119 protein-coding genes, 1 tRNA gene, 1 other RNA gene, 3 pseudogenes, 1 riboswitch and 1 other annotated feature (1 of these 126 running past the window's edge) are annotated in these 115,343 nt (G+C 32.9%); of the genes and pseudogenes, 47 read left to right on the plus strand and 77 right to left on the minus strand.

Features of this window, described 5'->3' with window-relative positions:
• Positions 1–842 precede the first annotated feature (842 nt).
• From recR to gltB, 8 genes are all read right to left on the minus strand, one after another.
• Positions 843–1,439 (minus strand): recombination mediator RecR, encoded by a 597-nt coding sequence (gene recR, locus AC3WQX_RS09570; protein WP_002434514.1) that lies wholly within the window; start codon positions 1,437–1,439, stop codon positions 843–845.
• 6 nt (positions 1,440–1,445) lie between these two features.
• Entirely contained in the window at positions 1,446–1,763 is a 318-nt protein-coding gene (locus AC3WQX_RS09575; RefSeq protein WP_002434018.1) for a YbaB/EbfC family nucleoid-associated protein, read from the minus strand.
• Positions 1,764–1,851: 88 nt separating this feature from the next.
• Positions 1,852–3,558: a DNA polymerase III subunit gamma/tau gene (dnaX, locus tag AC3WQX_RS09580; protein WP_023349872.1), complete on the minus strand. Its 1,707-nt coding sequence runs from the start codon at positions 3,556–3,558 to the stop codon at positions 1,852–1,854.
• Positions 3,559–3,626: 68 nt separating this feature from the next.
• A complete protein-coding gene (locus AC3WQX_RS09585; protein ID WP_023349873.1) occupies positions 3,627–4,157 on the minus strand; it encodes a GNAT family N-acetyltransferase in 531 nt (176 codons plus the stop codon).
• 367 nt (positions 4,158–4,524) lie between these two features.
• Positions 4,525–4,794: signal recognition particle sRNA large type (ffs, locus tag AC3WQX_RS09590), an RNA gene on the minus strand.
• Between the two features lie 274 nt (positions 4,795–5,068).
• A tRNA-Ser gene (locus tag AC3WQX_RS09595) sits at positions 5,069–5,161 on the minus strand.
• Between the two features lie 61 nt (positions 5,162–5,222).
• A complete protein-coding gene (locus AC3WQX_RS09600; RefSeq protein WP_023349874.1) occupies positions 5,223–6,686 on the minus strand; it encodes a glutamate synthase subunit beta in 1,464 nt (487 codons plus the stop codon).
• Positions 6,687–6,703: 17 nt separating this feature from the next.
• Positions 6,704–11,200, minus strand: coding sequence for a glutamate synthase large subunit (gltB, locus tag AC3WQX_RS09605; protein WP_492740094.1), 4,497 nt, complete (start codon positions 11,198–11,200; stop codon positions 6,704–6,706).
• 200 nt (positions 11,201–11,400) lie between these two features.
• Here gltB and gltC point away from each other — a divergent pair, with 200 nt between their 5' ends.
• The 3 genes from gltC (at position 11,401) to AC3WQX_RS09620 (ending at position 14,333) form a co-directional block, all read left to right on the plus strand.
• Positions 11,401–12,282: a glutamate biosynthesis transcriptional regulator GltC gene (gene gltC, locus AC3WQX_RS09610; RefSeq protein ID WP_023349876.1), complete on the plus strand. Its 882-nt coding sequence runs from the start codon at positions 11,401–11,403 to the stop codon at positions 12,280–12,282.
• Positions 12,283–12,432: 150 nt separating this feature from the next.
• Positions 12,433–13,545: a YibE/F family protein gene (locus AC3WQX_RS09615; protein WP_023349877.1), complete on the plus strand. Its 1,113-nt coding sequence runs from the start codon at positions 12,433–12,435 to the stop codon at positions 13,543–13,545.
• Positions 13,542–14,333 carry a YibE/F family protein gene (locus AC3WQX_RS09620; protein WP_023349878.1) on the plus strand — a complete coding sequence of 264 codons (792 nt, stop codon included), beginning with the start codon at positions 13,542–13,544 and terminating at the stop codon, positions 14,331–14,333. The genes AC3WQX_RS09615 and AC3WQX_RS09620 overlap by 4 nt, the downstream gene beginning before the upstream one ends.
• Before the next feature lie 56 nt (positions 14,334–14,389).
• Here AC3WQX_RS09620 and AC3WQX_RS09625 read toward each other — a convergent pair whose 3' ends face one another.
• The gene (locus tag AC3WQX_RS09625; protein ID WP_037560384.1) at positions 14,390–14,854 is read right to left on the minus strand and encodes a GNAT family N-acetyltransferase; all 465 of its coding nucleotides are present in this window, start codon (positions 14,852–14,854) and stop codon (positions 14,390–14,392) included.
• Positions 14,855–14,863: 9 nt separating this feature from the next.
• A complete protein-coding gene (locus AC3WQX_RS09630; protein WP_023349880.1) occupies positions 14,864–15,259 on the minus strand; it encodes an NUDIX hydrolase in 396 nt (131 codons plus the stop codon).
• A 183-nt stretch (positions 15,260–15,442) separates the two neighbouring features.
• Here AC3WQX_RS09630 and AC3WQX_RS09635 point away from each other — a divergent pair, with 183 nt between their 5' ends.
• Positions 15,443–15,712: a hypothetical protein gene (locus AC3WQX_RS09635; protein WP_002434052.1), complete on the plus strand. Its 270-nt coding sequence runs from the start codon at positions 15,443–15,445 to the stop codon at positions 15,710–15,712.
• Between the two features lie 182 nt (positions 15,713–15,894).
• A complete protein-coding gene (locus tag AC3WQX_RS09640; protein ID WP_023349882.1) occupies positions 15,895–17,397 on the plus strand; it encodes a glycosyltransferase in 1,503 nt (500 codons plus the stop codon).
• Between the two features lie 74 nt (positions 17,398–17,471).
• Here the strand turns inward: AC3WQX_RS09640 and AC3WQX_RS09645 are convergent, their stop codons facing one another.
• Complete coding sequence (locus AC3WQX_RS09645) at positions 17,472–18,482, minus strand: CHAP domain-containing protein (protein ID WP_492740099.1); 1,011 nt, start codon at positions 18,480–18,482, stop codon at positions 17,472–17,474.
• A gap of 517 nt (positions 18,483–18,999) precedes the next feature.
• Between AC3WQX_RS09645 and AC3WQX_RS09650 the strand changes: the two are divergent.
• Positions 19,000–19,932 (plus strand): annotated as a pseudogene (locus tag AC3WQX_RS09650) (alpha/beta hydrolase family protein).
• 98 nt (positions 19,933–20,030) lie between these two features.
• Here AC3WQX_RS09650 and AC3WQX_RS09655 read toward each other — a convergent pair.
• Together AC3WQX_RS09655 and AC3WQX_RS09660 are read right to left on the minus strand one after the other, a co-directional pair.
• On the minus strand, positions 20,031–21,176 hold the full coding sequence (locus AC3WQX_RS09655; protein WP_002434084.1) for a bifunctional cystathionine gamma-lyase/homocysteine desulfhydrase: 1,146 nt from the start codon (positions 21,174–21,176) through the stop codon (positions 20,031–20,033).
• On the minus strand, positions 21,169–22,077 hold the full coding sequence (locus AC3WQX_RS09660) for a PLP-dependent cysteine synthase family protein (protein ID WP_023349885.1): 909 nt from the start codon (positions 22,075–22,077) through the stop codon (positions 21,169–21,171). The genes AC3WQX_RS09655 and AC3WQX_RS09660 overlap by 8 nt, the downstream gene beginning before the upstream one ends.
• A 335-nt stretch (positions 22,078–22,412) precedes the next feature.
• Between AC3WQX_RS09660 and AC3WQX_RS09665 the strand changes: the two genes are divergently transcribed.
• Together AC3WQX_RS09665 and AC3WQX_RS09670 are read left to right on the plus strand one after the other, a co-directional pair.
• On the plus strand, positions 22,413–22,952 hold the full coding sequence (locus AC3WQX_RS09665; protein ID WP_023349886.1) for a pentapeptide repeat-containing protein: 540 nt from the start codon (positions 22,413–22,415) through the stop codon (positions 22,950–22,952).
• 78 nt (positions 22,953–23,030) lie between these two features.
• Positions 23,031–23,579 carry a hypothetical protein gene (locus AC3WQX_RS09670; protein WP_002434499.1) on the plus strand — a complete coding sequence of 183 codons (549 nt, stop codon included), beginning with the start codon at positions 23,031–23,033 and terminating at the stop codon, positions 23,577–23,579.
• Between the two features lie 49 nt (positions 23,580–23,628).
• Here the strand turns inward: AC3WQX_RS09670 and AC3WQX_RS09675 are convergent, their stop codons facing one another.
• From AC3WQX_RS09675 to AC3WQX_RS09700, 6 genes are all read right to left on the minus strand, one after another.
• On the minus strand, positions 23,629–24,957 hold the full coding sequence (locus AC3WQX_RS09675) for a sodium-dependent transporter (protein ID WP_002469645.1): 1,329 nt from the start codon (positions 24,955–24,957) through the stop codon (positions 23,629–23,631).
• Positions 24,958–25,087: 130 nt separating this feature from the next.
• The gene (locus tag AC3WQX_RS09680) at positions 25,088–25,336 is read right to left on the minus strand and encodes a hypothetical protein (RefSeq protein WP_023349887.1); all 249 of its coding nucleotides are present in this window, start codon (positions 25,334–25,336) and stop codon (positions 25,088–25,090) included.
• Positions 25,337–25,369: 33 nt separating this feature from the next.
• A complete protein-coding gene (locus tag AC3WQX_RS09685) occupies positions 25,370–26,104 on the minus strand; it encodes an alpha/beta hydrolase (RefSeq protein WP_023349888.1) in 735 nt (244 codons plus the stop codon).
• Between the two features lie 133 nt (positions 26,105–26,237).
• Positions 26,238–27,089 carry a patatin-like phospholipase family protein gene (locus AC3WQX_RS09690; protein ID WP_023349889.1) on the minus strand — a complete coding sequence of 284 codons (852 nt, stop codon included), beginning with the start codon at positions 27,087–27,089 and terminating at the stop codon, positions 26,238–26,240.
• A 24-nt stretch (positions 27,090–27,113) separates the two neighbouring features.
• Complete coding sequence (locus AC3WQX_RS09695) at positions 27,114–27,791, minus strand: phosphatase PAP2 family protein (protein WP_023349890.1); 678 nt, start codon at positions 27,789–27,791, stop codon at positions 27,114–27,116.
• A gap of 69 nt (positions 27,792–27,860) precedes the next feature.
• Positions 27,861–28,544 carry a GNAT family N-acetyltransferase gene (locus tag AC3WQX_RS09700; RefSeq protein ID WP_023349891.1) on the minus strand — a complete coding sequence of 228 codons (684 nt, stop codon included), beginning with the start codon at positions 28,542–28,544 and terminating at the stop codon, positions 27,861–27,863.
• A 211-nt stretch (positions 28,545–28,755) separates the two neighbouring features.
• On the opposite strand from AC3WQX_RS09700, the gene AC3WQX_RS09705 reads away from it, so the two are divergent.
• Positions 28,756–29,004: a hypothetical protein gene (locus AC3WQX_RS09705; protein ID WP_023349893.1), complete on the plus strand. Its 249-nt coding sequence runs from the start codon at positions 28,756–28,758 to the stop codon at positions 29,002–29,004.
• Between the two features lie 41 nt (positions 29,005–29,045).
• Here the strand turns inward: AC3WQX_RS09705 and AC3WQX_RS09710 are convergent, their stop codons facing one another.
• From AC3WQX_RS09710 to AC3WQX_RS09720, 3 genes are all read right to left on the minus strand, one after another.
• Positions 29,046–29,414: a Na-translocating system protein MpsC family protein gene (locus AC3WQX_RS09710; protein ID WP_002434441.1), complete on the minus strand. Its 369-nt coding sequence runs from the start codon at positions 29,412–29,414 to the stop codon at positions 29,046–29,048.
• Positions 29,415–29,520: 106 nt separating this feature from the next.
• Entirely contained in the window at positions 29,521–32,091 is a 2,571-nt protein-coding gene (locus tag AC3WQX_RS09715; protein WP_023349894.1) for a DUF2309 domain-containing protein, read from the minus strand.
• Positions 32,092–32,108: 17 nt separating this feature from the next.
• The gene (locus tag AC3WQX_RS09720) at positions 32,109–33,608 is read right to left on the minus strand and encodes an NADH dehydrogenase subunit 5 (protein WP_023349895.1); all 1,500 of its coding nucleotides are present in this window, start codon (positions 33,606–33,608) and stop codon (positions 32,109–32,111) included.
• A gap of 614 nt (positions 33,609–34,222) precedes the next feature.
• Between AC3WQX_RS09720 and AC3WQX_RS09725 the strand changes: the two genes are divergently transcribed.
• The 4 genes from AC3WQX_RS09725 (at position 34,223) to AC3WQX_RS09740 (ending at position 35,895) form a co-directional block, all read left to right on the plus strand.
• On the plus strand, positions 34,223–34,291 hold the full coding sequence (locus tag AC3WQX_RS09725) for an alpha-1/alpha-2 family phenol-soluble modulin (protein WP_098905584.1): 69 nt from the start codon (positions 34,223–34,225) through the stop codon (positions 34,289–34,291).
• Between the two features lie 90 nt (positions 34,292–34,381).
• Positions 34,382–34,453, plus strand: a complete 72-nt coding sequence (locus AC3WQX_RS09730) for a PSM-delta family phenol-soluble modulin (RefSeq protein ID WP_095323428.1) — start codon at positions 34,382–34,384, stop codon at positions 34,451–34,453.
• Between the two features lie 260 nt (positions 34,454–34,713).
• Positions 34,714–34,977 (plus strand): hypothetical protein, encoded by a 264-nt coding sequence (locus tag AC3WQX_RS09735; RefSeq protein ID WP_023349896.1) that lies wholly within the window; start codon positions 34,714–34,716, stop codon positions 34,975–34,977.
• Positions 34,978–35,016: 39 nt separating this feature from the next.
• A complete protein-coding gene (locus AC3WQX_RS09740) occupies positions 35,017–35,895 on the plus strand; it encodes a trypsin-like serine peptidase (protein ID WP_492740105.1) in 879 nt (292 codons plus the stop codon).
• A 155-nt stretch (positions 35,896–36,050) separates the two neighbouring features.
• On the opposite strand, the gene AC3WQX_RS09745 is transcribed toward AC3WQX_RS09740, so the two are convergent.
• The 7 genes from AC3WQX_RS09745 to AC3WQX_RS09775 form a co-directional block, all read right to left on the minus strand.
• Complete coding sequence (locus tag AC3WQX_RS09745; RefSeq protein WP_023349897.1) at positions 36,051–37,253, minus strand: GTP-binding protein; 1,203 nt, start codon at positions 37,251–37,253, stop codon at positions 36,051–36,053.
• Positions 37,254–37,424: 171 nt separating this feature from the next.
• The gene (locus tag AC3WQX_RS09750; RefSeq protein WP_002454466.1) at positions 37,425–37,808 is read right to left on the minus strand and encodes a VOC family protein; all 384 of its coding nucleotides are present in this window, start codon (positions 37,806–37,808) and stop codon (positions 37,425–37,427) included.
• A gap of 410 nt (positions 37,809–38,218) precedes the next feature.
• Positions 38,219–39,394, minus strand: coding sequence for an MFS transporter (locus tag AC3WQX_RS09755; RefSeq protein ID WP_023349898.1), 1,176 nt, complete (start codon positions 39,392–39,394; stop codon positions 38,219–38,221).
• A 16-nt stretch (positions 39,395–39,410) separates the two neighbouring features.
• Positions 39,411–40,622, minus strand: a complete 1,212-nt coding sequence (locus AC3WQX_RS09760) for an ATP-grasp domain-containing protein (protein ID WP_023349899.1) — start codon at positions 40,620–40,622, stop codon at positions 39,411–39,413.
• The gene (locus AC3WQX_RS09765; protein WP_023349900.1) at positions 40,619–41,866 is read right to left on the minus strand and encodes an ATP-grasp domain-containing protein; all 1,248 of its coding nucleotides are present in this window, start codon (positions 41,864–41,866) and stop codon (positions 40,619–40,621) included. The genes AC3WQX_RS09760 and AC3WQX_RS09765 overlap by 4 nt, the downstream gene beginning before the upstream one ends.
• Before the next feature lie 3 nt (positions 41,867–41,869).
• Positions 41,870–43,582 carry a hypothetical protein gene (locus AC3WQX_RS09770; RefSeq protein ID WP_037560622.1) on the minus strand — a complete coding sequence of 571 codons (1,713 nt, stop codon included), beginning with the start codon at positions 43,580–43,582 and terminating at the stop codon, positions 41,870–41,872.
• Positions 43,583–43,587: 5 nt separating this feature from the next.
• Complete coding sequence (locus AC3WQX_RS09775) at positions 43,588–43,827, minus strand: ferredoxin (RefSeq protein WP_002434152.1); 240 nt, start codon at positions 43,825–43,827, stop codon at positions 43,588–43,590.
• Positions 43,828–45,025: 1,198 nt separating this feature from the next.
• Between AC3WQX_RS09775 and AC3WQX_RS09780 the strand changes: the two genes are divergently transcribed.
• Positions 45,026–45,643, plus strand: coding sequence for a hypothetical protein (locus AC3WQX_RS09780; RefSeq protein ID WP_023349903.1), 618 nt, complete (start codon positions 45,026–45,028; stop codon positions 45,641–45,643).
• A 438-nt stretch (positions 45,644–46,081) separates the two neighbouring features.
• On the opposite strand, the gene guaA is transcribed toward AC3WQX_RS09780, so the two are convergent.
• From guaA to xpt, 4 genes are all read right to left on the minus strand, one after another.
• Positions 46,082–47,623 carry a glutamine-hydrolyzing GMP synthase gene (guaA, locus tag AC3WQX_RS09785; protein ID WP_023349905.1) on the minus strand — a complete coding sequence of 514 codons (1,542 nt, stop codon included), beginning with the start codon at positions 47,621–47,623 and terminating at the stop codon, positions 46,082–46,084.
• 178 nt (positions 47,624–47,801) lie between these two features.
• Complete coding sequence (gene guaB / locus AC3WQX_RS09790; protein ID WP_492740109.1) at positions 47,802–49,268, minus strand: IMP dehydrogenase; 1,467 nt, start codon at positions 49,266–49,268, stop codon at positions 47,802–47,804.
• Between the two features lie 38 nt (positions 49,269–49,306).
• A complete protein-coding gene (gene pbuX, locus AC3WQX_RS09795; RefSeq protein WP_030061278.1) occupies positions 49,307–50,575 on the minus strand; it encodes a xanthine permease PbuX in 1,269 nt (422 codons plus the stop codon).
• Positions 50,575–51,153 carry a xanthine phosphoribosyltransferase gene (gene xpt, locus AC3WQX_RS09800; RefSeq protein WP_002434618.1) on the minus strand — a complete coding sequence of 193 codons (579 nt, stop codon included), beginning with the start codon at positions 51,151–51,153 and terminating at the stop codon, positions 50,575–50,577. Before xpt ends, pbuX begins: the two co-directional genes overlap by 1 nt.
• Before the next feature lie 288 nt (positions 51,154–51,441).
• Positions 51,442–51,544: riboswitch (purine riboswitch) on the minus strand.
• Between the two features lie 216 nt (positions 51,545–51,760).
• Between xpt and AC3WQX_RS09805 the strand changes: the two genes are divergently transcribed.
• From AC3WQX_RS09805 to AC3WQX_RS09820, 4 genes are all read left to right on the plus strand, one after another.
• Complete coding sequence (locus AC3WQX_RS09805; RefSeq protein WP_002434071.1) at positions 51,761–52,168, plus strand: YflT domain-containing protein; 408 nt, start codon at positions 51,761–51,763, stop codon at positions 52,166–52,168.
• Positions 52,169–52,328: 160 nt separating this feature from the next.
• Complete coding sequence (locus AC3WQX_RS09810; RefSeq protein WP_049427020.1) at positions 52,329–53,006, plus strand: hypothetical protein; 678 nt, start codon at positions 52,329–52,331, stop codon at positions 53,004–53,006.
• A gap of 106 nt (positions 53,007–53,112) precedes the next feature.
• Positions 53,113–53,967: a hypothetical protein gene (locus tag AC3WQX_RS09815; RefSeq protein ID WP_030061279.1), complete on the plus strand. Its 855-nt coding sequence runs from the start codon at positions 53,113–53,115 to the stop codon at positions 53,965–53,967.
• 261 nt (positions 53,968–54,228) lie between these two features.
• Positions 54,229–55,617 (plus strand): L-cystine transporter, encoded by a 1,389-nt coding sequence (locus AC3WQX_RS09820; RefSeq protein ID WP_030061280.1) that lies wholly within the window; start codon positions 54,229–54,231, stop codon positions 55,615–55,617.
• Between the two features lie 58 nt (positions 55,618–55,675).
• Here AC3WQX_RS09820 and AC3WQX_RS09825 read toward each other — a convergent pair whose 3' ends face one another.
• Positions 55,676–56,431, minus strand: a complete 756-nt coding sequence (locus AC3WQX_RS09825; protein ID WP_030061281.1) for an NADPH-dependent oxidoreductase — start codon at positions 56,429–56,431, stop codon at positions 55,676–55,678.
• Positions 56,432–56,590: 159 nt separating this feature from the next.
• On the opposite strand from AC3WQX_RS09825, the gene AC3WQX_RS09830 reads away from it, so the two are divergent.
• The 5 genes from AC3WQX_RS09830 to AC3WQX_RS09850 all read left to right on the plus strand — a co-directional run bounded on the left by AC3WQX_RS09830 (position 56,591) and on the right by AC3WQX_RS09850 (position 61,408).
• Positions 56,591–57,370 (plus strand): 2-keto-4-pentenoate hydratase, encoded by a 780-nt coding sequence (locus AC3WQX_RS09830; RefSeq protein WP_049427022.1) that lies wholly within the window; start codon positions 56,591–56,593, stop codon positions 57,368–57,370.
• A 446-nt stretch (positions 57,371–57,816) separates the two neighbouring features.
• Positions 57,817–58,386, plus strand: coding sequence for an alkyl hydroperoxide reductase subunit C (ahpC, locus tag AC3WQX_RS09835; RefSeq protein WP_030061284.1), 570 nt, complete (start codon positions 57,817–57,819; stop codon positions 58,384–58,386).
• A gap of 14 nt (positions 58,387–58,400) precedes the next feature.
• Entirely contained in the window at positions 58,401–59,924 is a 1,524-nt protein-coding gene (ahpF, locus tag AC3WQX_RS09840; RefSeq protein ID WP_030061286.1) for an alkyl hydroperoxide reductase subunit F, read from the plus strand.
• Between the two features lie 321 nt (positions 59,925–60,245).
• Complete coding sequence (locus AC3WQX_RS09845; protein ID WP_213667947.1) at positions 60,246–60,872, plus strand: NDxxF motif lipoprotein; 627 nt, start codon at positions 60,246–60,248, stop codon at positions 60,870–60,872.
• 158 nt (positions 60,873–61,030) lie between these two features.
• Positions 61,031–61,408 carry a YdeH family membrane protein gene (locus tag AC3WQX_RS09850; RefSeq protein WP_023349914.1) on the plus strand — a complete coding sequence of 126 codons (378 nt, stop codon included), beginning with the start codon at positions 61,031–61,033 and terminating at the stop codon, positions 61,406–61,408.
• A 106-nt stretch (positions 61,409–61,514) separates the two neighbouring features.
• On the opposite strand, the pseudogene AC3WQX_RS09855 reads toward AC3WQX_RS09850, so the two are convergent.
• The 4 genes and pseudogenes from AC3WQX_RS09855 to AC3WQX_RS09870 all read right to left on the minus strand — a co-directional run bounded on the left by AC3WQX_RS09855 (position 61,515) and on the right by AC3WQX_RS09870 (position 64,365).
• Positions 61,515–62,093, minus strand: a pseudogene (locus AC3WQX_RS09855) (histidine phosphatase family protein).
• A gap of 27 nt (positions 62,094–62,120) precedes the next feature.
• Positions 62,121–62,753 (minus strand): LysE family translocator, encoded by a 633-nt coding sequence (locus AC3WQX_RS09860; protein WP_002434620.1) that lies wholly within the window; start codon positions 62,751–62,753, stop codon positions 62,121–62,123.
• Between the two features lie 340 nt (positions 62,754–63,093).
• Complete coding sequence (locus AC3WQX_RS09865) at positions 63,094–63,948, minus strand: patatin-like phospholipase family protein (RefSeq protein ID WP_002434588.1); 855 nt, start codon at positions 63,946–63,948, stop codon at positions 63,094–63,096.
• Between the two features lie 162 nt (positions 63,949–64,110).
• Positions 64,111–64,365: a GlsB/YeaQ/YmgE family stress response membrane protein gene (locus tag AC3WQX_RS09870; RefSeq protein ID WP_002434433.1), complete on the minus strand. Its 255-nt coding sequence runs from the start codon at positions 64,363–64,365 to the stop codon at positions 64,111–64,113.
• Between the two features lie 301 nt (positions 64,366–64,666).
• Between AC3WQX_RS09870 and AC3WQX_RS09875 the strand changes: the two genes are divergently transcribed.
• Positions 64,667–64,927: a hypothetical protein gene (locus tag AC3WQX_RS09875; RefSeq protein ID WP_002434577.1), complete on the plus strand. Its 261-nt coding sequence runs from the start codon at positions 64,667–64,669 to the stop codon at positions 64,925–64,927.
• Positions 64,928–64,930: 3 nt separating this feature from the next.
• Here the strand turns inward: AC3WQX_RS09875 and AC3WQX_RS09880 are convergent, their stop codons facing one another.
• Positions 64,931–65,680: an amidohydrolase family protein gene (locus AC3WQX_RS09880; protein ID WP_030061295.1), complete on the minus strand. Its 750-nt coding sequence runs from the start codon at positions 65,678–65,680 to the stop codon at positions 64,931–64,933.
• A gap of 156 nt (positions 65,681–65,836) precedes the next feature.
• On the opposite strand from AC3WQX_RS09880, the gene AC3WQX_RS09885 reads away from it, so the two are divergent.
• Positions 65,837–66,094: a helix-turn-helix domain-containing protein gene (locus AC3WQX_RS09885; protein ID WP_049427030.1), complete on the plus strand. Its 258-nt coding sequence runs from the start codon at positions 65,837–65,839 to the stop codon at positions 66,092–66,094.
• Positions 66,095–66,164: 70 nt separating this feature from the next.
• Here AC3WQX_RS09885 and AC3WQX_RS09890 read toward each other — a convergent pair whose 3' ends face one another.
• From AC3WQX_RS09890 to AC3WQX_RS09950, 13 genes and pseudogenes are all read right to left on the minus strand, one after another.
• Positions 66,165–66,518, minus strand: coding sequence for a magnetosome magnetite crystal formation protein family (locus tag AC3WQX_RS09890; protein ID WP_023349918.1), 354 nt, complete (start codon positions 66,516–66,518; stop codon positions 66,165–66,167).
• 83 nt (positions 66,519–66,601) lie between these two features.
• Positions 66,602–67,165 (minus strand): DUF5067 domain-containing protein, encoded by a 564-nt coding sequence (locus tag AC3WQX_RS09895; protein WP_030061299.1) that lies wholly within the window; start codon positions 67,163–67,165, stop codon positions 66,602–66,604.
• Positions 67,166–67,301: 136 nt separating this feature from the next.
• Positions 67,302–67,556: a hypothetical protein gene (locus AC3WQX_RS09900; RefSeq protein WP_023349920.1), complete on the minus strand. Its 255-nt coding sequence runs from the start codon at positions 67,554–67,556 to the stop codon at positions 67,302–67,304.
• A gap of 328 nt (positions 67,557–67,884) precedes the next feature.
• On the minus strand, positions 67,885–68,127 hold the full coding sequence (gene rpsR, locus AC3WQX_RS09905; protein ID WP_001831354.1) for a 30S ribosomal protein S18: 243 nt from the start codon (positions 68,125–68,127) through the stop codon (positions 67,885–67,887).
• A 46-nt stretch (positions 68,128–68,173) separates the two neighbouring features.
• Positions 68,174–68,683, minus strand: coding sequence for a single-stranded DNA-binding protein (ssb, locus tag AC3WQX_RS09910; protein WP_023349922.1), 510 nt, complete (start codon positions 68,681–68,683; stop codon positions 68,174–68,176).
• Positions 68,684–68,704: 21 nt separating this feature from the next.
• Positions 68,705–69,001, minus strand: coding sequence for a 30S ribosomal protein S6 (gene rpsF / locus AC3WQX_RS09915; protein WP_002434058.1), 297 nt, complete (start codon positions 68,999–69,001; stop codon positions 68,705–68,707).
• A gap of 132 nt (positions 69,002–69,133) precedes the next feature.
• A pseudogene (locus AC3WQX_RS09920) lies at positions 69,134–69,298 on the minus strand (recombinase family protein); the annotation flags it as partial.
• Positions 69,299–69,413: 115 nt separating this feature from the next.
• Positions 69,414–70,160 (minus strand): HAD family hydrolase, encoded by a 747-nt coding sequence (locus tag AC3WQX_RS09925; protein ID WP_492740120.1) that lies wholly within the window; start codon positions 70,158–70,160, stop codon positions 69,414–69,416.
• A 3-nt stretch (positions 70,161–70,163) separates the two neighbouring features.
• Positions 70,164–70,580: an NUDIX hydrolase gene (locus tag AC3WQX_RS09930; RefSeq protein ID WP_227489929.1), complete on the minus strand. Its 417-nt coding sequence runs from the start codon at positions 70,578–70,580 to the stop codon at positions 70,164–70,166.
• A complete protein-coding gene (locus tag AC3WQX_RS09935; RefSeq protein ID WP_213667948.1) occupies positions 70,577–71,467 on the minus strand; it encodes a DMT family transporter in 891 nt (296 codons plus the stop codon). The genes AC3WQX_RS09930 and AC3WQX_RS09935 overlap by 4 nt, the downstream gene beginning before the upstream one ends.
• Positions 71,467–71,850: an NUDIX hydrolase gene (locus AC3WQX_RS09940; RefSeq protein WP_030061333.1), complete on the minus strand. Its 384-nt coding sequence runs from the start codon at positions 71,848–71,850 to the stop codon at positions 71,467–71,469. The genes AC3WQX_RS09935 and AC3WQX_RS09940 overlap by 1 nt, the downstream gene beginning before the upstream one ends.
• A gap of 12 nt (positions 71,851–71,862) precedes the next feature.
• Positions 71,863–72,540: a hypothetical protein gene (locus tag AC3WQX_RS09945; RefSeq protein WP_030061334.1), complete on the minus strand. Its 678-nt coding sequence runs from the start codon at positions 72,538–72,540 to the stop codon at positions 71,863–71,865.
• A gap of 3 nt (positions 72,541–72,543) precedes the next feature.
• A complete protein-coding gene (locus tag AC3WQX_RS09950) occupies positions 72,544–73,683 on the minus strand; it encodes an aminotransferase class V-fold PLP-dependent enzyme (protein ID WP_492740123.1) in 1,140 nt (379 codons plus the stop codon).
• 642 nt (positions 73,684–74,325) lie between these two features.
• Between AC3WQX_RS09950 and AC3WQX_RS09955 the strand changes: the two genes are divergently transcribed.
• Both AC3WQX_RS09955 and AC3WQX_RS09960 read left to right on the plus strand, forming a co-directional pair.
• Positions 74,326–75,141, plus strand: coding sequence for a GH25 family lysozyme (locus AC3WQX_RS09955; protein ID WP_002434109.1), 816 nt, complete (start codon positions 74,326–74,328; stop codon positions 75,139–75,141).
• 78 nt (positions 75,142–75,219) lie between these two features.
• Positions 75,220–75,411 carry a hypothetical protein gene (locus AC3WQX_RS09960; protein WP_002434516.1) on the plus strand — a complete coding sequence of 64 codons (192 nt, stop codon included), beginning with the start codon at positions 75,220–75,222 and terminating at the stop codon, positions 75,409–75,411.
• Between the two features lie 132 nt (positions 75,412–75,543).
• On the opposite strand, the gene ychF is transcribed toward AC3WQX_RS09960, so the two are convergent.
• From ychF to AC3WQX_RS09980, 4 genes are all read right to left on the minus strand, one after another.
• A complete protein-coding gene (gene ychF, locus AC3WQX_RS09965) occupies positions 75,544–76,641 on the minus strand; it encodes a redox-regulated ATPase YchF (protein ID WP_002434081.1) in 1,098 nt (365 codons plus the stop codon).
• A gap of 11 nt (positions 76,642–76,652) precedes the next feature.
• Complete coding sequence (locus AC3WQX_RS09970) at positions 76,653–76,856, minus strand: DUF951 domain-containing protein (protein ID WP_002445134.1); 204 nt, start codon at positions 76,854–76,856, stop codon at positions 76,653–76,655.
• A gap of 20 nt (positions 76,857–76,876) precedes the next feature.
• The gene (locus tag AC3WQX_RS09975; RefSeq protein WP_002454411.1) at positions 76,877–77,758 is read right to left on the minus strand and encodes a mechanosensitive ion channel family protein; all 882 of its coding nucleotides are present in this window, start codon (positions 77,756–77,758) and stop codon (positions 76,877–76,879) included.
• A 104-nt stretch (positions 77,759–77,862) separates the two neighbouring features.
• The gene (locus AC3WQX_RS09980) at positions 77,863–78,693 is read right to left on the minus strand and encodes a ParB/RepB/Spo0J family partition protein (RefSeq protein ID WP_030061344.1); all 831 of its coding nucleotides are present in this window, start codon (positions 78,691–78,693) and stop codon (positions 77,863–77,865) included.
• 270 nt (positions 78,694–78,963) lie between these two features.
• Positions 78,964–79,376: a binding site (T-box leader), on the plus strand.
• A gap of 65 nt (positions 79,377–79,441) precedes the next feature.
• Between AC3WQX_RS09980 and AC3WQX_RS09985 the strand changes: the two genes are divergently transcribed.
• The 5 genes from AC3WQX_RS09985 to AC3WQX_RS10005 are packed head-to-tail and all read left to right on the plus strand — an operon-like array spanning position 79,442 to position 86,517.
• Entirely contained in the window at positions 79,442–80,545 is a 1,104-nt protein-coding gene (locus tag AC3WQX_RS09985) for a PLP-dependent transferase (protein WP_030061346.1), read from the plus strand.
• Positions 80,542–81,717, plus strand: coding sequence for a cystathionine beta-lyase MetC (gene metC, locus AC3WQX_RS09990; protein WP_492740126.1), 1,176 nt, complete (start codon positions 80,542–80,544; stop codon positions 81,715–81,717). The genes AC3WQX_RS09985 and metC overlap by 4 nt, the downstream gene beginning before the upstream one ends.
• Entirely contained in the window at positions 81,671–83,509 is a 1,839-nt protein-coding gene (locus AC3WQX_RS09995) for a bifunctional homocysteine S-methyltransferase/methylenetetrahydrofolate reductase (protein ID WP_037550897.1), read from the plus strand. The genes metC and AC3WQX_RS09995 overlap by 47 nt, the downstream gene beginning before the upstream one ends.
• The gene (gene metE, locus AC3WQX_RS10000) at positions 83,506–85,752 is read left to right on the plus strand and encodes a 5-methyltetrahydropteroyltriglutamate--homocysteine S-methyltransferase (protein WP_492740128.1); all 2,247 of its coding nucleotides are present in this window, start codon (positions 83,506–83,508) and stop codon (positions 85,750–85,752) included. Before AC3WQX_RS09995 ends, metE begins: the two co-directional genes overlap by 4 nt.
• 21 nt (positions 85,753–85,773) lie before the next feature.
• A complete protein-coding gene (locus tag AC3WQX_RS10005; RefSeq protein WP_002454405.1) occupies positions 85,774–86,517 on the plus strand; it encodes a cyclase family protein in 744 nt (247 codons plus the stop codon).
• Between the two features lie 393 nt (positions 86,518–86,910).
• Here AC3WQX_RS10005 and AC3WQX_RS10010 read toward each other — a convergent pair whose 3' ends face one another.
• The 3 genes from AC3WQX_RS10010 to AC3WQX_RS10020 are packed head-to-tail and all read right to left on the minus strand — an operon-like array spanning position 86,911 to position 89,449.
• On the minus strand, positions 86,911–87,558 hold the full coding sequence (locus AC3WQX_RS10010; protein ID WP_030061357.1) for a 3-oxoacid CoA-transferase subunit B: 648 nt from the start codon (positions 87,556–87,558) through the stop codon (positions 86,911–86,913).
• A 4-nt stretch (positions 87,559–87,562) separates the two neighbouring features.
• Positions 87,563–88,258: a CoA transferase subunit A gene (locus AC3WQX_RS10015; protein ID WP_492740131.1), complete on the minus strand. Its 696-nt coding sequence runs from the start codon at positions 88,256–88,258 to the stop codon at positions 87,563–87,565.
• 3 nt (positions 88,259–88,261) lie between these two features.
• Positions 88,262–89,449 carry an acetyl-CoA C-acetyltransferase gene (locus AC3WQX_RS10020; RefSeq protein ID WP_492740133.1) on the minus strand — a complete coding sequence of 396 codons (1,188 nt, stop codon included), beginning with the start codon at positions 89,447–89,449 and terminating at the stop codon, positions 88,262–88,264.
• 403 nt (positions 89,450–89,852) lie between these two features.
• Between AC3WQX_RS10020 and AC3WQX_RS10025 the strand changes: the two genes are divergently transcribed.
• Positions 89,853–90,239, plus strand: coding sequence for a VOC family protein (locus tag AC3WQX_RS10025; RefSeq protein WP_002434067.1), 387 nt, complete (start codon positions 89,853–89,855; stop codon positions 90,237–90,239).
• Between the two features lie 181 nt (positions 90,240–90,420).
• Here the strand turns inward: AC3WQX_RS10025 and AC3WQX_RS10030 are convergent, their stop codons facing one another.
• On the minus strand, positions 90,421–90,672 hold the full coding sequence (locus tag AC3WQX_RS10030; RefSeq protein WP_002469649.1) for a helix-turn-helix domain-containing protein: 252 nt from the start codon (positions 90,670–90,672) through the stop codon (positions 90,421–90,423).
• Between the two features lie 112 nt (positions 90,673–90,784).
• Positions 90,785–90,985 carry a YozE family protein gene (locus AC3WQX_RS10035; protein ID WP_016898412.1) on the minus strand — a complete coding sequence of 67 codons (201 nt, stop codon included), beginning with the start codon at positions 90,983–90,985 and terminating at the stop codon, positions 90,785–90,787.
• Positions 90,986–91,313: 328 nt separating this feature from the next.
• Here AC3WQX_RS10035 and AC3WQX_RS10040 point away from each other — a divergent pair, with 328 nt between their 5' ends.
• From AC3WQX_RS10040 to AC3WQX_RS10060, 5 genes are all read left to right on the plus strand, one after another.
• On the plus strand, positions 91,314–91,517 hold the full coding sequence (locus AC3WQX_RS10040; protein ID WP_002434049.1) for a helix-turn-helix transcriptional regulator: 204 nt from the start codon (positions 91,314–91,316) through the stop codon (positions 91,515–91,517).
• Entirely contained in the window at positions 91,514–92,233 is a 720-nt protein-coding gene (locus AC3WQX_RS10045) for a DUF3169 family protein (RefSeq protein WP_213667951.1), read from the plus strand. Before AC3WQX_RS10040 ends, AC3WQX_RS10045 begins: the two co-directional genes overlap by 4 nt.
• A 36-nt stretch (positions 92,234–92,269) precedes the next feature.
• On the plus strand, positions 92,270–93,112 hold the full coding sequence (locus AC3WQX_RS10050; RefSeq protein ID WP_492740137.1) for an ABC transporter ATP-binding protein: 843 nt from the start codon (positions 92,270–92,272) through the stop codon (positions 93,110–93,112).
• Positions 93,112–93,747, plus strand: a complete 636-nt coding sequence (locus AC3WQX_RS10055) for an ABC-2 transporter permease (protein WP_049427053.1) — start codon at positions 93,112–93,114, stop codon at positions 93,745–93,747. The genes AC3WQX_RS10050 and AC3WQX_RS10055 overlap by 1 nt, the downstream gene beginning before the upstream one ends.
• A 410-nt stretch (positions 93,748–94,157) precedes the next feature.
• Positions 94,158–95,516: an MFS transporter gene (locus tag AC3WQX_RS10060; protein ID WP_049427055.1), complete on the plus strand. Its 1,359-nt coding sequence runs from the start codon at positions 94,158–94,160 to the stop codon at positions 95,514–95,516.
• 77 nt (positions 95,517–95,593) lie between these two features.
• On the opposite strand, the gene lepB is transcribed toward AC3WQX_RS10060, so the two are convergent.
• The 5 genes from lepB to AC3WQX_RS10085 form a co-directional block, all read right to left on the minus strand.
• A complete protein-coding gene (gene lepB / locus AC3WQX_RS10065) occupies positions 95,594–96,169 on the minus strand; it encodes a signal peptidase I (RefSeq protein ID WP_002454395.1) in 576 nt (191 codons plus the stop codon).
• 25 nt (positions 96,170–96,194) lie between these two features.
• Positions 96,195–96,356, minus strand: coding sequence for a VraH family peptide resistance protein (locus AC3WQX_RS10070; protein WP_002434595.1), 162 nt, complete (start codon positions 96,354–96,356; stop codon positions 96,195–96,197).
• A 25-nt stretch (positions 96,357–96,381) separates the two neighbouring features.
• Positions 96,382–97,038 carry a hypothetical protein gene (locus tag AC3WQX_RS10075; RefSeq protein ID WP_023349949.1) on the minus strand — a complete coding sequence of 219 codons (657 nt, stop codon included), beginning with the start codon at positions 97,036–97,038 and terminating at the stop codon, positions 96,382–96,384.
• A gap of 14 nt (positions 97,039–97,052) precedes the next feature.
• On the minus strand, positions 97,053–97,433 hold the full coding sequence (locus tag AC3WQX_RS10080) for a hypothetical protein (RefSeq protein WP_030061370.1): 381 nt from the start codon (positions 97,431–97,433) through the stop codon (positions 97,053–97,055).
• Between the two features lie 217 nt (positions 97,434–97,650).
• Positions 97,651–97,845 carry a hypothetical protein gene (locus tag AC3WQX_RS10085; RefSeq protein WP_133063776.1) on the minus strand — a complete coding sequence of 65 codons (195 nt, stop codon included), beginning with the start codon at positions 97,843–97,845 and terminating at the stop codon, positions 97,651–97,653.
• A gap of 274 nt (positions 97,846–98,119) precedes the next feature.
• On the opposite strand from AC3WQX_RS10085, the gene AC3WQX_RS10090 reads away from it, so the two are divergent.
• The 5 genes from AC3WQX_RS10090 (at position 98,120) to AC3WQX_RS10110 (ending at position 101,963) form a co-directional block, all read left to right on the plus strand.
• Positions 98,120–98,521, plus strand: coding sequence for a YxeA family protein (locus AC3WQX_RS10090; RefSeq protein ID WP_023349952.1), 402 nt, complete (start codon positions 98,120–98,122; stop codon positions 98,519–98,521).
• A gap of 13 nt (positions 98,522–98,534) precedes the next feature.
• On the plus strand, positions 98,535–98,933 hold the full coding sequence (locus AC3WQX_RS10095; RefSeq protein WP_049427063.1) for a YxeA family protein: 399 nt from the start codon (positions 98,535–98,537) through the stop codon (positions 98,931–98,933).
• A 162-nt stretch (positions 98,934–99,095) separates the two neighbouring features.
• Complete coding sequence (locus tag AC3WQX_RS10100) at positions 99,096–99,854, plus strand: ABC transporter ATP-binding protein (protein WP_002454391.1); 759 nt, start codon at positions 99,096–99,098, stop codon at positions 99,852–99,854.
• Positions 99,844–101,724 carry an ABC transporter permease gene (locus AC3WQX_RS10105; RefSeq protein ID WP_049427066.1) on the plus strand — a complete coding sequence of 627 codons (1,881 nt, stop codon included), beginning with the start codon at positions 99,844–99,846 and terminating at the stop codon, positions 101,722–101,724. Before AC3WQX_RS10100 ends, AC3WQX_RS10105 begins: the two co-directional genes overlap by 11 nt.
• A gap of 44 nt (positions 101,725–101,768) precedes the next feature.
• Positions 101,769–101,963: a VraH family peptide resistance protein gene (locus tag AC3WQX_RS10110; protein WP_002434632.1), complete on the plus strand. Its 195-nt coding sequence runs from the start codon at positions 101,769–101,771 to the stop codon at positions 101,961–101,963.
• A gap of 87 nt (positions 101,964–102,050) precedes the next feature.
• Here AC3WQX_RS10110 and lip read toward each other — a convergent pair whose 3' ends face one another.
• From lip to AC3WQX_RS10125, 3 genes are all read right to left on the minus strand, one after another.
• Positions 102,051–104,354, minus strand: a complete 2,304-nt coding sequence (gene lip, locus AC3WQX_RS10115; protein WP_030061378.1) for a YSIRK-targeted triacylglycerol lipase — start codon at positions 104,352–104,354, stop codon at positions 102,051–102,053.
• Positions 104,355–104,855: 501 nt separating this feature from the next.
• The gene (locus AC3WQX_RS10120) at positions 104,856–105,005 is read right to left on the minus strand and encodes a hypothetical protein (RefSeq protein ID WP_002454386.1); all 150 of its coding nucleotides are present in this window, start codon (positions 105,003–105,005) and stop codon (positions 104,856–104,858) included.
• Between the two features lie 477 nt (positions 105,006–105,482).
• A complete protein-coding gene (locus AC3WQX_RS10125; RefSeq protein WP_049427071.1) occupies positions 105,483–106,232 on the minus strand; it encodes a C40 family peptidase in 750 nt (249 codons plus the stop codon).
• 118 nt (positions 106,233–106,350) lie between these two features.
• Between AC3WQX_RS10125 and AC3WQX_RS10130 the strand changes: the two genes are divergently transcribed.
• On the plus strand, positions 106,351–106,761 hold the full coding sequence (locus AC3WQX_RS10130; protein WP_030061380.1) for a DUF3139 domain-containing protein: 411 nt from the start codon (positions 106,351–106,353) through the stop codon (positions 106,759–106,761).
• A 139-nt stretch (positions 106,762–106,900) separates the two neighbouring features.
• On the opposite strand, the gene AC3WQX_RS10135 is transcribed toward AC3WQX_RS10130, so the two are convergent.
• Genes AC3WQX_RS10135 through AC3WQX_RS10145 form a run of 3 tightly spaced genes read right to left on the minus strand, consistent with a single transcriptional unit; the run spans position 106,901 to position 109,894 of the window.
• Complete coding sequence (locus AC3WQX_RS10135; RefSeq protein WP_037550858.1) at positions 106,901–108,103, minus strand: ABC transporter permease; 1,203 nt, start codon at positions 108,101–108,103, stop codon at positions 106,901–106,903.
• Positions 108,096–108,782 carry an ABC transporter ATP-binding protein gene (locus AC3WQX_RS10140; RefSeq protein WP_023349962.1) on the minus strand — a complete coding sequence of 229 codons (687 nt, stop codon included), beginning with the start codon at positions 108,780–108,782 and terminating at the stop codon, positions 108,096–108,098. The genes AC3WQX_RS10135 and AC3WQX_RS10140 overlap by 8 nt, the downstream gene beginning before the upstream one ends.
• Positions 108,779–109,894, minus strand: a complete 1,116-nt coding sequence (locus AC3WQX_RS10145; protein ID WP_030061384.1) for an efflux RND transporter periplasmic adaptor subunit — start codon at positions 109,892–109,894, stop codon at positions 108,779–108,781. The genes AC3WQX_RS10140 and AC3WQX_RS10145 overlap by 4 nt, the downstream gene beginning before the upstream one ends.
• Positions 109,895–110,137: 243 nt before the next feature.
• Here AC3WQX_RS10145 and AC3WQX_RS10150 point away from each other — a divergent pair, with 243 nt between their 5' ends.
• Positions 110,138–110,788 (plus strand): YIP1 family protein, encoded by a 651-nt coding sequence (locus tag AC3WQX_RS10150; protein ID WP_049427073.1) that lies wholly within the window; start codon positions 110,138–110,140, stop codon positions 110,786–110,788.
• A 598-nt stretch (positions 110,789–111,386) separates the two neighbouring features.
• Here the strand turns inward: AC3WQX_RS10150 and AC3WQX_RS10155 are convergent.
• From AC3WQX_RS10155 to AC3WQX_RS10165, 3 genes are read right to left on the minus strand one after another with little or no spacing between them, the layout of a single operon-like run.
• On the minus strand, positions 111,387–111,941 hold the full coding sequence (locus tag AC3WQX_RS10155; RefSeq protein ID WP_030061518.1) for a TetR/AcrR family transcriptional regulator: 555 nt from the start codon (positions 111,939–111,941) through the stop codon (positions 111,387–111,389).
• Positions 111,907–112,302 carry a DUF3147 family protein gene (locus tag AC3WQX_RS10160; RefSeq protein WP_030061520.1) on the minus strand — a complete coding sequence of 132 codons (396 nt, stop codon included), beginning with the start codon at positions 112,300–112,302 and terminating at the stop codon, positions 111,907–111,909. The genes AC3WQX_RS10155 and AC3WQX_RS10160 overlap by 35 nt, the downstream gene beginning before the upstream one ends.
• Positions 112,303–112,321: 19 nt before the next feature.
• Positions 112,322–112,681 (minus strand): DUF3147 family protein, encoded by a 360-nt coding sequence (locus AC3WQX_RS10165; RefSeq protein WP_002454376.1) that lies wholly within the window; start codon positions 112,679–112,681, stop codon positions 112,322–112,324.
• 260 nt (positions 112,682–112,941) lie between these two features.
• Here AC3WQX_RS10165 and AC3WQX_RS10170 point away from each other — a divergent pair, with 260 nt between their 5' ends.
• Positions 112,942–113,577, plus strand: coding sequence for an HAD family hydrolase (locus AC3WQX_RS10170; protein WP_002434582.1), 636 nt, complete (start codon positions 112,942–112,944; stop codon positions 113,575–113,577).
• Positions 113,578–113,643: 66 nt separating this feature from the next.
• Entirely contained in the window at positions 113,644–114,354 is a 711-nt protein-coding gene (locus AC3WQX_RS10175) for an SDR family NAD(P)-dependent oxidoreductase (RefSeq protein ID WP_049427077.1), read from the plus strand.
• A gap of 64 nt (positions 114,355–114,418) precedes the next feature.
• Here the strand turns inward: AC3WQX_RS10175 and noc are convergent, their stop codons facing one another.
• Both noc and rsmG read right to left on the minus strand, forming a co-directional pair.
• On the minus strand, positions 114,419–115,258 hold the full coding sequence (noc, locus tag AC3WQX_RS10180; RefSeq protein ID WP_002434625.1) for a nucleoid occlusion protein: 840 nt from the start codon (positions 115,256–115,258) through the stop codon (positions 114,419–114,421).
• A gap of 47 nt (positions 115,259–115,305) precedes the next feature.
• Positions 115,306–115,343 carry the 3' end of a 16S rRNA (guanine(527)-N(7))-methyltransferase RsmG gene (gene rsmG, locus AC3WQX_RS10185; protein WP_002454373.1) on the minus strand. Its footprint extends 682 nt past the window's final position, so 38 of the gene's 720 nt are visible here — the last part of the coding sequence; the start codon falls outside the window, past its right edge; its stop codon occupies positions 115,306–115,308.

The raw sequence follows: 115,343 nt of genomic DNA on the forward strand, positions 1-115,343 counted from the left end.
CTGAGCCAGGATCAAACTCTCCATAAAAAATTATGATGTTTGATTAGCTCATAAATACTAAATAGTTTGTAACGTTTTGTTACGTTTATTGGAATTAACGTTGACATATTGTCATTCAGTTTTCAATGTTCATTTTTCTTACCGACAAGAATTAATTATACGCTTTATTGATGATGAAGTCAATAACTTTTTATAATTAATTTTATTGTCTTTTTTTAGAAGTAAGTTGATTTGTTTCGCTCAACAAATAAATACTATACAGGCTTTAGAGAGTTTTAACAACAGTAAAATTTACACTAGCTTAACAAAATCACTACACTATATCTCCAATAACCGAACTTTATGATTTTATATCGAAATAACTATCGTTTTTAGAGACAAAAATGAACTTTGCGATAAATTATACAATCTTACTATAGCCATTTCACAAACTTTAAAGAAATTTTAATTTTTTTGAAGTTAGTTACTTCATTATTGTTTCATAGTCTCAACTACTTTAATAATGTCAGCCGTTTTAGTTATAAAACATAAATTCATTATCCTCTCTACGCTACGTTTAATGAATTATTCCCTCTTACTCAGGAAAACCTCAGGGACATAAAATTTAAACTTATAATATATCTAAAATTTTTATCCCCTTAATTACTAACCAATTACGTATACTATTTAAAAATCACATATAAGCAACTCTTGGAAAACTTAGCTAAGAATTTACAGCAAAAACATGAATCTATAGAATCCCTATTATTAAAATAAAAAGCACAATGATGATTTCTAATTCACAACATCTTTGCGCTATTACTCCTTTGGGTATTTATAGCCCGTTCTTATTAATTTTAAATCTACATTTCGGTTCTACCAGCAATCGCTTTAGATAACGTAACTTCATCTGCGTATTCTAAATCTCCACCAACCGATAGTCCTTGTGCTAAACGTGTTACTTTAATACCAATTGGCTTCACTAATCTCGAAATATACATTGCTGTAGATTCTCCCTCTAAGTTGGGATTCATTGCTAAAATAAGTTCTTTAACTTCATCACTTTTTAGTCGCTCAACTAATGCTGGGATGTTAATATCTTCTGGCCCTATACCATCCATTGGTGATATCGAACCATGTAGAACATGATATAAACCTTTATACTCGCGCATTTTCTCCATCGCTATAACGTCTTTATCATCTTCAACAACACAAATGACCGAACGATCACGTTGCTTATCTTGGCAAATGTAGCAAGGGTCATTTTCAGTGATATGACCACAAACACTACAATAAGTAAGTTCTCTTTTAACATCTACCAATGCTTTAGCAAATTGAACAACATCGTCTTCCTTCATATCTAAAGTATGAAAAGCCAGACGTTGAGCCGTCTTAGGTCCAATGCCTGGCAGTTTCATAAAACTGTCTATAAGTTTAGAAATTGGTTCTGGATATTGCATGTGTTATCACATTCCAGGGATGTTTAAGCCTTGAGTATGTTTACCTAAACGTTCTTGAGTTAACTCGTCAGCTTTATTCATCGCTTCATTAGTAGCAGCTAATACTAAATCTTGAAGCATTTCAACGTCATCTGGATCTACTGCTTCTTCTTTAATTTCTACATCTACAACTTCTTTATGGCCAGTAACTGTTACAGTAACCATACCGCCGCCAGCTGTTCCAGCAACGCGTTCTTCTTTTAATTTTTCTTGTTCTTGAGCCATTTTCTTTTGCATTTTTTGCATTTGTTTCATCATTTGTTGCATATTTCCGCCACCGCGCATAATATCATTTCCTCCTTGAAATTAAACAGTCTCTATTAAAAATTAGCTTTTATTATATTATACATACGAATATATTGCTTGTCATGTATCAGTCTTCGTCTATCATATGAACTGTTTCTTCACCAAACAAATCTTTAGCCTTTTGTGCCACATCAACTTGTGCTGGCTGTTGTGCCTCTCCTGACTCGCTGTTATTTTCACCATTAGCGTTACGATTTTGAATATATTCAGATCTAACTCTTAACCATTGATCCGAAGGTACACCAACGACTTTCACCGTTTTATTTACTATATTACAAACTACACTCTCTATATTGTTACGCTTTTCATCATCTTTATTTACAATTTCGCAATGAATCTCTTCCTCAAACTTAACTAACACATGATCTTCACTCGCTGCCACTGGTTCTGAATTTTGGAGTAAACTTACTAATGATTTTTTGTCATTACTTTTAGCATGATCAATCACTTCTTGCCAGTGGTCTTTTAATAATTTTATGTCTTCTTTATTAGCTTTATCTAATACTTTAGCTATTTGTTGCATTGAAAATGCATTTTTAGAGCGTTGAACTGTACGTGTAGGTTTCTTCGGTTGTTGTGTTTGACCACTATTTGAAACTCCTTGCGCTTTCAGTGTTTTTAATTCATTTTCAAGTTGCTCCATACGTTGAAGCAGTACATCATTATCAGGTTCAGTAGCTACAGCTGTTGTAGCCATATTCTGAACAGTCTGTGGTTGCGCTTTAATCATTTCCGCAAGTTTAACTAGTAACACTTCAAAATGAACGTTTTGGTTAACGCTAAAACGAATTGAAACAAGTGTATCATTAATGATATCAATCATACGATATAGTGTGTCTAATTCAAAACTAACTAAAGCATCATATTCAATTGATTCATTTGATGTTTTTATCATTATCGTATCTCTAACGAAGTAAATCATGTCGTTAATAAGTCGATTCACTTCTTTTCCTTCTGAAATAAAGTGATGATATCTACCAAAAGCTTCTTTAACATTCCCCTCAACAACATCTTTGAACAAATCATTTAATGCCGCTTCATCAACGCTACCAGTCACGTTTAACGCATCTTGTAGTGTCAAACGCTCGTCCCCAAAAGCAATCGCTTGATCCATGATACTTAAAGCATCACGCATACCACCTTCTGAAGTTTTAGCAATAAATTCTAATGCTGCAGTATCATACTCTAGTGACTGTGATTCAGCTACGAACTTTAGGCGGTCTACAATTTGATCCATACTAATCGCTTTAAAATCAAAACGTTGTGCTCGAGAGATAATTGTAGGAGGAATTTTATGTGGTTCTGTAGTCGCTAAAATAAATATCGCGTGACTAGGAGGCTCTTCCAAAGTTTTAAGCAAGGCGTTAAACGCCCCCGTCGTTAACATATGTACCTCATCTATAATATATACTTTATATTTGGATTCACTTGGTGCGTATTTCACCTTATCTCTTATATTTCTAATCTCATCCACACCGTTATTACTCGCCGCGTCAATTTCAATCACATCAGAATTTGTACCTTGAGTAATACCTTTACAAATCGCACACTCATTACAAGGTTCTCCATCATCGCTATTAAGGCAATTAATCGCCTTGGCAAACACTTTTGCGATACTTGTCTTCCCAGTTCCTCTGGGTCCACTGAAAATGTAAGCATGTGATTGTTTACCTTTAGAGATGGCATTACGTAACGTTTTCGTGACGTGTGTTTGTCCAACAACATCATCGAAACTTTGCGGTCTATACATTCGATACAAAGCTTGGTAATCCACTGTAACACCTCCATTAACAATTACTCATCATTATATCATGTTCGTAACAATTCTTTTCAATAAAAAAATTAATCAAATACTTCAGGTAACATAACAGTCATACCATGAAATGATGCTATGTCTGAAGTTAAAAATTTCACACTCAAGGTGTCATCGTTACCTAATTCTTCCATAACAATATCGTATTGTTTCGCATCAACGTATCCTATGTGATTGAAAAATTCAGTATAGCAATGAACAAAAATTGCTGGATACCCTTCAGCTTTGGCACGCTCTTCTACTGCTTGCATTAAAGCTTTTCCTAGTCCTTGTTCACGCACATCTGGTTGTACTGATAAAGCTCCAACTGCTAGTGCAGTAGTTTGATGATTATTAGAAACTAATAAAATTTCTCCTAATAAGACATGGCCAATGACATCGTTCGTATCATTTTTAGCAATAACTTCTAATTCAGAATTATAATTCTCGGATTTTCTGAGATTCTTAACTCTGGCACGTTCTTTCCAACTCATCTCTGGGTCTTGATCATAATTTTGTTCAATGCTATCAAGTGATCGTTCATAATCAACTTCAGTTAAAGTACTTAAAAATATTTGCATGTATCCTCCAATTTTTCCATCAGCTTTTTAATGATATATCAATACACGTTATATATTATTTGCTTAGTTCGTTATAACCTTAACAAATTATTGAAAATTAATCTATTTAATGAAAGAAGAGTGGGATAGAAATTTAAATTTGTAAAAAATTAATTTCACTATCCCACTCCAACTTGGTTTGTATATAAAATTTTTATAATTCATCACTAGTAGGGGCTTGCTGACATAGTCGTTTAGAAGTATGAGAAGCTTGATTCAAACTTATTTCCAAATCAGGCACCTACTGCCAAAATAAAAAAAGGCTACGACAATCTGATATGTCCTAGCCTCTTATCTATGTGATATTTGCTTAAATCTCATAATAATACCGTGCACCTTTGTATCGAACGCATATCATAAACGTTACCGAAGTCGACAGCTAAATCTCGGCTACCCTACGGCACATATGAGGATCCACTTAATGCTGCTTCCGTCAGGACCTGACATGGTTCATGGGTTCATATTGCATAGGACCGAAATCTTCAAACACTACGTGCTTCGGGCAGACTTCACAAAAATGCGCCCTCAACAAAGGAATTAAGTCTCGCATAAAGCGGATTTCGAGTACAGGGAACCGCTACCTCCCCACCTAGCACGGTAAGATTTATAATACTATAATTTCATATCCCTTTGCAAGCGTAAAAATTTCATCAACAACTTATATATGAGTTTAGATTACTCTTTTAATGAACTCAAAATTTCGAAATGATAGGCACATTGCTAATATATAAAAATCGATAAATTTAAAAAAATTCTATTTGTATGTATGAGCAATTCAGTTAGAGGAGGGTAAAAGCAAAATAAAAAAGGCAAATACTCATTAAAATAAGTACTTGCCTTTTATATCTATTAGTCTTGGATTTTAATTCTAATGGCGGAGGAAGAGGGATTCGAACCCCCGCGGCCCGTTAAGGCCCTGTCGGTTTTCAAGACCGATCCCTTCAGCCGGACTTGGGTATTCCTCCAATGAACACAATAACAATCATATAATAGCGTTCATTAAAAGTCAATATAATTATTTTGTGTCTACACCAGAATTTTTTTATTTAAATATTGGTCAACAGATCGTGCTACAGCGCGACCTTCTTTGATTGCCCATACGACTAAACTTTGACCTCTACGAGCATCTCCAGCTGCAAAAAATTTAGGATGATTAGTTCGAAAGTCAATGTCATTAGCAACTATTTTATTACGTTCAGTTTTAATACCAAACGCATGAGGAATAGTTGTTTCTGTTCCTATAAAACCAATTGATAATAAGACTAAATCAGCTGGCCAAAAACGTTCTGGACCATCTGACATTACCATGCCTTCAGATGTCTCTTGCAGCACTTGAGTGTACAATCCTCTCACACGACCAAGACCATCTACATCATAGCGCATTGTTTGTACCCCATAAGCTCTTGGTTCTTTACCAAATTTTGCTTCATATTCTTTATGCGCATAATCCATTTTAAATACAGGCATGGCTAAAGGCCAAGATGTATTACTTTCAAAGGTAATTTCTTCAGGCTGCTTAGTATACTTGTTAAATTGTACGATTGATTTACAGTTTTCACGCAATGCAGTCGCTACACAGTCGGCGCCTGTATCACCTGCACCTATGATAATAACGTTTTTATCTTTAGCAGTAATAGAAACTTCATCAATTTCTCCATTGAGATATTGTGTTTGTTCAGTTAGGTAATCCATTGCAAAATGAATACCAAAGCCCATACGTCCTTCTAAAGGTAAATCTCTCGCATTCTGCGAACCCGTACATAAAACAATTGCATCAAATGCATCTTCAAGCTCTTCTTTACTGATATCAACGCCAATCTCAACACTTGTTTTAAACTCTATACCTGCCTCTTTCATTAACGCTATACGACGACGTACTACATCTTTATCTAATTTCATATTTGGGATACCGTACATTAATAAGCCACCTGGTTCATGTGCTTTTTCAAACACGGTCACTTGGTACCCTTTAATGTTGAGTTCTTCAGCAGCTGTAAGTCCTGCAGGTCCACTTCCTACTATTGCAACTTTTTGCTCTTTACGTTCTTCAGGATACTTTGGTTTAACCCAACCATTATCATAAGCTTCATCTATAATAGTACGCTCAATACCTTTAATTGCAACGGATTCTCTATTGATTTTCATGACACAAGAATTCTCACATGGCGCGGGGCATACACGTCCAGTAAATTCCGGAAAATTATTTGTCTCACTCAATCTTTCATAAGCCGTTTTAAAGTCTTGATGATATACTAAATCGTTCCACTCTGGTATATAATTTCCAATAGGACAGCCGATAGTTTCTCTTCCATATAACTGTCCTGTTTGGCAAAATGGTGTGCCACAATCCATACAGCGTGCACCTTGAACGGAGGCATCTTCCTTAGTAAAGCGTTGTTGAAACGCATCATGACCAGAAAGACGATCTACCAAAGACAATTCTGATAAAGACTGTTTATTATATTTCATAAATCCTTTAAATTCGCCCATGATTATCCCCCACTTTTTTAATAAACTACTGCTGGTTGTAATTCTTCTTCAATACTTTTCCTATCATCATAAAATGCTGCGAGTGTCGCTTCATCTACTTGTTCTATTCGTCGTTTTTGTAAATCAATTTTTTGCATCATCAATTTGTAATCTTTCGGTATGACTTTCACTACATATTGGCTTACATTTTCAAATTGATTCAAAATTTGTCGTGCTTTCGTACTACGTGTATGTTTATAATGCGCTTCAAGCATCTCTTTAATTAATGCTTTTTCCTCATCATAGCGAACCTCACTAAATTCAAGAGTTTCTAGTGCATTGACCTTTTTAAATTCTTCAATACTTGATGGGAAGATATAACTTACGCCGCCACTCATACCTTGGCCAAAGTTTTTACCAACATCTCCTAAAATAATGACATGTCCACCAGTCATGTACTCTAGTCCGTGGTCTCCAATACCTTCTACCACAACATCAGCGCCACTATTTCTAATACAAAAACGTTCTCCCGCCTTACCATTTATATAAGCTTTTCCTCTTGATGCTCCATAAAAACTTACATTACCTGCGATAATTTCTTGTTCTCGCTTTTCATTTGGCGCATTAACAATAACTGTTCCACCTGATAAACCTTTACCTACATAGTCATTCGCATCACCAGTATGATGAATCGTCAAACCGTGTGGCGCATAAGCAGCAAGACTTTGACCGGCATGCCCTTCTGTATAAGCGAATATTGTATCCTCAGGGAGACCTTCTTCTCCGTATTGACGTGCAATGGCACTACCTGTGATAACGCCTACATCTCTTTGTTCATTGTTGACCACATAACTTCCTGTGAATGAATGTCCATTTTGAATACTGTGCTTAGCATCTGGATATAGATAATTCAAATCAAAGCCGATATCTAAGTGATGATCTTGCATTATTTGTTTCGTATTAGGTCCTTCAGACTGTTCGATAAGATTCTCTATTTGAATTGCTGCAGCTTTGCTTCCATGAGTTAACTTAGAAGAACGCTGTAGTAAATCTGTTCTACCTACTAACTCCTCTACTGTCTCTAGACCTAGAGAAGCTAAAATTTCTCGTAGTTCTTCAGCAATGAAATACATAAAGTTGACTACATGTTGCGCCTTACCTGTAAATAGCGCACGTAAATCTTTGTTTTGCGTAGCAACTCCTACTGGACATGTATCGTTGTGACATACACGCATCATGATACATCCCAATACAACAAGTGGGGCTGTCGCAAATCCAAACTCTTCCGCTCCAAGTGCACAAGCGTACGCTACATCTACTCCAGTGAGTAACTTACCATCTGTTTCTAACTTCACTCGACTACGTAAATGATTTAATTTCAATGTTTGATGTGTTTCCGCTAGTCCTATTTCCCAAGGAACTCCAGCATGTTGAATACTGGTCTTTGGTGAAGCCCCAGTACCTCCGTCATAACCACTAATGACTATCTTATCGGCGAATGCTTTAGCTACCCCTGAAGCGATGGTTCCTACGCCTGTTTTAGAAACTAATTTAACTGCAATATCCGCTTCTTTATTCGCATTTTTTAAATCGTGAATAAGTTGAGCTAAATCTTCTATAGAATAAATATCGTGATGTGGTGGAGGAGAAATCAATCCTATACCCGGCGTTGAACCCCTTGTTTCAGCTATCCACGGATAGACCTTCGATCCTGGTAATTGCCCACCTTCCCCTGGTTTAGCGCCTTGTGCTACTTTGATTTGAATCTCTCTAGCGTGTTGGAGATAATCACTCGTTACACCAAATCGTCCGGACGCAACTTGTTTAATTGCACTCGTTTTATTACTTCCATCCTTTTGCAATTCATATCGAGACGGATCTTCACCGCCTTCACCACTATTGCTTTTACCACCAATTTGATTCATCGCCTGTGCCAAAGTTTCATGCGCTTCAGCTGAAATTGAACCATAACTCATAGCACCAGTATTAAACCTTTTCACAATTTCACTTGCCGGCTCCACACGACTAATATCAATGGCTTTTTGTTTTTTAAACTCTAACAGATGACGTATGTGATCTGTACGTTTATCATTGACTGCCTCTGAAAATTCTTTAAACAGTTCATAATCATTTTCTCTACAAGCATGTTGTAGTAAAAAGATTGTACGAGGGTTAAATGCATGATGTTGACCTTGTTGTCTCCATTGAAATGTACTACCTGATTCTAAGTAATCTGTTGCATTACTTTGTCGCGCTTTATTCTCATTGTCGATTTGTTCAATACTTATTCCAGATATTTTTGACTGTGTTCCAGTAAAATAACGATCTATAACATCTTGAGATAATCCAACTGCTTCAAAAATCTGCGCCCCTTGATAACTTTGCACAGTTGAAATTCCCATTTTCGCCATAACTTTTATGACACCTTCTGATAATACGCGTGTATACGTTTCTACGTTCTCAATTACTGAACCAGATAACTGTCCTTTAAGTGTCAATTGTTCAATCGTACGTTGCGCAAGATAAGGTACGATTGCATTAGCACCATATCCAAGTAGACATGCCACATGATGTACCTCTCTAGTTTCACCTGTTAGAGTTACAAGACTTGTCTCCATTCGCAATCCTTCACGTATCAGTAACTGATGAACATGACTAAGAGCAAGTAACATTGGCATCGCATAACCTTCCTGTGAGACAAGTGTTTGATCATCTAGCACAATGATCTTAGCACCTGATTTTACTGCTTCAACTGCTTGTTCTCCAAGTGAGTTTAATGCACTTTCAAGCTCCCCTGTATACACCGTTGATAGATGGGTTACATTGAAGCAACTTGAGTCTATGGAAGCAAGTTGTGCCTCAGTAATAACAGGTTTCTTCAATTGAATACGTTGTAGCGCTGTCTCATCAGGATGAAGTAAATTACCTTCTCCACCTAAATATGACATTTCACTCGTTACAATCTTCTCTCGATAAGCGTCGATAGGAGGGTTAGTGACTTGCGCAAATAATTGTTTAAAATAATTAAATAATGATTCTGGCTTATCATTAAGAACAGCAATTGGTGCGTCATACCCCATCGCTCCAATAGGATCCTTTTTACTACTAACTAAATCAACCATGTATTTATTTATATCTTCTTTAGTATAGGCAAATTGCTTTTGCAAACGAAATAACGTATGTTCATCCCAATCAGACGGCTCATAATCTATTCGATCAAAGCGATCATCAATTTTAAATGTTTCTAACCATTGTTGATAAGGTAATTCGCTAGCTATATCTGCCTTTAAGTCATTGTTTTCGACTACTTTATTTTGTAAAAAGTCGACGAGTAACAATTTGCCTGGATTAAGTTGTCCTTTAAAAGCGACATTCTCTTCCGGCACATCAACTACACCAACTTCAGAAGAAAATACAATAAAGTTATCTTTAGTAATCGTATAGCGGCCTGGACGTAAACCATTTCTATCTGTAAGCGCACCAATTTTATCGCCGTTACAAAATGAAATCATCGTTGGACCGTCCCATGGTTCCATTAAATAGCTATAATATTCATAAAAAGCACGCACATTTTTGTCATTAGCTTTGTTATATAACCAAGGTTCTGGAATCAATAACATTGCTGCTTTTTCAGGTTCCATAGCCAATGAAAGAAACTCAAACGCATTATCCACAATAGCTGAATCACTTCCATCTTCATCTACTATGAAATGAACTTTATCTTTTTCATCTCCAAATAACGTCTCAACCAATTTATTTTGGCGTGCTCTCATCCAATTCACATTACCTTTAATTGTATTAATCTCACCATTATGCATGAGCATCCGGTTAGGATGGGCACGTTTCCAGCTGGGAAAAGTATTTGTGCTAAATCTTGAATGCACTAATCCTAATTTAGATTGAAACGTTTCATTCTGAAGATCTAAATATAATTCTTTGATTTGATCAGAGCGTAACCAACCTTTATAAACAATTGTCCTCTTGGATAAACTTGTGAAATATAACTCCAGTGATTGCTCTTCTCCATATCTCTCAATCTGTTTTCTCGCTAAAAATAATTGTTTTTCAACATGTTCAACGCCTCTAATATCTACAAAGACTTGTTGAATGTAAGGCATTGTATCAGCAACATGTTTAGCAATTGCATTAGTATTTACAGGGACATCTCGATAACCAATAACTTTGAAACCTTCATTTTCGAAATATGAGTTAAAAATGGGTTCATGATTCGAATCTTTAACTTTTTCTTTAGAAAAAAATAATCCCACAGCATAGTTACCTTCGCCGGGAATATTAATTTCATCTAATTGATCAAAAAACTTAAATGGAATTTCAGTCATTATGCCCGCACCATCACCAGTGATACCGTCAGCACCAACGCCACCTCGATGATCTAACCGACGTAACATTTCTAAAGATTTTTCAATAATATCATGAGACCTCTTATTATCCATATTGGCATAAAATCCAATACCACACGCATCATGCTCTTCACGATAATCATATAAACCTTTTTTTAATTTCTCATTGTACATGATGCACACTCCTCTTATTAGAATTTTCTGACAATTTTAGTTTGATAATAATTACTATAATGTAATATATTTATCTGTTCAATATATAAATTAGATATAACTCATCTAAAAAATAGAACAATTACCCAAATTACTGCTATAATACACTTATACCATTTTAAATTTTAGAATTTTTCGTCAATTAATAAGGAGTGGATATTGTGGAGATTAAACAACTTAAATACTTTGTAGAAGTGGCACGTCGTGAGCATATATCAGATGCAGCTTTAGAATTAAACATTGCGCAGTCAGCGGTAAGTCGTCAAATCACACAACTTGAGAAAGAGTTGAACGTAACCCTTTTTAAAAGAAGTGGTAGGAATATCATCCTCACCTCCGAGGGAAAGAAACTCATGTCTCAAGCTACTCAAATTCTCAAACAAATGGACCACACGATTCAATTATTTAAACAGCAAGCTTCTACAGATCAACGGACGATTTATATTGGTTATGAAGAAGGCGACATTTCACAAATGATGTTGCCACTAGTGCAATCCTTTGAACAACAAAGTGAGAGTATTATAACGCCGCAACTCTTGAAACATAATCACATTGTAGATCGAGTAAATTCGGGCCAACTCGATATAGGGCTTATTGAAATGACTAAGGATATAACAACACAGACAGGACTTCATGTCACACCTTTATTCGAAGAGAAATATCATATGTATGCGCCTAAAGACCATCCTATTACTTTGACAACTCAACCCCTTTTAACTCAACTTGAAAATGAATCACTATACTGTCTCATGCCTTTCGCCAACTCAATAAAAAAGAAACTCGAACAATTAATTAAAGCAAATGTGTATACATTATCGAATAAACAACTTGCTCAGTATCTCGTGCGTCAAGATAAAGGATTTATTATTAGCAATGAAAACATTCATCTTAATGATAGCGAAGATTGGGTCCGAATTCCTCTTTCACATACTGAATTAAAAAGAACAATATGCGCCATCACTAAATATGATAATAAGAAAAAAGATATAGATTTAGTATGGCATTATATTCATACTATGATTAATCAAACGGCTCAATCTTAGTTGAACACATCGTTAATCACACTCGCTTTATTTATAAAATACGACGAATCATTCAATTAACTCATTTTATAAATTTTTGTAATCATTGATTAATGGGCGTATAATCACTATGTCAATTTAATACACTAAATTGAGAATTGAGGTTTAAATATGCAGTTCAAATCTTTTTTTAAACAGCCTTTCAGTTGGATGATTATGATTTTTTGTTGCATCTTTCTTGGCTTATTTATATTTACGTTTTTTAACGATAAATTTTACAATATGCCGATAGGAAAAATTACAAATGTACATCCTATTCACACTGAAAAAATTACGGATGAACAACACAATAAAGATATTAAATATAAAGAAAAACTTACTTTAGAAATTTTGAATGGTAAATTTAAAGGTCAGACAGCAACGATTGACCACCAATATGTAAAATCTCAAGCGGACTCGGAGTCATTTTCCAAAAATGACAAAGTGTTATTACATATTTCTAAGAAACCTAGTGATGCCAATATTATAGAGAAAAAACGTGATGGTTTGGTTGTGGCAATAACAGGAATCTTCCTACTCACAGTACTCATCGTTGGTAAAAAAGTTGGCTTACAATCAATATTATCACTAATCATCAATACAATTGCCGTCATAGGGGCAATCTATATACACAATCAAAATGGGCAAATCAACTTATTCCTATTAATGACAATCGCGATTATTGTCTCGACAACGTTAACCCTATTACTTGTAACTGGGTGGCACATGCGTACACTCGTCACAATAGTAAGTACACTCATTGGTACATTTCTTTGCGTGGGAATTACAGAATTAGTGATTAAAATGACAGGTGGTAACGGGATTAAGTATGAAACAATGACCTTCCTTACACTACCTCCTAAAGACGTCTTTCTCGCTTCCGTCTTAATTGGAACGCTCGGAGCTATTATGGACGTAGCCATTACGATTTCAAGTGGAATGTATGAAATTCTTCAACGTACTCCAAATATAACAATGGGTCGTTGGGCGCTTGCGGGACGTCACATTGGCCAAGATATTATGGGTACAATGACCAACATTTTACTTTTTTCTTATCTGTCTGGAAGTTTACCAATGTTTCTAATTTATTTGAAAAATGCTAATACAATCACTTACACCATTTCAATGAATTGGTCATTAGAAGTTGCTAGAGCCATGACAGGTGGCATAGGCATTGTGTTAACAATTCCCATTACCATTGCATTAATGGAAGTATTGCTAAAATTGAGAGGTGCTAAACAATGAGTGCGATAACAATTTTAGGCTTATTACTCTTGGTGCTAATGATAATTTTCGGAGGAAAAAAAGGTCTCATTTCTTTCTTCACACTATTTTTAAACTTCATCATACTTATTATTAGTATCATTTTAATAATTTTTGGTGTACCGATTTACTTAGTAACTTTTATCTTCTGCATAGTTATTGCTGCTGTGAACTTATTCGTGTTAAATAGTTATAATGTTAAAACACAAGCAGCATTTATCGGTACAATAATTACGACACTCATATTGATACTAGTTATTTTCCTATCGGTTAAGGTAGGTCATCTTCAAGGGTTTGCGACAGAACAACAAGATGAAACATATGTGTATTCAATGAATATTGGTATCGATATGATACAGTTTATGGTTTTTACAATCGTTTTGGCTGTTATAGCCGCTGTAATCGATTTAGCCATTACAATTAGCTCACCAATGTATGAATTAAGCGAGACCAATCCGGAACTAAATCAAAGACAACTATTCACTTCTGGCATGCGAGTAGGTAGAGAAATTTTAGCTACTTCTGCCAATACTATTTATTTAGCATATTTTGGGGGTCAATTAACTTTATTTTTCTGGTTCTTTAAATTACATTATTCTTTTGGACATATTATTAATTCTAAAATTTTCGCTCAAGAATTTGTGTCGATATTACTAGGAGGCATTGCAGTTGCACTCAGTATTCCAATAACTGCATGGGTAACTGCTTTGATGATTAAAAATAAAAAACGTAAAAATTCTACTCAATCACAACATCTTAAGAATGATTAATATATTTAAAGACCCCAGTGCCTTATTCTCTTAGCATTGGGGTCTTATTATTATGATCAAATTTTTAGCGACATCACGTAAACAGGTCGCCCTATTAATTCACTATCTTGCGTGTGGCGATAACCAGCTTGCTCATATAAATTGATTGCTTTCTCATTATCTGTATTTACTGCTAATGTAATTTCATTAATGCGTGGATAATGTTGTTTAATATATGCAGGCAATATTTCAAGGGTCCTCTTACCTATGCCTTGTCCTCTATAACGTTGATCAACACTAAATGATCTAAAGAAAATGGCCTTTGGATTATCAGTGAATGGTTTAGGCCCATTTCCTTCGTGTAAAGTGAAAAACGCGATACACGACTCATTATTCATAACTAACGTAGGATGTCTATCACTATCTTGATTAGCCGATTTGATGTTTTCAACTGGTGATTTCGTAAATTTATAGTCACTTTCTAAAATTTCTAAGTTTTCGACTTGCTCAAATAATTCCGGTTCATATGCTTTTAAATACACATTTTTCACCTAGCCTTTAGCTTTTTTAGAAAATTGGTCTATCCAAGTCAATACGGCAGGTGCTATGTTCTCTGAATCATTGATATTAAACCATCTAATATCAGTAATTTCATTGTCAGTAGTTATACTGGACCAATCAATAGCTTTTGTCGTTTTAAATCCGTTTAATTCAGTAAGCGTATCTGGTTGAGGATATGCCTTTCCAACAACGGTGCCTATAAATTCTAAATCAGTTTCAACCAAATCGAGGCGTAACTCTTCTTTAAGTTCTCGTTGTAACGCCTCAACATAGCTTTCACCTTCATCGATTTTACCACCCGGGAAATAATATTTATCTCTATTACGAACTTGAACGAGTAAAATTTGATTTTCTTTCTCTTCAACTAAACAAACACATTTAATCATTCGAATAAACACCCTACCCTATTCTTTATTACTTCAAAAAGCTTTTTATATTTAGTATTATGTTATCATAAATTAAATGATGAAGTGATTGAGTTCAAAATGGATAATTTTGAGTATAACAATATATCAATCATTTATGAGCGTATGCTTTTCATGCAAAGATATCATTCGGAGGGAATTTTTATGGCAAAACAAACTGGCGCTGTACGTTTATCTAACTTATTTAACATGGCAGGTTTCATCGTCGACGGTTATAATGGAATACGTCACGATGCTAAAAATAAACAAATGGTATATTTATCATTAGGTCTAAGTGCTATTGGTACAATCATCGATTTTTATGTATCTATTAAGTCACCATCAAAATTACGTAAATTAGGTGCGCTTACTTCATTCGCGATAAACGGTTTACGCTTATTTACTAGTTTCCGTAAAGTTAAAAATGAATATTAAAGATTATGATTGAGAAAGGAAGACGAAACGTTATTCATTCTTAAAGAATGTACTAATTGTTTCGTCTTTTTTTATTCGATTTTCTTGTAATTTTCATAAAAATCTTTAACATGTGTGATAATTAATTTTTGATAGTATTCTAATGCAACAGTATGAAGGTAACTACTAAAGGAGACATTTACATGCTTTACACTGTCACAACAACACTTCCTATTTCTCACGGTGGAAGAACCCAAGCTCTTTTAAGACGTATCAAACTTATAGATGAAGAATTTAACTTACCTACTAAAATTCTTACCACAAACTATTATGGCAACTACCCAAGTGTCTACAAACGTTTTTTAAAAGAAAATAAAATTACTAAAAATATAGAGTTTGAAAATATGTATGAATGGTTGTCTAATTTCAAACTTTATAAGGTTCCCAAAACTTTTATTACTAAAAATCCTAAATACGTTAAAACTAAACGTAAAATTAAAGGTCTAAAATACGAATTAGGCAAAGACCAAAGCGAGGTTTATTACTATAATAAGAAGTCATATGTCCGTTTTCGCAAATATTATGGCCAATCTGATGTTCTTCAATATGAAGACTATATCTCGCCTTCAACTGGTTTAAAGTATGAGCGACATGAATATAATTTATATGGCTTACTTCACAGAAAAATTTTCTATGTAAATAACTCATCAATAAGACACAGTGATGAATTAATAGATGCTGAAGGTACCATGTATTGTAAAAGATATTTTAATAATAATGAGAAAAATAAAATTAACTGCGTCGAGTTATACGAAAATGGCAAAGTTATTAAAACTTTTAAAAATGATAAAGTACTTGCGCAATATTACTTTCAATCGCGTTTTAAAGACAACGATGTGGTGTTTAGTGATGCAAGATTTTTAGATGCACCATTAATTAAACAAACACATCAGACTAAAAATATCTTAGTCTTTCATAGTTCGCATTTAAAAGAGGGTAAAACTAAAAAATCTTATAAATATGCTTTAGAACATAGCAATAACGTGGATAAATATATAGTACTTACGCATCAACAAATGAAAGATATTCAAGAGATGTATCCTATTGAAAACGAACGCTTTGAACTCATACCTCATTTTATAGAACTCAATCATAGAAAAGGTGAAAATGAAGTTATACAAGAAGATCGTTTCATTTATATCGGTAGATTTAGTAGTGAAAAACAAATGGATCATTTAATTAAGGCTTATGATAAGTTTGTTAAAAGTGGTCATCAAACAAAATTACATTTATTTGGTAGGGATGAAGATAATCAATTACCTATGATGAGAAGCTTGATTGCTGAGTACCATCTTGAAGATATGGTTAAAATTTCAAGATACACAAAAAAGCCTTTAGTAGAATTTGAAAAATCGAAAGCTTCTATATTAACAAGTAAGTATGAAGGTTTTGGATTGACTATTATGGAGAGTATTGAAATGGGTTGCCCTGTTCTATCATATGACGTTCGATATGGACCTAACGAAATTATCAATCATGGAGAAAATGGTTATTTAATAGAGGAAAATCACATCGAGCAATTAGCTCATCGAATGATAGACATTGTGGAACATCCATTAAGAAATGTAAGAAATCAAGAGAAATTAACATATTCTGCAGCAGTAAAGAATTATCATCACTTACTAAGAAATCTCAATTTAATTTAAACATCTAAACACAGTAAAGCTGACGAGGATGAGTGACCTCGTCAGCTTAATTTATTGTTTAAATGATATATCACTTAGTGAATAAATTTATAATTTCTAACTTGATATGAAGGGATAGTTCTATAAGTCATGTAACCTGGTGCTGCACTCCAGTTCATTTCAGAGACTAAAATACTACCATCACTATTCACGCGTTCAACAAAGGCTACATGACCGTAGTAACCAGCGTCAGTTTGAGCAATTGAACCTACTGTCGGATTATAATCAATAGTATAACCATCTGCAGCTGCTGCGTTGTCCCAATTATTTGCATTCCACCAATATATGCTGATACCTTTCCCGATTTCAGAACGACGGTTAAACACGTGCCAAGTACATTGACCCCATGTATATAAGTTTTGGTGGTAGAAAACTGGCGTATAATAGCCACCACTTGGAGTTGATTTACTAGTAGATGAACTACTTGAACCTCCACTACCTCCACCTGGCACTTTTAATTTTTGACCTGGGTAGATAAAGAAATTAGAAAGTCCATTTAATTGCATGATTTTTTGATATGAAGTACCGTACTTACTTGCAATTAATGATAAAGAGTCACCATATTGAACAGTGTACGTAGATGTACGACCTGAGCTACTTGAAGCCGTTTTTTTAGAGCCACTTGTAGATTTAGACGTTGATACTGATCCAGAAACCTTTAACTTCTGACCAGGTACAATTAAGAAGTTATTTAAACCATTTAACTTCATAATATTTTTATAAGTAGTTCCGTATTTAGCTGCAATAGATGATAATGAGTCTCCCGCTTTTACAGTGTACACTGAACCACTATTAGATGATGTCTTAGATTTTGACGCGCTAGATGATGATCCTGATACTTTAAGTACTTGATTAGGGAAAATTAAGTTTGAAGTTAGGCCATTAAGTGATTTTAATTTAGCAATTGAAATACCGTATTTATGAGAAATTGACCAAACTGATTCTCCACTTTTTACTGTATGTGTCGTTGCTGCATGTGCTTGCGTAGTTGCTAAAGCACTAATTGCTGTTGTTCCGATAAGGGCAGTAATATATTTTTTTTGCACTTGAAATCCTCCTCTACTTGTCTTTTTTTATTCCCGAATTTTTTAATACAAGCACATTATACTCTTTAATTATGTATAGGATGTGTGTTTTAGATGACATTATGATTACAAAATATTATTTCATTTAAAAAATAGCACTCCAGACAAATATCATTATGCCTATCTAAACTAATACAATTTATCATAAATTACAATGACAATTTTATTACGAATTCACTAATGACAACTACACAGTATTACCCTCACAACTGAATACAATTTTCATTCTATTTAAAAAGTAATATCAAAAGATAAACGAATTAAGTAGAACGTTCAATAAAAACAAAGATATTTACATAACTTTCATAATGCCTAAAGCAAGAATATACTGCCGACAAAATGATATTTTGTCGCCAGTGTTAGTAATCATTCTTTTCATCCTCTTAAATATCTTGAATTTTAAGCAAATTAATTCATTATACTTATGCTTTTTAATATACTCAGAAGCACCTCATTTCTATAAAGAAAGGAAGAGATTATGAGTTTAAGTGAATTTAAAACACCAACTTCAACGTCAATGTTGTCAATGAAGCCTATTGTACTACCCGCTTCCTATAGAGGAATAGATTTATAGCTAAAGGTCTCTTTCCCTAAAGAAGGTCATCACCTTCCTATTATATTGTTAGCACATGGGTTTGGTTCATCTATGGAGGGCTATGGACCCTTAGCTGATTTTTACGCGAGTCATGGTTTCATAGTTATTCAACCAACTTTTCTAGATTCAAGAACGATAAATTTAGATAAAGATGATAAAAGACAATCAGAACTCTGGAGATATAGAGTGCAAGATATGAAAAATATCATCGATCATTTAGATCAAGTCACTGAAGAAATTCCAACATTACATCAACGAATTGATAAAGATAATATTGCAGTAGTGGGTCATTCATTCGGAGGTCAGACTGCCGGCAACCTACTTGGTCTACAAGTCTTTGATCCATTAACAAATTCTTATACCGATTACCTAGATTCAAGAGTGAAAGGCGGTGTACTGTTAGCAACTTCAGGTGAAGGTGGAGATAAATTAACTCAATTCGCCAAAGATAACTTCCCATTCCTTCATCCGACATTTAAACACATGTCCAAACCTGCTCTTATTATTGTTGGGGATAAGGATGATTCTCCATTAACACAGTTAGGGCCTGAATGGATGGAAGAACCTTACTATTTAAGTCCCGGTAAAAAATCATTGCTTAAATTATATAATGCCGAACATTCTCTTGGCGGCATAGCTGGATATGAAGTGAAAGAAACCACAGATGAAAATCCAGAGCGAGTATCATTAGTACAGTATGTTACTTGGACATATTTACGTTCATTATTGGATATTGAACACGATAGTTGGAAACATGCTCAATCCGTTTTAGATGATAAAAATGCAATGGGAATCATTCAATCTAAAATGCATTAAAATTAAAACTGCACACTCTAAAAATTGTTTTATCAAAATAAAAAAAACGGTAATGTTTATTCGTCTAAATAAACATTACCGTTTCTTTAAATGATTAACTAATTTAATGTGTCTAATGCATGACTTAAATCATTCACAAGATCATCTGTATCTTCAATACCAATTGATAATCGAATTAAGCCATCAGTAATACCTTCTTTTGCGCGGACATCCGCTGGTATAGAAGCATGTGTCATTAATGCTGGCACTGAAATAAGACTTTCAACTGCACCTAAACTTTCAGCTAAAGTGAAATATTTTGTAGCATGAATCACTTGTTTAGCCGCTTCAGTGTCTTTCACTTCAAACGCAATAACACCAGTGTGTCCACTTGCTTGAGATTGGTGAATATCATGATTCAAATGACCTTCTATACTTGGATGGAAAACTTGTTGAACTGACGAGTGGTCTTGCAACATTTTAACAATACCTTCAACATTGCGATTGATTTGTTCCATACGTAAACCAAGTGTTTTAATACCTCTTACTAATAAATAACTATCTTGAGGTCCAAGAACGCCCCCTGTTGAATTAGAAATAAAACCTAAACGCTCACCCAATTCATCATCAGCAGTTGCTACTAAACCAGCGACCACATCACTATGTCCACCAATATATTTAGTTGCCGAGTGTAAAACGATATCAATTCCGAAATCTAGAGGATTTTGATAATAAGGTGTCATAAATGTATTATCTACCACTGAGATAAGATTGTGTTTTTTAGCAATTTCAGCTGATGCTTTTATATCAGTTACACGTAATAATGGATTTGATGGTGTTTCAATGTATAACATTTTAGTTTCTGGCTTAATGTATTTTTCAACATTTTCAATATGCGTTGTATCTACAAAATCAACTTCTACACCAAATCGTGTAAATACTTTAGTTAATGCACGATATGTTCCTCCATAGACATCAGAGTTTAAAATTAAATGATCACCTTTATCTAGCAACATTATAACTGCACTAATCGCGGCCATGCCTGAACCAAACGCGAACCCATGCTTACCATGTTCTAAATCCGCAATAACACTCTCTAGTGACGCACGTGTTGGATTAGCTGTACGTGAATATTCATACCCTTGTCTTAAATCACCGATATCATCTTGTAAATACGTACTTGTTTGATAAATTGGCGTTGTTACTGCTCCAGTATAATCGTCAGTTGTATGTCCACCATGAATCATTTGCGTTTTTTTATTCATTGTCATTACTCTCCTTATAATTGAAAATTTGTTTCGACATATAACGGTCACTACCATCAGGGAATATCGTTACGATTACGCCTTTTTTAATGTGTTTTTTTAATTCTAAGGCACCTTGCAATGCAGCACCAGATGAACTTCCTACTAGTAATCCCTCTTTATTAGCGATGAGTTTGACGTTATTAAAGGCATCCTTATCTGAAATAGTAAATATGCCATCCACTAAATCTCTATCTAAGAATGTAGGCCACTTTTCAGAACCTATGCCCTCTGTCGCATGCGCGTGTATTGGGCCTCCATTCAAAATAGATCCTTGAGGCTCAACTATATAATTCTTAACTCCCAGTGTTGTCATATGTTTTGCAACACCAGTAAATGTACCGCCTGAACCTACACCCGCTACGAAATAATCAATATGGTCCAATTGATGAGTGATCTGTTTGGCTAAGGTATTCGTATATGCACCAGGATTGTCTTCAGTACCAAATTGATTCATATACAACGCATTGTATTTTTTAGCATAAGACTTCGCTTCTTCTTGCGCCCCGATCATACCGTCAACTTTTGGTGTTCGCCTAACATCTGCACCTAACGCTTTCATAATTGAGATCTTCTCCTCTGAAAAGCCCTCCGGTGCAAAAATAACGCATTTGACTCTGAAACGGTTCGCAGCTATGGCAAGTCCTATACCAGTGTTTCCAGCTGTCGCCTCAACAATTGTGCCACCTTCTTTGAGACGCCCATCCTCAATTGCCGTTTCAACTAAATATTTTCCTAGACGATCCTTTACACTGCCTCCAGGGTTGAATTGCTCTAGTTTCGCATATATTTTTACATTTTCATCACTAAAACTTTCCAATAACACCAGTGGTGTCTGCCCAATTAAATCATAAGCTATCATATTCCATCTTGTCCGATTAACGCTCTACACGCCTTACGAACGTAACCTACTTTCTAATTTATGTTTTTTAAATTCTTACTTATCAGGTATGAATTATAAACGAAACCTTCCCTTTTTGCAATTTTCGAAAATGAAAACACATACTAAGCGAAGAAATCAAATTACTTTTGCGAAATATAAAATCCTTAGAAATTAATTAAAAGTCAATCATATGTGATTATATGTGCAACATGTTATCATTAAAGTGAATAGAGCTAAGTTAAAGATGTATATACACATCTAAATATATGAATCCAAAATTGAGAGAAATTATAAACTAAAGGAGATAACAAATTATGACGAAACGTGACTTGTCCTTATCAGTATTTACGAAAGAAAATTTTAAAAATCTACGTTATACATCGTCTAATTTTAGAAATTCAATGTATGATGAATTAGAAGTTAATAAAAGTCGTTTTAAAAACTGCAACTTTAATGAAGGTATTTTTAAAAATATAAAAGCGATTTCTAATAGTAAGTTCACTACATGTGGTTTTAATAATTGCATCTTCGAGAGTGTTCATTTTTATAAGAATCAATATAAAGACACAACGTTTGTGAATACATCATTTGATGAAACTGTTCTTAATAACATGGTCTTCCAAGATATCTTGTTCGACGAAAATCTCGCTCGTAATGTTAAAATGACGGACACTACATTCAAAAACGTTAACTTTAAAAATGTTGAAGTTGATAATGCTTCATTTGAAAATGTTAAATTCAAAAATTGTGCGTTCGATAATGTAGTCATTAAAAATGCTACAATGTCTCAAAAACTTATAAGTGAATTACAAAAGCAACACGTCGAATTAGAGAATGTTCAACCTTCAAAGTAGATTTAATATAATTATGTTTAAGATAGGTCTAAGCTAGGTAAATTAAACCTAAATTAAAACTTTTGAGGAGGCCTTTATATGAATGTCACTGGCCATTATGAAGAATTTGATAAAAGTAATTTAAATAAAGAAGATTTAACATCTTTTGATAAAATTAAGCAAAATATAGAGAAAATTAAACAACTTAATGATTCAAATTCGGAAGATAGTAAAAAGCTTGAACAACAAATACAAAAAGATTTAAATGATTGGAAAGAATATTTAAAAGATGAGTTTAGACCTGATAACGAACCAGAAAAAGAACGTTTATCCAATATTAATGATAAGGTTAAAAGTGATTTAGATGCAGCTTTTAATTATAAAAATGGCGCTAAAGTAATGAGTTTATTAGAACCTGCTTATCAACGTAGTAAACGTGACTTACCTTATGGTAGAGCGCTCATCATTTATAGCGATAGTAGCATTGTAGAAAATGCTAAAACGTTCTTCGAGTCTAATGAAGAAAATGAAAAATTAGCACATTTTATTTTAGATAAAAATATTGAATTAAGCGAAGAAATTATGTCTGATGATTTTGTAGAGTTACTTAAACTAGATAAAGCATATCTTGAAGCATACTTTAACTAAAAAATAAGGGATCGTTACCAATGAATTATTTTTCTGGTAACGATCCCTTTTATACTAATTGAACGATAAAGACTAATATAATCACCACTGGCATTACAAATTTAATTAAATAATACCAAGGTAAGAATAATTTGAACTTGTCTTTACCAAAGCTCTCTTGTAATAACTTTTTATCTAACAATTGACCTACAACTAATGTGGTACCTAAAGCACCTATTGGCATTAGAATGTTTGAAACAATAAAATCCATGTTATCGAAGATGGTGCCCGCACCTATTTTCACACCACTTAAACTACTAAATGAAAGGGTAGCCGGAATGCTAATCACAAATACTAATACACTGCCTATAAATGCTACTGGTTTACGTTTGCGATTATCATTTTTAGTAAAGTTAGAAACATTTAACTCTAACAATGAAATAGAAGATGTCAATGCTGCAAATAAAAACAATACTAAAAAGATAAAGTAGAAAATCGCTCCAAAGTGCATTTGATTAAACACTAATGGTAAAACTTTAAATAATAAACCAGGACCTTCTTGAGGTTGGTAACCAAACGCTTTTAAAGCTGGGAAAATGGCTAAACCTGCTAAGATAGACACTAGAATATTCATAACTACAATTGAAATTGCTGAAGATTTAATAGTCATTTCTTTTGGTGCGTAGCTTGCATAAGTAATCATTCCTGTTGTACCAAGTGATAAAGTAAAGAAAGATTGCCCTAATGCAAAGAGCACACCTTCCATTGAGACATCATGAAGTCTTGGTTGTAAAATATAGCGCACGCCCTCTAGCGCACCGTCTAAAGTTAAAGATTTTACTACAATAATTAATAAAAAGATAAATAATAATGGCATCATAATTTTAGATGCTTTTTCCAAACCTTTTTCAACACCGAGCATAACAATAATCATCGTTAGAAAAATAAATATCCCCTGTCCGAGTACTGTTAGCCAAGGATTACTAATAATATCTTCAAATTTGATACTAGTTAGAGAAATGGGCTTGAAAGATAGTGCTTGTACAATAACATTGCCCATATAGATGATGATCCAACCACCTATAACACTATAAAATCCAAATAATATTAATACGGCTAAATTCCCGTTCCATCCAATGAGATTTAACCATTTCTTACCAGTTAATTTACTATAAATTTGAGTCGTATATGTACGCCCCATCTTGCCTACAGTAAATTCCATTATGAGTAACGGAAGTCCTACAAAAATAGTGAAAATCAAAAACATTAATAAGAATGCGCCACCGCCGTATATTCCGGCCATGTATGGGAATTTCCACATTGCGCCTAAGCCAATTGCAGAACCTGCGCTAGCTAGGATAAAACCGGTAGATGTCTTCCACTGCGATTGGTTGCTCATTTTACCAACTCCCTTTAAAGCGCTAAAGTGTTTTTGTGCTTAAATACCACTGTATCACGAGTTGATTTTAAGTGCAATGTACCTATATATTGTCAGAATAATTAGATTTAACATTTTTGAATTTTAACTTTTACTCATCATCTAATCCATAAACAATATTTTGCCCCTCAGATACTTCCTCAATATCTAAACTCTCGATATGATTTACATTAATATAATGAACAATATCTTTTTTAATATATAGATACGGGAGTTCATCAAACTCATCTATAATACGTCTCACACAAGTGTCATGGTCGGGACCATTTTCAAAAGTTTTAAATTCTGTATAAGTTTTACCTGAAATAGTTGTATAAGTAAGTAAGAATGTGCGTTTCATAAACTATTAGTCTCCTTTAATATTTTATAGCTCTTACTCGTTATCGTTAAAAAATTCAACAATAGCTTGTTCTAATGCTTCTCGGCCCTCTCCATATGTCATTAAATGACCGCTTCTTTCAAAAGAATTCAATTCTTTATCCTCACAAGCAATATGGTCAAAAATAAATTGCGCACTATGGGAATACGCCTTATCATCTTGCTCGCCATACATTACCTTAGTTGGAATTGTAATTCTATCAAGATGAGAAATGATATCATCAATGATATTTTGAAAAACCTCAATTTGTTTATTATACTTTTGAATATTTTCCAATTGATCAAAGCTTTCTGCGTCATCGAAGTTTAAAATTTGATTTATTCTTCGCCCGTAAGTTTCAAGTCTTTTAGCAATACCACTCTCACCTTTTTTATGAGGTGCTGACATGACAGCTATTCGCTCTAAATTAAATTGCTCAGCTAGCCTAAGCGTAAACAATCCTCCTAAAGAAACACCTGTAGCATAGATATGTTGATAACCTTCGTCCTCTAAGAAGTGATACGCATCTTTAACTTCATTCCACCAATCATTAATATCAAATTCCGTAAATTGATCTAATGGTAAACCATGACCTGGATAGTTTGGCACATAACAGGTAAAACCTTGGTCATTTAAGGTTGTTGCTAAGTGCTTGACGTCGCGCACTGTACCTGTAAAAGAGTGTAATAAGAGAATCGCTTGGTCACGATTTCCCTTTAAATAAATTGGTTGAGGTGCTTTAATCTTCATTTCTTAATGTCACTCCTAATATAATTACGTTTTCTCAATTTTAGACGGCTCGCATGATACAGATAGACTGAATCATTTAAAAATACATTATTATTGAGCTATTCTATTTAATTTAACAAATGGGTGATGGTATCTATGACATCCATACATGATGATGTTGTTTGATTTCTCCAGCTATTGATATGCCCTGCTCATAACCAGCATGCCCAATATTAATTAAATTATCAGGACTATAAATGTTCTCACCAATAGCTTTTTGACTATCATTATTTGGTGTGACAGTAATTACATTACTATTTTTATTTAATTTATTTGCATCATCGTTTACACTAGGTAGATTTCCATAACCATCAGCTAGCGGGGCTATGATAATGATATTTTTAAAATCTTTAGCTACCATTGCATTTGCTGGAGAAGTCATTCCTCCATCAATCCAATCTTGATTTAATAGGCGTATATGAGGCCATAAACCTGGTACAGCACCACTTGCTGCTACCGCTTCTTCTAACGGTATGTTGCTCTCTTTATTGAAAGTGGCTAGCTGTCCAGATTTGGCATTAATAGCGGTTATAAAAAGATTACCTGTCCAATCCACATTACCTAAGCGCTGACGGACTGCATGCATACGTTGGTTTAATGGCATTTTAGACGGATGCGTATAAACAATATCTCCAAGCATTTGACCTACTTTAATTGGATCATCTTTGCCTACAACAAATGCATTTTGCCAAAGACGATATAAATCCGAATTTAATGAACCTCTATCATTCGAACTAATTTGAGATGGTAATTCTAAATAATAGGATTTCATATCCACTTGATTTGCTAATATAGCACCAATAAATGAACCAGCTGATGTCCCAATAATCGCATCGGCACTAGATACATTTATATCATTTTCAATTAATCCTGCTAGAACACCTGCTTCCCATGCCATTCCTGTGATTCCACCGCCGCCTAGTACAAGTGCTTTATCATTTCCCATATTATCTAAACTCCTTATATCACTCTAGTTTTTCTTATTATTCCGTAAAGTAAACAAAGGGTAAGCCATTATAAATAGTAATACCCATACAACTGCTAATGTTCCACCGCCAATAACATCAGTGAGATAGTGTGCATGAAAATATAATCTGCAAAACAAAATGCTTATCCAGAGTATGCTTGTTACAATTATAATAATGATTCGAATCACTTTTACTTTTATAACAGGTACAATTGTAAGCATAATCACTAAAAAGAGTAAGGTACTCGCATTAGAGTGACCACTAGGAAAGGACCATCCAGAATCAATAGCTAAATGACTAAATGGACGCTGTCTTTCCACAGTTTGCTTAATAAGATAATTAATCCATGTACCTGTAGTCATTAATAATAATACCCATATCGCTTGATGTTTATTTTTGAAAATAAACAAACATATAACGAGTATTGATGCTAATTTAAGAACGGCACTTACATCGCCAACTGTAGCACAAAAAGTCATATATAAATTTAAAATATCACCTTCATATACTCTTGGTGGGTGACCAAAGCATTGTGTAAACCACTCTAAAGATGATTTATCTATAACTTTGAGTAAGTGACAGTTTGTCATTACACCATACATCATAAAACTAAAAATAATAAGCAACATGATAAGCAAAGGAATTGTTACTTTTATTAAATTCAACCTTTCAATCTTCATTTAAACACCTATTTCTCTTAGTTGTGATAGAAGATAAATCATATTCTTGTTCTTCTTAAAACTAACTTTTTACAACTTATTAACTTGATTGCCTTTTTCATCAAAATTTTGAGGTTTTAGCCAAATTTCATATCTCTTTTTTATTTGAGGCCACTCTTTATCGATCATAGAAAACCATGCAGTATCACGATTTCTATTTTTATAAATAACTGCCTGTCTAAACACACCTTCAAAGGTAAATCCTAAGCGTTGTGCAGCTTTTTTAGAAGGCTCATTCAAATGATCACATTTCCATTCATATCTCCGATAACCTAAACCTTCAAAGACATATTGTGCTAATAAAAATTGGATTTCAGTAGCAACTCTTGTACGTTTTAACTGATTAGAATAATGTACATTACCTATCTCAATTGAGCCATGATTTTGATTTATCCTCATTAGTGAGACATAGCCTAATGCACGTTGCTGATTGCGATCGATAATTGCGTAAAATACTGAGTCCTCCTTGTGTATTAAACGTTGGATGTACTTATTAAATTCCTCTTTTTGTAGAATTGGATTCTCAAATAAATATGTCCAACTAGGCCGACTATCTTCCTTACCTAAAACTTGAAACAAATCGTCAATATGAGATTCATTTAATTTAACTAATGAACTATACCTTCCGTCTAATTGTTCTTTTTTAGGAAATTGGAATTGATAATTATGAGATACTTCATCCCCTATAGGCTGATTAAATTGATTTATTCTCATTGAATACGCCTCACTTTAACCACAAATTCACTTGCTAAATGATTTATTATTTCTCATTCTACCTCAAATTCTAATCAATTACTTTTTCAAACAATCTCTTGTATTAATTTATGCACTAAGCTATCATTTATCATTAAGATTTTATACTTATTACATGAATATTAATGTATAATAAGTTTTATCTATTTTATATATGTTAGGAAGGAATATTTTGAAGGATAAGCGAATACTCATTTACATTGCTCTCATTATTACACTTATACGCTTTTTTATACCATTCCATCCCAACTTTGACACGTTATTATTATGGTTATTTATACTTTATATAATCCCTATTATTTTAAGTTTAATTGCATTTAAATCTGAAAAGTTAATCGCCACAATGGTTATTATTCCTAATTTAATGGGAATCATCTATCGTTTAGTTGTATACGTCAATGATTTATTTCATCTAAAGTAAAAAACAGCACTATCTCTTTGATAGTACTGTCTTCATTCCGTTTATTGATTTATTCTTTTCTCAAAATTATCTTCTAATTTAAAAACAATCACGCGCTCACCAGTAACTGTGCTTAAATCACTATGAAATGTCACAACTTTTACGCCTGTCAAATCATAAATAATCGCATTTAAATCATCTTCTCCTGATTCGACAAGTTCTGAACGTGTACGCTTAATATTTAATAAGCCTTCGTTCGTCTTACATACACGATATTCAGCAGGTGTTAATATACCTTGTAAATTAACAATTATCATATCGCGTAAAATGTCAGTTTTTACAGATAATGACCCTCTACCTAGAAAGTCCTTTTCCCATTGCGTAATAGCTTTACTAATTTCGGATTCATAAATACCTTTAGTCTTTTTCATAACTAGACTACTCCTATATCTTGATTAACTATAGTTTAACATTAATCTAGATATTTCCGAAATCGCGTTAATTTAGATCACAATTCTTTATCACACTAATTAACAATTACCAATCTTTCCAGCTATTATTTTCATCAATACTAGCAAGTCTGACCCAACGATGATCAACTTTACGACGAAAATGATCATTTTCATTTAGCAGGCGTTGAATATGCGCATCAGGCGCTTGGATAACTACAAGGAGGCGTATTGGCGAATGATACATCTCATTATCTCCTGCCATTACTGATTGCCATGGCAGACCATACATTAGATCACTTGAGTTCCCTTGCATCACACCTACACCTGAAGTCACAGATTGTGTCGTTTTATTACCACTACCATAAAAGTGTGGTGCCACTGTAGACGCATAATATTGTAAGTTAATCCATTGAGCAACAAGAGCAGGGCCCGAGATAATCGTGTTTAAAATTTGGCCATCTTCATCTTTCGCCCAATCATAATTGTGTAAGAATGCTCGCCCCTCTAGATCACTATTCTCAGTAATTTCACGTTTACCAATTATAAATTCTGCATTTTTAGCTAATCCCCATTCAGGTCGAACTTCACTCCAATCACTTGCATAACGATGCGCTTCACCAATAGGATCCTTGTGATGTTCATCAATACTCGGTAATTCACCTAGACGTTCTAAATTAGCTTTATAGCTTACCTTAGGCATTGCTGCTTCTAATTGATTAAAAGCATGTTGTGCGGCTTCACTTAAGTGTGGCATGTAAATGTACTCTAAATGATCTACTGATGTTTTATGTTCTGCAGCTATAAAAACAGTGTCCTCAGGAATGTGAATTCCTTCTTGGGCTAACCCTTCTCTTACAGATGGCATATTACACATGGTAGCTAATAATTTAGCGTTAAATCCGCTCGATGCCCCCCCACAAGCGCCACACTCTAATGTGGCATGATAAGGATTATTATGAGACCCACTACCATGACCGCCTAAAACTACAAGTGGTGCAAAGTCTTTTGTTAAATCCATTAATTGTAAAGCATTTTTAGAAAATTGAACTTGCTCTTCCTCAGTAAACCCTATCGGTAATTCAGAGTATTGACCGTGTTCCCTTTCAATTGTTAATTTGGCATCAGGTTTACGAAGCCATTTTTTTGTAAGACGATTCACAAATTGATGTGCTTTCTTCGGTAAAATGGTATTAGCAATAGTATTAATACTGAGAAATGGCCCACTTAGTTCGGGTAATAATAGACTAGGTAATACATTATGCTTCATTAGTTTAAATGTATAAAACATCGAAGTTAAAGAACGTTGTTGTTGATTATACATATTTAACTCTTGTCGATCAGCATATTCCTTAATTTTATATGCAGGTTCTACCATGACTGGTAATGAATTATGCGTAAATTGCTCATCTAGCACTTCTTTTTGAATAGGTAAACCAAAGAATCCTGCTATACCTATCGTTTCGAAAGGACCTTCACTCTCTAAATGACGTCTAAACGGTTCAGAACGTACATCAATACAGAATGCTAGTTGTACTTGTGTTCTTTGTTTATCATGTATCTTACGTGGTGAATCATAGATTTTTTCAACTAATTCATTTTCATGCGTTTCTTCCCACGCATAAAGCCACAGTTTCTGGAAATATGCCGGACTAAAAGTTTCTACTAATTTTAAATAATCACTCTGTTTAGACGCCGGTAACTCTAACCATTCACTTACAGACATGTTGCTGTGATAAAGTAACGTATGAACTTGCTCCAAACCTTTTTTTATATGAAAAGGCAGTCCATTAGAGGTATCAAATTGACTATTAATCAGCAATGCTTCCATAGACAAGCGTATAGCTACATATTCAGTAAGTAAGTCTTTTTCAAATTCATTTTTTTCTGCACGGTAATACATCATTCCAGCCCAACCAGGTAATGATAATAAATGACTTTCTACATATGCTTGCTGGTTTTCTTCCTTAATGTTCAAATATTTAAAAGCTTGATAAATCGCTTCATTGACATCATGAGATAGCATTTTAATTTTTTGACGTTGTTCTTTCTGTAACATTGGGTCGTGTTGTGCTAAGTGTAACCATGCTGTATAAAAACCTTTATCACGTTGTGGCATTGTCCAACTTGATTGAAAATCGTCTAAATATAATTTTGACCATTTAATCATGTGTGCGTCTAAAATATCGATAAGTTTTTCTCCGTTTGAACTAAGACGGTCAGCACTCTTAGCTCTAACACGTGTTTGACTCACAGAATCTTTAAAATGATCTTTCACCCATTTTTCTAATTTTGTTTGATCATTTTCATTAAAATATTCCTCATCAATGTGAGATAAATGTTTAGCATTATCCATATATGCGTGAACTTCATTTTCAGAGAGAGGCGTATCAAAAGCGTTTATATCTTCTTGAAGAACGTCTTCAAACACCTTCTTATCAATCTCTCCGTTTTTAATTCCTGCATGAATAGAAGCATGGTTAGGATACATATCAATATCTCTTACCTCTCTAATCCACTTTGCAACTTGATCAAAGGTACGATCTTCTAAACTTTCCCATGGATTGCGTGCAGCAAATATAGAAATAGGTGATAAGGGTGTAATGACACGTTTTGCACGTGATACCAATTCATTCATATCTTGTTGATATTGAGTCATAACCTTTCTCTCCTCTTTTATAAGTATTTCTTCAGATAAGTTGGGTGACTTTCGATTGATTTCGTCTTGGCTTCACCTAATTTAACCAGCCACAAATACAAAACAGCAAACGCTTTTGAATCTCTCTGACGTGCAACCCAAATACTAAGAACGCTTCCAAACACTAAAATTAAAATACCAATGATCACACTCATTAATGGTGGATGAGCAACATTCATATAAACATGACTTAATGTATTGTAGAAATAATGATGTGTAACAATATAAACAAGAGCAACAATAACAATCATTATAATACCTATCACTCTACCGATTAGTCCTCTACTAAATGCTACCATTTGATTCCATGATACCATTAGCGACCACGCCAATATTAAAGCACTTAAAATTTCATATGCACTACGGTCACTACCTAACCAAAATAAAATAGCAATAATAATTGCTAAGCAACGACCTAATACTACCCAACTATAAGAACGCTTAGCGCTAGGTGGTGTTGGTATATTAAATCGTTTCACAACCGAACCTGATTGTAAGAATAGCGTTGCTTTAAATACACCATGTAAAATTAAATGAATAATCGCTGCTGAGTAAACTCCTAAGGCACATTGAACAAGCATAAAGCCCATTTGGCTCATCGTAGAACCAACTAATTGTCTTTTATAATCCACATGTACCAAGCTGATGCCAGACCCTAGTAATACAGAAATACTTGCGATAATTAACAAGATAGTAATTGCTAATGGGTCATTAAAGACAGGTGAAAACCGTGTTAGTATTATGCCTCCCGCATTCACAATGCCCGCGTGCATAATCGCAGAAACAGGCGTAGGTGCAGCTACTGATTCAATTAACCAACTTTGGAATGGAAATTGAGCAGCAGGTACGATTACTGCTAAAACGATGAGCATATCAATGATGAATCTCATACCACTAGTTATTACGTCATCGTTTGCTAAAGTGACATTAATATGCCAGTTTCCTGTAGCTACATATAATAAGATGACAGCAACAAGTAATGAGAGCCATCCCAAAGCAAATGACTTTCCAGATACTTTAGCCGCCTCGTAAGGTATCTTCCAAGAACGATTTACTCTTATAAGTAGTGTTAAAGAAAGTAACGTTGCTCCCCAAAATAAAACCATCAACCTTAAATCTCCACTCAACCATGCAATAGACGCAAAAGATGTGATTAACGTAAATAGAGGAAAATACTTACGATAATTACGATCACCTATTAAATAACGAACTGAGAACTTTTGAATAATAAAACCTAAAATAAGTATGAAACTTCCCATTAACCACGCGAGATGATCCATTGTAAAAGGCCCAATTTGTTCTCTATCACTAACATTCAATAGTCCTATAACACTAATAATAATTGGTAGAACAATGAGATAAAGGTGTATTTTAATGTATTTAATTGGTGCTGATGGAATGAGAAATACTAATCCACTCAGTATAGCAATGACAAGTGTTATAAAAAATACTATTAAAATGATGCTCATACTTAACATTGCACGTACCCCCACTTTTCAAAAATGACTTCTATTTCACTTAATTTCCATAATAAAAAAGCCTACAATAGTTAATCCCTTCACCACCATTGAATACAATGATGGTTTAAAAGAATTTATAACTACTGTAGGCTTCAATTCAACTCAAGTATATATAGAGTAAACATGTTAATCAATTAAACATGTACTATTATTAACTTTATTTAAATAAGCTGCCTATATATCATTTATAGCAAAGTAAAAACTCTTTCTTCTTCATCAATTTGGATGTCGAAATCCATAATCGCTAAAGTAAGACTTAGCTGTTACTTTTGCGCACATTAGTATAAATGTAATTCATTTTAATACTAATGTCAATTTAAATTGGCTTGTCACACCAATTTTTCTACCTAAAATAAGGTTAAATTGTGAAGTGAAGAACAAGCTCAAAATATGAATGTAAAGGTTTTGTAAAGGTTTACACTACTTAACTACATCTAGGAATAATTGTGTGTAACTTAATGACCTAAAAATTTCACTTAGGCTATTTAATAAACGAGTTAGGGAATATCACACCCAAAACATCACTTTCTCGTTAAACTATACATATCAACTAAGCAAAGGAGGTAATTTTAATGAGTGATATCATCAATCAAATCGTTAAAGTTGTCAAAGGCTTAATTGAAAAATTCACTAACAAATAAGTTTATTGATTCATTTAGCTATTACTCATAGCTTATGAATATTCAATAAAAATTCTCTAACATACAATGTTGTGAAGGGAGGCAACAAACATGGGTATCGTTACAACTATCATCGAAATCGTTAAAACTATCGTAGACTTAGTTAAAAAATTCAAAAAATAGTCTATAATTTTTATCCAAACCACTACCTAATAAGGTAGTGGTTTTTTTATTTGCAAATCACTTACTACTTGAATAATAGATCTCCCCACTATCTAATCGCCCTTTCTTTTTGTTTATTTATATTAAAAATTAAAATAACTATTGTAATAAACATATTTATACATATAATAGAATATACAGCATGAAATTTGCTAACTCTTAACTATGATTTCAATGCTAAAAATTTAATTATTACTACGACATCGAAAGGAACGACATACATGAGAAATCTATCAATTTTAGATATTTTATCAATCTTATTCACACTAATTAGCGTGTTTATTTGCTATACAACAATGTTCACTAATCTATATAACGAAAGTGGATTTAGTTTTTGGTATTTCCCAGGTGCAACATTTTTCGTTATATCTATCATTGTTAACATTTTAGGAATGTTTAGAAATAATAAATCACTTAATATTTCTCTATTCTTCGTTAACTTTTTTGTGTTACTCATTTTCACTACGCCATTCGCTATTGTCTAATTAGATCATTTATTTTCATTAACAAAGGGAGAGCTAATTATGAAAATATCTCAAATCATTAAAACTGTTATTGCTGGTACACTGATTTCAACATCCACTATTACATTTAGTTTGTACCACAGTGAAAAAGCTAAAGCTGAAGTTGATCATTATTATCGAGACGGGTTTCAGTATCCAACATATGTTACAGCTTTGAATAAAGCTAAAAAAATCAGTAATAAGAAACTTAGTATCTCGCATTACACAACTACTAAACAAAGTAAATTAAAAGCAATTGGTAGAGTATCTAATAAGAATGGCTGGAAAAAAGGAAGCAACGACCCAAAAGTAAGAAAACAAGATTCAATGGGAACAGGAACAGTGATAGGTTCGCATACATTTATTACGAATGCCCATGTCATTGATGACAGATATGGTAAAGCTGCAGCTGCTAAATACATTTCATTCGATATGAATCGAGATGGCAAGTCTATCCCATATCATTTTCATGCCTCAAAGGTGATTAAAGTACCTCAAAGCGATATTGCGGTAGTACATACTAAAGAAAAAATGGGCAAGTATGTTAAACCTATACGAATCGCTACGGACAAAGAAATTAAAAGTTTAAAATTCAACTCGACACTTTACTCATTAGGTTATCCATGGCAACATAATGATAATACTAAGGCATATTTTAATCGTTTACGCTTTGTACAATTTTCTGGAAATGGTTCAGAAATACTAACAAAAGATATTTTCAGATCAGGCGCTTCAGGTTCACCGATGTTAGATTCCAAATTCAGCAAAATTTATGGCTTGAGAACATATGGATATAATTTAGATGGAAAATCAACAGACCAATATGCGAAACAAGAAATGGCTGGTGGCGAATCATTTAAAGGTTCGGCAGGTCAATTTGTTAGAAAGAATATTAAATAAATTAAAACAGGTTATTGCAGGAGTGCTTAATTACATTCACTTTTACAATAACCTGTATTTTTAATGTATTTTTCACGTGGAACAATCACTTATTTTCTTGAAACTCAAGACTCTAAGTTCACCCAGAATAGTAAATGATACGCATCAACTCCTCACTACATTCTTTTATCATATTTCCATTGATAAGGATCGTAAAGTAATCGCCAATCTTGATTAATTTCTGAAGTATTTATTAAACAAGCATCTAGCTGTCTAGTTATTTCCTCTTGGTCTAAGTCAGTTCCTATAACAACAAATTGCGTATGACGATCCCCATATTCTAAATCCCATTCAGCAGCTACTTCCGCACGTGCTTGAAGTATTTCTTTCTGCTTTTGTTCAGGCATGGTAGCAACCCAATATGTTACAGGATGAACATCACATGACGAGCCTGCTTGCGACAATAAACAAGCTACACTATTATGTTGTGCAAACCAAACGATTCCCTTTGCTCTCACGATATTGCTAGGTAAATGATCGAACCAATCTTTAAAACGTTCTGCGTTAAATGGGAGTTTTCTGCGATAAACAAATGATGAAATTCCATACTCCTCTGTTTCAGGCGTATGATGTTCATGACCACCTTCTGTAAGCTCTTTGATCCATCCCGCAGACTCACTTGCCTTCTCAAAGTCAAATAACTGTGTATTTAATACTTCTGATAAATCAACTTCTGAATTTACTGTTTTAATCATCTTTGCTTCAGGTTGTAACGCTCTAAGAGTCTGTTCTAAACGACCTAATGCCTCTTTACTTACTAAATCAGTTTTATTGATAATCATCACATCACAGAATTCAACCTGGTCAATCAGTAAATCTGCTATTGTGCGTTCATCAGCATCCCCTATACTTTCATCTCTATCAGCTAATAAATCTTCAGATTGTATATCGTTAACAAAACGATTCGCATCCACTACAGTTACCATAGTATCTAACCTACATAAAGCGGTTAAATCAATCCCCAATTCTTCATCTATATAGGAAAATGTTTGCGCAACCGGTACAGGTTCTGAAATTCCTGTAGACTCAATGACAATTTGGTCAATACCGCCCTTTTTAACTAAACGTTCAACTTCTTTAAGTAAATCATCTCTTAAAGTACAACAGATACACCCATTTGATAGTTCGACAAGTTTTTCATCCGTTCTAGATAACCCTCCGCCTTGAGCGACTAAGTCTTTATCAATATTGACCTCACTCATATCATTGACTATGACAGCAATTCGACGCCCCTCTCTATTTTTAAGAATATGATTAAGCAATGTTGTCTTTCCAGCACCTAAATATCCACTTAGCACTGTCACTGGTATCTTAGCCATTCATATAACCTCTCTTTATGTAAATAGTAATTATTACGTTTTACATTTTATAGAAAGTTGGTTTAAGTATCAACCTATTCTTTTGAAAATGAGTTTAGCAATAGCACAAATAAAAAAAGTTAGTTAAAAACGTTTCTCGTTTTTAACTAACCCATAACGAATTGTTTAATTTTAAAATGTGCCATTAATGAAGTAATTTAATACCCATGTAATACCATTTAGGCGGTCTTTAACTTCAGCATGATACGCATTAAAGAACGTCTTCTCTAATTTCACTTTAATTTGACCACCGTCATCTACTAATCGTTGATACACACGTTCCAATTCTTCTTGCGAATCACATTCGATAATGAGGTGAGGATTTTTAGAAATCGGATGTTTATGGAAAGTATCTGCGAAATGAACAAAAGTACTCTCTCCAATAATCAATTGGGCATGATACGTTTTACCATCTTTACCCATCAGAATTTCAGTATTTGCCTGAAATACATCTTTATAATAACTTAATGATTTATCTACGTCTTTTACATAAATAAATGGACTGACAGTCTTCATATACCCCTCCATAATTTTAGTCTTAAAGTTTGTTTAACAAATATATATTAAACTTTCGAAAATTTCAAAAATCTTAATGTTTAATTTTTTACGTTGTACTACAATTCAATACAACAAAGCCACTCCTTAATGGAGTGGCAATTTATTTAAAACTTAGGTCCACCATGTACTAGAATACTTCTTAAGAAGTCGAAGACTTTTTTCGCGAATTGAATTAAATCACTCATGAAATTCATCTCCTCTCAATTATTTCTTTACATTATTATTATAAAACCTTTAAGATATAATGAATAAATTTTGCTTAACTGACAGACTTGAATACTTAGACGTTGAAATCATCACAATATATAACATTTAAAATCTATATTTATACACTTATGAATTTAAATATACAATGCCGATTTTGATTATTATGCAATTTTATTACTTTTATAGAAAAATAATATACTGAAAGAGGTTATGATTGATAACAATCCGAATATTATCCAACCTTGCTGAATAATGTCTAAACACACACCACCTATGATTGGCGCTAACAAAGCTCCCAGGTTTTGCAAACCAGCTAACGAATAATATGTCCCTTTAAAATTATCATTAGATAATGCATCAATGCGTATATCCATCATTGTAAAAACCAACATTTCGCCTAAAGTAAACACGACCATTGATATACATTTTAAGATAACATCATCAATTATCCCTAGAGCAAATAAACTCATAGGTAATAAGATGGCCCCCGTAATCATTGCTGTTTTAATGGATGCGCGTTTGCTAAAGACATAAACGAAGAATTGACATGTGATAACAGTAATTCCATTTACTGAAAGTAACAACGCAAATAACTTTGAGGCATTAAGATTTTTATAATATATAGCAAAATATTGGGGTAATATGCTAGTCATAACGGTATAACCAAACACGAACAGGATCAATCCAATGATTAAATATGAATATGCTCTATCATCACGAAATGTAGTATACATACGACTAATATCAACTTTCAAAGTATTATTTTTATTTTGTAAATCTATTTTAAGTACGTAAAATGCATATATAAACGCATTGAAATTGATACAATAAGCCATAAAAATGATGTAACAAATAATATGTACACCTAAGAATTGTAATTGTACTGACACCAATGGAGCTAATGTAGCTGAAATGTTAACAAGATAATAGCGTATATTAAATACAAATTCCTTATACATTTTATCAGTGGATAACGCCAAAATTGTTTTATATGTCGGCGAAAGAAGACTACTTCCAATACTATTAACTAAAGCAAATATAACGAAAAATAGACATTTACTGATTAGAGGGAAACATAGGAAACTCATTGCCGATAGAAATAAACCAACAAAAATAATGACTTTTTTATCGATTTTGTCTATAAAAGGCGCCGCTATAAAACTCATAAATAGAGATGTAATCGCAAATGTCGAAACTACCAAACCTATTTCTAAACCACTTAAATGATAATTTTGAGCTAAATAAATAGATAAAAAAGGTATAATCAGAAAATAGCTAAATCTTTCAAGAAATGTAGCTAAAAATAATATATATGTGATTTCAGGTAAATTTTTCAATAAAAACTCCTTTATTCTATTGATGATGTTCCCATATAACATTTTTTTCATACCATTCATTGACAATATTAATTCTAGAAATAAGTTCATTTTCACTGTTGCCTTCTATTACAACAGATATGATATGATCAACACTTAATTGCGCATCGTTATATGTTTTATTTTTTTTAGCAAAAATTTTAGTCGCTACTACCCAGTCAAAATCTAAATTTTTCTTAATTCCTTTATAGACGCCACGTTGAGGTGGAATCAAAACAAAACCAGAGTATCGTTCAACTGGTTCTTGTGGAATTGAAATAGTATGTTCCTCAAACATTTGCAAATATAAACTTTCTTTATTTAAGTGTATATACGTCGAATTTTGAATCACTTTTCCTATTTCTGCGCCTCCAGTTCTACTGCCTATTTCACAAAAATAAACTTCGCCACTGTTAGTTACGAAAAATTCAGCATGAAATGAGCCGTTTGGAAAGCTAGGTAATATATCTATGACTTTTTCAGCTTGTGCTTTTAAAATTTTATTGATCGAATTTTTTTCTTCAATCATAAAACTCGATAAAGGTTGATTTTCTTGAAATTCTAAACAGCCTTTATAGTATTTAGAAACATAAGAAACGATGACTTCATGATTTTGAATTAATCCATCAACATGATACATTTCTCCATTGATAAATTCTTCGATTTCATAATTATTTATATTTAGATTTTTTTCAAAAAAGGCGTCTATGTCTTGTTGATTCTTAATAATATATACATCCATGGATCCTGAACCATAGATTGGTTTTAAAACCACAGGATAGCTCGTTTGTTGAATAAACTTTTCAACTTGTGTTTTAGAAATTACTTTTTCAAATTTAGGAATATTTACAGATGAATCATATAGTAATTGTTTCATCAATATTTTATTTCTATATGATTCCGCACTCATCAATAACTGACCGGGACAATGTAGTATCTCTCTTAACCGCGCACTCCGTACAACGTCAAATTCCGATATGGATAATACATTTGTGATATTGTACTTTTTGCTTAGCTGTATCGCTTTAGTTTCAACCTCCACGTTATCCATGTAATTTTCAAATGCTTCAATTAATAAAAAATGCTGTGAATTGAATGTATGTTCTTTTTCTACTGGACAAAAAAGAATAATATTTTCTTTAGCATTAGGAAACCATAAATCGTAAGGCGTTTTGTTTCCATCGGTACTAGACAATATAATTACAGTCATTGTATCTCAACCTTTATAAACGATTCGATTTCATCGATAGTATTTTCAATATCTTCAGTGCTTTCTCCTTCTAAAATAATATTTGCAATGAAGCAACTAGAGAAATGTTGTGGTGGCATAATGACTTCATCGCCTTCTTCTTTCAAAGGTATGACGGCAATGACTCCGGGAATTTCCATAATAAAATCTAGACCTGCAATTTTTTTGAACAGTCCACTTTGATGTGCACGTATACTATAAAAGCATAATTTTTTATTACCATTTTCATAATCTGGCCAGCTATCTTTAACATTATTTCCAATAGCAACATCAATGATTTTTTCGATAAATGAGTGACCCGAAGAGAGTCTAATAAGATGCGACGTTATGAAGCCACCAGCTGGTCTCGCTGCAATCTCTATCACTTTAAAACCAGATTCCGTCAACCGACCTTCTAAATGAAATGCACAGTGATCAATTTTTAAACTTTGAATCGCTAATTTCGTTTTCTTTTTAATTTCATCTTTCACCTTTTCAGGCTTATCAGAAGGGAAAAATGCAATATATTCTAAAGAAAATTTAGGTGTTACCCTTTTATCAGTAATTCCAGCAATAAATACTTCTTTATTTTGCACAACACCTTCGACAGAGAACTCTTCTCCTTCAATGTATTCTTCATAAATATACAGATTAGGGTAGTAACTATAAACCTTATCTTTATTTGGGGAGGTAGAATCCAATAATAAATTAAAAGTATCTTCCAAATGTGCTTTACTTTCAATTTTAAAAATACCTTTGCTACCAGAGGCACCAACTGGTTTTAATATACCTGGCATTCCAATATTAGCTACTGCCTCTTTTAAATCATTCAAGCTTTTAACCTCTTGAAAATTTGGGCAAAGCCCCTTAACACTCGACATAGCTTGTCTCATAAAATATTTATTTCTCACATTTTGTACTATTTCTGGATTAATACCAGGCAAACCCAATTCTTTGTTTAAAAATGACACAAGCTCTACATCTTTATCTGACCAAGTAAAAACACCACTAATTTTTATATTTTTGTTGTATTCAATAACTGTATTAATCGTTTTTTGAATATCATAAGAATCTATAATAATTAATTCATCTACTAATTTTCCGATTAACTTAGGATTTTTATCTGCCATTAAGACAACACGATACCCTAAATTTTTAGCTTCTATAATAGGTTGAACTCTTTCTACCTTATGGCTTCTTATATTTATAAACAATAAGGTTTCCATATCCTAACCACCCACTTTATCTTTAGTATATTTATTTTGGTACCATTCTCTACTATAAATATTGATATTTATTTCTTTCTTGGTTTTTTTACATATATCAAACCAAGATTGAAATAATGACTTCAATATTTCTTTATAATATATAGCGATGACTAGGTCATTCTTACTGTAATCACTTCCGCTTTGCTTCATTAATCTTAGATCAAAAAATGCGTTATATATTGTTGCCCCATTTTCAATAAATCCCGGACAACGTATGGCATGTTTAACTTTAGCGAACACATGTCCTTTATGATGCTGATCACTCCACATAGTTATGTCAGCCATAACAGGTGGAAAATAAAAATGACGAGTGATCCTTGTTTGATTATTCAAAAAATTTCCCGGGGTATAATGCCAACTGTTATATTCCATTCTTTTACTTATAGCGGTAAGTATTCCTGCTAATATTTTAGAATTATCTTGAAATGCATCTTTCATGAGTGAACTTGGGATAACACAACAAAAATATTGATTTTGTCCCCAGTTAAAAATTTCTTCTAACTTATCTTTTTGATGGGCTTCATAAAATTTGAGTGGCGCTCTAAAACCTCTAGCCATACCTATATCGGATGAAGTTCGGTCAATTGCTTTATTGATAATCATATCCATAATTTTTTCAATCATTTGATATGGTTCTTTATCAATATTTTTCTCTATAATTTGGCAAAAATAATGATAATAATCTTTTTTGAATTTAATTGAGGTAAATTTTTCTAAATCAGTTTTTAAGCTACCGTCATTTAGTTTAGCTAGTTCGCTTTTATCGATATATCTTTCCTCTTTATGTAAATTCAGACCATTGATATACCTGTAGATTAAATAGCTATTTTCAATTTCTTTTCTCAACGAATATATACGTGCCACTTGTTTTTCTAGGCTAAGACTACTATTCGTCTCTCTTTTCAAAATATGACTATATTCTTTGATTTTTTCATTAAAATAATCTTTTAAAAATGACAGCGAGAAATGTATACCATTTACTTCCTCTCCACGTGAGGGAGGTCCAGATTTAAGTAATAGATACATATTAAAAACAAAAATTTTTTCTGCTTTATCCCATTTTTCAGCACTTTTATAGGGCAAATCATTTAATAAAAAGTCCTCTGTATCTCCATCGAATTCTTTTATCAAATTATTATAATTATAAAATGTACTAAAAGTTTTATCTTTAACATAAAGCAATATGGGTGCCATGTGATAGATATTAAACTTAATAAATTTTATTATTTCGTTAATCTCATCTTTGCTTTTACCTTTGAAAAAGTTCTTTACTTCTTTATTGTATATTTCTTCTTCTATCTCTAACGCTTTTCTTATCTTTTCATTTATGATTTTTATCACTTGTTCATTTACAACGAAGTAACCTAATACAAGTGCATAATCATCAAAAAAGTTATCCGCACCCAAGAGTATTCTTCCATATTCAGTTATACCGAAATAAATTCTATTTTCATCAACATTTTCTAACTCAGAGGTAAAAACGATTCTAGAATTATGTTCGGTTAAACATTGATAAATAGCATTTTGTTCTATATTGAGACTTTTCACTCCAACAGATTCAGCTATTTTCCCATCTAACGTAAAAAGCGTACGAATAATTGTAGATGGATTCTTTAAACGCTTAACTTTATTTTGAACTTCTAACAATAACTTGCCAAAACCATTTTTATTCATATTCATCACTCACCCTTTTCATTAAAAGGATGTTGCGATATTTTAATTGATTCTGTTGGACATCCCTCAAGTGCATTTTTCAAATGTTCAATTTCATTAGATGGCACCGATTCACATCCGCGGTTATTATCTAAGCACGCATATGCAATATCTTCTACATCATATTTAAATAAATTAGGAGCAGCTACTCCACAGGCAGCACATGAAATACAATTTTCTCTATCTACATAAGTATAATAGTTCATATAGAATCCCCCTTATATTCAATTCTCAATGTGCAAGTGGAAATATTGATATATTAATCATGATTTTCTAAAAGAATGATAGCTAGAAATACATTGCTTATACAAAAGATAATTTCTCTAAAATCATATTATTTTAATTTTATATAAATCCCCTTTTCCCACAATCCCAAAATAATTTTAACTTTTAGAGTGCAATTTTGCAATAAAGATGAAAATATAAATTAATAAAATAATAGAAGATAGCTTCATTAAACAAAAATATAGAAAGAAATACATATACTTTAAATATTTATGCAACAAAGTTTTTATTTTTTTATATTTCATAATACAAAGCAAATAAATAGTGGTAATAAACTTCAGAGTGGGTTTAAGTTAAATTGTTAAAACGGTAGGCTAATAGTTATAACTTAATAAATCATCATTTCTTTCCTTCTGTTTATTAAAGTGAATAACACACCAAAAAACCTTTAACCACAATGGCTAAAGGTTTAGAAATTCGTAATCATAACGTATTCAATATAAAAATAAATAGGCTAGAGACCCTATTGTTATGATGTCTCTAACCTACTTAGTATGATTATTTCATTATTTTCATTCAATCACGAACTTTATTTTACATAACATCATTTTCTTTTAAAGCAACTTTTTATCAGCTTTTGGAGATATAAATTATTAAATTCATGTTCTTACTCTTGCCCTTAGTTTTAAAAGTATGCTCTTTTTTACCTTTTTAATACCAATTTCCCAAAACTATTTAAAATAAGACAAATATATCGCTACACCAACCATAATTAAGGCAATAACTCCATTCATTAATAAATTCCATACTTCTTCCATTGTTCATTCTTTTATAATTCATATTGTATAGAAATGTGTTTACAGCAGAATATACAACTGTAAACACTAAGCCTAAAAGTATAGCAACATATATATTCATTATGATACCCCTTACTAATTTATTAACTATTTCACCATTGTATTAATAAGTCAAAAGCAAGTATTTTATATTAATTTTATAATCTATAGTCGCTTATTAAAAATAAAAAAGCCACTTATAATTGATGTTCAAAACGCAATATTTAAGTCGCTCACAATATTTATGATACCCTATATATAGAAGTGATTAATAATGTTTGCTATTCTCAATAGTATTCAATTACTTAAAAATCAAAATAAAAATTAAAAAGGAGATTTACATTTGAAAAAATTATTTGCCACTTTATTAACAAGCATATTAATTTTAGGAGCATGCAGCATGCACCATGATACTTCTAAGAATGATGAAGATAATAAATCAGATATGAAATCAAATGATCCTAAAAAAGAAAACAATGAAACTAAAGACAAGTCTATAAAAGAAAATAATAACGCAAAACAAAATAATGAGAAAAAAGTTTCTGAAAATAATTCATCTGTTTATCAACAACAAGCAAATCAACAACCTACTCAACAGGCTAATCAAAATCAAGAGGCTCAGTATCAACAATCACAAAACGAGAATAATCATCAAAATCAAAATGCACAACAACAAACTAGCACTAATCAAAACAACACTCAGTCACAAGAGGTTAATAATAATGATCAAAACGCTCAAAATGAAAATGTAAATTCAAATACAGGCTCTAATCAACAAAATCATATAGATTTAAAATCTATGCCCCCTGGTGATTTCCAAACAACGTGGATGACTAAAGAGGGTCAAAATCAAGTGAGCGACTTAACTATTCAAAAAGATAAAGGGCAAATTTCAAAAAGAGAATATTATGATCGCGTATCAAATATTATGAATAATGAAATGGATAATCAAAATAACTAGAAGTTGCGCCTCCATCCGTATTTTAAGGAAGGAAAATTTGGATATTGATAGAGGTTTTATATGACTGATTAAGAAAGGATTTTTTTATGAATTTTGTTATATACCCTTTATTATATGGCCTAGTTTGTGCGCCGCTGAAAGTATTAGATTTATGGTATGCAAAGAAAATAACTAAAACTCATACAAATGATTGGAGATTTAATCCTCATTTAATTTGGATTATGTTTATATTCGGGGCAATTATGGGAGTTATTCATGTTTTAATATTTAAATAATTATTCTTAATTGAGAGATAATCACATTATGGTTATCTCTATTTTTCACTCTTTATTAAGAGAAAAATTCCACACACTGCTCTTTTTCAGCCCTTTTCAATTTTAAAACCACAAAAACAACCCTCTAACCATTGCGGTTAAAGGGTTTTGTCATTTTTATATTCTATTCCCACTCAATTGTACTTGGGGGCTTAGAAGTAATGTCATAGACGACGCGGTTTACGTGGTCAACTTCATTTACAATACGACTCGAGATCTTTTGTAAGACTTCCCAATCAATACGAGCAAAGTCACTTGTCATTCCATCAATGGATGTCACTGCACGAATACCTACAGTGTGATCGTACGTACGATAGTCACCCATCACACCTACCGATTGAATGCCAGGTAAAACTGTGAAATATTGCCAGATATCTCTTTCAAGACCTTCTTCTCGCACAACTTCACGTAAAATTGCATCAGATTCGCGTACAATTTCTAATTTATCTTCAGTAATTTCTCCAAGTACACGAATACCTAAACCGGGACCTGGGAATGGCTGTCTCCAAACTAAGTGCTCTGGAATGCCTAATTCAATACCTAAAGCACGTACTTCGTCTTTAAATAACGTGTTAATCGGTTCGATAAGCTCAAATTCCATATCTTCAGGTAACCCACCTACGTTATGGTGAGATTTGATTGTTTGAGCCGTTTTAGTACCAGACTCAATCACATCAGTATAAAGCGTACCTTGAGCTAAGAAATCTACATCCGTTAATTTAGCCGCTTCATCGTCGAAAACATAAACAAACTCATTACCTATAATTTTACGTTTTTGTTCTGGATCAGACACGCCTTTTAACTTGTCCATAAAACGGTCTTGCGCATTAACACGAATAATATTCATATCAAAGCCTTCACCGAATTGCTCCATGACCATATCGCCTTCACCTTTTCGAAGTAAACCATGGTCAACAAATATACAAGTTAATTGATCGCCGATTGCTTTATGTAACAACACTGCTACCACTGATGAATCTACGCCACCACTCATAGCACATAAAACTTTACGGTCGCCAACTTGTTCACGAATCTTCTCTATTTCAATTTCAATGAAATTCTCCATTGTCCACTCGCCTGTACAATTACAAACGCGACGTACGAAGTTTCTTAATAAGTCATTACCATATTCAGTATGACGTACTTCTGGATGGAACTGAACGCCATAAATACGACGTGACTTATCTTCAATCGCAGCATAGTTTGTACTAGGACTATCTGCAATCACTTCAAACCCTTCAGGAATCTCAATGACTTTATCAGAGTGGCTCATCCATACAGTTTGTTCTGAAGGTAGTCCAAAGAATAACTCATCAGATTTAGCGTTGATAATAGCCTTTCCATATTCACGCTCGTTTGCACGCTCTACCTTACCACCTAGAAGTTTTGTCGTTAATTGCATTCCGTAGCAAATACCTAATACAGGGATACCTAAATTATATATTTCAGGATCAATTGTAAATGAACCTTCTTCATATACAGAATTAGGACCACCCGAAAGTATAATTCCTTTAGGATTCATTCGTTTGATTTCTTCAATTGAAATCTCATGATCATGTAATTCACTGTAGACGCCCATTTCACGAATACGTCGTGTAATTAATTGATTGTATTGGCTACCAAAGTCTAAGACAAGAATTAATTCTTGCTCTTTCGCCATCTCCATAATTGCGAATCTCCTTTATTATTGTGATTTTTATGTATAAAACTTAGAGAAACGCTCCTCCCAGTGCTATACTTCGCTATCATTTTTCATCCGATTATCCGAAAAAGAATTTCAAGCTAACATATAACATAGTCATGAAGAGCGATCTCTAAAATAATGAATGTATTTCAATTCCTAATTAGAAAGAATAATTTGGTGATTCTTTAGTAATTTGAACGTTATGAGGGTGACTTTCCGCTAAACCAGCAGGTCCCATGCGAGTAAATTGGGCTTCTTCACGTAGAGCTTTAAGGTCTTTCGAACCAGTATAACCCATACCTGCTCTTACACCGCCCATAAGTTGATAAACAGTGTCTTGTAAAGGACCTTTGTATGCTGTACGTCCTTCAATACCTTCTGGAACAAATTTTCTAGGAGCTTTATCTTCTTGGAAGTAACGGTCGTTTGAACCTTTTTCCATAGCACCTAATGAGCCCATACCACGATAAACTTTATATTGTCTTCCTTGGAATACTTCAGTAGCACCTGGGCTTTCTTCAGTACCAGCTAATAAGCTACCTAACATAACGGCATGTCCACCTGCTGCTAATGCTTTGATAATATCTCCTGAGAATTTAATACCACCATCGGCAATAATAGCTTTGCCATGTTTACGTGCTTCAGTCGCACAATCATATACAGCAGTAATTTGAGGAACACCAACACCTGCTACAACACGTGTCGTACAAATAGAACCAGGTCCAATACCTACTTTAACAACGTCAGCGCCTGCTTCAAATAACGCACGTGTAGCTTCAGCAGTGGCAACGTTACCAGCTACAACAGTTACCTCAGGATACGTTTCTTTAATGTGTTTAACTTGATCGATAACACCTTTCGAATGACCGTGAGCTGTATCAATGATTAATGCATCGACACCCGCTTCAACAAGTTTTTGAGCGCGGATTTCAGTATCTTTAGACGTACCGATAGCAGCTGCTGCTAATAATCTACCGTATTCATCCTTAGCAGCATGTGGGAATTCAAGTACTTTTTCAATATCTTTAATTGTAATTAAACCTTTCAATTTACCATTTTCTAATAAAGGTAGCTTTTCAATTTTGTGTTCTTGTAAAATTGCTTCTGCTTCATCTAAAGTTGTACCTACTGGAGCTGTGATTAAACCTTCTTTCGTCATCACATCTGAAATTTTAATTGAGAAATCTTCAATAAAACGTAGATCACGGTTAGTAATGATGCCTACTAAATTTCTGTCAGAGTCGTTATCAACAATTGGAACACCTGAAATGCGATATTTACCCATTAAAGCTTCTGCTTCGTAAACACTTTCATCAGGAGTTAGGAAGAAAGGATTAGAGATGACACCATTTTCAGAACGTTTTACTTTTTGTACTTCATCAGCTTGTTCTTCAATGCCCATATTTTTATGAATAACACCTAATCCACCTTGGCGTGCCATTGCAATTGCCATTTTTGATTCTGTTACTGTATCCATACCTGCAGAAATTACTGGAATGTTTAATTTAATTTTATCTGATAATTCAACGCTTAAATCTACGTCACTTGGTAAAACATTTGACTCAGCTGGAATGAGTAATACATCGTCGAATGTTAAAGATTCTTTAGCAAACTTATTTTCCCACATTTAAAAACCGCCTCCATTTTTATTTATAATTAGTTACATTATTTCACATTTTCATCACTTTGTTTATAGTTTATACCATTAAAAAAGAAATTTAAGATAATTGCCGAAATAGCACCCAATACAATTCCATTTTGAGTTAACCAAGCGAATTGATCTCCTAAGCTTTTGAACGCTTGGGGGACGGCACTAATACCTGTTCCTAAACCAACAGATACAGCAATGATTAATAGATTGTTTTGATTATTAAAGTTAATATTTCCTAAAATACTTACCCCATACGCCATTACCATTCCAAACATGGCAATCATAGCTCCCCCTAATACAGGGAGTGGGATAATATTCGCTAATGCACCTAACTTAGGAATACAACCACAAATGAGTAGTAAAATAACCATCCCATAAATAACGTTGTTCTTTTTCGCACCTGATAGTGACACAAGACCAACATTTTGTGAATAAGCAGTATATGGGAATGAATTAAATACAGATCCTAAGATGATGGCTAGACCTTCCGCAGTGTAACCCTTACGAAAATCTTTTCTCTCAAGTTTTTTACCAGTTATCTCACTAAGTGCGTGATAGACACCTGTGGATTCAATTAAACTTACGATTGCTACAATAAAGAAGACAAGTGTCGAACTTAGATCAAAGCCAAAACCTGAGAATCTAAATGGTAAAGGTAAGCCTACCCAGTGTGCATCTCCCACTTGTTTAATATCTACAAGGCCAAACACTGCTGCCAAGGCTGTACCTAGAACTAGACCTATTAAAATAGCTATCGATTTTAGGAAACCTTTAGTAAATCTTTGTAATACCAAGATGATAATTAAAGTCACGCCACCTAAAATTAGATTTTTAGGATCCCCATAATTTTTAGCACCTTCTCCACCTGCTAGATAATTCATTGCGACAGGCATAAGATTAATTCCAATTATTGTAACTACACTTCCTGTTACTACAGGTGGAAAGAATTTAACTAAATAGGAAAAGAATGGTGCAATAATAACAACTAAAATTCCTGATACAAATAATGAACCATAAAGTACTCCTAAACCTTTTGTCTGCCCAATTAAAATCATCGGAGCGACTGCTGTAAATGTACAGCCTAAAACAATAGGTAATCCTGTACCTGTTATTTTATTAGCTTGTAAAAATGTTGCTACACCACACATGAAAATATCAACTGTTACTAAATAAGCAATCTGTTCAGAGGAGAACTTCAAACTCGTACCGACTATAATAGGTACTAAGATTGCTCCAGCGTACATAGCTAAGAGATGTTGAAGACTTAAAATGAAATTTTTCATTATTGCTCACCTAAGAGCGTCACTTTATTACCTTTTAAAGAAGCTACTTTACATAGCGACGTTACATTTAGACCTTCGTTCTCAAGTCGTTGACGTCCGTCTTGGAAACTTTTTTCAACCACAATACCAATACCTACAGTTGTTGCTTTAGCTTGTTGCACGATATCATTAAGACCTAATGATGCGTCTCCATTTGCAAGGAAGTCATCAATAATAAGAACTTTGTCGCCCTCTCCAAGAAATTCTTCAGAGACAATAACTGTGCTTGTCTTGTTTTTAGTAAATGAATGAATCTCTGTGCTATAAAATCCATCTTTCAAAGTACTAGGTTTAGCTTTTTTTGCGAATAGACAAGGAACATCAAAATGGAATGCCGCCATAATAGCAGGGGCTATACCGGACGCTTCAATAGTTAAAATCTTTGTTATTCCTGCGTCTTTATACGCGTCATAAAATGTCTGACCTACTTCATTCATTAGCGTTGCATCAATTTGGTGGTTTAGAAATCCATCCACCTTTAAAATCTTCTCATCGATGACTACACCGTCTTCTTTGACTTTACGTCCTAACGACTCCACTCAAAAAACCTCCTCAAATAATTAATAATTTGAATAAATTAGATATAAAAAAATCCTCAAACTAAAATTTAATAGTTTCAGGATCTACGAGTGAACATGCAATACTTTGCATTAAAGCAAAAATAAGAAGAAGTTACGCAAAATTAGTCCTAAAAACGTTTATTAAAATTTGATAAAGCTTAATTACAATTGCGCTAAAGGTATTTATGTACAAATACTCACTTCATAGCTATAAGACATATCAAAAACGTTTTACTTTGTGTTGTTTTACGATCTAAACTGCTCTTAATGTATTGTATTGTTACTCATAGTCATGTCGTTTGAGGCGACACGGTAGAAACTTCTAAAGCCATATTCTCTAGATTATATGAGTCATATAAATTATTTAATGATAATAGCAAACTTTTTGTGTATTTTCAATATGGTTAGATGTAAGTTAATGATTGCAATATCAACAATTAATTGTGAAATCGCTTTAATTTTCAACTATTAATTCATATTGGAAAAACCTAAATCAAAATTATATAATTATATATGTAAAAGTTTTATATAAAAGGACAAGGGTATAACTTTGTAAAGCAAGTTTTAAGATGAAGGGGCGATAACCATGGCAGAAATTACTGTAGTAAATGACAAAAGTGAATTATATAATGTCATTAACCAAAAGAAATCTGAAGGCTATTTAGAAACTGAATTAGCAGTTATTAGTAAAAGTAAATTACACTTAGATGACCTACACAATTCTCAAATCTCTATGATTGCCACAAGTGGTTCATTTAGTGATCGCATGTCTCGTTTATTAACTGGCGAAGATGGTGAAGAGGCTGTTCTTTCTCGTTACAATTTAACTGAAGATGAATTAGAATCACATAAAAACGACATTTTAAATGACAAATTATTACTTGTAGCAAATCGTGATCGTTCTTCTCACGATGAAGTTGAAGAGAATAATTCAGCTTATGAAGAGATAGATATTACGCATTATGCTGCTGAATCAAAAGGTCCTAAATCATAAGTTCTTATAATTAGAACGTTTCAATTTACGTCACCACAATGTTTACGTTAAAAATCGTAGACCTTGTGGTGCTTTTTTATAAATAAATCACTCACAGGCAGTGAATAGAGCTTATAATTATCCTATAATAGAATAAATAAAATTTGATGGGGGCAGTGTTATGGAGTTTAAAACGATTCAAACCGCTAAAGATCCTTTATTTGAAAAAGCACTCCAATTATATGATGCAAAATTAGATATAAGTTTAAGTGAAGATAGTTCTATATTTAAACGTTCACTTGAAAATAACAAAACTGAAAATGACTATGCATTCGTTGTAGGTATAGAACATGACCAAGTGGTTAGCCTTGCTACAGCTCACTATGAAGCGACAACCAATGCCGCGTTTCTAATCTATTTAATCGCCCAAGATGGACCTAATCATGACGAGCTCATTACTTTAACGTTAGAGGAAGTCGAAAAACAACTTAATCTTTTATCCAACGAAGTTCATGATAGAGACATTAATTTTATTATGCTCGAAGTTCCAAAAGAACCAAAGACTGTTGATGATAAAACTGATAAAATTCTTGAACATCGAAGACAATTTCTTTATGAACATGAATTTGAAAAGCAAGAAGAAATTGACTACATTCATCCAAATTACGCCTTGAATGAAGAATCTAAAAAAGTTGACTTATTTATTAAAGCCAATATCGAACTCACGAAAGACATATACGGTACGAGTGTTAAATCAAATTACATTCTTAAATATGTCTTCGCTAATGGAATTTCACGCGATATTATTTATCCCCTTTTAGAAGAAATGAATTTAAGACCCCTCTATAGAACAACTTGAAATCACAAGCGAGAAAGAGTAAACTATCATATGAGGTAAGACTGACGTTTCACTGACCGAAGACAAACGTCACTATACATAAACCAAATATGAAGGGACTTTTTCAATGTTAACCAAAGAATTTGCACAACGTGTCGAACTAAGTGAAAAACAAGTCCGTAAAATCGTACAACACTTAGAAGAACGTGGATATCAACTTAGTAAAACTGAATATCGTGGACGTGAAGCTACAGATTTTAAAGAAGAAGATATTGAATTATTTAGAGATATCGCTGATAAAGTAAAGCAAACTAATAGCTATGATTTAGCATTTGATGAACTTGAAAAAGAAAAAGATTTCTTACAAGTAATTGTAAAAGATGAAGATAGCCAATTACCTACTGACCAAAATGTTGCGCAGTTAGTTGAAGATTTACGTAGCGAAATTCAAAAAATGCGCGAAGAACGCCAAATGCTTGGCCAAATGATCAATCAAGTTCATCAACAACAGCAAGAACTTAAAGATTTACAAACTGAAATCACAAACAAAATTGATGCGAACACTGAATCTTTAAAAACTATTCAAACTTCACAAGAAGCTATTCAATCTTCTCAAGAGAAACAAGCAAAAGAAATCAAGAAGGCGAATACGCAATCTAGTGAAACTGTATCCTCACCATCATTAAGTGAGAATAAGGAGAAAGTTATTTCTGAAAGTACATCATCTACTAAAAGTGAAAGCGCAAGCACATCTGACTCTCTCTCTACATCTCAATCAGAAAGCAGTAATTCATTAAACGGAAGTGCATCAAATTCTCAATCACCAAGTACCACTGTAAGTACTTCAGAACAACCAGAGTCAACTCATAGTGAATCTACTATTAACTCTAACTCAACAACATCGTCTCATTCACCTAACGAAATGAACACTCAACCTAGAGAAGAGAAAAAAGGATTCTTTGCGCGTTTATTTAATTTATAAATGAGCATACAACTTCTAAACACTTATCTGAGTATGTGTTAAATACACATACTCAGATAAGTGTTTTTTAAATCACCGTGTTTCATCGCAACTACCCACACCCTACTCTACACATTCTCTTTTATTTAATTATTCAGAAAATTATTTCTATATTATTTTCATAAAAAATGAATTCAACTACCTTGAATTCTATAATCGCGAGTAATACCCTTATTATATATGTCGGAATACTATATTTTAGAACAAAGGAGTATATACATTATGGAAGCATTCTTCACTATTATTAACGTAGTAGTGTTAATTATTTTCATTATTATGTTAAACATAATGGCTAGAAAACATGTTTCATTTCCTAAACGTGTATTTACCGCTTTAGGTATAGGGATTGTATTAGGAATAGCTTTACATCTTATATTCGGAGCAGAATCGAAGGTATTAAAACAATCCACAGATTGGTTTAGTATCGTGGGCGATGGCTATGTTGCCTTACTTCAAATGATTGTAATGCCACTGATCTTCGTTTCAATTGTGGTAGCTTTCAGTAAAATCCAGATTGGAGATAAATTTGCTAAAATTGGGACATTCATTTTTATGTTTTTAATTGGCACTGTAGCCATTGCAGCTATTGTCGGCATCATTTACGCTTTAATCTTTGGACTTGATGCTTCTTCAATCGACTTAGGTAGTGCAGAACATTCTCGCGGTACTGAAATTAGTAAGCAAGCTAAAGATTTAACTGCAAACACGTTACCTCAACAAGTTCTTGAATTACTGCCAAGTAATCCATTCTTGGACTTTACAGGTCAACGTACGACATCAACTATCGCAGTTGTCATTTTTGCAACTTTCGTCGGTTTTGCATATTTACGTGTTGCACGCAAAGAACCAGAGTATGGAAATCTGTTAAAACGTGGCATTGAAGCTGTATACTCAATCGTTATGGCCATTGTAACTTTCGTTTTAAGATTAACGCCATACGGTATACTAGCAATTATGGCTTCTACATTAGCAACCAGTGACTTTGCGGCAATCTGGACTTTAGGAAAATTCTTACTCGCATCTTATGCTGCTTTAATCACAATGTATCTCATACATTTAATCATTTTAGGAGTATTAGGTGTTAATCCAGTTAGATATGTTAAGAAAACTTTAGAAGTGCTAATCTTTGCTTTTACTTCTCGCTCAAGCGCGGGTTCTCTGCCATTAAATATCCAAACCCAAACACAACGTCTAGGTGTACCTGAAGGTATCGCAAACTTCTCAGCTACATTTGGTTTATCAATAGGACAAAACGGTTGCGCGGGAATTTACCCTGCTATGCTAGCAATCATGGTTGCGCCTGTGGCACATGTACACATTGATTTTCAATTTGTCATTACGCTAATAGCTGTTGTTATCATTAGTTCATTTGGTGTTGCAGGTGTTGGTGGCGGCGCTACATTCGCTTCCATCTTAGTACTATCTACGTTAAACTTACCTGTGGCACTTGCAGGTGTACTCATTTCTATTGAACCGCTCATAGACATGGGGCGTACTGCATTGAACGTGAATGATTCAATCTTAGCTGGTACAGGTACTGCACGCTTAACAAAAAATTGGGATAAACAAACATTTGAATCTAATAATTATGGGGAATTATCTTCAAACTGATTTGAACAATAAGTAAGACGCACTCACAACTAAGTGGGTGCGTCTTTTTTTATTTGCATTAACGTTTTATAAATCCAGCTTTATTAAGTTGGTCTAGCATATCTAGCCTAGTTTTTCTTCCTAAGAAAGATTCAATTTGTTCGGTCCAAGTTTCAGTTCTTTCGCCATTTGTACGTTCTTTATAATAATCACTAACCACTTGGTCATATTCATCTAATTCACGACGTTGTTTATCATTACTTGCATCGTAACTATTTTTATGGAAAATGTGTTCAAATGGTAAACGTGGTTTAGGCTCACCATCTTCATCCTCAGCGGGTTCTCCTACAGCCATACCAAATAGAGGGAAAGTATAGTCAGGTAAGTCTAAAATTTCACGAACACGACCTACATCATTACGTAGGGAACCTAAATAAACGATACCGTAACCCATATCTTCAGCTGCTACAGCCATATTCTCAGATACAAGAGCCACATCAATCGTGCCTACTAATAAGCCTTCAGCTGAACCGTATGAGACTTCCATATCTGAATCCACTTTTTCATTTACTAAACTATGACGGTAATAATCTAGAACGAAGACGAATAAATAACCATTATCTAACACATAAGGTTGCCCTGAAACTTCTTTTAAATTTTCTTTAATTTCGGGATCATCAACACCTATAATTGAGTAAGTCTGAAGATAACTAGAAGTTGATGCGCCTTGTCCAGCCTCAACTAATTTCTTCACAGTATCATCACTAAGAGGACTATCTTTGAACTTTCTTACTGAATGATGCTTACGCATTAAGTCGTATACATAATCTGACACACTAATCACTCCTAATAAATTTATACACATATGATAAATCCTAATTTGTCTTTAAATATTCTATACCCTGAACAAAGGACTTTTAAATTTATTTGCACACAGCTTATTTAAAAGTTATCATAATAGTATTAATTTTCAGATATTTTAAGGAGAGATATCATGACTCAAGCTATTAAAAATATTTCAAATGCCCTTTTCAATTCTTTTAAAAATAAAAAACCTATTGATTTTGTAAGCGAAAATTACAATATCACTGAGGAAGAAGCTTATTTAACTCAAGATGATTTAATTGAACAGCTAAAATTTAAAGATCGTACACATGTTGCTGGATACAAAGTGAGTATGACGAGCGCTACAACACAAGCAATTGCTCATACTAATGAGCCTGCTTATGGCACTATTTTATCAGATAAAATAGTAAATAATGGTGACGCTGTCTCACTTTCTTCATTATTTTCCCCATTATTAGAACCAGAAATTATGTTTATTGCAAAAGAAGACTTACCTTATGATGCAGATTTACAAACAATTATTCTTAATACTGAAATCGCTGCCGGCATTGAGATACCTGACGCAAGATATAAAGATTGGTTCCCGAATTTCACTCTTGGTGATTTAATTTGCGATGATACTGCAACAGGATTGATTGTTGTAGGAAATAAAGTAGATCCTTTAGATATAGACGCATTTGCGCATGTACAATTGAATTTATATAAAGATGAAGAATTAATTGCTACAGGTGACTCATCTGAAGTATTAGGTAACCCTCTCAATGCTGTACTTTGGCTTATTAAAAAGTTACATTCCCACGGTAAACAAATAAAAAAGGGACAAGTCATTTCTTCAGGAACATTCATCTCTCCGCTTAAATTAGAGTATGGTACGTATCGTGCAGAATATAGTGGAATAGGTACCGTAGAGTTTAAGGTTTCTAAATAAAACTAAACCAAATAGAGTTAAATTCAAAATAGTAACAATTATTTTGAATTTAGCTCTATTTTATTTATATAAACTGTCATAAAAGAAAATTGAGGGTACAGATGTTATCATTAATGTATAGATGTAATAAAATTACACTCCATTATCAATGAAACATGTTTAGTTGAGAATGATATGTGTTATTTATGGTATAAGAAGTGGTTGGAAAAGAATATTACATTCGATAAATTAAGCTTCTTATCACTTTATAGTTCGCATTGTTCATCTCTAACATGACGCTATATAAAGGCTATTGTTATTCATTTTCTCAATTAAAAAGTTTCTAAAGTTGACTATTTAGATTGTAGATGTGATAATACTTATCAAGAGATTAGAATTATTATAAACAAACAATTATTGTTAACTAATTCTAATTTATACTTAAAAATTTCAGGAGGTATTTACCTATGTCTTTAATTAACAAAGAAATCTTACCTTTCACAGCGCAAGCTTATGATCCAAAAAATGATGAATTTAAAGAAGTTTCTCAAGAAGATTTTAAAGGTTCTTGGAGTGTAGTATGCTTCTATCCTGCTGACTTCTCTTTCGTATGTCCTACAGAATTAGAAGATTTACAAAACCAATATGATAAATTACAAGAATTAGGTGTCAACGTATTCTCAGTATCAACTGATACTCACTTTGTACACAAAGCTTGGCATGATCATTCAGATGCAATCAGCAAAATCCAATATCAAATGATTGGTGACCCATCTCAAACAATCACTCGTAACTTCGATGTATTAGATGAAGAAGTTGGTTTAGCTCAACGTGGTACATTCATCATCGATCCTGATGGTGTAGTTCAAGCAGCTGAAATCAACGCTGACGGCATCGGTCGTGACGCTAGTACATTAGTTAACAAAATTAAAGCAGCTCAATATGTACGTCAACATCCAGGCGAAGTTTGCCCAGCTAAATGGGAAGAAGGTTCTGAATCATTACAACCTGGTTTAGACTTAGTAGGTAAAATCTAAGGAGGCATTAAAAAATGCTTAATGCTGATTTAAAGCAACAATTAAAACAATTATTAGAGCTAATGGAAGGCGACGTTGAGTTCATCGCTAGCCTTGGCTCAGATGATAAATCTAAAGAACTTAAAGATTTACTAGATGAAATTGCTGATATGTCAGCACGCATCACTGTAACTGAAAAAGATTTAAAACGTACACCAAGTTTCTCTGTAAATCGCCCAGGTGAAGAAACAGGTGTTACATTTGCAGGTATTCCATTAGGTCATGAGTTTAACTCACTTGTATTAGCGATATTACAAGTAAGTGGCCGTGCTCCTAAAGAAAAACAATCTGTGATTGACCAAATTAAAGGTCTTGAAGGGCCATTTCATTTCGAAACTTTCGTTAGTTTAACTTGTCAAAAATGCCCTGACGTTGTTCAAGCATTGAATTTGATGAGTGTTATTAATCCTAACATTACGCATACTATGATTGATGGTGCAGTTTTCCGTGAGGAGTCTGAAGACATCATGGCTGTACCAGCTGTCTTCTTAGATGGTCAAGAGTTCGGTAATGGCCGTATGACTATTCAAGATATTTTAACTAAATTGGGAAGCACTCAAGATGCTTCTGAATTTAATGATAAAGACCCTTATGATGTTCTAATCGTAGGTGGTGGTCCTGCAAGCGGTAGTGCTGCTATCTATACTGCACGTAAAGGACTACGTACAGGTATTGTTGCTGACCGTATTGGTGGTCAAGTTAATGATACTGCTGGAATTGAAAACTTTATTACTGTTAAAGAAACAACAGGTTCTGAGTTTTCTTCTAACCTTGAAGATCATATCTCACAATATGACATTGATACGATGACAGGTATCCGTGCTACTAATATCGAGAAAACTGATTCAGCAATTAAAGTTACTTTAGAAAATGATGCTGTACTAGAAAGTAAAACTGTGATTATTTCTACAGGTGCAAGTTGGCGAAAACTTAATATTCCTGGTGAAGATCGCCTTATTAATAAAGGTGTAGCATTCTGCCCTCACTGTGACGGCCCTCTATTTGAAAATAAAGATGTCGCAGTTATCGGTGGCGGTAACTCTGGCGTTGAAGCAGCTATCGATTTAGCAGGAATTGTTAAGCATGTTACTGTATTTGAATATTCATCTGAATTAAAAGCAGATAATGTCTTACAAGATCGTTTACGTTCTTTATCAAATGTTGATATTAAAACGAACGCAAGAACTACTGAAGTTCTTGGTGAAGACCATGTTACCGGTATTAGTTATGAAGATTTAAATAGCGGTGAAACTCAAGTAGTAAATCTTGATGGTATTTTCGTTCAAATCGGTTTAGTTCCTAACACTGCATGGCTACAAGATGCTATTGAACTAAACGGACGTGGCGAAGTAGTCATCGATCGTGATAACGCGACAAACGTTCCTGGTGTATTCGCAGCAGGTGACGTGACAGATCAGAAGAATAAACAAATTATAATTTCAATGGGTGCTGGCGCTAACGCTGCGTTAAATGCATTCGACTATATTATCAGAAACTAAATGATAATTATTTACCTATCATAATATCTTCACACTAAAAGAGCCTTAATTGTTAAGGCTCTTTTGCTTCAGACTGTTGGCAAAGTATCAGACTTTGTCGGCAGTTTTTTTATATTCAATTAATATTGTAACGATGTAGTTTTATATCATTGGATCAGAATAGTGAAAATGATTTTATACACGACACAAAATAGTCATACATCACTATGAATTGTAGTTCTTAAACATTCAAATATTTTTTCATAAATGATACTCTATAATGTGTGTAATAACTAAAAATAATACTTAATTATAGAGATGTTAAAGGAGTTCCATCATATTATGAAAAAAAGAGTAATTTTAAGTTTACTAATTGTGCTCGCCTTGGTACTTTCAGCTTGTTCAAATCAAAGCGAGGATGATAATGACCAAAATAGTCATAGTAGTACTCATGCACCTAAAAAAGCTAAAAATATGAAAGAAAAAGACATTTTCTCCTCTAATAAAAAGGGACAAAAAATAAGTGAGTCTGAAATGAAAAATGCTCTTAAAACATATTTACAAGCTAATAGCGATATTCTTGATAATAAATACTTAATGCAACATAAGTTAGATAAACAAAGTGATAGTAGCCCTAAAATCACTAAATCTCAGGCAAACAAATTAAGCGAATTATCTAATTTAGCTGTTAAAAATGATTTACGTTTCAAAAAATTTGTTAAAAACAATCACATTCCACAAGAATATAAAGATCCAACACAACGTATTATCAACTATTTCAACGCTTTAAATAGTACAATTGCAAATGTTGATGAAGATATTGAAGAATTAAATTACCAACCTCAAAATTCAATCAATGTCGTTGACGTACCTACTAAATATGCAGGTGACGTCAATAAAAAACAACAAGATAAAATCACTAAATTCCTCGATAAAAAAGGAATTAACACTGAAGTATTTAATAAGTAATCAATTAAAAATACCTCTATTTGATGAGATTTAACATCAAATAGAGGTATTGCTTTTTAACCTTTGACAGCGCTAACAATTTACTTCACACTAATAGTGTCTAATGTATTTATTGTATAGAAACTAAAAATTTTACAAATTTTATTAGGAGTGACTCGATGAAACTACGTGTAAGTTTTATAATTCTAGCGATACTAGGATCAATTGGCGCGATTTTAACACTTGCTAAGTATCCGAGCGGCCCAAATACTATTAATTATGACGAGCCTTGGCAAATATTCACTGCTATCGTTACTCTATTAGTGAGTGCTTTACCAGCTTTAATATTAGGATTCTTCAATAATTTAGTATGTAGAATCGTATCGGCAATAATACAAATTTTTGCATTAATGCTTTGGTTCATCTTAGCCGTAGTCACTTTTTTAACAGGGTATATACAACCTGGTTTAATGAGTGGTTTAACAGTCGTTTTGATACTAGTAAGTACTATTATCACACTTTCTGTGGGCTACAAAAAGACACAGTCTTATGCATAATTATAAACTTTAAATATTGATTATTAAGACACCCATCAGTCTTATTTCCTAAAAAATAGTGAATGGATATAAGAGGATTTAGCCTACTCATATCCACTCACTATTTTTATTTATGAACTAAATATGGATAACAGTTCTTAATCTCGGCATCTAAAGCATCTTCTTTATTGAGTTCACCTAAATAAACTAATATACATCTTATAACTACTTGATGAGCAATTATAACTATATTTTCATCGTCATGATTTAACTCCTCATTAAAGAAGTGCTCAATACGTTCATAAACATCTTGATAGCTTTCACCCTCAGGTGCTTTTTGACTAAAGCTATGTCGAAAGTCTTTAAACTCTGGGTCATTGAAGTATCTTTCGTATTCTACATCTTCACTAACCTCTTATTTATTTTTCCCTTCAAATACACCTAATGAACGTTCTCTCAACGATTTAGTGAACGTTGTAGGTATATTATACGGAAAGATACCCTCATATGTTTGTTGTGTTCTCAACAAATCAGAGACATAAACATGTTCAATCTTCTTATTAGTAAAATAAGTGACTAAATCTTGCGCACTTTGCATACCTTTTTCAGTTAAAGGAACGTCTAATTGGCCACAAAAATATGGTTTACCATGTTTATTATCATAATTGGACTGAGATTCACCATGTCTTACAAGATAGATATTCATTTTATAATACTCCTTAAAATTATATGATTAACTACTTTTACTTAGTAGTAAATTAATTGATAAACCAATTAATACGATTCCAACTACATAGTCAAAAACCACTTTGAACTTAGGTTTACTAAATAATAGTTTAATATATTGGAAAATAAACACACAGAATAAAAACCATAAACATGTAACAAGTACTACTGATAAAGATAAAACAGCTACTTCTGATTTTACTTGAATACCTCCATTTGAGAGAAATTGAGGTAAAATACTCACGTAAAATAATAATGCTTTAGGATTTAAACTTGTACTAAGAAAACCTTGTCGATAAGATGTTAAATAGCTTACATTTCTTACATCTGCCAACGCTTCCTTACTAAAATTCATTGTACTATGGGCGCTTCTAATACTTTGAATTCCTAAATAAATAAGATAACAAGCACCTAATATTTTAATAATTAAAAAGACGTAATATAAACTAGTCAATATGTATATAATGCCGAAAATTGCTAAAGAAGAATAAAGAATATGTCCTGTAGTAATTCCTAATGCTGCTACTATCCCATTCATTTTACTAGAATTAATTGTATTTTTCATCACAATTAAAAAATCAGGACCTGGCACAATGATAATCAGTAACGTAATAATAATGAATGAAAATAGTCCTTCCATACGCGTCCCCTCCTTGATGTCGTTTTATACATTAACAATTATTACATACAAAAAATCATAATGTAAGACCTCCCTAAGACATCCCTGAAGTTCTATAATTGTGAAATTTTAGAAAAAACTCCATTTTCAATATCTTATCTCAAATTGCTATTTTGCGAATTTGATTTATAGTTTTAAAAGAATTTAAAAAATTATTATTGTCAGATAAATGTGAATCATGATACTATTAGAGTGTAGTTAGTAGTAACTACAAAGTCTTTTATATTCATGAACATAATACTCCTGGATGGCGTAACCCAGCGCCATCCTCTTTTTTTGTCTAAAATCTAATAAATCATTATTATAAATTTTTTAGAAACTCTTTCACTTTATTTGAATCTGCAAGTCCTTGTTCTCTGGATGCTGCTGCAATTACTTTTCTAATACTTGGGTCAACTGGATTATTACCCATTTCATTAAACTTAGCTACTACACTAGCATTCGGTATTAATGACAATACTTGTTTGCCTTCTTGTATTAATTGATCAACTTGCTGCTTTAAACTTATAGGCGTATCTACTTGGACATTAGGTGAAAGAATAATTACTTTCTCAGTCTCAGTAGCTAAATCTGCATTTTCCATTGAATAGGATCCGCCATCTGAATATTGTTTACCGTCAATCGTAGTAGGAGGCCATACTCCTGGAAGTGAAGAACTTGCACTTAAAGCTTGATGGATATTTATATTATCTTCTTGCTTCCAAGTCTTTCTACGTACAGTTTCAATATCAGTACCAGTAATTATTAAGTTATCTCCCCATTGGATATCACCTATACGTTCTTTTATTCTTTTAATATGTTCATCTTCTGTTACAGCTACTTGGTATGTTTTCGCAAATTCACACAATTTCTCAACCCAGTCATCTCCATTAGTAGCTTCTTTAGTTATACGTTCATATTCATCGAATACTTCTCCCATATTAGGGTTAGGATTAACTTCATTAATTTCTTCATCAATTTGTTCATTCCAAATCTCTTCCCAAGTTTTATTTGATGCGATTACGGCACCAACTTGTGAACCCGCTGAAGTTCCAATAATTTGTTCAGAAAGTCTTAGCTCAATTCCATGATCAGCTAATCCTTTTAGTAAACCAATTTCCCAGGCAATACCATATTGGCCACCGCCACCTAATACTAAAGTGATTTGTTCAGACATTTGAGCAACCTCCTTATTTAATCTTATAGTATATTTTACCCTGGGACACGTCCTATCATTCGAACAATTGTTAATGATGTTAGGTATGCAAGATATATAAATTTAAGCAATAAAAAAGATGACCCCTTAATGAGGTCATCTCATGTAACTTATCTTTATTGTTTATTTCTTTTTGAATAAACGTAAAACTAATGAAATTAAAAAGATTAAAATAATTGAACCAAGTAACGCTGGGAAGATGTGAATTTTACCTAATTGTGGACCCCAATGTCCAAGAATTGCAGTACCTACCCATGAACCTACGATACCTGCGATAATATTACCTAAGATTCCGCCTGGGATATCTTTACCCATAATTAAGCCGGCAATCCAACCAATGATACCACCGACAATGATCATACCTATTAATCCAAACATAATGATTGTCTCCTTTACTTAATAATTATTTATCCAATAGTAATTGATACCCTTCGACAGATTTATTAAACAAATTTACGAAAAAAATTTATTTTAATTTAAAAAAGAAACATTTATTATCTACTTTCAATAGAAAAAAACACTTACTTTTAAAGTATTTATGCATCGTAAAAATACTAAGTATATTTTAATAGTAACATTGTAAAATTGCCTTCATGACAACAATAATTTGTATGTTAAAATATTTGAGTAATATTTGCTTAGCGCTCATAAAACTCTTATTTTAGGAGGTTTACGTCATTTGAATAGTAAATTGAACATACTCAAATTTTTAAATAAATTTTTCCAAATTATAGGTTTCTTATCAGTCATTACAATTTTATTAATCATTACATTTAATTTTTTCATTTATGGCCATCTGGAAGGTAATTTTGAAATAGGATTTAACATTAAAAGTAAACAAATCTATATTATGACTACGTTAATTATCTTAATTATAGTTTGTACTATTGCTTCTCTAATCATTAGAAAAATTGAATATAAAAAAGAAAAAAATCAATGATTACTACTTTGTAATCCTATAAAAATGCATCGCATTTTTGTAAAAGATCTTTTCTTGTTCTTCTTTAGAGAAGTTTTTCTCAATCAGTTCAATGTCTGACTTCTCAAATGGACGTTTTGCTCGAGTAGATGGTAAGTCTGTGCCAAACATAATCGCGTTAGAATTAATTTCCATCAGTGCTTTAAGAGTTTGTAAAGGATCAACCTCTATTCGACCGAAACCTGTCGCTTTTACATAAACCCCATTACGAACTAAATCTTTTAAATCTTCAAAGCCTTCTTTAGTAAGCCCCAGATGGTCTATTGAAACTTGAGGCAATTCTAAAATAATATCTTTAATTTCACCCAATTTTTTTGATTCAATATAAAGCTCAGTATGCCATCCCACTAAATCATAGACACGCTGTGCAAATGATTTAAGATGTCTTAAATCTTCCGAACCTCCTCTTTTTACATTAAACCTTACTCCTCGTACTCCTAATTCGTTTAATTTTATGATTTTTTCATCAGACGTTTCTACAGGTAGTTGAGTTGTACCTACAAAGTGTCCTTTTAAACTTTTAAGTGCATGTATTAAATAATCTTGATTGAATCCTTGGAATGAGCCAGAGACAATTACACCATCATCGATCCCTAGATCTTTTTGCCATATTTCATAATCTTCTTCTTTAAATTCTGGAGGCATATAACCTTTATTTTCTTTTACAGGATAATCAAAATTAATAATATGAAAATGTGCATCAAAAATTTTCATTCTAGCACCCCCTAATTTTTTATTTTATTAATTTATTACCACAAAAATTAAATATAACGACACATTTAGATTTAATATCACATTGAAAGCTCATTTTTATAATTATAGAATAAAAATACACCAAGATGATATCAGCAAGAATTGGAGTTGTTTCATATGAATTTACATATTCTATATAATTTAAGAACTAAACGCCATTTAGAAATTGAGGAATTAGCCCAACAGTTAAATGAGAAATACGGAACGCACTACGAAGCTCATCAAATTTGGGAGTGGGAAAATCACTACCACGAACCTAAATTTAAAGATGCATTGCATTTAGCTGATTTCTTCAACACTCCATATCAAATGTTTCTTGAAAGTAAAGTTAAAGAGTATCAAAAGCATTTAGATGATGTGGATATTAGAATGTAGCACGCGATACAAAAAGAAAAGCTAAGATAGTACGTTTCAGTATAATAAACGTATTACCTTAGCTTTTTTATCATTTCTTTCCTTGATTTAATATTTTAACCCCAGTAACAATGCTTATAATCAAACAGATTAAAGCTAAAATACCAAAGATAATTCCAACAATTAAACTAATAATGAAAACTGCATCAGGATGCGCATGAGCACCATTATGTGCGTATTTAGCATTATTAAAAGCACTTTTCATTATCCAAACAAATATAGTCCATGAAATATGATTAATTAATGAGTTTTTACCATATTTTGACATTGGTTTATCAGCGAATATCCATACGCAAAATGGAAATAGCAACGGCGCGAATAAGATACTAAAATAACTTAAAGCCGCAAGTAATTTTTGATTTTTAGTCATTTCAATATTGTTCATTTCAATCACCTCTACAAAACTTATTAAAACACAAACAATTGCCTTTAATAACCTTCATAGCGATATCTTTCAGTAGTGTAAGTTTATCGATTGGAAAGTTGATTTAAATCAACTGTTTTAAGTTCTGAAATAGGGTAATCTTGTTCAGCTAATATCTTACCTTCATAACCTCGTTTCGCTTGCAGAACAACCTTTTGGGCATTATTAAGGTGATAAATTACCATTCCTTTACGCGTCTCACCTTTTTCTATTTTTTCATCATTCTTAGTAAGCCATTTTCTATAGTGATACAAATGCTTTGTATTCTTTCTCATCCCTAAGGGTTTATCGTTTTGTAAAACTCTAAAACCTTTCTCCCAAGAGTTTTTTACAGTTACACTGTATTTATCAGATTTACTCTTCACTTTGTATTGAATAGCTAAATCAGTAACATTATTACGAGGATCCCTTAGTATGAAAATCCTTTTGATTTTAATTATCTGTTTATCGAGAACCAATTTATTATTCTTAAATTGCACAATATTATTATTTAACATCTTATGTACTAATTTATTTTCACTTTTAACCTCATCTTTTTGAGCTTTACTCTTATCGCAAGAAACACCAAACAGACATAATATTAAAATAGTAGCAAGAATTCTTTTCAATACACTCACCCATAAAAATTAATAATTATATTATACTATAATATTTTACTTCATTTGGTGCAGGCAGGTATTTACTTAGGAGGAAAATTTAAATTCTTACTCCTGCTCTCCATAATCAAATCATTATTTTATTTCTCTATTCATCATCGTCATCATCGAAGAATACATCATAAATAAGTTCAATAATCGTTATAACCAAACCTAAAATAACTATAGCGTTAGCAGTTTTGTTATCAAAAATATGTATAAAATCAATTTTACTTATTATATTAAAAAACCATCCATGTCTATCATTATTTATATTAAAATAATCAAAGACAAAAGCCACAACAAACGTGACCACTAAATTGATAAATAAATTTTTAAGAACTTCCTTTAAATTATATTCCATCGTAAGACTCCTTTGTTTATTTAATACCGTCAATACTTAACTTATCATAAACAAAGTAAATTGATATAAAAAATTAAAAAATTGCCTATACTAATATAAATTACTAATCTAGTTATATATTTAATGAAAAGATATACTTATTACTAAATAGTGGGGCGCATCTGCGCGGAGTGTACTTGAGGTTAACTGTTGTGACGGTTGCCTTTTTTTATGCTCAAAATTTCAAAAACTCTTAAATTATGCCCTTTAACTGCCCTTTTTCTAAAATTTAAAGCACAAAAATAACCCCGTAAGCCTATGCCTACGGGGTTTAACAATAAACTATATATTATTGTTCTTCTTTTACATATGGTAATAAAGCCATATGACGAGCACGTTTAATAGCTGTAGTCAACATACGTTGATATTTAGCTGAAGTGCCTGTTACACGACGTGGTAAGATTTTACCGCGTTCAGAGATAAAACGTTTTAATAATTCAGTGTCTTTATAGTCGATGTGTGTAATACCATTTGCTGTGAAATAGCAAACTTTTTTACGACGACGTCCGCCTCTTCTTGGTCCACCTGCCATGGTTAACTGCCTCCTTTGACTTATTTTTCGTTTTTATACGTTCATTTTAGAATGGTAAATCATCATCACTAATATCGATTGGGCCATTAGCATTTGCAAATGGGTTGTCTGATTGATTAGCGTTTGATGAATTATTGTTATTGTAAGACGTATTTTGTCCTGATTGTTGACCACCGAATCCTTGACCATAGTCTTGGAAATCGTTGTTTTGTGAACGTTGGCCACCTTGTTGTGAATTCTTAGGTTCAAGGAATTGAACACTATCACACACAACTTCAGTAACAAAAATACGACGACCTTCTTGATTTTCATAACTACGCGACTGTATGCGACCATCAACGCCAGCTAAACTACCTTTAGATAAGTAGTTATTAACATTTTCAGCTTGTCTTCTAAAGACAACACAGTTAATGAAATCAGCTTCGCGTTCCCCTTGAGCATTCGTGAAAGTACGATTAACTGCTAGAGTAAATGTCGCTACACTTACGCCTGAGGGAGTGGTTCTGTATTCTGGATCTTTCGTTAAACGACCTACTAATACAACTCTATTTAACATTTAAACGCCCCCGTCTAATTATTACTTATCTTGGTCTTCGCGAATAACGATGTAACGGATGATATCGTCATTGATTTTAGCTAGACGTTGGAATTCGTCTGTAGCTTTATTGTTATCTGTTTTAATACGTACGATGTTATAGAAACCTTCTTTGAAATCATTGATTTCATAAGCTAGGCGACGTTTACCCCAGTCTTTTTCTTCTAAAACTTCTGATCCTTCTGAAGCTAAGATACCGTTAAAACGCTCAACTACAGCTTTTTTAGCATCTTCTTCAATGTTAGGACGTACGATATACATAATTTCATATGTTCTCATAGTTTATTTGCACCTCCTTATGGTCTATGCGGCTTATCAACATTTATGTGATAAGCAAGGAATAATTTTCATTACTCACAATCCAGAATTATAGCACAGAGTATTACTTTTTACAATTCATTTTATAATGATTCTCTCGTTAAGTTCTTTAACTAATGTGATTAAATCCTCCATATTACATCCTAGTCTATCTAATCTCCAAAAGATAATAGTATCTCTTGATCTCGCAATTTCAATTGCTTTATCTAAACTAGGTCTTTTACTTTTTGAACCACTCACAAGTTTTTTTGTGAACATAGATTCTTTGTTGAGTTTTTGAACACACAAATATATATAATTCTTACTTATTTCGATATAGAAAGAGAGTGTATAGAAAATGGTTATTTTCAGTATACTCCTTTTTTATATGATACTAGTTATTAATTGTAAAATCTTTATATTCATCATTAAGGAGCTTTTTTAGTAGAACTTCTATATTATCTTCGCAACCACAAAGACCATTCTTTTTATATAATTCTGTATCTTTATCAGAATTAGTTAACCAAATGGCAGCCATATTAACATCTAATGCTCCCAAGATGTCATTTTTAAAAGAATCTCCTATAAACAAGCACTCTTCAGGATTGACGTTTAGATTAGACGTGACATTTAAAAATGCTTTAGGGTCCGGCTTTTCATAACCTATATTCTGAGATATAAAAATATTCTTTTCGAATATTGATCTAATATCGAGGTTATCAATTTTAGTGTTCTGTTCTTTAAGCTTACCATTGGTAAGGATGGCGATGTTTACATTTTCTTTCAAGGACAAAAGCAAATCATTTATTTTTCTATTAACAGTTATACTAGACAGCAATTTAGTAAAAAAGGATTGGAAATACTTATTAGCTTCTGCATGAGAAATATCTATATCAAAATGTTTTAAAGTTTTAATTAATCTTAACTCTCGCAATTCATCTAAGGTCATAATCCCTTCATCATGCTGTTTCCAAAAATATAAATCATATTTCTTATATAATTTCATAAAGTCACTATACTCTATGTCTTTAAATAACGTATATTCTTCAAAAGTATCTTTATTAGCTTTTATCCATAAATTATTAAAAGAAAATAGCGTATTATCTAAATCAAAAATAACCAATTTCACTTTTCTAGCCATTACTCACACGCCTTTTAAAATGTATGAAGATTGTTTTAAAATATGGTATAAATTACCATTGCCTGCAAAAATATCAAGATCATTAAAGTTGCTTTGAAGGTCTATCCAATAAAGTGATTGTTCATAATTTGCAGGTGGTATATAGTTTTTATTTAGTATACCAGAATAAACATATATCTGCTGTTTGTCTTGATAATATGTTATATCCATTATTGGATGCAATATCACATCATCGCATGTTAGGGATATCTCTTCTAACATTTCCCTATATACACTAGACTTAAGACTTTCACTTTCTTCAACCTTTCCGCCTATCAAATTATACATATTTTTAAAAGGTGGATTAATTCTTTTACACATTAAGATATTTTTGAAGTTTCTATCAAAAATTGGAATTAGATTGGTCTTTTGCAATATCATCCATTCTTTTTATTAATTGAATATTCTTCATATACTAACCAAATGATTGATACTAGAGTAATGATAAGGCCTAAAATTTTCATGAAATTGGGAAGTGGTCCCCAGAGAATCCATGAAATTATCATAGCTACAGGTAACTCTATAGTAGTTAAAGTTGCCATACTAATTGAACTGACTCTTTTTGTTGAAAATATAAGTAATTCAAATGTTATAATCTGACCTAATATAGCTATTGTAGTACCATAAAAAATGACGTTGGTTTTTAAAAGAGAGAGCTCCTGAATATAAAAAATACTACAAAATAAAGCTGTAATTACTGCTATTGCAAATATATATACCTTTATAAATCCATGATTGGTTGTTTTAGGTAATGTAAACATATTTGTTGCAAATGATACTCCAGCAAACAAGCCCCATAAGCACCCTAGGAAACTTATTTGTGTAATATTAGCACCAATTAAAATAAAGGAGCCAATCCAAAGCATTATAATAGAAAGAATGTGTTTATAATTAAATCTTTCTTTGTTAAAGATCACACCTAACAAAAATAATATCCATGGAAATTGGAATAAACCTAGTGATGCTATGCTTGGATTAGTTAATTTGATCGATGAATAATAGCAAATACCTGTTAGCGCTGTAGTAATACCAGCAATATAGTTAAATGGATTTTTTAAAATATTAGGTGTAAAACTTTTATAAGTTGGATTAGAAACTAAATATCGGATTATAAAATATACTAAACCTATTACTAATTGATATAGTATTATATTGATAGTTTCTACACCATTTACATTAGCCATTTTGACTATATTAGAATTAAAACCAAATGAAATTCCAACGAACAAAGCAGCTATTCCACCGATAACAGAAGGTTTTTTAGACATTAAAACTCGCCTCTTAATTTTGGAATTACAAATTTAGCAATGCCACTACCTATTTCAGTGTTACAGTTTGCATGAATAGGTATCCATTTCACATTATGAATCTCATTATCTGGATATGGTTCGCCGTTTATTTCAGTGATATATGTTCTTAAAAATAACTTTTCATTTTCTAACATAGAAATATCTTCATAATCACCAAAAAATTCCATTTTTGAAATAGTTACATTTAGCTCTTCTCTCAATTCCCTTGATAACGCTTCAATGTCATTTTCTGTCCCTTCATATTTACCGCCAGGTAACATATAAAAATTGGGTGCTTTCTTTTTACTAACGGATAAAATACAATCATTTTTTATAATGACAGCAGCAACTTTTTTAATCATAAAAAAGGCTCCTTAATATTGGTAATTTTGCATTAAATCTTTTGTTTTTGTCATAAAATGCACGTGTTCTTCACATATATCTAATTTATCTTTAATGTACTCTCCTACTACTTCTTCCGTTGGTTCACTGAAAGCATCACCAAATATAGAAACACCTTCTAAAGATTTAGAAGATAATCCAAATGTCATAAGAGCATATTTAACATCGTCTTGATTTCCAAAGTTATAAATAGGACACTCGTAATCAATACCATATTTAGCTTCAAATTCTCTAAATAATTCTATTGCAACATTCTTTTGCTCAGCTAAATCTTCTTGATAACCTACACAACCATCAACTATTTTTTTAATACCGTGTTCTAAACAATATACTGTCGCAGCTGCATGTATAGCTAATTTATCGCCTAAAAGCACTAGATTTATACCCCATCTTTTGAAATCGGCTTCTAAATTTTTTATTGCAATACTTCTAAACAGTCCATATGTAGGTAAAATTGTTCTCCCTACAATATTATTTGGAAATCTTTCAATCAATTCTTTAACCCTCATTTCTGAAAGTTCACTTTTTATGCCAATACCACTATTACAAGTTATTAAATGTACTTCTTTATCTTGTAGGGATTCCAAACAAGCAACTAAAGAAGAATCTCTTCCACCAGTAAATAAAATAGCAACTTTTTCTCTTTCCATTATTCATTCCTCCATATATTCTTTAATTTTTTTTAGTAAAAATTGAATGTCCTCTTCATTATTTATAAAACTTAAAGATACCCTTATGGCATTAATATCTACGATATCTTTAGTGAAAATAGAAAAAAACTCTAAATGCTCTTTCAATGCCTTACAGTTAATGTTTTCTGGGAAAGTTAAAGTACAAATATTATAATTGTTGTCTGTAACAATACTTATATTAGCAATATCGGAAACTAAACATTTCATATAATTATTTAAACTTTGCGTTTTTATGTAAACGCTTTCAATTTTTCTCGAACCAGTTAAATATTTTAAAACATCGTTCATACCATAAACACTAGGTCTAAACATAGTTCCTAATTCCCATCTTTGTCCATTGTCTTGAATGCTATAATCGTTATAATCATTAAAGTATTCAAAGGTTGAAATTCCAGAAAATATAATATCTAAATCTTTTTGGATATTTTTCCGAACAAATAAAAAACCTAATCCTTCAGGCCCATAAAGCCATTTATGAGCAGGAAAACAATAAAAATCTGCATTAATATTATGTAGATTTACAGGATATGATCCTGCAGCTTGAGCACCATCTACTAGTACTTTCATCCCTCTACTATGTGCAATATCTATAACTTCTTTAATAGGTACTACTTCTCCTGTCTTCCAAAATATGTGAGATATAACTATCATTTTAGTTTTACAGGTAATTAGGTCTTCTAGTTCCTTGATATTAAATCTTTGCTTTACTTTATACTCTTTGATTACTACGCTTTTTTTGTTTTTCAAATTTATTAAAGGAGATATACTTGCAAGATGTTCCATAGAAGTTGTTATTATTTCATCTCCAGTATTAAATTTCATACCATTAAGAACTATATTAAGGCCAAACGTAGTATTATTAGTAATGGTTATTTCCTCACTATAAGCACCAATTAAATCGGCTATCTGTTCTCGTAAATGAGATAATTGTACATTAAACTTTTTTCTTGATCCTTTTCTTGATCGTCCGTAATAAAATTCATTTTTTATTTCTTTTATCATTTTACATTTTAATTCTTTAATTACTATAGATAATTCACCTGTATTAAAATAAAGATTATTTTTTATAAAATTTCCTCCTTTTAAAATAAATAATAACACAAAAAGAAATTTTTTACACATTTTCTAGAAATAGTTCATTTTGTGTTCACTTTTATGTCAACAAGTATTAGAAACATTAATATGATAAATCGATGTATGTAAGAAATTTATTTGTCATTTTACTCATTTATCGCATTATTAACTTTTAAGTATAAAAATTAATTTATAAAGATACTGAAATGAGTAAGAATTTATCTAATTTTAGTGAAGAGGTATGTAAAAAAGCTATGCATAGATATTATAAAATTGAACCTTATTTTAAAAGATTAGAATCAGTGAAAGAAATTAGTGAGTCAACTAAAGTCCCTATTCGTGCGCTTTATAATTGGATTAATAGATACAATAGCGATGGGGTTACAGGTCTCATAGATAAAGCAAGAAGTAATAAGTATCGAATAAATACAGATGAAGATATTAAGAATGAATATTTCAGTACATCCCCTTTACATCCCTGCTCATTTCGAATAATAAATTTTTATAAAATTAAGAACTTTTTATGTTCCGTATAACTTAATATTTAAACATTACAAATCGTACTAAATGCGTTGTTGCGAATTGAGTTTAATTGTTATAGCATAAAAATTACATTTTACATATAATTGTACGTAATTTCTAAATTCTCAATAAAAAAGGAGCACATTTATGTTAAAGAAGGTTACATACTCGATAATTTCATTTTCAATGTTAGCGACAAGTTTGGGCATGGTTAACGCAAATGCAGAGGAATCTTCTAAAAGTCAGTCAACAAGTGAAAAAGGAACAATGGGTTATGGCTACCAACAATATTTAAAGAAACATCCTAATCAAAAAAGTAACGCAACACAAAATCGTTCAACGTTCTCAACTAAATCTAGATCAGCTGTAACTAACACTGGAGAGAGAGTATTAGATATTTCAGAATGGCAAGGTAATTTAACTGACGCTCAAGTTAAAAAACTCAAGAAAAATTATGACTTCATCATTATACGCGGCCAGTATGGTTCAGAATATGTAGATCAATGTTTAGAGCACAATTCAGCTTTATTAGACAAAAATAATATGAAATTCGGTGTTTATTCTTATAGTATGTATGAGAATGCTGATGACGCGCGTTATGAAGCAAGAACTTTATACAATCGTGCTCCAAAAGCTTCATTCTATATTAATGACTATGAACAATCTTCAGTAACGAGCGGCGATGAGAATACAGCTACTCAAGCTTGGGCAAATCAAATGAGACAACTTGCAGGAAACAAAAAAATACTCTTCTATTCTTATGAAAACTTTATGGTAAATCACGTTGCAAATGCAGTGAGTTCGTATGATGGCTACTGGTTAGCATCTTATCAAGCTGAAGAACCTACACGTGAAAAAGTTTTATGGCAATATACTGATAGTTATTATTCACCTGAGTTAGACCAAAATGTAGATGCCAATTACCTTGATAGCAATGTTGATGCTTCTTGGTTCACATCTTAAAATTAATACGAACACAATCGAACAAAAACACTTCACTTTTACGAACATTCGTTCTATAATATAGGTGAGGTGTTTAGCATGAAATTAAATTTAGATTGGAATAAAGATTTCCAAGAATTTCAAGATATCTTAAATTGTGGTATTCACCCTGAATGGCTTTATTGTGCTAAGGCAAATATGGTCCTTGAACCTGCATACACTGGCGAAGGAAAGCAATTCTTTAGCACTCAAGATATAATCGAAGCAAGTGAAGTAATTCCATTTTTTTAAGAATTTGGAAATTCAAATATAAAAGCAATGTAGTTGAGTCACTTAGCCACTTTGAGCATACTAAACTACATTGCTTCTTTTTTATAAAAAAGAGCCATCTCCTAATGAGATAGCTCCATAATATTTATTCAATTATACATTAAAGCGGAAGTGTACGATGTCTCCATCCTTCATAATGTACTCTTTACCTTCTAAGCGTTGTTTACCCGCTTCTTTAGCGCCATTTTCGCCACCGTGTTCAACATAATCTTCATAACTAGTAACTTCGGCACGTATAAATCCACGCTCAAAGTCAGTATGAATAATACCTGCACATTGTGGTGCTGTCATACCTTGTCTAAATGTCCATGCACGAACTTCTTGGACACCAGCTGTAAAGTAAGTAGATAAGCCTAATAAGTCATAAGTAGTTCGAATTAAACGATCTAAACCAGGTTCTTCAATACCTAGATCTTCTAAGAACATTTCTTTATCTTCATCATCTAATGTTGCGATTTCTTCTTCAATTTTGGCACTAATCACAATGACTTCAGAATCTTCTTTTTCAGCATATTCGCGAATTGCTTTAACTTTATCGTTATCTTCATCGCCAATTTCATCTTCACCAACATTAGCGATATATAACATTTTCTTAGAAGTTAATAATTGTGCTTGATTTACCCATTTTTGGTCATCTTCATTGAAATCAATACTTCTAACCGGTTTACCATCTTCTAACGCTTCTTTAATTCTAGTCAAGATGCGCAACTCCATCTCAGCTGTTTTATCCTTTTGACGAGCCATTTTTTCAATTTTAGGTAAGCGTTTATCAACAGATTCTAAATCTGCTAATACCAATTCCATATTGATTACTTCAATGTCATCTAGAGGATTCACTCGACCAGATACATGCGTTACATTTTCATCGTCAAATGCACGAACAACCTGGCATATCGCATCTACTTCACGGATATGGGATAAGAATTTATTTCCTAACCCTTCGCCTTTAGAGGCACCTTTCACGATACCTGCAATATCTGTAAATTCAAATGTAGTAGGAATTGTTTTTTTAGGTTGTACCATTTCTTCTAATTTAAATAAACGTGAATCTGGTACTTCTACGATTCCCACGTTCGGATCAATCGTAGCAAATGGATAGTTTGCTGCTAATGCACCAGCTTTAGTAATTGCATTAAATAGGGTAGATTTACCTACGTTAGGTAAGCCTACGATACCTGCTGTTAAAGCCATTAATCATTCTCCTAACTTTCTTTGTCTTGATGAGATTCAAGAACTTTTTTCAATTTTTTATTAAACGTCTGACGTGGAATCATAATGCTACGCTGACAATTTTCACATTTAATTCTTATATCAGCACCCATTCTTATAATTTTAAAGCGATTTGTTCCACATGCATGTTGTTTTTTCATTTCTACTATATCATTTATTCCGTAATTTGACGTCATAAAATGACCTCCAATGATAATTAGCTTTTACTTTGCTCTTCACTATACTGAGTGAATAGAGGTTGTGGCATGCGTATGCCTTCTTGAATAAACATTTTTTGTGCTTCTTTTCTAATAATACGTGCACCTGAGGCACCTTCGCCAGGAATTGTCTCGGCAGAAATACGAATCGTTGCTTTATTATTCTCTAATGCATCAATACCTTCAACCACTGGATCACTAACAAATAAATAGTACTTACTACGTAATGAAGTAAATAATTTATTTAATTTCTTCTCAACTTGGTCTAAATTCTCATCAACTGAGACTGGAAGTTCCACAATAGATGTGCCGTTAGTAATTGAGAAATTAGTTATCTCTCCCATGCTACCATTTGGCAAAATCGTCAATTCACCAGAAATAGTGTTGATACGCGTAGATCTCAAACCAATAGACTTAACTGTACCTTCTGCTACAGTTGTTCCACCGCTATTGATTTTAACATAATCTCCAACATCAAATTGATTCTCAAATATAATAAAGAAACCTGTAATGATGTCTTTGACAATCGTTTGAGCACCGAAACCTACTGCAACTCCGACCACACCAGCACTGGCGATAATTCCTTCAACACTTATACCAAATTTACTTAAAATGGTAGTAATCACAATAAACCATACGATATATTTTACTACGTTTTGTACTAGTGACACGAGTGTCTTAGAACGTTTCTTGTTTCCTTTTTTACTTTTATTTTGTATTTTAAAAGCTTGTTCAATGACTTTATTTAAAATCGCTATAACGATGAGTGCGACAATGATATAAATCAAAATCATAATAATTTTTATGACAAGATTTTCATAAGTCTCTACTTTAGTTAAAGGTTCAAATAAAGAAGATAAAATATGCTTTACTTGGTTCATAAATGTATTACCTCCTTTTCAAATTTTCCATAATTCCCATATTATAACTTAAAAAAATACAGTTTTAATCAGTCTACAGTTTTAAAAATAACTTTATAACTTCACTACTTTCTATTCAATTGCTGAATAATTCTTTTAAACTCGTCTTCTGATTTAAATTCAAACGTGATTTTTCCAATATTTTTAGACGTGGAAATTTCAACTTTGGAACCATACTGCTCTTTAAGTAACCTTTCCTGTTGTTGAATAAATTTCGGTTTTTTATTGTTCGCTTGCTTTGATTTTGCATTCGACTCGCCTTCTTTTAAATGTGTATTTACATATTGCTCAAGTTGTCGTACGCTCCAAGACTCCCGGACGGCTTCTTTACCTACCTTTTTCATTAAAGCTTCGTCCTTTAAGGATAATAAGGTGCGGCCATGTGCACCAGAGAGCTCTCCCTCTCTAACCATCTTCATAATGGCGGATGGAAGATGGAGTAATCTAAGCATATTCGCAATATAAGGACGTGATTTACCTAATCTACGAGCAACTTCTTGCTGCGTAATCTTTAAATCCGACATTAATTTTTTATAACTTTCAGCCTCCTCAATCGCATTTAAATCTTCACGTTGTAAATTTTCAATAATTGCGAGCTCCATCATATCTTCATCAGATAACTTTTTAACTATCGCAGGAATACTTTCTAACCCAACGATTTGTGAAGCTCTAAAGCGTCGCTCGCCCACTACAATATAATATCCTTGTATGGTTTCTCTTATTACAATAGGTTGAAGGATTCCATGTTGTTGAATGGATTTAGCTAAATCTTGCAATTTATCCTCATCAAAGGTCTTACGCGGTTGGTAAGGATTAGGCTTGATTAAACCTATAGCTACATGTTGAACTTGCTCATCTCTCTCGAGTTGCAAGCGCTGATCATCATTCTGTGTCATATTTTCACATCTTTCTATAAATGATTAACAATTTTTTGCAACACATCATTTCTTAACACTTATTATTTTAAAAATTTCACTCTTGTAGTACAAGCTTTAGTAAATGATTATACTAACTCAAATGAAATTTTTTCAATAACGCGAAACTCTATGTTAAAAGTATTCGTCGCACTTCTAAGTAAACTGTTTAATCTAAATTTTCAGAAAAGTTGTTGACAAATCATTTCCTACTCTGTAATCTAAGTATTAACAATTACAAAACGAAACATTTTACACACTATAAAAAGGAAAGTAGAACTTACACTGCTTTTACAGAGAGTCTTCGTTAGCTGAGAGAAGGTATTGAAAGAAAGTTTGAAAATGGCCTTGGAGTGTTGATGCCAATATGAGGTATCAACGGGTTCGCCCGTTATAGCGATACAGTATTAACATTGTAGTTGAATGGCGTACTGGAATTCATTACCATCGTCACAACATATCGTTAATACTCATTTATTCTTCCTAAGACTAAATGAGTTTTTTATTTGGCTCAATGATTTAACATAACGATAATGCTTGTGATTAAAGTTAACACTTCCATAAATAGACGTTGTTCAAATATAATGGCGTACTGGTAGAGGTCACTTTAGCAATAAAGTGACAAACAAAGGTGGTACCGCGAAACTTAAGCTTTCGTCCTTTACATCCGAATGAATCGGGTTTAAAGGACGGAAGCTTTTTTTATTTATTTAATTAGGAGGGTCTAGAAATGAAGGATACTGAATTAGCTCAAATTGCTCTAACAAAGGATCATACCGGCGCTATTGCCAATCCAATTTATTTATCTACTGCATATCAACATCCTCATCTAGGTCAATCAACAGGATATGATTATACACGCACTAAGAACCCAACTCGCACAGCGTTCGAAGAATCATTTGCCAAACTGGAAAAAGGCATTGCATCTTTTGCCACTTCTAGTGGAATGGCAGCAATCCAACTCGTTTGTAACATCTTCAAACCTGGGGATGAAGTGCTCGTAGCATTTGATTTATACGGAGGCACTTTCCGTTTATTCGATTTCTACGAACAACAATATGGCGTGAAATTTAAATACGTTGATTTCTTAGATTATGAAGATGTTGAAAAAAATATAACTCCACAAACAAAAGCTTTATTTATTGAACCGATTTCCAATCCACAAATGATAGAAATTGATGTCGAGCCGTATTATGTTCTAAGTAAAAAACACAATTTATTAACAATCATTGATAATACGTTCTTAACGCCCTATCTATCAACACCTCTTGAAGAAGGTGCAGATATCGTTTTACATTCAGCAACGAAATATATTGGTGGACATAACGATGTATTAGCCGGCGTCGTAACTGTGAAAGATGAACGCTTGGCTGAACAACTTGGACAATTCCATAATATGATTGGCGCAACGTTATCACCTTTAGACAGTTATCTACTTCAAAGAGGACTTAAGACATTACATCTTCGTATCGATCGCTCTCAAGAGAATGCACAACGACTGGCTGAACGTTGTCGTCATTCAGAATCCATAGACGAAGTCCTCTATAGTGGCCGTACAGGAATGCTTAGTTTAAGACTCAATAAGGCTTTTAGCGTCGCTAAGTTTTTGGAAAATTTAGACATTTGCATATTCGCAGAAAGTTTAGGAGGTACAGAAACATTTATCACCTTCCCATATACACAAACACATGTAGATATGCCTGATGCTGAAAAAGATAAACGAGGAATAGACGAACACCTGATTCGACTATCAGTTGGCATTGAAGATTATCAAGATATTGAAGCAGATATTATTCAAGCATTAGAAAATTCTAAAGTAGGAGTGATTTCATGAGTTTATCTAGAGAGACAGAAGTAATCTTTGATTCACGTAGAGGACAGGATTATCACTCAGCAAATCCACCCTTATATGATTCTTCAACATTTCACCAAACAGTACTTGGTGGGAATGCACAATACGACTACGCAAGAAGTGGAAACCCAAACCGTACACTTTTGGAAGAAAAATTAGCACGTTTAGAAGGTGGAAAATATGCTTTCGCATATGCCTCAGGTATAGCAGCCATAACTGCTGTCTTACTTACACTCAAATCAGACGATCATGTAATTCTTCCTGATGACGTTTATGGTGGCACATTTCGTCTTACTGAACAAATATTAAATCGTTTTAACATTAAATTTACGACGGTAAATACGACAAACATTCTAGAAATTAAAAATGCAATTCAATCAAATACAAAACTCATATATGTGGAAACGCCATCGAACCCACTTTTCAAAATTACGGATATTCGTGCAGTAGCCAGAATAGCCAAACAAAACAACTTACTCTTAGCGGTAGATAATACCTTTATGACACCCCTTGGTCAATCTCCTTTAGCTCTAGGAGCAGATATTGTAGTACATAGTGCTACTAAATTTTTAGGTGGTCATAGTGATCTTATTGCTGGAGCAGCGATCACTAATCGTAAAGATATTGCAGATGCCCTTTACCTCTTACAAAACGGTACTGGTACGGCGCTTTCAGCTCATGATAGTTGGACGTTAGCAAAGCATCTTAAAACATTACCTGTAAGATTTAAACAATCTGTAGAAAATGCCGAACGTTTAGTTAAGTTCTTAAGTCAAAGTAACGAAATTGCTGAAGTATATTACCCAGGAAATAATCCAACACATTTAAGACAGGCTTCAACCAGTGGTGCTGTCATTGGCTTCAGACTTAAAGACGAATCAAAGGCACAAACCTTTGTAGAGTCTCTAACTTTACCACTTGTGTCTGTCAGTCTTGGCGGAGTTGAAACAATCCTTTCCCACCCAGCCACAATGTCTCACGCAGCTGTTCCTGAGGCAATAAGAAATAAGAGAGGCATTACTTTCGGTTTATTTCGCTTAAGTGTAGGACTAGAGGACCCAGAAGAAATCATTGCAGATATTAACTACGCTTTAAAGGAGGCTTTCAATGAGTCAATTTCTGAACCAATTGCAGAACAACGTTTTGGTAGCTGATGGAGCTATCGGAACAATATTTTATTCAGAAGGGCTCGACACTTGCCCTGAAGCATATAACTTAACCCACCCTGATAAGGTAGAACGTATTCATCGCTCTTATATTGAAGCAGGTGCAAACGTCATTCAAACCAATACGTATGGTGCTAACTTTGAAAAGTTAAAAACTTTCGGCTTAGAACATCGTGTCAAAGAAATTCATAAAGCAGCAGTTCAAATTGCAAAACGTGCAGCGCATCATGACACATTCATCTTAGGAACTGTAGGTGGCTTTAGAGGTGTCAGACAAGATGACATCAGTTTGTCTACGATTCAATATCACACCGAATTACAAATTGATACTTTGATTGACGAGGGCGTAGATGCGCTACTATTTGAAACCTACTACGATTTAGACGAATTAAAAAGTATTGTTGTCGCCACACGTCGAAAGTATGAGATTCCTATCATCGCACAGTTGACCGCTTCAAATACGAACTATCTTGTTGATGGTACTGAAATCAATGACGCTCTTAAACAACTGGTTGCATGTGGGGCTAATGTCGTAGGTCTCAATTGTCACCATGGTCCACACCATATGCAGCGTTCATTTTCACATATAGAACTTCCGGATAATGCCTATTTATCGTGTTATCCAAACGCGAGTCTCTTAGATATTGAAAACAGTGAATTTAAATACAGTGATAATGCCCAATATTTCGGAGATGTAGCACAAGAATTAATTAATGAAGGTGTGAGATTAATTGGCGGATGTTGCGGCACGACACCTGAGCACATTCGTTACATTAAGACTGCTGTTCAAGGTTTAACACCTATAAAAGACAAGAAGGTCGTTCCAATCACGAAGAAATCTAATCACAAACCTACGAAAGTGGTTAAACAGAATCTGACTTCTAAAGTTAAGAATGGTCCAACGGTCATTGTGGAACTTGATACTCCTAAGCACTTAGATACAGATACCTTCTTTGAAAATGTAGGCAAACTCGATGAAGCAGGTATCGATGCCGTCACATTAGCTGACAATTCACTTGCAACGGTTCGAGTAAGCAATATTGCAGCCGCAAGTCTTATTAAACAACAATATGATATCGAACCACTCGTTCACGTGACATGTCGCGACCGAAACCTTATCGGCCTGCAATCTCACCTTCTAGGATTATCACTCATTGGTGTAAACGAAATTCTAGCAATTACAGGAGATCCTTCTAAAGTAGGTCACTTACCAGGAGCAACCAATGTCTACGATGTAAATTCAAAAGGTTTAACGGAACTCGCATTGAGATTTAACCAAGGTATTAATACAGATGGTGATGCGCTGAAGAAACATACAAACTTCAACATCGCAGGTGCGTTCGATCCAAACGTACGTAAACTAGACGGCGCCGTAAAGCGGCTTGAGAAAAAAGTCGCAAGTGGCATGAGCTATTTCATTACACAACCCGTTTACAGCAAAGAAAAAATTAAACAAGTTTATGAAGAAACGAAACATTTAAATACACCGTTCTTCATTGGCATTATGCCTATCGCTAGTTATAATAATGCACTTTTCTTACATAACGAAGTGCCAGGCATAAAGATGTCAGAAGATGTATTGAACCAATTTAAAGCTGTTAAAGATGATAAAGAAAAAACGAAAGAGTTAAGTTTACGACTTTCAAAAGAATTAATCGATACAGTGCATGAATATTTTAATGGTTTATACATTATTACACCATTCCAGAAGGTGGATTACTCACTAGAACTCGCAGCATACTCTAAATCAATTACTGCTAATAAGGAGGCAATATTATGACAACAATTAAAACTTCAAACTTAGGATTCCCAAGATTAGGTAGAAAAAGAGAATGGAAAAAAGCTATCGAAAGTTACTGGGCTAAAAAAATTAATAAAGCTGAATTAGATCAAACACTTACTGATTTACACAAAGAAAACCTATTACTTCAAAAGAATTATCATTTAGATAGTATTCCAGTTGGAGACTTCTCATTATATGACCATATTCTTGATACATCTCTACTATTCAATATTATTCCTAAACGTTTCCAAGGTCGTGAAGTCGATGACGATTTATTGTTTGATATCGCCCGCGGTAATAAGGAACATGTAGCGAGTGCACTAATTAAATGGTTTAATACAAACTATCATTACATCGTACCGGAATGGGACAATGTAGAACCAAAAGTTGAGAAAAATACATTATTAGAACGATTCAAATATGCTCAATCTATTAATGTGAATGCTCACCCTGTGATTGTTGGACCTATCACATTCGTCAAACTCTCTAAAGGTGGCAACCAATCATTTGAAGAAAAAGTTCAAACATTGCTTCCACTTTATAAAGAAGTTTTATCATCATTGATTCAAGCTGGTGCTGAATACATTCAAATTGATGAACCTATTTTAGTAACTGACGATAGCGAGAGCTATGAGGATATTACAAAAGAAGCTTATGAATATTTTGCTCAAGCGGGCTTAGGTGAAAAGTTAGTCATCCAAACTTACTTCGAACGTGTGCATTTAAAATTCTTAAGTTCATTACCAGTTGGCGGATTAGGTTTAGACTTTGTTCATGACAATGGTTATAACTTAAAACAAATTGAATCAGGAGATTTCGACTCAAGCAAGTCACTTTATGCTGGTATTATTGATGGTCGTAACGTGTGGGCTGCAGATATTGAAGCTAAAAAGCAATTAATTGAAACGTTGCAACAATATACTAATCAATTAGTAATTCAACCATCGTCCTCTCTCCTACATGTGCCAGTCTCATTAGATGACGAAACGTTAGATGAATCTATTGCCGAAGGTTTGAGTTTTGCTACTGAAAAGTTAGACGAATTAGATGCATTACGTCGTTTATTCAACAATAATGATAGCGCAAAATATGACGAGCTCAAAGCACGTTACGAACGTTTCCAAAGCCAATCATTCAAAAACCTTGAGTATGACTTTGATAGCGTTCCTACAAGTCGTAAATCACCATTCTCAGAACGTAAACAAAAACAATATGCACGTCTAAATTTACCAGATTTACCAACTACAACAATCGGGTCATTCCCTCAAACACGTGAAGTACGTAAATATCGTGCAGATTGGAAGAACCGTCGCATTACAGATGCTGAATATCAAGAGTTCCTACAAAATGAAATTGCACGTTGGATTAAAATCCAAGAAGACATCGGTTTAGACGTCCTCGTGCATGGTGAATTCGAACGTAATGACATGGTTGAATTCTTTGGTGAAAAACTTCAAGGCTTCTTAGTAACTAAGTTTGGTTGGGTGCAATCATATGGCTCTCGTGCAGTTAAACCACCTGTGATTTACGGGGATGTAAAATGGACTGAACCTTTAACTGTTAAAGAAACAGTCTATGCACAAAGCTTAACTGATAAGCCAGTCAAAGGTATGTTAACTGGACCAGTAACAATTCTTAACTGGTCATTCGAACGTGTAGATGTATCACGTAAAGTTGTTCAAGATCAAATTGCATTAGCTATTGATGAAGAAGTCTTAGCGCTTGAAGAAGCAGGCATTAAAGTTATTCAAGTAGACGAACCAGCATTACTTGAAGGCTTACCATTACGTTCTGAATATCATAATCAATACTTGAAAGATGCCGTCAACTCATTCAAGTTAGCAACATCGTCCGTTCATGATGAAACACAAATTCATACACATATGTGCTATTCTCAATTCGGACAAATCATTCATGCTATTCACGACTTAGATGCTGATGTTATATCAATTGAAACATCACGTAGTCATGGTGATTTAATCAAAGACTTTGAAGATATCAATTATGATTTAGGTATCGGATTAGGTGTTTATGATATTCATAGTCCACGTATTCCGACTGAAGAAGAAATTACAACAGCAATTAATCGTTCTTTACAGCAAATCGATCGTTCATTATTCTGGGTAAATCCAGATTGTGGTCTTAAAACGCGTAAAGAAGACGAAGTGAAAGATGCCTTAACAGTTTTAGTTAATGCCGTTAAGAAGAAACGCCAAGACAACGATGCAACAATAGCTTAATATCATTCAGAGGTGATGGTTATGACAAACTATCCTTTATGGGAGCAACTCAATCAACTTAAAGAGGCCCAATGGGTCGACTTAACTCATACGTTCGATCCAGACATTCCTCGCTTTAGTGAGTTTGAAAAAGGCGAAGTTTCAACACTCTTTAACGTCAAAGATCATGGTTTTTACGTTCAACGATGGAATATCGTTACTCAATATGGTACACATATCGATGCGCCTATTCATTTTGTGGAAAATAAGAGATATTTAGAAGAGTTAGACTTGAAAGAACTAGTATTACCACTTATTGTCTTAGATTACTCTAAAGAGGTTGCAGAGAATGCAGATTTCATCGTGACACGACAACACCTTGAAGAATGGGAAAGTCAGCACGGCAAAATTGAAGCCGGTACCTTCGTCGCACTCCGTACAGATTGGTCTAAACGTTGGCCAGATATAGATCAGTTTGAAAATAAGGACTCCGACGGCAACCAACATTTACCTGGTTGGGGTTTAGATGCGTTAAAATTTCTTATTGAAGAACGTGGCGTAAAATCTATAGGCCATGAAACGTTTGATACCGATGCCTCAGTTGATACTGCTAAAAATGGGGATATTGTAGGAGAACGTTATATTCTAGGTAAAGATACATTCCAACTTGAATTATTAACAAACTTAGATCAACTTCCTACAAGAGGGGCCATTATTTACGCAATAAGTCCTAAACCTAAAAATGCACCCGGCTTCCCTGTCAGAGCATTCGCAATCAAACCATAAAAGTAAAAAGATTTGAGCGATTCTATTTAAAACAATCAACTATCGAGTATATCAATCATCTAAAGTAACATACTCAAACACTTTGGTAAGCTTTGAGCCGGCTTGCCAAAGATTCATAACTCAAGGTGCAACACAGCCTTAACAAAAATTAAGATCGCACATCACCTTTTGCCATGAGTTACATGCGCGAATCGTAATGAAAGAGCCATTCATTACGTCATCGCCCAATCTAACCTTCCTATTTTAATAAATATAATAAAGCTTTAAGTGATATCGTAGTAGAGTATCACTTAAAGCTTTTATAATGTAGCTATTAATTTTTCAAATCAGTATTAAAATGATGAAAACCAGAAAGAGAGGCGTCTTAATTAAACTTCCCCTTCACAGTCGCATTTACTTCAAACAATTCACAAAGTGTGCTTCTGTTTTATCTTCAACTTCTTTAAGTGTCACACCATCTTGTAACTCAACCAAACGCATCTGACCATCAATAAAATCAAATACGGCTAAATCGGTAATTAATCTAGATACAACACCCGCACCAGTTAATGGTAAATCACATTGCTTTTTCACCTTTGACGCACCATGTTTATTGGTATGGAACTTAATCACCACAACCTTTTTAGCACCAACAACTAAATCCATTGCGCCTCCCATACCTTTGACGAGTTTGCCAGGAATCATGTAATTCGCTAAATCGCCTGTTTCAGAAACCTCCATGCCGCCTAAAATTGCTAAATCTATATGTCCACCTCGAATCATCGCAAATGACTCCGCATTATCGAAGTAACTCGCCCCTTTTGCGACTGTCACTGTTTCTTTGCCTGCATTGATCAAGTCTGGATCTAGCTCGTCTTCAGTCGGATAAGGGCCTATACCTAGTAAACCATTTTCCGATTGAAAATAAACATTCTCTACACTTTCAGGCATCGCATTCGCTACCAATGTTGGCATACCAATACCTAAATTAATGTACATATCACTTTTAATTTCACGTCCTGCACGTAGCAAGATTTTCTCTTTAGGTGTTAATTCAGTCATGCGTTTAACCCTCCCTTAGCGTTCTTTTTTCGATGCGTTTTTCAAAATTTTCACCTTCGAAAATATAATCTACATAGATACCTGGGAGATGCACCTGATTAGGATCAATTTCACCAACATCAACAATTTTCTCTACTTCAACAACGGCTGTCTGAGCAGCCATCGCACATAATGGATTAAAATTACGTGCTGTTTTATTAAATATTAAATTTCCAGCTGTATCCGCTATATCAGCTTTTACGATGGCAAATTCTCCTTGAATCGCTTCTTCCATGACATACTCACGGCCATTAAATACGCGTGTTTCTTTACCTTCAGCAATCTCAGTACCTACACCTGTGGCAGTGTAAAATGCGGGAATCCCCGCCCCTCCTGCACGTAATTTTTCTGCTAATGTCCCTTGAGGCGTAAGCTCTACGTCTAACTCACCTGAGATAAATTGCTGTTCGAATAATTTATTTTCACCTACATAAGAACTAATCATCTTGTCCACTTGTTTATCCTGAAGTAACACACCAAGGCCAAAGTCGTCTACACCACAATTGTTACTAACAACAGTGAGTCTCTTAGTACCACGTGCTTGAATAGCTGCAATACTGTGTTCGGGAATGGCGCATAGACCAAACCCACCAGCAAGTATAGTCATGCCGTCTTCTAAATGTTCAAAGGCAGATTCAATATTCGTAATGACTTTACCCATGCATTATCCCTCCTCATAGTGAGAGACAACAGTAGCGATACCTTGTCCTCCACCAATACATAATGAAGCGATACCCGTTTTTGTGGTTTCGTTCAATTGATGTAATAACGTTACAAGTATACGCGCACCTGATGCACCGATAGGATGACCTAGCGCAATTGCGCCACCTTTCACATTTACTTTATCTTGTGGTAGTTGAAGTTCGCGATCAACTGCCAATGATTGAGAGGCAAAGGCTTCATTTAATTCGAAAACATCAATATCTGAAACTGATTTATTCGAGCGCTTCAATGCTTGACGAACCGCTTCAACAGGACCAATACCCATGATTGATGGATCCACGCCACTCGTGCCGAAACTATCAAGAATTGCAATCGGCTTAACACCTAAGGCTTTTGCTTTCTCTTCAGTCATCACTAACATCGCAGCCGCACCATCGTTAATACCGGACGCATTACCAGCTGTCACTGAACCATCTTTTTTAAACGCAGGACGTAACTTACCTAACTTATCTGCTGTTGTGCCTTGGCGGATACCTTCATCTTGCGAAACAATAATAGGATCACCTTTACGTTGAGGTACCTCAACCGGTACAATTTCAGCGTCAAATCCACCAGTTTCTTGTGCATGCACCGCCTTTTGTTGTGATTGGGCTGCGAATTGGTCTTGTTCCTCTCTACTGATGCCATATTTTTCAACTAGATTCTCTGCAGTAATTCCCATATGGTAATCATTGAATTTATCAGTTAAACCATCACTTACCATGCTATCTTCTAATGCTTGATTGCCTATTTTAAAGCCAAAGCGACCATTTTTTAATAACATAGGTGATTGCGACATACTCTCCATGCCACCTGCAATAACAACCTCATTATCACCAGCTACGATAGATTGATATGCAAGTTGAATTGCTTTCAACCCAGAACCACACACTTTATTCAGAGTAAATGCCGGCGTTGCTTCAGATAATCCTCCTTTAATAGAAGCAATACGAGCAGGATTTTGTCCTTGTCCTGCTTGTAAGACATTGCCCATAATCACTTCATTGATTTCATTTGAATCTATACCTGTATTTTTAACGATGTGCTTGATGACTGTTGCACCTAAATCATATGCAGGTACATCTTTGAATGCGCCTCCAAATACGCCAATAGGTGTACGATATGCTTCTGCTAGAACTACTCGTGTCATGTATTATTCATCTCCTTATTATTTATCTTTTTATTCTGAAAATGGGGGTCGAACCACATGTCAGTCTCATGTAATTTTCCCTAATCTATAAAACAGTAAAACGTCTATATATTAAATATGAATTTCACCTGAATTACTGTTCTTTAAGGTACGATTTAAGTATGTATTCATACATCGCGCGTTCCCACTCATTACTGACAATAGTACCAAAATTTAGCTTTAATTTTCCAGAAACAATACATCTCTAAATAGATAAAAATGATTTAACATGATTAAAACGTTTAACTTGTCATTTTAAGACTGACCTTTCATGAAATATTACCTTAATTAATCATCCAATATTATGTATAACACAAAAAATATAAGGGAATTATTTAAAAAGTAGATAAAGGGGGAGAAATATATGGATATTATTGCAAATAGTATATTCGTTGAAAATCAAGAAGAAGCATTACAATTTTATACAAACGTGTTAGGCTTTAAGAAAAAACGCGATGAACCTGTCGGAGAGGGATTTCGCTGGTTAACACTTGTCTCTCCAACACATCAAGATGGTACAGAATTAATTCTAGAACCAAACGGCAATCCCATTTCTAAAGACTATCAAGAGCGCCTATATGAAGCTGGGATTCCAATTACAATGTTTGGTGTTAAAGATGTACAACAAACATATGAAACGTTATTAGAATCAAATGTTAACTTTAAAGTTACACCTACCACGATGGGTAGCGTCAGAATGGCTATCTTTGATGATACTTGTGGTAATTTAATTCAAATTATTGAAAATTAAATAAAAAATTAAGAAGAAATAGCAGAGTTTAACACGGCCGGGTAGACTGACCGCATTATTATAAACTCATATAGCTATTTCTTCTCGATTTTACATATCATGTTATGAATATAAGGTGAGAACTATTGTTGATTATTATGAATTGAGAAGTATATACTTACTTTCCTTTACATTTGCCTTATTACTTATTAATTGAAACATCATCAACTGAATCTTTTAGCTTTTTCATTTCACTATCTAAAAACTCTTGATGAGGTACATCGAAATACTTACTTAAAACAAGTGCATCTTCCATTTTGGGTTCGTTCTTACCATTTTCCCATTCCCAAATATGATGAACTTCATATTTAGTACCAAATTTCTTGTTTAAGTCTTCTACAAGCTCTTTAATTTCTAAATTATTTTTTTCTCGAATATTGTGTAAATTATTCATACTCAACACTCCCTGAAAGTCTTTTATACACATCACTTAAATACTTTGTTAAGTCTCTTTACTTTTAGAGAATTCATTTTCAATAAATATTAATAGTGATGATAAAAACTAATTACTTCTGTTGATACGTTTCAATAGCCTGATGAATTGTATCATGTAAACTTGGTTCTTCAAGCCAATGATGAAATCTTTCAATGATGTCTCTAGGGGTAGAGATATCTTCAGGAAAATCAATATCTTTCATACCTTCAAATAAATCGCCAAAATGACTTTTCTCACCTTCATAGTTTTTCATGAAGTTATAAAAACTCACCACTTGCACCTCCTGCATTTCATAACAATAGATATATATTAACAAAATATATACATTTCCAAAATACATTTGTTTTAATTTATTAGCGAAAAAATGTAAATAAACATTACAATTAATTGAATACATTTTTTAAATTAAATGTAACAGCAATATTCCTTTAACAATCGCTCGTTTAGTTCGAGTAAAGACAATCCCTTTCCCTCTTAAACCTTTAGCAGACATTTAAATTAACTTAAATGTTTTGACATTAATGCGCGTCAATTTGACTAATATACTTGTCAAATTGACTAAAGTAATATATGTTATTGATGTAAGGAGTTGATAGAAATTGCGAAATCGACTTAAAGAATTACGTGCAAGAGACGGATATAACCAAACGCAACTTGCTAAGAAAGCAGGGATTTCAAGACAAACCGTTTCTTTAATTGAACGTAATGATTTCACACCTTCTATTTTGACAGCAATCAAAATAGCTAGAATTTTTAATGAACCAGTAGAAAACATTTTTATCATCGAGGAGGGAGATTTATGAAAGTAGGAAGATACATATTATTAACACTTATCGGAGGAATAATTGGAGGATTGATAGGTCTTTCTTTCGGCGGAATTAAAATTTTAAGTCTGACACCATTCACTCATTTTGCCAAAACTAACGTCGTTATCATAATTGCAACTATATCTTCAATAATCAATATACTTCTAACTTTATATTTATTTAAAGTACACAAAGATGCACTCAATTTAAAAGTTAAAACTAGGAATCACATTGATGATGAGTCTGCAGATTTATATGAGAATAAGGCATATCTAAAATCGATGAAAAGTGACTTTATCTATTCAATACAAATACTAATCAGTCTACTAACTATTTTAATCGTTGTTTTAGGTAATGCGTCAGCAAAAAATATAATGTTTGTGATAATACCTTACGTTATTACAATTATTCCAGCTTTGATGATAGGATTTTTCATCCGAAAATTTGATCCTAGATATCCTAAACTAGGAGAGAAAAACTATATCGAAAAAACATTAAATTTATTCGATGAAGGTGAACGTCATATCACTTTAATTGCTATGTATAAATTGTATAGAGTTAACATCTCATTGATAATTGGAGGGTGTTTAATCGTTGGTCTATTCTCAATTTCCACAGGCATTAACCAAACATTGAGCTTAATCATATTAATTATTCTTTTTGTTTATAACACATTTGGTTACTTAACTAAAATCAATAAATTTTATAAATAATACTAAACATGTTTAATTTTTCAGGAGGATAGTCTTATGGAAAAGTTTTTAGATATTCAAAATCTTAATAAGTCGTATACAAATTCAGAATTTCGACTTTCAAATATTTCTTTTTCAATTGGACAGGGTGAAGTGATTGGCTTAATCGGTAAGAACGGATCAGGGAAGTCTACCCTCATTAATACAATTGTAGGAAATAGACATAAAGATAGTGGTTCAATTCGCTTTTTCGATGAAGAAGTGAGCGAAGAAGACGTTCAATACAAAGAGCATATTGGTGTAGTGTTTGATGATTTAAGAGTACCTAATAAATTGACTTTAACATCTATAGACAAAGTATTCACTAATATTTATAACACTTGGAATAGTGATAAATTCTTTTCATTGGTAAAGGAATTTGAATTACCAACACATAATCAAATCACTACCTTCTCAAGAGGTATGAGAATGAAAACAGCATTATCCATTTCAATGGCACATGACTCAAAGTTACTCATTCTTGACGAAGCAACTGTTGGGATGGATGTATCAGGCCGAGAACAAGTGATTGAAATTCTTGAAGATTTTGTGGCACAAGGTAACAGCATTCTAATTTCTTCTCATATTTCAGAAGATATAGAACAACTCGCTAATCAATTAGTATTTATGAGAGACGGCGAAATCATTTTAAAGGAAAGTAAAGAAGAACTACTCAAAAATTATGGCATTGTTGACCAACCTGTTGAATCATTTAATATTTCTAACGACTATTTGGTCGCGTCACGTCAAAGAAATCATAATAGAATTAGTCTTGTGAACAATCATCATGAGGTTCCCGAAGCCAAACAAATTAACAACATTGATGATGCAACTAAAATTATTATGAGAGGTGATAAATAATGAAAGGTTTAGTATTGAGTACTTTATATGCAACTAAAAAACCATTAATTATATATTTCATTGTTGGAATCATAGCAGCTATAATTATGACTTTTTTAAACCCAACTATGAGCGGTTTCATGGTAGTAGTATTATTGGTTTCATCTATTGCAGATAATTTCAAACGCGAAAAAGATTCTAAATGGATGTATTACGTCTCTACATTGCCTGTAAAACGTGCTGATTATGTAAAGAGTTACTATTTACTTTTTGGCGCTATCACAGTCATCTCTTTTGTGATTAGTTTCCCAATTGTATTGATAATTACACACAGCATAAATATGGCGTTGATTGCCTTTTTAGTTTGTGTTGGTTGTACAGGGTTATATTCCGCACTATTCCCATTAACATTTAAATTCGGCCCTGAAAATTCAAACACAATCATCATGATTACCGTTTTCTTTATGATTATTATATATTTCGTATTCTATATTTTAGCACTTGCTCTAGGTGCACATCATGATAGTTCAATGATTAATATGTTAAGTAGTACAAATAGTTTACTTGTGTTTATTGTCTTTGGCATATTGGGGTTAGTGACTTTTGCCTTAACTTATATTTTATCTATAAAAATTTTTAATAAAAAAGAACTATAATAAGTTTCATATATCCCCTCACTATTACAATAGTGAGGGTTTTTTAGTATGGCTAAGATCATCCATTAATAACCTACTTTTTTATTTAATATGATTAAAAGCAATTATGCTTTAGATAATAGACTTTAATAAGGGATAAGAATATTTTTAAAATTAAATTCTAAATCTAAACAAATAGATTTTTCGTACAATTCTGGATATTATCAACATGTTATTATATGATGTGGATAACTTGAAGTTTATCTCTAAATGTTGCTATACAGGTGTTTGGGTTTAGTTATCCATAAAGTTATCCACAATTATTAAATAAATATGTTAGTAATGTTAATAAAATTTTAATCTCAAGTTAATTGTTATTTAATGACACTCAATTACGCTTAAAAAGACAAATAATTTAAGGGAATGATAATATGGAAATCGTAAAAAATAAAAATGATTTATTTAGAATTATCGACCATGCAGACCAGAAACATACATCTAAAATTCTTCTTTTTATGATATTAGGCACGATTTTTTTAGATGCGTATGACATTACCATTTTAGGTACAATGACAGACCAGCTAACGAAAGAATTCCACCTATCTCCAACAATGCTTTCAGTGGTTATGACTTCCTTACCTATTGGAGCACTTTTTGGAGCCATACTAGGGGGTTCACTTGCATATAAATTCGGGCGTAAGCGTATATTATCTGTCTCATTACTTATCCTTGTAATCACTTCTTTAGGCGCAGCACTTGCTCCTCATTTAGCTATTTTACTTATCTGCCGCTTCATTATGGGCTTCGCTATCGGTATGGATAGTCCTGTTGCATTCACTTTCATTGCTGAAATTAGTAATAAATGGCAGAAAGGTCGTAATGTTAACTATTGGCAGGTTGTATGGTATGTAGCAATCGTTGCCTCAGCTTTAGTAGTTATCGCCTTCTTTTTAATGGGTACAGGTGAACACTTATGGAGATTCGCAGTTGGCTTTGGTGCTTTGATTGCTTTAGTACTCTACATTTTACGTATTAATTATTTAAAAGAGAGCCCAACTTGGATGATTAATCACCACTCTCTTAAAGAAGCTACCGAGTATGTACGAAATAATTATGATGTGGATTTAAAACTTGAAGGTACTGGGGAGTCATTTTCCGAGAATAAATCTTCAAAGTCTTCTGGCACTGAAATATTTAAACCTAAATATTTGAAAAGGATTGTACTAGCAACAGCCATTTCAACATTACAGGGAATGCAGTACTATGGAGTAGGATTATATATCCCAATAATTGCAACTTACATAATTAGTAAAGATAAATTAGGCGTGCTATTAGGTACAGCTATCGTGAATATAGCAGGTATTATTGGTGCTTATGTAGGATCGCAACTGACATATAAGGTAGGTACACGCCGACTCACAATGATTGGTTTCAGTCTTGTGTTAATCGCGATGGTTATGACGGGCTTGTTCTATCATAGTCTACCAATGATTATCAATACATTCTTGATCGCATTGTTCTTATTTGGACATTCTGGTGGACCTGGTACACAAGGTAAGACGATTGCGGCTTTATCATTCCCAACATATTTACGCTCACAAGCTACTGGTTTCGTAGAATCAGTAAGTCGTACGGGAAGTATTATCGGTACATTTGTATTTCCGATTATACTTGCAGCTGTGGGATTAACAAATACGATGCTTATCTTAGCCATCGTTCCTTTAGTTGGTCTAATTATCACGACTGCATTGAGATGGGAAGCTGTTGGAAAGAATGTAGAGGACGAGTAAATATTATATAAAGAAAGCCTCTTAGCTAGACCTCCCTTAATTGAGGGTAGTCTAAATTGCTAAGAGGCAATTTTTTATTAATTAGGGAAAGTACCTGGATTAAATCCGCCTTTCCATTTATTTAACGGCCAATATCTAAATAATACTTTACCAACAAGTTGATCTTTATCGACTAATCCTACATCGTAACGACTATCAACACTATTTTGACGATTATCCCCTAATACTAAGTATTTATTTTTAGGGATTTTCATATGTCCATTAGCGCCTCTAACTGTTTTAGATTTAAAATTCTCAGTTAAATACTTTCCGACTTTATGTTTCTTATTATAATTTAAATATGGTTCCGACACTTTCTTATTATTTAAATATAATTGGTCTTTCTTGTACTCTACAGTATCTCCAGGTTTACCTATTAAACGTTTAATATAGTCATCTTTTTTAGTTGCATGAAAAATAACTACGTCGCCAGAATTAATATGATTCAATGTTTTAGAAATACGGCTAACCATCACTCTATCCCTGTCTTCAAAAGTAGGATGCATAGACTCACCTGAGACGGTATAGGAAGTAAACAAGAATTTCTGTACTAATCCAACAATGATAAGCGCTACTGCAATTGCAATAATCCATTCTAATATCTCTTTTTTCATGGTTTAGGCTCCTTGATTCTTTAAATTATTCTTCTTCAGTTGTGTGGATAAGGTAACCAACACCTAACGCTGCAGGTATACCAATAAATGGTGTGAACATTGAACTAAATAATAAACCAAATACTAAGGTACATAAGATACCTAAATATCCACTTTTTTGTTCATTCTCAATAAATTTTTTTATCAAAGATTTAATTCTCCTTTAATGCTCACTATTGTACTATACCATTTTTAATTTTCACATTCTTACCGGTTTTAATTTTATCGTATTGTTTCTTTGGTACAACAATGACGCGTTTACCTTTATTCGTTTGTATAGTAACAGTGTATAATTTTTCATGAGGTTTCATTTGATTTTTTAACATATTCATTTGGTACTTCACACTACTTGTCTTACTCTGATTCTCTTGAGAGGCAATGATATAGAAATACAACCAATTATTATAGTATGACGTCGCCATATATTGTGAAGTATATGGCGCACCTGAGCTGTATCGTCGTCTTGGTGCCATCATTGAACGTGCTTGTTGAGATTTAGTGTGATATGCACCTTGTTTATACTTCGAAGCATTTCTACTAGAAGCTATACTACTTGTTCTAGTTGCTTGTTGCGCAGCACGTTGGCTTGATTGTTGGGCAGCTCGTGACGCATTAGCTGCACTTGAGCGACTCATTGATGAACTAGATGATGTTGAGCCTCTTGCAGCTGACGAGGAAGCACTTGATGATGAACTACTACTTGAACTACTTGAGCTAGAACTACTAGACCCTCCTGATGTTGCAGCGTCTAATTCCGTTGATAACATACCAAGTGAGGCTGTAGTGATAATAATCATTAAACTTATAAATTTTAATATTTTACCTTTCATCAACTCACCTTTTCTTATTTAGATACTTCATCTTTAGAAACTGCTTTACCTTCAACATCATCATCGCCGTATGTCATGTAAGGTGGGCGATAGACATGAATTTTACTACCATCTTTAACTATGTATGGTTTTTTATTTCCATCACTTAAAATATGTTCATAAACATGTTTTAAATCTGTTTTCTCTAAATGTGATTTACCTTTATTGTCTTTATATTTAATCTCTACATTAGGCGTGTCTTCTCCACCATCATTTAGTACTTCATAATATACGTATTCATATTTATCTGATTTTTGACTTTCCTTCGAAGGTTCTTTCTGCTTTCCAGTTCCCCCACAAGCTGTGAGGATAAATGCTAAACTTAACAAACTAATTAATAGTATTAACCTTTTCATAAACATACTCCTTTATAGTCTTTAAAGTTTCATAAAAATTATAACAATTGTTTTTTAAATTCATATTAAGATTTAACCAAATTCAATGATTTACAATGTTATTTAACTGCATCATCTCATAAATTAATTATGTAATACAAATTATTTTTTAATATCCCAAATAATTAAAAAATGTTGAGAATGAACATTAAAAATTCCCAACACTAGTTGATTACATCTATTTACTTTCTTTAAAATCTTTGATGACTATAATATTGATAATTAGCCAAATCAATTGGCAAATCAAAGGCGCAAGAAATATTCCTATAAATAGAAAGGCAAATTTATATCCTTCCATTTCATTGTTTAAGCCATTCATTAAACCTAATACTAGTAAAATAAGTGCCACCACTACCCAAAAAATTGTAGACACCACCATCAAATCCATGAAATTTTCATACTTTTACCTCACTTATAGTTATGAAATATATATTAAGTATGGCTATTGTTTCAACTTTTAAATTGATGTAATCATATCAAACAGTTCTAAAGGTTAAAAACGTTCTTAATTACACATAGAAGGATCAAATTTTATAAACCTTTCAACCGTGTAAGTTTCAATCGTTGATTTGTAAGATTAGATAAAGGCAACGTTACAATAAAGCTCCTACAATGAAATTGTAATCAATTCAAAGGAGTGTTTATTCATGAAAGCATTAAAAATTTCATTAACTACTGTAGTAGTTATTATCTTATTACTAGTAGGATTACTTTTCGGATTAAAAGTTTATGGCGATCATCATCCAAATAACAAAGATGTTAAAAGTTTAAATATGGCTAACCCCTTAGAACCAACAAAAGAATATTATGTGAAAACGACTAAACCAATGAAACATAAACCTAAGCAATATGAAGATGTTGATAACGTTTATAAGACTACTGGTTATGATGATAAAGGCAACAGTAAAAAAATCTTATACACAGGAATGAAAAAACTTAAACCAAATCATTATTTAAAAATTAAAGAAAAATTAAACACAGTGAGAAGCTATGACGAAGTTAAAAAAGATGAAATTCCTAAAAAAGCAATGAGTAAATTAGAGAAATAAATGGTGAAAGATTATGAAAGCTTTGAAGAAACTATCAATTACACTAGGCGTTTTTATTCTTCTAATTGGTGCGCTCATGCTAGTAGGTAAAATTTATAGTGAACATCATCCAAACGACCCCACAGTACGAGATTTAAATAAATATAATTTTATGATACCTAAAGAAGATTATTTTGTTAAAACTGATAAACCTGTTAAAAAAGAAAAATTCGGAACAGACTTCTATAATTATACTTATAAAACTGTTGGTTATGATAAAAAAGGTGATGGCAAGAAAATCACCTATACCGCAACTAAGAAATTAAAAACAAATCATTATCTCAAGTTAACAACAAAACAGGATCAAGTTTTAAGTTATTCAGAAGTTAAAAAAAGAGAGATTCCTGAAGACGCCAATAAAAATTTAAATTAATTTATTTCCATGATCTTTTAAAAGGTCGTGGTTTTATTTTTATAAAGATAATTAAATCTTGCATACCTGTAAGTTACAACAAGCAATTTGTAAGGTTAGATAAAGGCAACAGCCATAGATTCTCTCTACAATTTAAGTATAAACACATTGAGGAGTGAGAAGATGACGATATTAAAAGTTAACAAATTATCAAAAGTATATGGAGACAAACAAAAGTACCAAGCACTTAAAGATATCAGTTTTTCAGTTGAAAAAGGAGAATTCGTAGCAATCATGGGACCTTCTGGTTCAGGTAAAACTACATTATTAAATGTTCTTAGTTCTATTGATACTATCTCAGGAGGTTCTGTAGAAGTCGATGGTAATGAAATAAACAAACTAAGTAATAAAAAGCTTGCAAATTTCCGTAAAAAACAACTTGGATTCATCTTCCAAGATTATAGTGTACTGCCTACTTTAACCGTTAAAGAAAATATTATGCTTCCACTTTCAGTCCAAAAAATTCAAAAATACGAAATGGAACAGAATTACAAAGAAGTGACAGAAGCTCTTGGTATTAATGACCTGGGAAATAAATATCCTAGTGAAATTTCAGGTGGACAACAACAACGTACGGCAGCCGCCCGTGCTTTCGTTCATAAACCAAATATTATCTTTGCCGATGAGCCTACGGGTGCTCTAGATTCGAAAAGTGCTCAAGATTTACTTAATCGATTAGAAGATATGAATAAACAATTTAATTCAACGATTATTATGGTTACTCATGACCCATCAGCAGCAAGTTTTGCTGAGAGAGTAATTATGTTGAAGGATGGTAATATTCATTCTGAAATTTATCAAGGAGACGACTCTAAACAAGACTTCTATCAAGAAATCATCAAATTGCAATCGGCATTAGGTGGTGTCACTCATGACGTTTAATCAAATTACGCTTAAAAATTTAAGACAGAACATCAAACACTATGGCATGTTCTTATTCTCTTTATTATTAAGTATCGTACTTTATTTTAGTTTCTCAACTTTGAAGCATTCACACAGTATTAATAATTCAACTTCTATGGCAATAATTCAAAAAGGATCTAGTTTCGGAGCATCAATTTTATTCATTATTATTATTATATTCTTAATGTACGCGAACCACTTATTCGTTAAAAGACGTACAAAAGAGTTTGCATTATTCCAACTTATCGGACTCACAAGAGGAAATATTCTTAGAATGTTAAGTATTGAGCAATTCGCGATATTTGTAATTACAGGTATCTTAGGCGTGCTCATTGGAATTTTCAGTTCACAACTTTTACTTGCCATTGCTTCTAAATTGATGAAGTTAAAAGTTCATCTTTCAATAGGATTTGAACCCCAAGCACTAATCATTACTATCATAATGTTAGTCATTGCTTTTGTTTTAATACTTGTTCAGAATTACCTTTTCCTAAAAAGAAGAAGCATCTTAACAATGATGAAAGATAGTTCTCAATCTGAAGCAACTAAAGCATGTATTTCAGTTCCTGAAATTATTGGTGGTATCCTAGGTATCTTAATGATAGCTTTAGGGTATTATATGGCAACTGAAATGTTTGGTGTATTTAAATCACTTACTATAGCATTAGTTACACCATTCATTATTTTATTCTTAACAATTGTCGGTGCTTACTTATTCTTTAGAAGTTCAGTGTCACTCATTTTTAAAACGATAAAACGTTCAAAGAATGGTCGTGTTTCAATCACAGATGTGGTGTGTACATCTTCTATCATGCATAGAATGAAGAAAAATGCGATGTCATTAACAGTCATCGCCATCATTTCAGCGTTAACTGTTACAATTCTTTGTTTTACAGCTATTACTAAAGCAAATTCGGATTATAATATTGAATCATCAACACCACAAGACTTTGACTTCTCAAAAGGTAAGCAAGCGCATAAATTTGAACAGCAATTAGATAAAAATAATATTAAACACGATAAACATACTTATGAGTCAATTAATCCTAAAACAGTTAAAGATAACGTTATGACATTACAAGATGATTCTGAAGGTTTCTCACAGAATACGTCAATGATTGTTAATAAAGATCTTAAAGGTAGTAACGCTCGATTAACAAACACTAAAACCGCTATCGGAATGATGAAATTTAATATGAATCAAAGTATCACAGTTAAAGGTAAGTCTAAAACAACTGTAAAAGTAACAGATAAAGACGATTCCAAAGTTTATCCATCTGAATTATCATATGCAGCTCCTATAGTAGAAGTAAGTCCTAAAGTATACAACTCATTAAAAACAGATAAAAATACTGCGCACGTTTATGGATTTAATATTAAACATCATAGCGATATGAAAAAAGCTGAACGTATCGCGTCGAAAGTTGATCCAAATGTAACTTCTAAAGATGAATTGAAAAAAGTGGTGGACGCAACAAATGGTATTTTCATATTTGTAACTTCATTCTTAGGATTAGCGTTCTTAATCGCAGCTGGATGTATTATTTACATTAAACAAATGGATGAAACTGAAGATGAAATCGATAATTTTAAAGTCATACGACGAATCGGATTTACTAATTCTGATATGTCTAAAGGGTTATTATTAAAGATTTTATTCAACTTTGGATTACCTTTAATTATAGCTCTACTACATGCGTTATTTGCGGCACTAGCCTTTATGCATGTTATGGGCAATGTAACAATGGTACCTGTATTCCTAGTAATGATTGTTTACACAGTCATCTACCTCATCTTTGCTCTTATAGCATTTATACACTCAAATCGTGTCATTAAGCGCTCAATTTAAAAAGGATTTTTCAAATAATTAATTAAAAAAGGATGGTATTTATTATGAAAATTAAAGATTTAATCAAACAATCATATGAGGATTTAAAAAATTTAACTATTAACTGGTTCAATATCTTAATGTTAGTTGTCATTGTATTTGTTTTAAGTAATATTATTACGCCTATCGCAGGTATTCCTGTTGGACTATTAGGAGGCGCATATTTCTTAAAACGTCGTGAAGAAAAAGAAGATCAATAACTTAATCATAAAAAAAATAACACCCTCATTGGAGATGTCAGTACAGTTCGACACATCCTTTGAGGGTGTTTTTACTATGTGAAGTTATTATTTTTTAGTTAGACCATCTAATTCCTCAACTCTCATCATATTATTTATCATACCTAAATAATATTTTCCTAATTCAGCACCAGTACGTTTGAAATCAGGGAGATCAAGGCCGATTAAATCTGCATGATCCCAACCGTTTTGTACAGGTCTGACTTGCCAAACCCCTTTACTTGTAGCTGGGTTCAAGAAGCCTACTTTTTTGAATGCTTGAGCAGTAGGATATATTGACGATGATACAGGTACTAGACCGTCATTCACTCTTACATTTTTATTTTTATCTCTACCAATGATACGACTCGTTATATCCATTGCGAATAACTGTCTTACGTCTGGTATTTGAAATCCTAGAGGGCCAGTATGCGTAGCTGCACCTGTATAAGTTGTGTATACAATATTAGGGTTTAAGTTTGTCATTTTATTTAACTTTTCAGCACCAGCAGTTGTTAAATCATTAATTGCTTGGTCTTCAGTATCCCAAATTCTACTATTTGCAACGCGTTCAGCATATTCTATATAGCTTTCATTTGGTTTTTGTTTAAAGCCCCATTGAGAAAAGCCTAAATTTAAATCTAGCAATCTACTACCACTTAGACGTCCTATACGATTCATTGCATCTTTAACAATTTTACGTGTACCTAATTTATCGGCAGCAGGCGTACCATTATGTGGTGTTCCTACAGTAGTGATAGTTGATATCATATTATCTTTTCCACCTTTGAAGAGATCTGATACCGTACCACCATGTTGACGTTGATAGTCTATTTCTTCTTGATTTCCATTTCTTAAGAAATGCTCCATCAAACGAATCGTTTGACCACCCATACTATGACCAACTAAATGAATTTTTTTACCAGGTGCCCAATCCGGCATAATACCTTCATATGTTCTACCATAACGATGATGACCATATTTAGCCGCATGAGCTGCACCGTAGTCTACGCGACCGCCTTTAATGTAGTAGTACAAGTCAACCGCACGATCATAGTTACTGCTAAATGCACCAATATTTGCTTCATGTACACGGTAACCTTGTTTAGTCAATTCACTTTTAATATTATATTTACCTCCACCCCAATAATTTGGGTAAAGTGTAAACGCATCTTCACCGACTAAACCAGCAAAACCATGAACGAACACGACAGGATATTGATTTTTATATTGAGCTTGTAGCGTTTGTTTAGAAAGTTTGTTCGGTTGATGAGATTGTAGTGTTTTTGGTTCTGTGGAAGTCGGTCTTTCTGTTTTATCTGTTTTAACTGATTGTTTCGTAGTATTTTTATTTTCTTGTTTCATGGATGGAGTTTTCTTAGTTGGTTGGTCTACTTCTTTTTCATTATTTTGTTCCCGAGTATCTTGTTCTTTATTTGAAGATTTTAATTGAGTTGAGTCTTTCGGGTCATCATTGTTTTCAGTAGATCGAAGTTGAGTATTTTGTGATGATTGATGGGCACCCTTAGACTGAGGATTATCATTGTCAGTTTCGTCTTTGTTGTTTCGAGACTCTTGCGTTGTTTCTTGAGGTTGTGAAGATGAGGAATTTTGTTTAGATTCTTTTGGGTATGTAGTATCACGAGTTGATAAATTATCCTCAGATTTTTGTGAGTGCTGTGAATCTGGTTTATCTTGAGGGTCTTGTTGATCTTGCGACTTAGTTGATTCTTGAGATTCAGAAGGATTATCGCTTGAGTTACTTTGAGTTACTTTATCATTTTCTGATTTGGTTTCTGTTGGTTTACTTTCTGATTCATATTGCTTGTTATCAGTAGATGTTGCGTTGTCTTGCGTAGAAGTGTTATCAGCTTTTCTTTCACTATTATTTGTTTTTTTAGACGGAAGGACGTCTTGATTATCTAATTCTTCCTTCTTAGTATCAATCGCTTCTGATGTGTCTGGAGTATCGTTATGATTAGTTGCTTCTTTCGTGCTTTCTAATGATTGATTTTGAGAGTTTTCTTTATCTTGAGGATGTTGAGTTGGATTCGTTTGTTGTGTTTGAGTAGATTGAGTTGATTCGGTTTGTTGAGGTTGAGAATGTTGCGTTGATTCGGATTGCTGTGGTTGAGAAGTTTTTGAAGATGATAACTCAGACTCACTTGGCCGTGATTCATTTTCTTTTAAATTCTTTTGAGCAGTTTGAGTTGTTTCATTTGAATGTGAAGGTGTATTAATTTGTTGGTTTGTCTCTTCTGCGGCATGTGCTTGTTGTCCCCCAATAAAAATCGTTATACCTGTGACAATAGACACGACTCCGACAGCGTACTTTCTAATACTAAATCTTTTCTTTTCATTATAATTTTTCAAAATAATCACCTCTATAAGTTTTTTCCCTTATAAAGATTGAAAATATAACTGCTATCTTTAAATTAACATACAAACGTTTAAATTTTTTAACTTTTTTTATTAAAGTTTTGTTAAAATTTTCATTTTTATATTTTGCTTTCTTCTATATTTTCAATTTAACAAATAATTATTATAATTCGATAGATTACCTGTAATTTGATATATTAAGTACTAAATAATATGTGTGAGGTTATTTTTAATGGAGAGTTACCAACAATTTCTAAACAGCCCTAATACATTTATATGGATAGCTTTTATTTTATATTTAATTAGTAGTTTAGTCTTTTTTAGTGTCACAGTTTTCGTGGGTTTACGTCATGTGTCTCTTAAAGAAAGAATCATTACTACCTTTGTTTTAAGTATCGTTTTAACACTTACGTTGACTACACTTACTTATTGCATCGTCTCTAAATAAAGAACTGGAAAGTCTGAATTAAATAACAACTTTCCAGCTTCACTATGTTAAACTCTATAATCTTCTACATTTATTATTTCATCACATTGTTTTGCTATTAATTGATCATGTGTGGCTATTATAATAACACGGTCTTTAGCTTTTAGACTGAGGAGTGCTTTAATAATTTTCTGACAATAGTCAATTATATATTTCATTATAAAACCCACCTGCAATAAACAAGTGGGACATGTTTCTCATAAAAATTAGTAAGATTCTCTTTTGAAGTTATTTAAAATCTTTTTCACATAAATCTATCTTGTTGATAAGTATTTGTTTTAAGATAAATTGCATAAAAATATTTCTTTATGAAAATAAATAGTCTCTTTGAGTAAAAAAGAAGCTGAGACGTAATTCATTGTCTCAACCTCACTCAATATGTTGGCAGTAGATGTCTGAATTGAAAGTGCGCTTATATCAAGCTTCTTTCAATCCTAGTCATCCTTGTCGCGGGACCCCAACATAGAGAATTTCTTTAGGAAGAAATTCTACAAACAATGAAAGTTGGGGTGGGACGACGAAAATAATTTTGACAAATTATGTTTTCTGTCCCACTCTCTTTTCGATGAGTTAATATAATGATGTATTATGAGTAGTACTTTCGTATATTTTATACATTTAATACCTTAATCATTTTAACCTCTTGTATATATCCGAACCGGTTTTGACTTGATATACCGATGGAGAGCATATGGATAAATAATGAATTGTGGTTGAGAGAAAGGGCGAACTGAGGATGGTCCGGCACCATAATAATAAGATTGCCAAACAAGTTTCGAACAATATGTAGCTCCTTTTGAATATGGATTCGGCGTTATATTATAGGGCACATGATTAAAATGAGATTTCGCATAGTTTCTAGCTTTGCCTCTATATTTTTTTGATGCTCGATATACACTGATATAACGATGTTTGGGGTGTCCTTTTTTCTTTTTTAAAGTACTATATTTCCATTTTCGAAAGCTTTTTGTCCTTGTAGATTTTCCATATCCACGAGCTTCTTTAATGTATCCATTCCCTACGTAAATCGCAGCATGACCTGTGAGCCCTTTGGCGCTTACACCATTTGTGATGAAATAGTCACCTTTTTTCAAATGAAATTTCTTTTTTCTTTTACGATTTTCTCGATCTATTTGGTCTTGTTTTTGTTGTTTCTGCCATTGTTCTTCAGCTGTTCTCTCAAACTTTGCTTCTTCTTCACGATTTTTAGCTTGAATTTGCTTCCATTGTTCTTCAGTAATTGATTTAGACACAACACCTTCATCTTGAAGTTCTTTCAACGAATTAGAGTTAGTTGAGCTCTCAACTTGAGCGTCTATACTTCCTGTAGTTAAAACTGTGCCACATATTGTAGTACATAATAAACTAGTTATTAACTTTTTCATTGATTTCCTCCTATGACTTGACTGTGTTTCATTAAAAAACATATCATATAATTGTATTATTTCTTTAAATTTTACAAAATATTAACAGAATAAAAATACTTAGTTAAGGAGATTAAATATGAAAAAAGAATATACATTAAATTATATTATTCCAATAAGTATTCTTATTGCTTTAATTGTTGTCCCTATATTAATTTTCACTTTAGGTAAACATATTTATTTAAATTATCAAAAACATGAAGAAGATAAACTCGAAGCAAAAGTTCACAGTGTACTTAAGCAAAAAGGTTGGGAAAACAAAATTAAAACAGAGAAACCCAATTTCACGTTGAATACTGGAGAACGTGACGTAGTTGTTACTTTTAAAGATGAGCCCTATAATACATATCAATATGAGGTTAATGATGATGGTAAAGTAACGGGAGATGCAGAGTTAAAAATGAAATATCAAGAGCGTTTTGATAATGATAAAAAATACAGAGAATATAGAAAGCGTCATCATTTTGAGGAAAAGTATGATTTAAAATAAAAAGACCTACTCTAATATCATTAGATAAAGTAACTTCAATTAAATCAATTTTTTAATAACAATTATTAAAATTTAAGCGTGAGTAGTCAACATTAAAGTAACTACTCACGCTTTTAAGATAATTATATAGAAGCAATCGTTATTTAATAATATCAATTAATTCTTTCTTAGATGCGGCACGTGCAGGTATCCAACCGAACACAATACCGATTAGGGTAGATACACCAACAGCTAAGATTACGGATCCTAGACTGACGGAACTTTTAACCATTTCTGGCGTCACAGCATCAATTAGTGTCGCTATGATAATACCGAGTATTAATCCAATAATACCACCAATAAGACATAGGACCACACTCTCGACTAAGAATTGTATTTCTATATCTCGACCTTTAGCGCCAAATGCACGTCGGATCGCAATTTCTTCTGTACGCTCAGTAACTGAAATGTACATCACATTCATCACACCAATACCAGCAATAAAGAGTGAAATACCTGCAACTGCTGCAACAAAGTAAGTAATGGTATCTAATACTTTTCCGATACCTTTCATCATTTCTTCATTGTCTTGATAACTATATTGCCCCTCAGATGTGCCAGTACCTTTTTTATTCAGTTCTTTTTCAACTTTTTTACCAACGTCTTTTTTAGCAGAACTCTTATCCACAGTAACTAATAATTGAGGCATACCCTGAGACAAGTTACCCATATATTTATTGAATGTCTTTGTAGGGAGTTGTACTGTTGATTCTTCAGGCATACCCATACCGCCAGCGTCCATTCCTGAACCTTCAGATACACCAACAACTTTAAATCCTTCGCCATTCACATAGATAGACTTACCTATCGCATTATTATTAAACACTTTTTTCGCAAGTTTACTATCAATGACAGCGACTTTCTCTTCAGTGTCATTATCATCTTTAGTAAAACCTTTGCCTTTGTCTACATCGGTAAGCTCGTTTTGTTTTTTAAGACTGACATCACCGCCACCATGTGAATTGGTGATTTTAGCTGAATACGTGCTATCATCGTCTTCTTTTATTTTGGCATTCTTAACACCTTTAACTTGTTCTACTACACTTATATCTTCTTGTTTAAACGGATTATTCTTAGGTGCCTCCATATTCTCAGTCATAAATGAAATAGAAGCTTGATCTTTACCCGCACCCGCTTCATCAAATTGTTCATTTGTTGATTTCTTAAATCCATTACCTAAAGACATAATAGTAATGACAGCTGCGATACCGATGATAATCCCAATCATCGTAAAGATGTTTCGACGTTTATTCTTTAAAATTGAGCGAAAGGCGACAGCAATAACATTAGAAAAGTTATTCATGCGTCAACACCTCTTCCTCTCGCACACGACCATCTAAAATATGAATAATACGATCAGCTTTATCCGCTACATCACGGTCATGTGTAACCATAATCATCGTCGTTCTTTTTTCTTTATTTAGTTTAACGAAGAGTTCCATAATATCTTGAGACGTCTTAGAATCAAGCGCACCTGTAGGTTCATCAGCGATAATAAACTTCGGATTATTGATAATCGCTCTAGCGATGGCCACACGTTGTTGTTGACCACCTGATAATTTATTCGGCAATAAATCTTCTTTACCTTTAAGACCGACGTCTTGAAGACCGTCTAAAACTTTATTTTTACGCTCTTTACTCCCTATTCCATTATAAATAAGAGGGATACTAACATTCTCAAGAATGGTATTATTTTGAATCAATTTAAAGTTTTGAAAGACAAACCCTACAGTATGATTTCGAATTTCAGCAAGCTTGTTGTCTGAACTTTTTTGATAATTTTCTTTATTGAAAAGGTATTCCCCTTCATATCCGCGATCGATAAATCCTAATATGTTGATGAGCGTACTTTTACCTGAGCCTGAAGGACCCATGATAGCGATAAACTCTCCTTCATCAATATGAATATCAATATCCTTTAAAATATGATTAGATTCATTACCATTTTTAAAGTGTCGATTGATTTTTTTCAACTCAATCATGATGACACCTCAACTTTTTCTCCATCATTTAAATTACCTTTAGGATTTTTAATGACTTTATCACCTGATTTAAGACCTTTTTTAACGATAATTTGACCATTGTTTCGTTCAATTTTGATATCACGTTTATGAACTTTATGATTTTCATCAACCACGAACACATCGTTATCTTTAGTTAATACATTGTCAGGTAATTTCTTAGTATTTAAAGGAATCTTCGCATCCATAGAGAAACCTGATCTAACTGGGATATCTAAATCTCCAATAACTACTCTGTATTTAGATGTGTCGCCTTCTTTACCTCCAGAAGGATTATTCACAGTTGGATTAGAAGCTTGAGCGCCTGAACCTTCACCTTCTTCACCGCCTGCTTGAGCACCACCAGCTGCTTCACCCTCACTACCGGAATCATAACTAGTAGGAAGCTCATCAATTTTGATAATCTTACCTTCGCCTTTTTTACCTGTACTATTTACAGTAACGTCGACTTTATCCCCCTCTTTAATTTTATTAATATCAAATTCTGTAACGGTCGCATTAATTTGAGGGTTATCTGAAATTAATTGTAAAATCGGTTGTCCATCACCAACATCTGAATCATTTTTGATATTTACTTTACCATCAAATGAAGCATACATACTGTCATTCACTTGTCTGTCGTGTTGTGCTAATGACTGTTGTGCTTCGTTTAATGAGCTTTGATCTTGAGTAAGTTTAGATTGCAATTGGCTATTATTAGGGCTTTGATTAATCTTTTGATAATCATCATTCACTTGACTTTGTGCTTGGTTCACCTTATTCGCTAATTGTTCACGTTTACTAGCATTCGTGTCATAATTAATTAAACGATCCCCTTGTTTAACCTTCTGTCCATCGTCTACAGATGTACTTAAAAATGTCCCAATTGAACTGTTATTATTATATGTCTTTACAGATTTAGGAGAAGCTTTCCCCTCTAAACTGATAGGTGTTTCTTTTTTAACTGTATATGTATCGTAACCTTCACTATCTTTCTTACCTGATCCATTTACCTGTTTCACGATAAAAGCAGCGATAATTAATAATAGAATGATTGCAATTCCTATGATGATCCACAATATTTTCTTTTTCATATCTATTTCTCCTTAATAATTGATTGCAATTGAAATGATAACACAAATGTAAAATTAGTAATATTTTATATATATAAAATTTACAAAATCTTAGAAATGTTAATATTGAAAAAACATTCATTCTCTAAAATTATTATGTATAGGCAATGAAATTTAACTAAAATTTTAAATTGCTTATTTTATAAAATAGATTTAAATGTTAACATTTAAGTGATATTAATAAACAAAGGAGATATACATATTATGGAAAATCAAAATATCGATACTAAACAACTAGAAAATTCTAGCATTCCATTTGTAAATCATTTTAGTAAGTTAAGAGAAAATCCAAAATGGTTAGTGAAGTTGTTAATTTTAATAGTTTTAGCCATAATAACTGCATTCGTAAGTTACTTTGCTACAAAAGATTCTTTATTATCACAAACTAATGGTCAGATGAATTCTGGAGTTTACTTGATAATAACAATAATAACTGGTTTCTTTGGCATGCTTTTTAATGCAGGAATAGTTTTTGTGATTTTCTTAGTTATTTCTAAAATATTTAAATCTGATGCTAAAGGTAGCAGTATCTTTTCTGCTGCACTTTCATACTCAATTATAATTAATGCTTTCTCTCTTATTATCATTATTATCCAACTATTATTTGGATTAAGTATTCTTGAATATAAATTAGACAGTTTAAACATCTTCGCTAAAGGCAACAAATTTTTAATGGCATTAAACTTAACTAACTTATTAAAAGCATTTTTAACAGGCGTAGTTTATTACTCAACGAGTCGCTTATCTAAGAAAACATCTATTATATTAGGTATCGTTGCTCTAGTTTTATTAGTTGGATTTGGTTTAATAAGTGGAGCTTCTGGTCAATCAATGCCAAATATGAACACTAAATAATCACAAGAGGTACAAAAATGAATTCAGGATTAATATTATTGATAATCATTTGTTGTGGTATGTTACCAATTATTATTAGCTTGAATGAGAAAAAGAAAAAATAAGTGATATCAACCATAACCTAAAAAATCCCCTCACTATCTCGAGTAGTGAGGGGATTGGTAATATTAATGCATGAACTCTTATTAATTTAATTATACTAGATTACATAGAAATGCATAGTAGATTAATTAATTATTTTTTATTTAAAGCTCGCTTTCATTAGATGCTATTATTTTTTTGGAGGAGGATTTTGATGATTACTATACTAATAGTTTTTTTACTACTTCATTTGTTACCTGCCATATATCTTGGAATAAAATACTTTAAATTAAAAAACAATAATGCCTCAGATAAAGAATTTAAAAATCTTTCTAAATCAATGATGAGAGCAGAAAGTATCATTATTCCGATTTCAATATTATTAATGTTATTACTATATTTTATTAAATAAAAAGTTGTCTGATCATTAGATTTTAATAAACTGCATACAAATAAGAAACTAACACTTCGTTCAGTCTACCCTCTACATAAAGAACGTTCCTTATTTAAGGAACGTTTACTCTTTCGTTTCTGGGTCATACGCTTCGATAATTCTATTCAACATCTTTTCAATGTAATTTTCATCTAATGAGTCGGGTTTGATTAATATATTGAAGTAAATAGGCGAGAAGATAAGATCTATAAATAAGTCTTGCTCTTCATCTTTAATATGCTTGCTGATAATCTTTTTTAATGTTCTTCGATTACTATTAAAATAATCTGTCATAAACGTTTCTCGTGCTTCGATCTGTTGATGACTGATTAAAATTTCAATCACTGCACTACCTAATTTCGTCTTATAAATATCTTTGATTTTCACTAAAAAATGATACAAATCTTCATATAAATTGTCGCTCTCATGGATAAATATCTTTTGTGATTGTTCAACAAACATATCCATAATAATTGACGATTTATCTTTCCATCTGCGATAAATCGTCGCTTTAGAGATACCAGTATTTTCCGAAATCTGATCAATTGTTATGTCTCTAAAATGTATTGTTTCTAATAAACGGTTAATTTCTTCATAAATTTTCTTATTTATTGTTGGATCTTTCGGTCTTCCAGCCATGTTTAACCCTTCTTTTATGCGTAATAAATTCAACAATTTCAAATATAACCACTGCACTTACAAACCATACAATAAATCCACCAATAATACTAATTAACCACATTTGTGTTGATTGTAAAAGTCCCCAAGTAGCTAAAATACTAAATAATACGCCTATCATACCAAAGACTGCGCCTCTACTCACATGCATTGCCATCTTATCACCAAATTGCATGCCTGTGATAAACATTGAAACTAAGAACACTGCTGGAAAAGTTGCAAAGATACCTCCGAACTCTTTCCAAGGTAATACCATTGATACAATGTAACTCACTAATACTGCTAATCCACCAACGAGAAATTTTATTAATACTAATTTCATTATTACAATGCCTCCATCATTAAATGTGTCTAACTACAAATATTGCTATAGAAATGACAAGCCAACATACAATTGAAAATATAGTCCCACTCTTGTAATTTCTTTTACCTATAAATAGTGAGGTAAAGAATACAGTAACTATACAAGATATAATTCCTACAATTGCACCTGTACTAAGATGTATAGACATTTGAATCAGTTGTTGACCTCGATGATCTATAGCTAAAGCAATCACTGCAGCAAGGTAGACTGCCGGCATAGTGGCTATAATACCACCTAACTTACCACCGACTTTATCTGCCATTACTGATGCGAGCGCAACTGCAAGACCACCTATTACAAAATGGAGAATAGCACTTGAAATCGATATACCAAACACAATAACCCTTCTTATCAATTTTAATTATTAAACGAAACGTTTCGTTTACTTTTAGTGTAAATCGATTATAGTGCGTTGTAAACATTTCCACTAAAATACCTAATTTTCTAAAAATAGTAATAGTATGTGTTTCACGTAAAACAATTATTAAAGTTTTTGCATTATCTAAAATAACTTATTTATAGTTTAGTTTGTTGCTTGATAGATTTATGTTAAAGTTTTTATAAAATCATTTTCTAATTAAGTGAGGTTAGACATTCATGTACAAAAATTTAATCTTTGATTTCGATGGTACAATTGCAGATTCTAAAGAATGTAGTATAGTTGCTACTCAAAAATCTTTTAAAGAAAGAGGGCTAGAAGAACCGACAGTAAATCTGATTGAGTATTATATGGGAATACCAATAGAAAAGTCATTCAGTTTAATGAGTTCCGTTGATTTAGATGACCATCAGTTAGAAGCGCTTATCAAAACCTTTAGGCAAAATTATAAAGAGGTTGAATCATCTTATTTAAAACTTTATAAACATATGACTGAACAACTCCAATCACTCTCAAAAGATAAACAGTTATTTGTAGTATCAAGTAAGAAAACAGATGTGCTCATTCGTAACTTAGAGATCTTAGACATAGATCACTTATTTACAGAAGTAATAGGGTCAGACAAAGTTAATCATTATAAACCTTCACCTGATGGCATCAACTATATCTTGAATAAATACCAATTAGAAAATGAAGAAACTATTTATATCGGGGACGCTATATTTGATATGCAAATGGCAAATAGCGCAAAAGTGGCATCATGTGCAGTCACTTGGGGTACACACAGTATTGAGGAATTAAAATCTGAGAATCCAACATATATCATTCATGAGGTAACTGAATTAAATTTCTAATCTTTTTTAAATTCTCGAAAATTCAATTAACATCCCTTCATCAAACATATAAAGGAGAAAATCACTTTGAGTAAAAAAGTTTTAATTACAGGTGCGAATAAAGGCATAGGCTTTGAAACAGCGAGACAACTTGGAGAGCAAGATTGGTACATATTACTCGGGGCTAGAAATGAGCAAAGAGGGATGGAAGCAGTTAATACGCTTCAACGAGAAGGAATTAACGTAAAATGGGTTAGATTAGATTTAAATCACGATGAAACAATAGATTCAGCTGCACAATACATTAGAGCACATCACAGTGATATTAACGTCTTAATAAATAATGCAGGTGTTTCAGGAAATATGCAGGCTAAGCCATTAGATGTGGATGTTGATGAGTTAAGATCTTTAACAGAGGTTAATTTCTTCGGTAATTTCCAAATGATTAAAGCTTTCACACCAATCTTAGCCCGTAATAAAGGTAGAATAGTGAATTTAACCATCCCTTTGAAACCATCAAGTTTCTTCGAACCATTTAGTTACATTGCAACGAAAGAACCACTTAACTCAATGATTAAGCTCTTTGCAAGACAATTCAAGAAAAGTAAAATACCAGTCGAAATTTTCGGTATTATGCCAGGTGGAGTGACGACTGATTTAAACAATCATCAAAAAGGTCTACTCATGCGTACCGTCAGTGAAGCTGCCCAATCCATTGTAAAAGTGGTCACAGACAACCGTAATCACAATGGTAAAATCTTACTTAGAGTCACGCCTTTTAAACTATTTAAAAAGTAAATACTTTCAATAAAAAAAAACGAGTTAGTGCAACAATATACTGCATTAACTCGTTCTTTTCTTACTATTTCTTATATATTCTAATTTTTATTTCATAATAGTCATCATGGTCTTTGTCTTTATGTTCAACACGTAAGCCAGACTGCTCGATGGCTTCAATACTTTTACCCACTTCATCTCTCGCTTGAGTCACATCTTGTGAAAATTGGAAAGTCTGAGCTTTAACTTTTTCAGGACCTGTCTTTTGACGTACTTTATCTTCAGTTTGTTTAACGTTTAATTTCTGATTAATGACTTGCTCAATTAATTCTTCTTGCTCATCTTCGGGTAAAACCAAGACAGCACGGGCGTGTCTTTCAGTTATCTTTCCTTCACGAAGTCGTTTAATCACGTTAGGAGCAAGTTTTAATAAGCGTAATTTATTAGCGATGAAACTTTGACTTTTACCTAGACTCTTCGCTAATTCACTTTGCGTCGTATCTCCTATTTCAAGCAATTTTTTATAAGCTTCCGCTTCTTCAACCACAGATAAATTCTCACGTTGAATATTCTCAATTAACGCAACTACTGCCGTTTCTTCATCATTCATGTGACGAATAATGACGTCAGCTTGTGGTTTATGCAATGATTGTAATGCTCTGAATCGACGCTCACCAGCAATAATTTCAAACATATCCTCTTCTATCGGACGTACAACGATGGGTTGCAATAACCCATGTTCTTCAATCGATTCAGCTAATTCTCTTATCTTATTTGGCTCAAATACTTGTCTTGGTTGATAACGATTGGGTACGATACGTTCAATATGAATGGATTCAACATTATTATTGCGCTCTTCTTCAGTATAACCAACGATGTCATCTTTATTTTTTAAACCAAATAATTTTGAAAAAGGTTTCTTCATTATCCATTCTCTCCCTCTCAATTATTTGTTATATCATATGTCTCTTCTTAGCTCTCAAGTAGTGGAGATTTGTTTGGCGTACCTG

Source organism: Staphylococcus sp. FW104-15G4D, assembly GCF_058790135.1.

Coding starts and splice junctions, on each gene's coding strand:
- recR (WP_002434514.1), bottom strand. CDS start 1,439: ATGCAATATCCAGAACCAATTTCTAAACTTATAGACAGTTTTATGAAA.
- AC3WQX_RS09575 (WP_002434018.1), bottom strand. CDS start 1,763: ATGCGCGGTGGCGGAAATATGCAACAAATGATGAAACAAATGCAAAAA.
- AC3WQX_RS09585 (WP_023349873.1), bottom strand. CDS start 4,157: ATGCAAATATTTTTAAGTACTTTAACTGAAGTTGATTATGAACGATCA.
- AC3WQX_RS09600 (WP_023349874.1), bottom strand. CDS start 6,686: ATGGGCGAATTTAAAGGATTTATGAAATATAATAAACAGTCTTTATCA.
- gltB (WP_492740094.1), bottom strand. CDS start 11,200: ATGTACAATGAGAAATTAAAAAAAGGTTTATATGATTATCGTGAAGAG.
- AC3WQX_RS09615 (WP_023349877.1), top strand. CDS start 12,433: ATGCAGTTCAAATCTTTTTTTAAACAGCCTTTCAGTTGGATGATTATG.
- AC3WQX_RS09620 (WP_023349878.1), top strand. CDS start 13,542: ATGAGTGCGATAACAATTTTAGGCTTATTACTCTTGGTGCTAATGATA.
- AC3WQX_RS09630 (WP_023349880.1), bottom strand. CDS start 15,259: ATGATTAAATGTGTTTGTTTAGTTGAAGAGAAAGAAAATCAAATTTTA.
- AC3WQX_RS09635 (WP_002434052.1), top strand. CDS start 15,443: ATGGCAAAACAAACTGGCGCTGTACGTTTATCTAACTTATTTAACATG.
- AC3WQX_RS09640 (WP_023349882.1), top strand. CDS start 15,895: ATGCTTTACACTGTCACAACAACACTTCCTATTTCTCACGGTGGAAGA.
- AC3WQX_RS09655 (WP_002434084.1), bottom strand. CDS start 21,176: ATGAATAAAAAAACGCAAATGATTCATGGTGGACATACAACTGACGAT.
- AC3WQX_RS09660 (WP_023349885.1), bottom strand. CDS start 22,077: ATGATAGCTTATGATTTAATTGGGCAGACACCACTGGTGTTATTGGAA.
- AC3WQX_RS09665 (WP_023349886.1), top strand. CDS start 22,413: ATGACGAAACGTGACTTGTCCTTATCAGTATTTACGAAAGAAAATTTT.
- AC3WQX_RS09670 (WP_002434499.1), top strand. CDS start 23,031: ATGAATGTCACTGGCCATTATGAAGAATTTGATAAAAGTAATTTAAAT.
- AC3WQX_RS09675 (WP_002469645.1), bottom strand. CDS start 24,957: ATGAGCAACCAATCGCAGTGGAAGACATCTACCGGTTTTATCCTAGCT.
- AC3WQX_RS09680 (WP_023349887.1), bottom strand. CDS start 25,336: ATGAAACGCACATTCTTACTTACTTATACAACTATTTCAGGTAAAACT.
- AC3WQX_RS09685 (WP_023349888.1), bottom strand. CDS start 26,104: ATGAAGATTAAAGCACCTCAACCAATTTATTTAAAGGGAAATCGTGAC.
- AC3WQX_RS09690 (WP_023349889.1), bottom strand. CDS start 27,089: ATGGGAAATGATAAAGCACTTGTACTAGGCGGCGGTGGAATCACAGGA.
- AC3WQX_RS09695 (WP_023349890.1), bottom strand. CDS start 27,791: ATGAAGATTGAAAGGTTGAATTTAATAAAAGTAACAATTCCTTTGCTT.
- AC3WQX_RS09700 (WP_023349891.1), bottom strand. CDS start 28,544: ATGAGAATAAATCAATTTAATCAGCCTATAGGGGATGAAGTATCTCAT.
- AC3WQX_RS09710 (WP_002434441.1), bottom strand. CDS start 29,414: ATGAAAAAGACTAAAGGTATTTATGAATCCGAAATTAGTAAAGCTATT.
- AC3WQX_RS09715 (WP_023349894.1), bottom strand. CDS start 32,091: ATGACTCAATATCAACAAGATATGAATGAATTGGTATCACGTGCAAAA.
- AC3WQX_RS09720 (WP_023349895.1), bottom strand. CDS start 33,608: ATGTTAAGTATGAGCATCATTTTAATAGTATTTTTTATAACACTTGTC.
- AC3WQX_RS09735 (WP_023349896.1), top strand. CDS start 34,714: ATGAGAAATCTATCAATTTTAGATATTTTATCAATCTTATTCACACTA.
- AC3WQX_RS09740 (WP_492740105.1), top strand. CDS start 35,017: ATGAAAATATCTCAAATCATTAAAACTGTTATTGCTGGTACACTGATT.
- AC3WQX_RS09745 (WP_023349897.1), bottom strand. CDS start 37,253: ATGGCTAAGATACCAGTGACAGTGCTAAGTGGATATTTAGGTGCTGGA.
- AC3WQX_RS09750 (WP_002454466.1), bottom strand. CDS start 37,808: ATGAAGACTGTCAGTCCATTTATTTATGTAAAAGACGTAGATAAATCA.
- AC3WQX_RS09760 (WP_023349899.1), bottom strand. CDS start 40,622: ATGACTGTAATTATATTGTCTAGTACCGATGGAAACAAAACGCCTTAC.
- AC3WQX_RS09765 (WP_023349900.1), bottom strand. CDS start 41,866: ATGGAAACCTTATTGTTTATAAATATAAGAAGCCATAAGGTAGAAAGA.
- AC3WQX_RS09770 (WP_037560622.1), bottom strand. CDS start 43,582: ATGAATAAAAATGGTTTTGGCAAGTTATTGTTAGAAGTTCAAAATAAA.
- AC3WQX_RS09775 (WP_002434152.1), bottom strand. CDS start 43,827: ATGAACTATTATACTTATGTAGATAGAGAAAATTGTATTTCATGTGCT.
- guaA (WP_023349905.1), bottom strand. CDS start 47,623: ATGGAGATGGCGAAAGAGCAAGAATTAATTCTTGTCTTAGACTTTGGT.
- guaB (WP_492740109.1), bottom strand. CDS start 49,268: ATGTGGGAAAATAAGTTTGCTAAAGAATCTTTAACATTCGACGATGTA.
- pbuX (WP_030061278.1), bottom strand. CDS start 50,575: ATGAAAAATTTCATTTTAAGTCTTCAACATCTCTTAGCTATGTACGCT.
- AC3WQX_RS09805 (WP_002434071.1), top strand. CDS start 51,761: ATGGCAGAAATTACTGTAGTAAATGACAAAAGTGAATTATATAATGTC.
- AC3WQX_RS09810 (WP_049427020.1), top strand. CDS start 52,329: ATGGAGTTTAAAACGATTCAAACCGCTAAAGATCCTTTATTTGAAAAA.
- AC3WQX_RS09815 (WP_030061279.1), top strand. CDS start 53,113: ATGTTAACCAAAGAATTTGCACAACGTGTCGAACTAAGTGAAAAACAA.
- AC3WQX_RS09820 (WP_030061280.1), top strand. CDS start 54,229: ATGGAAGCATTCTTCACTATTATTAACGTAGTAGTGTTAATTATTTTC.
- AC3WQX_RS09830 (WP_049427022.1), top strand. CDS start 56,591: ATGACTCAAGCTATTAAAAATATTTCAAATGCCCTTTTCAATTCTTTT.
- ahpC (WP_030061284.1), top strand. CDS start 57,817: ATGTCTTTAATTAACAAAGAAATCTTACCTTTCACAGCGCAAGCTTAT.
- ahpF (WP_030061286.1), top strand. CDS start 58,401: ATGCTTAATGCTGATTTAAAGCAACAATTAAAACAATTATTAGAGCTA.
- AC3WQX_RS09845 (WP_213667947.1), top strand. CDS start 60,246: ATGAAAAAAAGAGTAATTTTAAGTTTACTAATTGTGCTCGCCTTGGTA.
- AC3WQX_RS09850 (WP_023349914.1), top strand. CDS start 61,031: ATGAAACTACGTGTAAGTTTTATAATTCTAGCGATACTAGGATCAATT.
- AC3WQX_RS09860 (WP_002434620.1), bottom strand. CDS start 62,753: ATGGAAGGACTATTTTCATTCATTATTATTACGTTACTGATTATCATT.
- AC3WQX_RS09865 (WP_002434588.1), bottom strand. CDS start 63,948: ATGTCTGAACAAATCACTTTAGTATTAGGTGGCGGTGGCCAATATGGT.
- AC3WQX_RS09870 (WP_002434433.1), bottom strand. CDS start 64,365: ATGTTTGGATTAATAGGTATGATCATTGTCGGTGGTATCATTGGTTGG.
- AC3WQX_RS09880 (WP_030061295.1), bottom strand. CDS start 65,680: ATGAAAATTTTTGATGCACATTTTCATATTATTAATTTTGATTATCCT.
- AC3WQX_RS09885 (WP_049427030.1), top strand. CDS start 65,837: ATGAATTTACATATTCTATATAATTTAAGAACTAAACGCCATTTAGAA.
- AC3WQX_RS09890 (WP_023349918.1), bottom strand. CDS start 66,518: ATGAACAATATTGAAATGACTAAAAATCAAAAATTACTTGCGGCTTTA.
- AC3WQX_RS09900 (WP_023349920.1), bottom strand. CDS start 67,556: ATGGAATATAATTTAAAGGAAGTTCTTAAAAATTTATTTATCAATTTA.
- rpsR (WP_001831354.1), bottom strand. CDS start 68,127: ATGGCAGGTGGACCAAGAAGAGGCGGACGTCGTCGTAAAAAAGTTTGC.
- ssb (WP_023349922.1), bottom strand. CDS start 68,683: ATGTTAAATAGAGTTGTATTAGTAGGTCGTTTAACGAAAGATCCAGAA.
- rpsF (WP_002434058.1), bottom strand. CDS start 69,001: ATGAGAACATATGAAATTATGTATATCGTACGTCCTAACATTGAAGAA.
- AC3WQX_RS09925 (WP_492740120.1), bottom strand. CDS start 70,160: ATGGCTAGAAAAGTGAAATTGGTTATTTTTGATTTAGATAATACGCTA.
- AC3WQX_RS09930 (WP_227489929.1), bottom strand. CDS start 70,580: ATGATATTGCAAAAGACCAATCTAATTCCAATTTTTGATAGAAACTTC.
- AC3WQX_RS09935 (WP_213667948.1), bottom strand. CDS start 71,467: ATGTCTAAAAAACCTTCTGTTATCGGTGGAATAGCTGCTTTGTTCGTT.
- AC3WQX_RS09940 (WP_030061333.1), bottom strand. CDS start 71,850: ATGATTAAAAAAGTTGCTGCTGTCATTATAAAAAATGATTGTATTTTA.
- AC3WQX_RS09945 (WP_030061334.1), bottom strand. CDS start 72,540: ATGGAAAGAGAAAAAGTTGCTATTTTATTTACTGGTGGAAGAGATTCT.
- AC3WQX_RS09955 (WP_002434109.1), top strand. CDS start 74,326: ATGTTAAAGAAGGTTACATACTCGATAATTTCATTTTCAATGTTAGCG.
- AC3WQX_RS09960 (WP_002434516.1), top strand. CDS start 75,220: ATGAAATTAAATTTAGATTGGAATAAAGATTTCCAAGAATTTCAAGAT.
- ychF (WP_002434081.1), bottom strand. CDS start 76,641: ATGGCTTTAACAGCAGGTATCGTAGGCTTACCTAACGTAGGTAAATCT.
- AC3WQX_RS09970 (WP_002445134.1), bottom strand. CDS start 76,856: ATGACGTCAAATTACGGAATAAATGATATAGTAGAAATGAAAAAACAA.
- AC3WQX_RS09975 (WP_002454411.1), bottom strand. CDS start 77,758: ATGAACCAAGTAAAGCATATTTTATCTTCTTTATTTGAACCTTTAACT.
- AC3WQX_RS09980 (WP_030061344.1), bottom strand. CDS start 78,693: ATGACACAGAATGATGATCAGCGCTTGCAACTCGAGAGAGATGAGCAA.
- AC3WQX_RS09985 (WP_030061346.1), top strand. CDS start 79,442: ATGAAGGATACTGAATTAGCTCAAATTGCTCTAACAAAGGATCATACC.
- metC (WP_492740126.1), top strand. CDS start 80,542: ATGAGTTTATCTAGAGAGACAGAAGTAATCTTTGATTCACGTAGAGGA.
- AC3WQX_RS09995 (WP_037550897.1), top strand. CDS start 81,671: ATGAGTCAATTTCTGAACCAATTGCAGAACAACGTTTTGGTAGCTGAT.
- metE (WP_492740128.1), top strand. CDS start 83,506: ATGACAACAATTAAAACTTCAAACTTAGGATTCCCAAGATTAGGTAGA.
- AC3WQX_RS10005 (WP_002454405.1), top strand. CDS start 85,774: ATGACAAACTATCCTTTATGGGAGCAACTCAATCAACTTAAAGAGGCC.
- AC3WQX_RS10010 (WP_030061357.1), bottom strand. CDS start 87,558: ATGACTGAATTAACACCTAAAGAGAAAATCTTGCTACGTGCAGGACGT.
- AC3WQX_RS10015 (WP_492740131.1), bottom strand. CDS start 88,258: ATGGGTAAAGTCATTACGAATATTGAATCTGCCTTTGAACATTTAGAA.
- AC3WQX_RS10020 (WP_492740133.1), bottom strand. CDS start 89,449: ATGACACGAGTAGTTCTAGCAGAAGCATATCGTACACCTATTGGCGTA.
- AC3WQX_RS10025 (WP_002434067.1), top strand. CDS start 89,853: ATGGATATTATTGCAAATAGTATATTCGTTGAAAATCAAGAAGAAGCA.
- AC3WQX_RS10030 (WP_002469649.1), bottom strand. CDS start 90,672: ATGAATAATTTACACAATATTCGAGAAAAAAATAATTTAGAAATTAAA.
- AC3WQX_RS10045 (WP_213667951.1), top strand. CDS start 91,514: ATGAAAGTAGGAAGATACATATTATTAACACTTATCGGAGGAATAATT.
- AC3WQX_RS10050 (WP_492740137.1), top strand. CDS start 92,270: ATGGAAAAGTTTTTAGATATTCAAAATCTTAATAAGTCGTATACAAAT.
- AC3WQX_RS10055 (WP_049427053.1), top strand. CDS start 93,112: ATGAAAGGTTTAGTATTGAGTACTTTATATGCAACTAAAAAACCATTA.
- AC3WQX_RS10060 (WP_049427055.1), top strand. CDS start 94,158: ATGGAAATCGTAAAAAATAAAAATGATTTATTTAGAATTATCGACCAT.
- lepB (WP_002454395.1), bottom strand. CDS start 96,169: ATGAAAAAAGAGATATTAGAATGGATTATTGCAATTGCAGTAGCGCTT.
- AC3WQX_RS10075 (WP_023349949.1), bottom strand. CDS start 97,038: ATGAAAGGTAAAATATTAAAATTTATAAGTTTAATGATTATTATCACT.
- AC3WQX_RS10080 (WP_030061370.1), bottom strand. CDS start 97,433: ATGAAAAGGTTAATACTATTAATTAGTTTGTTAAGTTTAGCATTTATC.
- AC3WQX_RS10090 (WP_023349952.1), top strand. CDS start 98,120: ATGAAAGCATTAAAAATTTCATTAACTACTGTAGTAGTTATTATCTTA.
- AC3WQX_RS10095 (WP_049427063.1), top strand. CDS start 98,535: ATGAAAGCTTTGAAGAAACTATCAATTACACTAGGCGTTTTTATTCTT.
- AC3WQX_RS10100 (WP_002454391.1), top strand. CDS start 99,096: ATGACGATATTAAAAGTTAACAAATTATCAAAAGTATATGGAGACAAA.
- AC3WQX_RS10105 (WP_049427066.1), top strand. CDS start 99,844: ATGACGTTTAATCAAATTACGCTTAAAAATTTAAGACAGAACATCAAA.
- AC3WQX_RS10110 (WP_002434632.1), top strand. CDS start 101,769: ATGAAAATTAAAGATTTAATCAAACAATCATATGAGGATTTAAAAAAT.
- AC3WQX_RS10120 (WP_002454386.1), bottom strand. CDS start 105,005: ATGAAATATATAATTGACTATTGTCAGAAAATTATTAAAGCACTCCTC.
- AC3WQX_RS10125 (WP_049427071.1), bottom strand. CDS start 106,232: ATGAAAAAGTTAATAACTAGTTTATTATGTACTACAATATGTGGCACA.
- AC3WQX_RS10130 (WP_030061380.1), top strand. CDS start 106,351: ATGAAAAAAGAATATACATTAAATTATATTATTCCAATAAGTATTCTT.
- AC3WQX_RS10135 (WP_037550858.1), bottom strand. CDS start 108,103: ATGAATAACTTTTCTAATGTTATTGCTGTCGCCTTTCGCTCAATTTTA.
- AC3WQX_RS10140 (WP_023349962.1), bottom strand. CDS start 108,782: ATGATTGAGTTGAAAAAAATCAATCGACACTTTAAAAATGGTAATGAA.
- AC3WQX_RS10145 (WP_030061384.1), bottom strand. CDS start 109,894: ATGAAAAAGAAAATATTGTGGATCATCATAGGAATTGCAATCATTCTA.
- AC3WQX_RS10150 (WP_049427073.1), top strand. CDS start 110,138: ATGGAAAATCAAAATATCGATACTAAACAACTAGAAAATTCTAGCATT.
- AC3WQX_RS10155 (WP_030061518.1), bottom strand. CDS start 111,941: ATGGCTGGAAGACCGAAAGATCCAACAATAAATAAGAAAATTTATGAA.
- AC3WQX_RS10160 (WP_030061520.1), bottom strand. CDS start 112,302: ATGAAATTAGTATTAATAAAATTTCTCGTTGGTGGATTAGCAGTATTA.
- AC3WQX_RS10170 (WP_002434582.1), top strand. CDS start 112,942: ATGTACAAAAATTTAATCTTTGATTTCGATGGTACAATTGCAGATTCT.
- noc (WP_002434625.1), bottom strand. CDS start 115,258: ATGAAGAAACCTTTTTCAAAATTATTTGGTTTAAAAAATAAAGATGAC.